Origin of the sequence: Pseudonocardia sp. ICBG1034 (assembly GCF_020131375.1) — a bacterium.
In the GTDB taxonomy this organism is placed as follows: Bacteria; Actinomycetota; Actinomycetes; order Mycobacteriales; family Pseudonocardiaceae; genus Pseudonocardia; species Pseudonocardia alni.
Map to the genome: position 1 here is coordinate 226764 of NZ_JAHLEK010000021.1, position 115343 is coordinate 342106.

The following is a 115343-nucleotide window of genomic DNA, read 5'->3' on the forward strand; positions in this document are numbered from 1 at the left end:
GTGTGGGGCCTGGCGCCGGTCGCCTCGGTCCTGTGCGGTGTGGTCGTGGTGATGTCGGTCGCGGGTGCCGCCGGGGCCGCGCTCCGGCTCCGCGGCTCGGTGGACCCGGGGTGAGCGCCGCGTCGATGCCCGGCCGGGACCGCCCGAGCCGCCGCGGCCGTCAGTCGATCAGGTCCATCCCGGTGCCGGTGCGGCCCGGCTCCGGGGGCCGTCCGCCGCCGTAGTTCGGGCCGTACTGGCCGCGCCAGATCTGGCTGCGCCCGCGCCCGACGACGCCGAGCGCGTTGTTCAGGGTGGTCTCCAGCTCGCCCAGGGTGGTGTCGACGTAGTCGTCGCACTCCCGGCGCAGCCGGTCGGCCTCGGCGTGTGCGCCGTCGACGATCCGGCCGGCCTCGGCGTGCGCGGAGCGGACGACCTCGGTCTGGGACACCAGCCGGGTCTGCTCGTTCTGCCCGTCGGCGATGAGCCGGTCGTGCGCGGCCCGGCCGGCGTGGCTCATCCGCTCGGCCTCGTCCCGGGCCCGGTCGGTGACCTCGGCGTACTGGCGGCGGCCCTCGGCGACCACGCGCTCCGCCTCGTGGCGGGCCTCGGCCAGGGTGCGCCCGGCCTCCTCCTGCGCCTCGGCGACGAGCCGTTCGGCCTCGGTGCGCGCGTTCTGCAGCGTCTCCTCGGCCTCGGAGTTCGCCGCGGTCCGGGTCTCCTCCGCCTCGCGCTCGGCCTCGGACACGACGTCGTCGCGCCGGTCGAGCACGTCCTGGGCGTCGTCCATCTCGCCCGGGATCGCCTCTCGGACGTCGTCGAGGAGCTCCAGCACGTCGCCGCGCGGGACCACGCAGTTCGACGTCATCGGGACGCTGCGCGCCTCCTCGACGATCGTCACCAGCGCGTCCAGCGACTCGAAGACCCGGTACACACGACGGATCCTCTCACCGTCACGGGCGCGGACCCGTTATTGGACGCCGCTCCCGCGTGTCAGGCGAGCCGGTCCAGCAGCCGGGTGTGCACGCTCGGCGGGAGGAACGCGGTGACGTCGCCGCCGCCGCGGGCGACCTCCTTGACCAGCGAGCTCGACACGTAGACCTGACCGGGCGCACCGGGCAGGAACAGCGTCTCGACCCCGGTCAGGTGCCGGTTCATGTGCGCCATCGGGAGCTCGTAGTCGTAGTCCGTCGCCCCGCGCAGGCCCTTGACCATCGCCTGGGCGCCGCGCTCGCGGCAGTAGTCGACGACGAGACCCTGGAACGACTCGACCCGCACGCCCGGCAGGTCCGCGGTGATCTCGGCGAGCATCGCGACGCGCTCGTCGACGGAGAACAGCCCCTCCTTGCGGGGGTTCACCAGGATCGCGACGAACACCTCGTCGAACAGCGCCGCGGTGCGGGCGATGACGTCGAGGTGACCGACCGTCGGCGGGTCGTAGGAACCGGGGCAGACGGCGCGACGGACCTCGGGCATGGCCGGAACCTATCAGCCGGTGATCACCGGTCAGGCCCAGCTGCGGTCCAGCGACATGTGCAGCTCGTAGCGGTCACCGCGGTAGCGCGACACGGTGTACTCGACCGGCCGGTCGCCGGAGCTGGAGGTCCGGTCGAACACCAGGATCGGGTGCCCGGCGGGGATCCCGAGCAGGACCGCCGAGGCCTCGTCGGCCTGCTGGGCGGCGACGGTCTGCTCGGCGCGGTCGATGGGGAGCCGGTAGTGCTCCTGCAGGATCCCGTAGACCGAGCCGCTGAGGTCGTGGACGTCGAGGTCGGGGACCTGTTCGGCGTCGTACCAGGCGTCGTCGATCGACATCGGCACCCCGTCGGCGACGCGCAGCCGCCGCAGGTGCCAGCACCGGCCGTCGGGCCCCTGGCCGAGCGCGCGGACGGCCTCCGGCGGTCCGGTGGTGAGCGCGACCTCGAGGACGACCGTGGTCGGGGTCAGCCCGAGCCGGCGCATGTCGTCGTGGAAGGACGCGAGGTGCAGCCGGGAGCGCGCGGTGCGGGCCGCGACGTAGGTGCCCTTGCCGCGCACCCGGGTCAGCAGCCCGTCGCGCTCCAGCTCGCCGACGGCGGCCCGCACCGTCACCCGGCTCACGCCGTGGTCCAGGCACAGCCTGCGCTCGCTGGGGAAGGCGTCGCCGGGCGCGAAGTCCCGCGCGATCGTCTCCGCGAGCAGGACGCGGAGCTGCTCGTGCTTGGGCACGACCCCGTCGCCGATCCGGACCTCGCCGTTCATGGTGCCGTCCACCGTAGCCACTACCGCCCCCGTCCCGGTCCGCCGACCTGCCCGGCCGCGACGGGCCCGGCCCGCTCCCCCGCGGCCGCCCGGTCGAGCACCAGCGTGCAGTGCGGGTGGTCGCGCAGCACGGTCGCGGGCACGTCGGTCGTGACCGGTCCGGACACCGTCGCCGCCACGGCCGCGCGCTTGCCCTCCCCGGTCGCGACGAGCACGATCCGCCGGGCCTCCATGATCGTGGCCGGCCCCTGGGTGAGCACCCGGTGCGGCACGTCCGCGGGACGGTCGAAGAAGCGGGCGTTGTCGGCGCGGGTCCGCTCGGTCAGCGTCGCGACCCGGGTGCGCGAGCCGAACGCCGAGCCGGGCTCGTTGAACCCGATGTGCCCGTTGCCGCCGATGCCGAGGATCTGCAGGTCCACCGGGCCGCACGCGGCGAGCAGCCGTTCGTAGTCCGCCGCGGCCTCGGCCGGGTCCGCGCGGGTGCCGTCCGGGGCGTGCACCGCGGCCGGGTCGATGTCGAGATGGTCGGTGAGCTCGCGGCGGATGACCTCGCGGTAGGACTGCGGGTGCCCCGCGGGCAGGCCCAGGTACTCGTCGAGCAGGAAGGCGCGGGCCCCGGCGAAGGACAGCCCCTCGTCGCGGTGGCGGCGGACCAGCTCGGCGTAGGCGGGCAGCGGGGAGCTGCCGGTGGCGAGCCCGAGGGTCGGCGGCCGGCCGGTGTCGCGGGCCAGGAGGTCGGCGACGGCGTCGGCGACCGCCCGCCCGCAGGCCCGCGGGTCGTCGAGGACGACGATCTCCATCACGCACCCCCGCCGGTGACGGGCAGGCCTGCGCGCAGCACCTGCTGCGGCCGCAGGTCCGCGTCGGTGACGAGCACGTCGGCGCGGTGGCCCGGGGCCAGCGACCCGACCTCGCCGTCGAGCCCGAGGAGCCGGGCCGGGGTGCGGGTCGCGGCGAGCACCGCGTCCTGCAGCCGGACCCCCGCGTCGCGCACCGTGGCGCGCACGACGTCGACCAGGCACGCGGTGCCGCCCGCGATGGGCCCGTCCGGGATCCGGGCGACTCCGTCGTCGACCCGGACCTGCATCGTCCCCAGGTGGTAGCGGCCGTCGGGCATCCCGGCGGCGGCCATCGCGTCGGTGACCAGCGCGACCCGGTCCGGCCCGACCAGGTCGAACACCGCGGCGACGGTGTCGGGCGACAGGTGCACCCTGTCCGCGACGAGCTCCACGACGAGCTCGCCCCGGCCGGCCGCGGCCAGGCACGCCGCGACCGGCCCGGGCGCCCGGTGGTGCATCGGGGGCATCGCGTTGAACAGGTGGGTGGCGCTCATCGGCGCGCCGCCCGCACGTGCGATCCCGGTCGCGGTGGTGCGGGCGTCGGCGTCGGTGTGGCCGATGCTCGGCAGCGCCCCGTGCGTGGCGAGCACCGCGAGCAGGTCCGCCGCGTGCGCGGTCTCCGGCGCGTAGGTCACCGACGCGACGGCCCCGTCGGCCTTGGTGAGCAGCTCGTCGAGCAGCACGGGATCGCCCGGGAGGATCGCGCGCGGGTCGTGCGCGCCGCACCGCGCTGCGGCCAGGAACGGGCCCTCCAGGTGGATCCCGGCGAGGTCCCCGGCGACGACGAGCGGGCGCAGCGTCGCGATCCGCTCCGCCAGCACGGTCGGCGGAGCGGAGACCAGCGAGGCGAGGATCGTCGTCGTGCCGTGGGCGCGGTGGTGGGCGACGGCGGCCGCCGCCCCCGCCGCCGTCGCGTCCGGGAAGCCGTGCCCGGCGCCGCCGTGGTCGTGCACGTCGACGAGCCCGGGCAGCAGCAGCGACGACGACGCGGGCGGGAGCGGACCGTCGTGCGCCGCGGCCGGGAGGACCGCGACGATCCGGTCCCCCGCGACCGCGACGACCGAGTCCGGGAGCAGCCGGCCGTCGGTGACGACGGTGCCGCGGAGCACGCGGTCTGCCGTCACGCGTCGTGGTCCGTCTCGAGCAGCGTCACGAGGCCGTCCAGCGCAGCCGGGGCGCCGTCGCCGTCGGCCCGCAGCACGACCTCGTCGCCGAAGACGACGCCGAGGGTCATGAGCCCGAGGACACTGCGCGCGTCGACCGGGTCCTTCCCGTCGGTCGCGACGGTGACGGGCAGCCCGGTGGCGGCGGCGGCGCGGGCGAACAGCGCGGCCGGGCGGGCGTGCAGCCCCACCCGGGACGCGACGACGGCGGTGCGGGTGTGCACGGTGCTCTCCTGCTCCTCGTGGGTGGTCACCGGTCGGCCCGCCCGGCGGTGCCGGTGTCGCCGGTGGTCCCGGCGCTCTCGGTGGTCGCGGCCGTGACGGCGGCCGGTGCGGTCCCGGTGCCGGTGGTCTCGTCGTCCTCCCGGCCGGGGGTGCGCAGGTTCCAGCGACGGATCACGAAGCGGAACAGCACGTAGTAGACGGCGGCGTAGGCGAGCCCGATCGGGATCAGCCACAGCGGCCGGGTGGCCTGGCCGAAGTTGAGGACGTAGTCGATGGCACCGGCGGAGAAGGCGAACCCGCTGTGGATGTCGAGCGCGTTGACCAGCGCCAGCGAGGTGCCGGTGAGCACCGCGTGGATCAGGTACAGCGGCCACGCCACGTAGACGAAGGCGTACTCGAGCGGCTCGGTGATGCCGGTGACGAAGGAGGTCAGCGCGACCGACACCATGATCCCGCCGACGAGCTTGCGCCGCTCCGGGCGGGCCTCGTGCCAGATGGCCAGTGCGGCGGCGGGCAGCGCGAACATCATGATCGGGAAGAAGCCGGTCATGAACGCCCCGGCGGTCGGGTCACCGGCGAAGAAGCGGTTGAGGTCGCCGCGGGTGCCGTCGAAGTCCCCGATGAGGAACCAGACGACCGAGTTGACGATGTGGTGCAGCCCGACGGGCAGCAGCAGCCGGTTGACCAGGCCGAAGATCCCGCCGCCGACGACGGCGTTCTCCCCGACGGCGTTGCCCAGCCCGGTCAGCCCGGCGTTGAACACCGGGTAGACCAGGCTCATGACCGACGCGATCACCATCATCGACACGGCGGTGAGGATCGGGACCAGCCGGCGGCCGTTGAAGAAGCCGAGGAAGGTCGGCAGCGTCGTGCGGTGGAAGCGCTGCCACAGCAGTGCCGCGACCAGGCCCGCGACGATGCCGCCCAGCACCCCGAAGTCGATCGTGGCCTGCTCGCCCTTCGAGTCGAGCACCCCGGGCAGCAGCACCGGGGACAGCGCGGTGAACACGCCGTCCATCACGAGGTAGCCGACGAGGGCGGCCAGCGCGGTGGACCCGTCGGAGCGGCGCGCCCAGCCGATCGCGATGCCGAGCGCGAAGATCATCGGCAGGTGGTCGAACAGCGCGCCGCCGGCCGCGGCGAGCACGGCCGCGGGCTGCTTCAGCGCCTCGACGCCGCCGAGCAGGTCGTCCTGCCCGAGGCGCAGCAGCAGGCCGGCCGCGGGCAGGACGGCGATCGGGAGCATCAGGCTCCGGCCGAGCCGCTGCAGCCCGGCCAGCCCCGGCCGTCGTCGTACCGGCTCCGCCGTGGAGGTGTCAGTGCTCATGGACTCGCACTCCTCGTCGAGTATCGGCGACCGGACGGGCTCGGCGGGCGTTGTGGAGCCGCCGCGACAACCGGTACGGTCTGGTTATAACCAGTGAGGGTGCGGGCCGGACACGGGGCTGTCAAGACACTGGTCATGACCAGTAGTGACCGGAGGGTGGAGGAACCCATGAGCAGGGCCGACGACATCGTGGCGGGGCTGGGCGGGCCCGGGAACATCACCGACATCGAGGCGTGCATCACCCGGCTCCGGACCGAGGTCGGCGACCCCGGCCTGGTCGACGACGCGGCGTTGAAGGCCGCCGGGGCGCACGGTGTGGTCCGGTCCGGGACCGTCGTGCAGGTCGTGATCGGGCCGGAGGCGGAGAATCTCTGCGACGACGTCCGGGACCTGCTGTGACGTCCGTCGTCGCGCCCGTCGACGGCGCGGTGGTCGGCCCCGCGGGGGTGCCCGACGCGGTCTTCCGCGACGAGCTGCTCGGCGGCGGGACGGCCGTCGAGCCGCCCGCGGACGCCACCGAGGCGGTCGTCCTGGCCCCGGTCGCCGGCACCGTCGCGGCGCTGCACCCGCACGCCTTCGTGATCACCACCGACGGTGGCCCCGGGATCCTGGTCCACGTCGGCATCGACACGGTCTCGCTCGGCGGGGCCGGGTTCACCACGCACGTCGCGAAGGGCGACGCGGTCGAGCGGGGCGCGCCGGTGCTGACCGTGGACCTCGCCGCCGTGCGGGCGGCCGGCCTCGCGCCGACCTGCCCGGTCGTCGTGCTGGACTCCCCCGCCGGCTCGGTGAGTGCCCCCACCGGGCACACGGTCCGCGCCGGCGACGAGCTGTTCCGCCTGTGACGGGCACCGTTCCCGACGGCGCCCCGGTCGTGTTCGACCTCGACGGCACCCTCGTGCGCAGCGAGCACGTGCACCGCCGGACCTGGGCCCGGTTCTTCGCCGAGTGGGGCGCCGAGGTCGACGACGAGACCTACCGGCACCGGTTCATGGGCCGCCGCGCGGCCGACGCGCTGCGCGAGGTCGACGGGCCGTGGCGCGCCACCGACACCGACGAGCTCGTCGCGCGGCTGGCCGGGCACGGCACCGCCCTCGCCGACGACGTCGACGTCGTCCCCGGCGCTCCCGCGCTGCTCCGGGCGCTGGCCGGGCGCGGGCACCGGCTCGCGGTGGTGACGAGCGCCCGCCGCGGCTGGGCCGACCGGGTGCTGGGCGACGTGCTCGGTGCGGCACCGCTGGTCGAGCTCGTCGTCACCGCCGAGGACGTCGTGCGCGGCAAGCCGGACCCGGAGGGCTACCTCACCGCGTGCCGCCGTCTCGACGCCGACCCGGCCGGCTGCGTCGCGTTCGAGGACTCCGTCGCCGGGGTGTCCTCGCTGGTCGCGGCCGGGATGGGCACCATCGTCGGGGTCCGGACGAGCGCCGGGGACGCGGAGCTGACCGCCGCCGGGGCGCACCGGACGGTGCCGGACCTGACACCCGGCCGGCTGCTGGGCCCGGCGGCCTGATCCGGGCTCAGCCCCCGAGCGAGCCGTGGTGCAGGACGGTGTCGCCGTAGCGGCGGGACCGGCCCGCGGTGAACCCGGCGGGCCAGCCGAACTCACCCGACGACTTCGCCCGCTCGACGACGACCGCCGCACCGGGCGCGAGCCAGCCGTGGGTGGCGGCGGCGGTCAGCCAGCCCGCGAGCTCGTCGTCGGGCACCGCGTAGGGCGGGTCGACGAGCACGACGTCGAACGCCCGCGGCGCGGGCCCGGCCAGCACCGTCCCGGCCCGCCCGGTGACGACCGACCCGCCGAGCCCGACCGCGGCCAGGTTGCGCCGCAGCACCCCCGCGGCCCGCTTGTCCGACTCGATGAACACCGCGTCGGTCGCGCCCCGAGACAGCGCCTCCAGCCCGAGCGCGCCCGACCCGGCGCACACGTCCAGCACGGCGGCACCGCCGAGACCCGGATCGTGGTCGAGCGCGGAGAACAGCGCCTCCCGGACCCGGTCGGAGGTCGGCCGGGTCCCCGACGGCGGCACGGCGAGCCGTCGTCCGCCCGCCGTGCCCGCGATCAGCCTGGTCATCGCTCCATCGTGCCGTGCGGCTCAGTCCAGCTCGACCAGCAGGTCCCCGCCCTCGACCTGGGTGACCTGCCCGATCGCGAGCCGCTTCACGGTTCCGGCGCGGTGCGCGGTGATCGACGCCTCCATCTTCATGGCCTCGATGGTGGCGACGGTCTGGCCGTCGTCGACGGTGTCGCCCTCGTCGACCTGCAGCGTCACGACCCCGGCGAACGGGGCCGCGACGTGCGCGTCGTTCCCCTTGTCCGCCTTCTCCGCGGCCTTGACCTCGGTCGCGACCGACTCGTCGCGCACCGCCACCGGGCGCAGCTGCCCGTTGAGCGTGGTCAGCAGGGTGCGGTAGCCGCGCTCGTCGGGCTCGGAGACGGCCTCCAGCTCGATGATCAGGGTGACGCCGGGCTCCAGGTCCACGGTGTGCTCGAGGTCCTCCTCCAGCCCGTAGAAGAAGTCCTTCGACGACAGCACCGCGGTGTTGCCGTACTGCTCGCGGTGATTGTCGAAGTCCTTGGTCGGGCCGGGGAACAGCAGCCGGTTCAGCGTGCGGCGACGCTCGTCACGCAGCCCGCGACGGTCCTCGATGGACAGCTCGGCCTTCTCCGCCTCGGGGCTGCGGCCCTCCAGCGCGCGGGTCCGGAACGGCTCCGGCCAGCCCGCGGGCGGCGAGCCCAGCTCACCGCGCAGGAATCCGATCACCGAGTCCGGGATGTCGAAGCCCGCCGGGTCCTTCTCGAAGTCCGCGGCGTCCACCCCGGCCCCGACCAGGTGCAGGGCCAGGTCACCGACGACCTTCGACGACGGCGTCACCTTCACCAGCCTGCCCAGCATCCGGTCCGCCGCGGCGTAGCAGTCCTCGATCAGCTCGAACCGGTCGCCCAGCCCGAGCGCGATCGCCTGCTGGCGCAGGTTCGACAGCTGACCGCCGGGGATCTCGTGGTGGTAGACCCGCCCGGTCGGCGAGGCGAGGCCGGACTCGAACGGCGCGTAGACCTTCCGCACCGCCTCCCAGTACGGCTCCATGTCCCCGACCGCCGTCAGGCTCAGCCCGGTCGCGCGGTCGGTGTGGTCGGTGGCCGCGACCAGCGCCGACAGCGACGGCTGGCTGGTGGTGCCGGCCATCGAGGCGACCGCGCCGTCGACGGCGTCGACCCCGGCGTCGATCGCCGCGACCAGCGTCGCGAGCTGCCCGCCCGCGGTGTCGTGGGTGTGCAGGTGCACGGGGAGGTCGAACCGCTCCCGCAGCGCCGTGACCAGCTTCTTCGCCGCGGGCGGGCGCAGCAGGCCGGCCATGTCCTTGATGGCCAGGACGTGCGCGCCCGCGTCGACGATCTCCTCGGCCAGACGCAGGTAGTAGTCCAGGGTGTAGAGCTTCTCGCCCGGGTCGGACAGGTCGGCGGTGTAGCAGAGCGCGACCTCGGCCAGCGCCGTCCCGGTGTTCCGGACGGCGTCGATGGCCGGGCGCATCTGGGAGACGTCGTTGAGGGCGTCGAAGATCCGGAAGATGTCCATGCCGGTGTCCGCCGCCTCCTGCACGAAGGCGTCGGTCACCTCCGTCGGGTAGGGCGTGTAACCGACGGTGTTGCGCCCGCGCAGCAGCATCTGGGTGCAGATGTTCGGCGCCGCGGCCTTGAGCGCGGCGAGCCGGTCCCACGGGTCCTCGGCCAGGAAGCGCAGCGCGACGTCGTAGGTCGCGCCGCCCCAGCACTCCAGCGACAGCAGCTCGGGCATGGTCCGCGCGACGTAGGGCGCGACCGCGACCAGGTCCCGGGTCCGGATCCGGGTCGCCAGCAGCGACTGGTGGGCGTCGCGGAACGTCGTGTCGGTGACCGCGACCGCGGTCTGTTCACGCAGCCGGCGCGCGAAGCCCTCGGGCCCGAGCTCGCGCAGCAGCTGCGCCGAGCCGTCCGGCGCGGGCGTCTCCAGGTCGACGTCGGCGGGCAGCTTGTCGACCGGCTCCACGACCAGCGGCCGGTCGCCGTTCGGCTTGTTGACCGTGACCTCGCCCAGGTACTGCAGGATGCGCGAGCCGCGGTCGGCCGACGGACGGGCCTTGAGCAGGTGCGGGCGCTCCTCGATGAAGCTGGTGGTGACCCGGCCCTGCTTGAAGTCCTCGTCCTCCAGCACGGCGGCGAGGAACGGCAGGTTCGTCGCCACGCCACGGATCCGGAACTCGGCCAGCGCGCGACGGGCACGCCGGGCTGCGTTGGCGAAGTCGTGACCGTGACAGGTCAGCTTGACCAGCATCGAGTCGAAGTGCGCGGAGACCTCGGCGCCGACGTGCACGGTGCCGCCGTCCAGGCGCACGCCCGGGCCGCCCGGGGAGCGGTAGACCGACAGCGTGCCGACGTCGGGCCGGAACTCGTTGGCCGGGTCCTCGGTGGTGATGCGGGTCTGCATCGCCGCACCGGTGAGGGTGATGTCGTCCTGGGTCAGCCGCAGCTGCGGCAGCGTCATGCCCGAGGCGATCCGCAGCTGGGCGATGACCAGGTCGCGGTCGGTCACCTGCTCGGTGACGGTGTGCTCGACCTGGATGCGCGGGTTCATCTCGATGAAGTGGTGCTTGCCGCGCTCGTCGAGCAGGAACTCCACGGTCCCCGCGTTGACGTAGCCGATCTTCCGCGCGAAGTTCACCGCGTCGGCGCAGATCCGGTCCCGCAGCTCCGGGTCCAGGTTCGGGGCCGGGGCGATCTCGACGACCTTCTGGTGGCGGCGCTGCACCGAGCAGTCGCGCTCGAACAGGTGCACGACGTTGCCGTCGGCGTCGGCCAGGATCTGGACCTCGATGTGCCGCGGGTTGACCACGGCCTGCTCCAGGAAGACGGTGCCGTCGCCGAACGCGGACTCCGCCTCACGGCTCGCGGCCTCGATCGCGTCACGCAGGTCGCCGGGCTCGGTGACCCGGCGCATCCCGCGTCCGCCACCCCCGGCGACCGCCTTGACGAAGATCGGGAAGTCGATGTTCTCGGCCGCCGCGAGCAGCTCCTCGACGTCCGAGGACGGCTCGGAGGACTCCAGTACCGGCACGCCCGCCTCCCGGGCTGCGGCGACGGCGCGGAACTTGTTGCCCGTCAGGTGCAGGACCTCCGTCGGCGGCCCGACGAAGGTGATGCCCTCCTCGGCGCAGGCGCGGGCCAGATCGGGGTTCTCCGACATGAAGCCGTAGCCGGGGTAGACCGCGTCCGCGCCGGCCTTCTTCGCCGCCCGGATGACCTCCTCCACCGACAGGTAGGCGCGGACCGGGTGCCCCGGCTCCCCGATCTGGTAGGACTCGTCGGCCTTCGCGCGGTGCAGCGAGTTACGGTCCTCGTACGGGAACACCGCCACCGTCGAGACACCCAGTTCGAACGCGGCCCGGAACGCCCGGATGGCGATCTCGCCCCGGTTGGCCACCAGCACCTTGCGGAACATCGTTCTCCTCATCACGATCGGCGACGACGCCCGTGGCGGCGGGGGTTCCCGCGCGACGGACGCGTGATCCTGACACGACCGGCCGGGTCCCGACCACTGCTCGGGACAGGGTGCCCACACAGCGGGACGTCGCCCGGTCCCGGCGTGCCGGTGGTGCCCCGTGGCGTGGCACGACGTGCCGTCGCGGGGCCGGTGCGTGGCGCGATCCGGACATCTCGGGCACCGTGGGGCGGGTACCGGCTCCGTCGGCCGGCGCGGCGGGGAGGCGGTGGCGTGGTGGCCGTGGTGTTCCAGTTGCTGTCGTTCGCGCTGCTGGCGATGGCCGTGATCGGCGCCTACCGGCGGCTGCGCGCCGACCGCGGCCCCGGACCCGGCCCCGCCCCGGAACCGGCCGCACGTCCCGTGCTGTCGTCCGGGGCCGTTGCCGCGGAGCAGGCGTGGCGACGCGCGCGGGCGGAGTTCCAGCGGCTGCGCGCGGAGTTCGCCGCGCACGAGGCGGACCCGCTGGCCGTGCTGCGCCGCCCCGCGCTGTCGGACACCACGGTGGCGTCCACCGCCCGGTTCGTCGACGCGTTCGCCGAGGCCCAGGCGCTGGACACCGACGGCTACCCGGGCGAGCCGCACGCCGGGACCCACGTGCGCGCCGTCGACGCCGCCCGCCGCGCCTGGACCGCCGCGGTCGACGCCGCCGACCGGATCCGGCTCGCCGGGCTGGACCCCGAGGAACGGCGCACCGTCGAGCGGGTGGTGAAGCTGCTGACCACCGCGCGGGACTCCGACTCCGAACCCGAGCGGCTCGCCGCCTACGGCCGCGCCCGCGTCGAGCTGGACCGGCTGGAACGGTCCGGGCGGGTACACCTGCCCCGCCCGGCCCGCGCCCGGCTGGACGCCGCGGCCCGGGGCGAGCTCCCCGGGCCGTGACCGGTCAGGACTTGTCCAGGTAGGCGGCCCGCTCCTCGTCGCCGAGGGTCTCCCCCACCAGGTCCCGCAGCCGCGGATGGCCGGCCAGGCCCGGGTCCTCCGCGACCAGGTGCCGGGCGTACACCTGGGCCTTCTCGATCACCTCGCCGTGGCGCAGCAGCGACAGCAGCTTGAGCCCCGAGCGGGAGCCGGACTGGCTCGACCCGAGCACGTCGCCCTCACGGCGCAGCTCCAGGTCGAGGCGGGCCAGCTCGAAGCCGTCGGTGGTTCCGGCGATCGCGTCGAGCCGTTCGCGGGCGGCGGTCGCCGCGGGCATGTCGGTGACCAGCAGGCACAGGCCGGGTGCGCTCCCGCGGCCGACCCGGCCGCGCAGCTGGTGCAGCTGGGACAGGCCGAAGCGGTCCGCGTCGAGCAGCACGATCCCGGTCGCGTTCGGTACGTCGACGCCGACCTCGATCACCGTGGTCGCGACGAGCACGTCGAGCTCGGCGCGTTCGAAGGCCCGCATCACGGTGTCCTTCTCCTCCGGCGGGAGCTTGCCGTGCAGGATCCCGACCCGCAGCCCGGCCAGCTTCTCCTCGATCAGCGGGGCGATGTCGAGCACCGCGAGCGGGGCGCGCCGCTCCTCGCCGCCGTCGTCGTCCGGCGGGGGCTCCTCGGCGTCCTCCTTCTCCGTCCCGCCGACCCGGGGGCACACGACGTAGCACTGGTGGCCCGCCTCGACCTCCTCGCGGATCCGCTGCCACACCCGCTCGATCCACGACGGGTGCTCGGCCAGCGGCACGACCGTCGTCGCGACCGGGGAGCGGCCCTTCGGCAACCCCTTCAGCTCGGACACCGCCAGGTCCCCGTAGACGGTCATGGCCACGGTGCGCGGGATCGGCGTCGCCGTCATGACCAGCATGTGCGGGGCCGCGCTCCCGCGGGCGCGCAGCGCGTCGCGCTGCTCCACCCCGAACCGGTGCTGCTCGTCGACCACGACCAGCCCCAGCTCGGCGAACCCGACGGTGTCCTGGATCAGCGCGTGGGTCCCGACGACGATCCCCGCCGCCCCGGACTGCGCGTCGAGCAGCGCCTGCCGCTTGACCTTCGCCCCCATCGACCCGGTCAGCAGCGTCACCGCGGTCGCGTCCTCCCCCGCGCCGAGCTCGCCACCGCGGCCGAGTGCGCCGAGCATCGCGCGCAGCGAGCGGGCGTGCTGGGCGGCGAGGACCTCGGTGGGAGCCAGCATCGCGGCCTGGGTGCCCGCGTCGACGGCCTGCAGCATCGCCCGCAGCGCGACGATCGTCTTGCCCGCGCCGACGTCGCCCTGCACGAGGCGGTTCATCGGGTACTCGCGGGCGAGGTCCGCGGCGATCTGCTCGCCGACCTCCTGCTGGCCCTCGGTCAGCGGGAACGGCAGGTCCGCGTCGAACGCGGCGAGCAGGCCGTCGTCGCGGCGCGGGCACACCGGGGCCGGCCGCGCGACGGCGGCCTCCCGCCGGAGCGCGAGCGCCAGCTGCACACCGAGCGCCTCGTCCCACACCAGGCGGTGCCGGGCGGCGAACAGGTCGGCCTCGGTCTCCGGCACGTGGATGCGCCGCAGCGCCCGCCCCAGCTCGGGCAGCTTCTCCCGCTCGCGCAGCGACTCGGGCAGCGGGTCGGTCGGGTCGTCGATCTGCTCCAGGACCTGGCGCACCGAGCGTGCGATGGCCTGCGAGGTCACCTTCGCGTTCGCCGGGTAGACCGACAGGAACGGGCGCAGCGAGTCGCTCTCCTCGATCTCCTCGAACTGCGGGTGGGTCAGCTGCAGCCGGTTGTTGAACACCCCGACCTTGCCGGAGAACACGCCGACGACGCCCTGCTTGATGAAGCCCTGCAGCTTCCAGCCGTTGAAGAAGGTGGCGTCGAGCTCGCCGCCCTTCTCGTCCCGGATGACGGCCTTGAGCATCTTCCCGCGCCGGTTGCGCATCTCCCGCAGCTCGGCACGCGCCACCGCCGCGACGACGGTGACGTGCTCGCCCGCGACCAGCCCGGCGATCTCGGTGAGCCGGCCGCGGTCGACGTAGCGCCGCGGGTAGTGCCGCAGCAGGTCCCCGACGGTCTCCAGCCCGAGCGGGGCCAGCGCGTCGGCGGCCTTGCGCCCGAGCGGCCCGTCGAGCCTGCTGTCGAGGTCGAACCCGTCGTCCATCTACTCCACTCCCAGCACCAGCGGGTAGTCGCCCTGCTCCCCCCGGTGCACCACGACGTCGACCTCCGGGTGGGTGCGGCGCAGGTCCTCGGCGAACCGCTCCCCGAGCTCGTCGGGGGCGGCCGCGCCGAGCAGCACGGTCACCAGCTCCCCACCCGGAGTGAGCATGCGGTGAGCCAACCACAGGGCACCGACAGCGAGATCCGGGGCGATCAGCACGACCTCGCCGTCGGAGATCCCGAGGATCTCCCCCGGGCGGCAGGGACCGGCCCAGGTGAGCGCCTCGGCCTCGGCGACGGCCAGCCCACCGGTCCGGGTGGCGGCCGCGGCCTCGGCCATCGCGACGACGTCGTCCGGGGCACGGCGGGCCGGGTCGTGCACCGCGAGCGCGGCCAGGCCCTGCAGCACCGAGCTCGCCGGGATCACCACCACGTCGATGCCCTCGAACCGCACCCGCTCGGCCGCGGTCTCGGTGACCGTGCGCCGGTGCGTCGCGCACGGCAGCACCACGACGTGCTCGGCGCCGGTCGCGCGGATCGCGGCCAGGACCTCGTCGACGGTCGGGTCCGGGTCGGCGACCAGCACGTTCCCGCCCGCGGCCCGGGCCAGCGCCCCGGCCCCGCTGCTCTCGATCATCAGCAGGACCGCGCGGTCCCGGGTCGGCGGCGCCGGCGGCAGCGCCTCGATCCGGATCCCCGACGGCCGCCCGACCGCCAGCCCCGCCTCGACCGCGGGCCCGGCCTCGGTGGTGTGCACGTGCACCATCACCCCGCCGCCGCCGTCCCCGGCGAGGCCGACCGAGTCCCCGAGCCCGGCGAGCCGGGCACGCAGCGTCTCCAGCGCGGCCGGGTCGGGACCGGGCAGCCAGTAGGTGACCTCGTAGACCGGCTGGGGCACCCACGGCACGAGCTCGCCGTCGGCGGTGACCGCCGAGGCCGGGCCGGGCGTCCCCATCCGCGACGACGGCGGCGGCCCCGGATCACCGCCCGCCGCGGCGACCAGCGCGTCCAGCACGACGACCAGGCCCAGCCCGCCCGCGTCGACGACCCCGGCCCGCACCAGCTCGGGCGGGCGCCCGGTGGCCCGGGCCAGTGCGGCCCGGGCCGCGTCCGCGGCCACCCGGGCGGCCTCGGCGAGCGCACCGGTCGTGTCGAGGCCCCCGCCGTCGAGGTCGGCGCGGCCGGGCGGGTCGGTGCCGCCGGACGGGTCGGGCAGGTCGGTGACCCGGGTGAGCTCCGCACCGGCGGAGGACGGTCCGGTGGCCGCCCCGGCCGCCACCCGCGCCGCCACGGCCGCGGCGGCGGCGTCGAGCACGGTGAGCGCGGTCCCCGGGCGCGGCGCGGACACCGCGACGGCCGCCAGCGCCGCTGCCCGCCGCAGCGCCCCGGCGAGCAGCTCACCGGCCGGGGTGTTCGGCCGTCGTGCGGCCGCGGCCTCCAGCTCCTCGGCCAGGCCCCGGAACAGCTGGGACAGGATCAGGCCGGAGTTCCCGCGGGCCCCGCGCACCGCGGCCGCGGCCAGGGCCGCCGCGGCGCGCACCGGCCGGACGTCCTCGGCGGCGGGGTCCGCGGCGGGGGCGTCGGCGGCCGGGGAGTCCCCGTCCAGCGGGGCCGAGGCCGCCGCACGGGCGGTCAGCAGCAGGTTCGACCCGGTGTCGTGGTCGGCGACCGGGAAGACGTTGATGCGGTCGATCTCGGCCCGGCCTGCGGTGAGCCGCTCGGCGGCGGCGTCGATCCAGCGGCGCAGCAGCGCGGGGTCGAACGGCGAGGCCACGGGCCCCACACTAGGTGCGCGGAGGCCCCCGGTGCCGCGGGACGGCCCCGCGCGCCGGTCACGACACGGGCGTGGCTAGAATTGAAGGCCGAGCCTCGGCACGTCCGTGCCGAGAATCTGTTCGTGAATCTGTTCGTCAACCCGAGGAGTGTCCGACGTGGCTGCCGTCTGCGACGTCTGTGGCAAGGGTCCGGGCTTCGGCATGTCCGTCTCGCACTCGCACCGCCGCACCCACCGCCGCTGGAACCCCAACATCCAGACGGTGCGCGCCGCGATCAACGGCGGCAACCGCCGTCGGATCAACGCCTGCACCTCCTGCCTGAAGGCGGGCAAGGTGACCCGCGTCTGAGTGCGCGAGACCCGAACCACGATCGAGGCCCGGTCCCCTGGGGACCGGGCCTTCGTCGTTCCCGGGGCCGGATCAGCCGACCACGGACCGCCACCAGCCGCGGCGTGCCCCCCGCACGGTGACCGACCCCATGCCGACCTTGCCGTGCACCACGAGGTGCGGCCCGGCCGCCCCGGGCGTCGCGGGCACCCGGGTCTTCACCTCGCCCCAGGACGCCTTCGTGCCGTCGACGTCGGCGGTGCCGCCCTCGGGCAGGACCAGCACGACCTCGCCCATCCCGAGTGCGACCTCGACGTCGATCCGCGGCGGCAGCGACCGCACCTCGGACAGGTCGAGGTGGATGGTCCCCATCGACGACGACAGGTGCAGCGCCGCCGGCACCTGCCAGTCCCCGGTGCGCTTGATCGTCCCCGCCGCGGTCGTCAGCCGCACCCGCTCCGACGGCGCGGGCGGACGCGCGGGGACGGGCGCGAGCGCGGTGACCGACGGCGGCAGCCCGCCCGGCAGGTCCGCCAGCGGCGGCTGCAGGTCCCGGGCGACGCGCGCGGCGTAGACCGCGTCGAGCCGTTCCTCCAGCTCGCTCAACGTGATGCGGCCCTCGCCGACCGCGTCGTGCAGCCGGCGGGCCGCCGCCTCGCGGTCGGCGTCCGATATGCGCATGTCCCCCGGGTCGTCCACCCGGTCCAGCCTAGGGCAGCTTCCAGTCGACGGGTTCCCCGCCGATCTCCTCCAGCAGGTCGTTGGCCCGGCTGAAGGGCCGCGACCCGAAGAAGCCGCGGTCGGCCGACATCGGCGACGGGTGGGCCGACTCGATCGTCGGCACGTCCTCCAGCAGCGGGGCGAGGTTGCGGGCGTCGCGGCCCCAGAGGATCGCGACCATCGGCTCGGCGTCGCGGGCCACCAGGGCGCGGATCGCCTGCTCGGTGACCTCCTCCCAGCCCTTGTTGCGGTGCGAGGCCGGCTCCCCGGGGGCGACGGTCAGGCACCGGTTGAGCAGCAGCACGCCCTGCTCGGTCCACGGGGTCAGGTCGCCCGAGGTGGGCGCCGGGTGCCCGAGGTCCTCGGCGTACTCGCGGAAGATGTTCTGCAGCGAGCGCGGCAGCGGGCGGGTCTCGGGGGCGACGGAGAACGACAGCCCGACCGCGTGGCCCGGGGTCGGGTACGGGTCCTGTCCGACGAGCAGCACCCGGACCTCGTCGAAGGGCTGCTGGAACGCGCGCAGCACGTTCGCCCCGGCGGGCAGGTAGCGGCGGCCAGCGGCGATCTCGGCGCGCAGGAACTCGCCCATCGCGGTGATCGTCTCGGCGACCGGTTCCAGTGCCTGGGCCCACCCGGCCTCGACGACCTCGTTCAGCGGCTTGGCCATCAGCCCTCCAGCCGGCGCAGCTGCGACGCGAAGCGGCGGCCCCGGTCGACGTAGGACTCCACGGAGTGCCGCCAGCGGTCGGCGGGCACCTCGTAGCCGTCGCGGACGCGGGCGGGCACGCCCAGCGCCATCCGGTACGCGGGCACGTCGGCCTTCGGCGACACCACCGCGCCGGCGGCGACGATCGCACCCTCGCCGATCGTCGAGCCGTTCAGCACCACCGAGCCCGACGAGATGAGCGCCCGGTCGCCGATGGTGGCCGCCTCGATGTGCACGTTGTGCCCGACGGTCACCTCGTCCCCGATGATCGTCGGCTGCTCCAGGGTGGTGTGGATGATCGACCCGTCCTGGATGCTGGTGCGGGCACCGACCTCGATCCGGCCGTCGTCGCCGCGCAGCACCGCGGTGGGCCAGACGGTGGACTCCGGGCCCAGCGTCACGTTGCCGATCACGACGGCGTCCGGATGGACGTAGGCGGTCGGGTGGATGTCCGGTTCGGCGTCACCGAGCGCGTACAGAGGCACACCGCGAGAGTACGAAGCGCCCGCGGGCCGCCACGCCGGGGGCCCACCCACCCGCGGAGACGTGCGCGGCGCAACCGACCGGGGTGACCGGAGACGTCGGTGTGGAAACCCCGTCGAACGGGTAGAAGCTCCCGAGTCATGATCAGGGTGCCCGGCACCCCCGGCCCCCCGGACGGAGGCGCTGCCCGGTGATCCCCCTGGTCACACTGGGCGGGGCGGTCGCGCTGGCGCTGCTCGCCCCGGTGCTCGCGCGGCTGCTCGGCCGCAACGCGGGCTATCCGCTGGCTGCGGGCCTCGCCGCACTGGCCGTGTACGCGAACACCGCCGCCGGTGACGTCGTCCGCGGGCAGGTCCTCACCGCGGGCGTGTCCTGGATGCCGTCGCTGGGCATCTCCTTCGGTCTGCGGATGGACGGCCTGTCGCTGCTGTTCGTGACGATCGTGCTGGGCGTCGGCGCGCTGGTGATGGCCTACTGCCCGCGCTACCTGGAGTCGTACTACCCGATCGGCACCGTCTACGGACTGCTCACCGGGTTCGCCGCCGCCATGATCGGTCTGGTCACCGCGAACGACCTGGTGCTGCTCTACGTGTTCTGGGAGCTCACCACCGTCCTGTCGTTCCTGCTCGTCAACACCGCCGGGCCGGCGGCGGCGCTGCCCGCGGGTCGTGCACTCGTCGTGACGGCGATGGGTGGGTTCGCCCTGCTCGGCGCGGTGGTGATGATCGGCGTCGCGGCCGGGAGCACCAGCCTCGACGTGGTCCTCGCCGACCCGGGCGCGGTGCTCACCAGCCCCCTGGCCCTGCCCGCGGGGGCGCTGCTGATCCTGGCCGCGGCGACGAAGTCCGCGCAGCTGCCGTTCACGTTCTGGCTGCCCGGCGCGATGGTCGCGATGACCCCGATCAGCGCCTACCTGCACGCCGCGACGATGGTGAAGGCCGGCATCTACCTGCTGATGCGGTTCACCCCGGTCTACGTGCCGTCGGTGGCCTGGTCGGCGGTGCTCGTCCCGCTCGGGCTGGCGACGGCCGTCGTCGGCGCGGTGCTGGCGCTGCGCGAGCACGACCTGAAGGCGGTGCTCGCGCACTCCACGGTGAGCCAGCTGGGCCTGCTCACCGCCGCGATCGGCGTCGGCACGTCCTACGCGCTGTCCGCGGCGGTGCTGCACACCTTCGCCCACGCCCTGTTCAAGGCGACCCTGTTCATGCTGGTCGGGATCATCGACAAGGAGGCGGGCAGCCGCGACGTGCGCGAGCTCGGCGGCCTGCGGAAGGTCATGCCGGTCACCGCGGCGCTGACCGGGGTCGCCGCGCTGTCGATGGCGGGGGTGCCGCCACTGCTCGGGTTCGTGTCCAAGGAGAACCTCTACGAGGGCTTCCTCGAGGCCGACTTCGCGCCCGGCGCCGGGCCGGTGGCCGCCGCCGTCGCGGTCGTGGCGTCGGCGCTGACCTTCGCCTACTCCGCCCGGATCGTGCACGGTGCGTTCGGCGGCAGGCTCAGCCAGCCCGGCCTGTACGAGCCGTCGTGGGCGTTCCTCGCCCCCGCCGCCGTCGCCGCCCTGCTCGGGCTGGTCCTCGGGCCCGCCGTGCGGGTGCTCAACCCGCTGACCGACCGGGCCGCCCGCGACCTGGACCCGGGCTCGGAGCCGGTCACGTTCGTGCTCTGGCCCGGCTTCGGCACCGCACTGGTGCTGTCGGTGCTCACCGTCGCCGGCGGCTACGCGCTGTTCCACTGGCGCGACCGGGTCGACCGGGCGCTGGAGCGCCTCCCGGTCCCCGACGGCGCCGCGGTCTTCGACCGGATCCGGGCCGGGGTGCTCGCCCTCGGCGCCCGGGTGGGGCGCCCCGACACCGACCCCTCCCCCGCCGCCGTCCTGGCCCGCCCGGTGCTGGCGCTGCCGGTGCTCGCCGTCGCCGCCGGGGTGGCCCTGCCCGCGCTGCCGCCGTTCCCCGCACCGGTCGGCCGGCCACTGGACTGGGTGGTCGTCGTGCTCGTGCTGGCCACGGTCGCCGGGGCCGTGACGACCCGCTCGGTCACCGCGGCGCTGGCGCTGACCGGCTTCGGCGGGCTGGCGACGGCGCTGTGGCTGCTGCTCGCCGGCGCCCCGGACGTCGCGATGACGCTGCTGCTGGTCGAGGTGCTGACCACCGTCGTCGCGGTGCTCGTGCTGCGCGGGCGCGCGGTCCGGCTGCACCGCCCGGCGCGGTGGCGGCGCGCCCCGGCCGCGGTGGCCGCGCTGGCCGCGGGCCTGTCGCTGGGGGCGGCCACCTACGTGCTGACCGGGCGCCGCGGGCCGTCGCCGGTCGGCGGGTACCTGCTGGACACCGCGGAGGCCGCCACCGGCGGGACGAACGTGGTCAACACGATCCTCGTCGACTTCCGCGGCATGGACACCTTCGGCGAGGCCGTCGTGGTCGGGGCGGCGGCACTGGGGCTCCTGGTGCTGATCCGGCGCGGTGAGGCCGGCGCGGAGGGCAGCACCCGCCGACGGGTCGCCACCGACGGCCCGGCCGACACGATCGTCATGCGGGTCGCCAGCCGTGTGCTGGCCCCGCTGATGCTCGTCATGTCACTGTTCCTGCTCTGGCGCGGCCACGACGAGCCCGGCGGCGGGTTCATCTCGTCGCTGGTCGGGGGCGTCGCGATCGTGTTCCTGCGCCTCGCCCACCGCGGCGACGCGTGGGCGCTGCGCCTGCGGCCCGAACCGCTGGTCGGGTCCGGGCTCCTGCTGAGCCTGCTCACCGGGATCGCGGTGTACCCGCTGGGGCTGCCGTTCCTGACGCCGGTGTACCTGCCCGGCGGGGTGCTGTTGTCGTCGTTCGTGTTCGACCTGGGGATCTACCTGATGGTGGTGGGGCTGATCGTGGCCGCGACCGACCGGATCGGCGGGCGCGCCCGCACCGGCTCCCTGCTGGGGAGCTCGCGGTGACGGCCGCGGTCGTCGTCGCCGTGCTCGTCGCGGGCGGGGTGTACCTGGTCCTGCAGCGCGAGCTGCTGCGCACGGTGCTCGGGTTCGTGCTGCTCGGGCACGGCGTGAACGTCCTGATCATCTCCGCGGGCGGGATGGCGACCCGCGAGCCCGCGCTGCTGGGGCAGCAGGACCGGGCGCAGATGGCCGACCCGCTGCCGCAGGCGTTCGTGCTCACCGCGATCGTGATCGCGTTCGCGATCACGGTGTACCTGCTGGCCCTGCTCAAGGCCGGCGACGAGGACGAGGGCGGGGACCCCCGGTGACCGGCCTCGAGGCGCTCGTCGTCGCGCCGATCCTGGTTCCGCTCGCCGCGGCGGGCCTGCTGGTCCTGCTCACCGCGCGCCCGCCGGGCGGGGGCGGGCCGTTCCTGCTGCCGATGACGGCGCGGCGGATCGTCGCGTTCACCGCCCTCGCCGCGTCGACGGCGGTGTCCGCGGTCCTGCTGGCCGCCACCGCGGACGGCGCGGTGATCGTGCAGCGGCTCGGGAACTGGCCGGCCGGCATCGCGATCCCGCTGGCCGCCGACGCGTTCGGCACGATCATGCTGACCGTCACCGGGGTGCTGGGGATCGCCTGCCTGGCCTTCGCCGCGGTCACCGGGTCCGACACCGACCGTGCGTTCCTGCCGCAGTCGCTGCTGCTGCTCGCCGGGGTGCACGGTGCCTACCTCACCGCGGACCTGTTCAGCCTGTTCGTGTTCGTCGAGGTGATGCTCGTCCCCAGCTACGTGCTCATCGCGACCGGCCGGGGCCCGGAGCGGATCGCGGCGTCACGGCTGTACCTGACGGTGAACCTGCTGGCCTCGACGGTGTTCCTCGCCGGGCTCGGCCTGGTCTACGGCGTCGCCGGGACCGTGCAGCTCGGCGACCTCGCCGGGCGCGCCGTGACCGACCCGGCGCTGGCCGCGGCGGCCGCGGTGATCCTGCTGGCGCTGTCGGTGAAGGCCGCGCTGGTGCCGCTGCACAACTGGCTGCCGCGGGCCTACACCGCCGCGCCGGCCGCGGTCACCGTGCTGTTCTCCGGGCTGCTGACCAAGGTCGGCGTGTACGCGCTGTTCCGGATCTACGCGACCGTCTACGACGGCGACCCGCGCTTCCTGCCGATCGTGCTGGTGGCGGCGCTGCTGACGATGGTCGTCGGGGTGCTCGGCGCGGTCGGCGCCGGCGGGATGCGCCAGATCCTGACCTTCCACATGGTCAGCCAGATCGGCTACATCGTGCTCGGCCTGGCGATCTGGACCCCGGCCGGGCTGGCCGCGGCGATCTACTTCCTGGTGCAGTACGTGCTGGTCAAGGCGGCGCTGCTGATGGTCGCCGGTGCGGTCGAGCAGTACGTCGGCACCGACACGCTGTCCCGGCTCGGCGGGCTCGCCGCCCGCAATCCCGCGACCGCGGTCGCGTTCGCGGTGTCGGCGCTGAGCCTGGCCGGGATCCCGCCGCTGTCCGGGTTCGTCGCGAAGCTCGCCCTGGTGCTCGGCGCGGTCGACGCGGGCATGGTCACCGCCGCGCTCGTCGCGGTCGGGGTCAGCGTGTTCACCCTGCTGTCGATGCTCAAGATCTGGAACGGCGCGTTCTGGGGCGGCGACGCCCCCGAGCCGGACCCCGGGGGCGGTGCGGGCACCGTGGTCGCACTGCGGGTCCCGGTCCGCGCGGTGGCCCCGGCGCTGGTGCTGGGGGCGCTGTCGCTGCTGCTCGGGCTGTGGGCGGAGCCGCTGCTGGCGCTCTCGTCGGTCGCCGGGCAGGGTCTCGCCGACACCGCCGCCTACGTCGGGGCGGTGGGGGCGCCGTGACGACCCGCCGACGCGCACCCGGCCGGGGCGGGCGCCCGCGCGCCGCGGTGGGGTTCCTGCTGTGGTTCACCGGCGAGTTCTTCCGCGCCAACGCCGTCGTGCTCCGCGAGGTCCTCACCCCCGGGCACGGCATCGACCCGGCGGTGGTCCGGGTCCGGCTGCGGTCGCGGAGCATGATCGAGATCGCGTCGATCATGAGCCTGCTCAGCCTGACCCCCGGCACCCTCGCCCTGAACCTGACCACCGGCTCGCGCAGCCCGGAGCTGCTCGTGCACGGCATGCACGCCTCGGACCCCGAGCAGCTGCGGGCGAGCGTGCACGAGATGGAGGACCGGTTGCTGGCGTTCCTGCGCCGCCCCGCCCCGGGCGTGGTCGACCGCGATCCGGAGGAGACCCCGTGAGCACCCTGTTGCTGGATGCCGGGATCGTCGTCCTGGCGCTCGGCCTGCTCGTCGCGGTCGGGCGGGTCCTGACCGGGCCCACCGACGCCGACCGCGGGCTGGCCGTCGACTACGGCTTCGTGGTCGTCGTCGGGCTGATCGCGTTGCTGGCGCTGCGGCTGGGGTCCACCGCGATGCTGGACCTCGTCGTCGTCGCGACGCTGGTCGGGTTCCTGACCACGGTCGCCGTGGCCCGGCTGATCTGGGCGGAGAAGGGGGCGAAGCGGTGAGCGTGCTCGCCGGCGGACCGGTGCAGAACGCGATCGGCGGGATCGTGCTCGGCGCCGGGGTGCTCCTGGTCGCCGCGGGCGCGGTCGGCATGGTGCGCCTGCCCGACGTCTACAACCGCACGAACGCCGTCACCAAGGCCGCCGGGCTCGGGATCGTCGCGATCCTCGTCGGGGTCGCGATCCTGGTGCCCGAGCCCGGGGTGCTGCTGACCCTCGGCGTCGCCGTGGCGCTGCAGCTGTTCACGATCCCGATCGCGAGCTTCGCGATCGGGCACGCCGCCTACCGCTCCGGTGCCCCGTCGACCCCGTCGACGCTGCGCGAGGACGACCCCGGCTCCGCGGGCTCCCGCGGCGACGACGGCTGAACCGTCCGCACCTCCCGGGCGCGCGCGTCGGTGTCGATGTCCTCCCCCAGGTCGTCGACGACGAGTGCGTCCCGGTCGATCGCGCCGCTGCGGTAGGCCGAGCGACCGACCACCTGGGAGATGACCGGCGCCGTCAGCACCTGGAACAGCACGACCAGGATCAGCGTCGAGGAGTTCTCGAACTCCAGGTTCACCGCGACGCCCAGCAGGATCAGCAGCAGCCCCAGGGTCTGCGGCTTGGTGGTGGCCTGCAGCCGGGCGGGCAGGTCCGGCAGCCGGACCAACCCGAGCGCGCCGAGCAGGCAGGACAGCCCGCCGGCGAGCATCAGCGCGGCGGAGACCACGTCGAGCACGTCGTGCACGCCCATCAGCGGTGCCGCTCCCATCGTTCGACCAGGCGGGCCGCCGTCGCCGAGCCGACCAGCGCGATCAGCGCGACCGCGGCCAGCAGCGGGATGTTCGACCCGTCGGAGTAGATCGCCGCGTACACCGCGGCCGCGGCCACGATGAGCACGACGAACACGTCCAGGGCCGCGATGCGGTCCAGCGTGGTGGGGCCCTTCAGGAGCCGCCACATCGTCAGCGCCGCCGCAGCGGTCAGCATGATCAGTACCAGCGTGTGGACGACGGTCACCGGTCGTTCCTCCCCGCGTCCTCGGCGGTGACCGCGGCGACGGCGGCGGCGCACCGGTCCCGGTCCTCCTGGTTCCCGACGGCGTCGATGACCCGCATCTGCAGCCGCATCATGTCCCGGCGGAGCCGTTCGACGGCGCCGGGCCGGTGCAGGCCGAGTGCGTAGACGTACCAGCGGTGCCGGGCCCGGTCGATCTGCAGCGTGAAGCTGCCCGGGGACAGCGCGCAGGCCGCGACGATCGTCGTCGCGGTGCGGTCCGAGCCGGTGCACAGCGGCAGCCCGACGATCCCGGACCGGGCGCGCGGCCCGTGCCGCAGCGTCACCATGCTGACCCGGATCCCGGAGACGACGAGGTCCGATGCCAGGAACGCCAGCAGCCGCAGCAGCTTCCACGGGCGGAACGGCAGCCGCTCGGGCAGCAGCGGCAGCGGGAAGATCGTCGTCACCGCGGCGCCGACGAGCAGCCCGCCGACGATGGCGGCCGGGGACACGCTCCCCCACAGCAGCACCCAGACCAGCGCGAGCGCCAGCACCTGCGGGATCCGCCGGCGCACGCTCCCGCCGCGGGCGGAGCCGCCCATCGGCTCGGCGACGGTGTCCGGGACCGGCGGGGGCACCCGGGCGGGGGTGCGGTCGGCCTCGGGTGTCTCGCCCGCCTCGGCCGCGCCCATCTCGCGGTCGCGGACGGCCTCCGGGGAGGTCTCGGCGTCGTCGAGCTCGCGCGGGTCCGGTCCGTCGGCCGTGCCCGCGCCACCGCGGCTCGGGGTCTGCTCGCTCACGGGGTCACCTCCGGGGTCTCGCCGGCCGCGGTCCGCACGGTCGCGTTCCCGTCGACGCCGCCGGTCCGTCCGCCGGCGCTGATGGTCCCATCGCTGCCGGGGTCGGCGCCCGGCCCGAGGACGGCGTCGGTGTAGCCGGTCCGGTCGTGCAGGTCCACCCCGGCCCGGGCGGTCACCCCGGACAGCGGGCCGGCGAACAGCGCGATCGCGACGCTGACCACGACCAGCGCGGACGCGCCGACGTACATGCCGCGGGCGCTGCGCGCGGTCCCGACGACGAGCTCGTCGTTCGGGTCGTCGTCGGCGAGGGGCTCCTTGGGGGCGCCCCAGAACACCCGCACCCAGACCCGGGCGACGGCGTACAGGGTCAGCAGGCTCGCCAGCACGACGACGGCGGCGACCAGCTCCCCGGCGAGGCCCGCGCCCGCACCGGCCTGCAGCAGCGCGAGCTTCGCGACGAACCCCGAGGTGGGTGGCAGCCCGGCGAGGGTGATCGCGGGGATCGCGAACAGCACGGCCAGGTGCGGCGCCCGCTGGGCCAGCCCACCCATCTGGGAGATCGACACCGTCCCGGTCCGCCGGGTGATGAGCCCGCTGACCAGGAACAACGTCGCCTGGACCGTGATGTGGTGGACGACGTAGAGCCCGGTCCCGGCGATGCCGTCGGGGGTGTGCAGGGCGAGCCCGAACACCATGAACCCGATGTGGCTGACCAGCAGGAACGACAGCAGCCGGTTCAGGTCGTCCTGGGCGACGGCGCCGAGCGCCCCGACGACCATCGTGATCGCGGCGATCACCAGCAGCAGCGTCGACGGGCTGTCCTGCGGGAACACCAGCGTCTGGGTGCGCAGCAGCGCGTAGATGCCGACCTTGGTGAGCAGGCCCGCGAACAGCGCGGTGACCGGGGCGGGCGCGTTCGGGTAGCTGTCGGGCAGCCAGAAGTGCAGCGGCACGATCGCCGCCTTGATGCCGAACACCACGATCAGCACCAGGGCCAGGACCGCGCGCAGGCCCTCCGGCAGCGCACCCATCCGCCCGGCGAGGTCGGCCAGGTTGACCGTGCCGGTGGCGGCGTAGACGAGTCCCACCGCGGTGAGGAACAGCAGCGACGAGGTCAGCGACACGATCACGTAGGTCATGCCGGACCGGATCCGCGACGCCGACGTCCGCCGGGTGATGAGCACGTAGCTCGACGCCAGCATGATCTCGAACGCGACGAACAGGGTGAACAGGTCGCCGGTCAGGTAGGCCAGCGACACCCCCGTCGACAGCAGCAGGAAGATCGGGTGGAAGGTGGTGCTGGCGGTCTCCCGGCCGTAGTCGGAGATCCGCTGGTCGATCGCGTAGACGAGCACCGCGAGCGTCACCACCGACGAGATGAGCAGCAGCAGCGCCGACATCCGGTCGGCGACCAGCACGATGCCCATCGGGGCGGGCCAGCCGCCGAGCTCGGCGACGACCGGCCCGTAGGTGTCCGCGGCGACCAGGAGCACCGCGCCGACGACGCACACCAGCGTCAGGGTCACCACGCCGATGACCCGCTGGGCCGAGGCGCGACGGCTGACGACGACACTGCTCGCGGCGCCCAGCATGGGCAGCAGCACCGGCAGCGTGACCAGGGCCTGCAGCGGGGTCACTTGCGGCCCTCCTCGAGCTCGTGGGAGTCGGCGGTGTCCTCGGGCTCGGCGTCGGTCTCGTCCGCGGTGCCCTCCTCCATCGCGCCCTTGGGCTTCTGCCGGTCGGCGATGCGGCGGTCCTCCACGTCGTCCTGCACCTCGTCGTGCCCGACGAGCACCCACGAGCGGTAGCCCAGGGCCAGCAGCAGCGTGGTCAGGGCGAAGGTGATGACGATGGCGGTCAGCGCCAGCGCCTGCGGGAGCGGGTCGGCGATCTGCTCGGGCAGCACCGCGTCGAGGATCGGGGCGCGGCCGGGCGGACCGCCGGAGACCTGCAGCAGCAGGTTCGCGCCGTGCCCGAGCACCACGATGCCGATCAGGATGCGCATCAGCGAACGCTGCATCAGCAGGTAGAACCCGACCGAGTACAGCACCGCGAGCACGATGGCCATGCTCAGGTTGATCGTGGTGTTCATCCGCGGCCACCTCCGCCCGGGACGTCCTCGCCGGCCTCGCGGGCGTCGCGGGCGATGCCGGAGCCGAGCGAGCGCAGCAGGTCGAGCACCACGCCGATGATCAGCAGGTAGACGCCGACGTCGAGCAGCAGGCTGCTCACGATGTCGAGGTAACCGAACGGGCCGAAGGTGATCGTCCACTTGACCGAGGCGAGCACCGGGTCGCCCCAGGCGACCGGGGCCAGTGCGGTGAGCACCGCGACGATCAGCCCGCTGCCGACCAGCACGGGCGGGCGGATCCGGAACCGGGAGCCCAGGTTGTCGTCGCCGCCCGCGATGTGGCGCAGCACGAACGCGAGCCCGGCGACCAGGCCCCCGGAGAACCCGCCGCCGGGGCCGTAGTGGCCCTCCAGCAGCAGGAACACCGAGAACACCAGCACCACGGGGAACAGCAGCCGGGCCGCGGCCTCCAGCACGAGGGTCCGCTCGCGGACGTCCGGGCAGGCGCCGGGGAGCATCCACCGTCCGCTGGGCTGGTCCATCCGGGCCCAGCTCTCGGCGTCCCCCGGCGGGGGTGCGGGCTTCTCCTGCGAGGCCGTCATCCGAGCACCTCCTGCTCGTGCTTCGGCGATCCCGAGCCGCTGCGCACGACCGTGCCGCCCTTCCTCTTGTCGTAACGGGTCGCGAGCACCAGGCTCGCGGTGCCGGCGGCACAGATCAGCAGCACGGTGATCTCACCGACCGTGTCGAGCGCGCGGAAGTCCACCAGGATCGCGCTGATCAGGTTGGTCGCGCCGGCCTCCGGCGCGCCGGCGATGAACGGCCCGGTGGTGGCGGGCGGCAGCGTGCGGGCCCCGGAGAGCACCACGGCCATCCCCGCGACGAGCAGGCCGCCGACCGCGGCGACCGCGGCCTTGGGGGCGCGGACGCGGCGCTCGCTGTCCGGCTCGTCGAAGTGGGCGGGCAGGCGTCGCAGCACGAAGACGAACGCCACCAGGGTGAGCGTCTCGACCAGGAACTGGGCGAGCGCCAGGTCGGGGGCACCGTCGATGACGAACAGGCCGCCGATGCCGTAGCCGACCGCGCCGACCAGCAGCACCGCGGTGAACCGCCGGTGCGCCAGGCACAGCGCGATCGCCGCGACGATCACCATCAGCCCGACCGGGACCTGCATGATCGAGTGGTAGGGCGCCTGGTCGGTCGGGAACGTGCCGGTCACGGCGAGGACCGGGCCGGGCAGCGCGATCAGTGTCGCGAGGATGCAGCCGAGGTAGACCGGCAGCGAGCCGATCTGCAGCCGGCCGGTGACCGTGATCGCCGAGCGCTCCAGCCCGGTCACGACGGCCTCGTACCCCCGCTGGGCGGACACGTGCGGCACCGAGAGGTGCCCGGTCAGGGTCTGTCCGTAGCGGTGCAGGAGGAGCCCGCCGGCCAGTGCGACGCCGGTGAACAGCAGCGGCAGCCCGGGGGTGTGCCACAGGGCCAGCTCGTAGCGGGCGGCGTAGGCGTCGCCGAGCGGGGGCAGCGACGCGGCGTAGGAGGCGGCGAGCTGCTGGACCAGCGGTGCGGCGAACCCGGCCGCGATCCCGGTCAGCGCGCACAGCCACGCCGGGCCGGACAGGCCGAGCGGGACCGGGTCGCCGCCGGTGGGGTGCAGCCCCTTGGTCGAGAACGCGCCCCACAGGAACCGTGCGGTGTAGGCGACGGTCAGCAGCGAGCCCGCGACCAGTCCGGTCGCCGCGATCCAGCCGCGGACGCCGCCCTCGAGCACGAACGCCTCGAACGCGGCCTCCTTGCCGACGAAGCCGAGCATCGGCGGCAGGCCCGCCATCGACAGCCCGGCGAGCGTGGCGACGACGGCCAGCCCGCGCCGGCGGCGCCCGAGACCGCACAGCTCCCGCAGGTCACGGGTGCCGCAGGCCTTGTCGATCGCCCCGACCACCATGAACAGCGGCGCCTTGAACAGGCCGTGCGCCAGCAGCATCGCGATGCCGGCGAGCCCGGCCACCCGCGAGCCGGACCCGAACAGCACCATGAGGAACCCGAGCTGGGAGACGGTGCCGAAGGCCAGCAGCCGCTTGAGGTCGGTCTGGCGCATCGCGCGCCAGCCGCCCAGCACCATCGTCGCGAGGCCGAGCACCATGACCGGCGCCCACCACACGGGGTGCACCGAGAACGCGGGCCCGAGCCGCGCGACGAGCACGACCCCGGCCTTCACCATCGACGCTGCGTGCAGGTACGCCGAGATCGGCGTCGGGGCGGCCATCGCGTAGGGGAGCCAGGGGTGGAACGGCAGCTGCGCGGACTTGGTCAGCGCGCCCAGCAGGATCAGCATCAGCGACACCGACAGCGCGACCGGGCTGTCGGGGGCGAGCGTGCCGGAGGTCGCGGCCGCGGTGATCTCCGGGATCGAGTACGTGCCGGCCAGCTGGCCCAGCAGCACGATCCCGAGCAGCATCGCCAGCCCGCCGAACACGGTCACGACGAGCGCCTGGACCGCGGCGCGGCGGTTCTCCCGGTACTGGCCGCCCTGCCCGACGAGCAGGAACGACGTCAGCGACGTCAGCTCCCAGAACACGTAGAGGGTCAGCAGGTCGTCGGCCAGGACCAGGCCGAGCATCATCCCGGCGAAGGCGACGAGCAACGCCGCGGAGCGGGCCGCATCGGTGGAGCGCGGTCCGAAGTACCAGGCCGCGTAGATCATGATCAGCGCTCCGACGCCGGAGACGAGCACGATCATCGCGATCGCGAGCGCGTCCATCCGCAGGCTCAGCGTCAGCCCCAGCTCGGGCGCCCACTCGACACGGTCGGTCACCCCGCCGGAGAGTGCGGTCGAGGCCTGCGTCATCGCCCACACGAGGGTGGCGGCGAGCAGGGCGGCGCCGGCGCCGAACGCCAGCCGCCGGTGGTACCGGGCGAGCGCGGGCAGGCACAGCGCCAGGACGAGATGGGCGGCCACGACGGCGAGCACCGACACCTCCTGGAGTCACGGGGTCGTTCGGACCAGCGGTTCCGCTCACGTCACGGCCGGACCCGGGGAGCGCCGGAAGAGGCCGCCGCACGATCACCGGAAGGGACGCGGCGACGACGCCGAGGTCATCCTATCGGCGCAACCGGACGTTTCGCCCGTGACCGTACCGAGTCTCACGCCGCGAGCGGTTTGGCGAAGCACCGGGAGCGGGGGTCGTTCCGGTACGCACCGAAGTTGCTGGTCCGACGGTATCCGCTGGTCTCGTACAGCGCGATCGCAGCGGGCTGGCCGTCACCCGTCTCGAGGATCATGCGACGACGCCCGGCGGCGGCGGCCGCACGCTCCAGCGCGACGAGCACCGCCCGGGCGTGTCCCCGGCCGCGGGCGGCGGGCTCGACGTACATCCGCTTCAGCTCGGCGTCGCCGTCACGGCGCGCCGGGTCGGCCGGGTCGGCGTCGACGGCGCGCCACGCCCCGGTCGCGACGGGGACGCCGTCGTCGTAGCCGACCAGGAACAACCCGGACGGGGCCCGGAAGTCGGCCGGGTCGACGGGGGTGGCGTCGCCGTCGCCGTAGACCTCGCCGTAGAACGCCTGCAGCCGCCGCATCAGTGGCGTCACGTCCGGATGGTCGAGCCCCGCCACGCGCAGTTCGAGTTCCCCCACGTCCTCATGATCGGTCCCAGGTGACCGGCAGCGCACGCAGCCCTCCGGTGAGCACGTCCGAGCGCAGCTCCAGCTCGGTGCGCGGCACGGCGAGGCGCAGCGACGGGAACCGGGCGGGCAGCGCCCGGAACACCTCGGTCAGCTCGACCCGGGCCAGGCTCGCGCCCACGCAGAAGTACGGCCCGTGCCCGAACGCGAGGTGCGAGGACCTCCTCTCCGCGTCGAACTCGGTCGCCCCGTCGAAGTGCCGCGGGTCCCGGTTCGCCGCACCCGGGGCGAGCAGGATCGCGTCGCCCGCCGGGATGTGCACCCCGGCGATGTCGACATCGGCGTGCGCGTAGCGCGGGATGCCGCCGTTGCCCCCGCTGGGCACCGCCAGCCGCAGGACCTCCTCGACCGCCCCCGGGGCGCGCTCCGGGTCCGCGGCGAGCGCCGCCCACTCCCCCGGGCGGTCCAGCAGCAGGACGGTGCCGGTGTCGATCCGGCCGACCGTCGTCTCGTGCCCGGCGAACAGCAGTCCGGCACCGAGCGCGGCGAGCCGGTCGCGCTGCTCCGGCGCCGAGCCGAGCGCGGCGAAGTCCGACAGCACGTCCTCCCCCGGCTCGTCGTCCTTGCGGTCGACGAGGCCGCGGACGTAGGCGAACAGCGCCTGCGCGGCGGCCTCGGCGCGGGGCCGGTCGTGGAGCAGCCCCAGCTCACCGGACCAGCGCCGGAACTCCTCGCGGTCGTCGTAGGGGACGCCGAGCAGCTCGCAGATGACCAGCACCGGCAACGGGAAGGAGAACAGCTCGTGCAGGTCGGCGCCGGGACCGGCGGCCTCGACGACGTCGAGCTGCCGGGCCACCAGCTCCGCGACGTGCCCGGAGAGCCTGCGCATCCGGCGCGCGGAGAACGCGGGCGCGAGCAGTCTGCGCATCAGGGTGTGGTTCGCGCGCTCGGTCTCCGGCGAGTCGCCGCTCGGCCCGCCGAAGATCATCGAGTCGGAGATGCGCGCGGCTCGCTCCGGCTCGGGGTGGCTGCGGCCGAGCCGGTCGTCGGCGAACAGGGCGCGGGCCTCGTCGTAGCCGGTGACCAGCCACGCGACATCGCCGGCCGGGGTCCGGACCGGGGTGATCGGGGACCGCTCCCGCAGCCGGTCGAACAGCGGCGGCAGCTCGAGGACGTCGTGGCGCGGGAACGGGAGGCGCGGCAGGTCCGTGGCGTCCGGGCCGGTGGTGGTGGTCACCCGCCCGACGGTACGAGCGCCGGCCGGTGGCCGCCTCCGTCCCGGGGTGGACATCGGGTGGACCCCCGGCCGGGGGCGGCGGCGCGCGCCGACCCCGACGGCCTCCCGGCTCGGACGGCGGGGTGATCCGCACCGCGCGCGGTGATCCGCGCCGCGCGCGGACCCGGACGCGCGCGCGGAGCGGATCAGCGCGCGGACGTGACCACACCGGGGCCGTGGCCGCGGGTCAGGGCACCGCGGTCCGCTCGCGCGGGGACCGGCGCACCCGGTGCGCCCCCGCCCGGACCAGGCCCAGGCAGACCGCCTGCACCCCGGCGACCACGAGCAGCAGGACCGGGTACCCCGCGATCCCGGTCAGGGCGGACAGCAGCATCGGCAGCAGGAAACCGGCGTAGGTCAGCGAGTAGAACACCGCGGTGAGCCCGGCCAGGTGCTCCGGCGCGGCGATGCGCTGGACCTCCTGCAGTCCTGACAGCAGCACGAAGCCGTAGCCGGCGCCGAGCAACGCGGCGGCACCGAACGCGACCGGGACGGAGCGGCCGGCGGCACCCGCCGCGGCCGCCACCGTCCCGACGACGACGAGCGCGAGCCCGATCCGGGTGGCGGCGAGCGGCGAGCGGGCGTCGATCGTCCGGGCCGCGGACTGGGCGAGGAAGCCGCAGCCCAGGGTGACGGCGGTGAGCAGCGTCGCGACGAGCAGCCCGTAGCCGCCGACGACGTCGCCGAGCGCGGTCGGCTGCACCGCGAACGACAGCGCGGCGGCGCCGAACACCCACGGCGCGGCGGGCAGCACCAGCCACCGGAAGCGGGGGTGCGCGGCGGCGGGCACCCGCAGGTCGCGCAGCCAGGACCGGGAGCGGCCCGGCACGACCGTCTCCGGGGCCGCCACGAGCCACCAGGTGACGGGGACCATGAGCGCGATGTGGACCAGGTAGGGCAGCTCCATCGGCAGCGGTGCGAACTGCGCGAGCAGCCCGCCGACCAACGGTCCGAGGCCGAAGCCCGCGGTGAGCGCGAGCGCCGCCCGCCGGGCGCCCTCCCCCTCGCCGGACAGCTCCTTGACCCACGTCGTGGCCACCGCCATCGCGACGCCGATGCACAGGCCGAACAGCAGCCTGCCGGCGTAGAGCAGGATCTCGGAGAACGCACCGAGCGCGATGACGGCACTGGCCGGGATCGACGCGGCCGTCGCGGGCAGCAGCACCCGGCGGCGGCCCCAGCGGTCCGACGCGGGCCCGCCGATGAGCAGGCCCGGGGCGAGACCGAGCACGTAGACACCGAAGAACGCGGCGACCACGGTCGGCGAGTAGTGCCCCTGCTCGCGGTACATGACCATCAGCGGGCTGAACTGGTTGGCGCCGTAGCCGACGCCGAACAGCACGGCGGCCGGCCGCGTCCACGGCTTCACGATCGGTCTCCTCCTCGGAACGCGACGACGCCCCCGGGAACCGGTCCCGGGGGCGTCGTCGTCGACGGTGGTGTGCGGCCTAGGCCGCGGCCTTGGCCCGCTGACGCCAGCGGGTCAGCGTCCGCTCGGTGTAGCCGTTGGGCTCGGTCGCCCCGCTGAACACCAGCTCCAGCGCCGCCTGGAACGACTCGCTGGACTCCAGGTCCTTCGCCATCGCGGGGTAGCCGTCCTCGCCGGCGTTCTGCTCGTCGACCACGGCGGCCATCCGGGCGAAGGTGTCCCGCACGGTCTGCTCGTCGACCACGCCGTGGGCGAGCCAGTTCGCGACCAGCTGGGCGGAGATCCGCAGGGTGGCGCGGTCCTCCATCAGCCCGACGCCCTCCAGGTCCGGGACGGTGGAGCAGCCGATGCCCATGCCGACCCAGCGCACCACGTAGCCGAGGATCGACTGGGCGTTGGTCTCCAGCTCGTGGGTCACGTCCTGCGCCGACAACGACGACGCGTCGGTCACCGGGACCTCGAGCAGGTTGCGACGGTCCGCGGTGGTGCGGGAGGCGATCTCGTCCTGCACCGCGTGCACGTCGACGCGCAGGTAGTGCAGCGCGTGCAGGGTGGCCGCGGTGGGCGAGGGCACCCACGCGCAGTTCGCACCGGCCTTCGGGTGGCCGATCTTCTGCTCGATCATCTCGGCCATGGCGGCGGGCTTGGCCCACATGCCCTTGCCGACCTGCGCGGTATGGGCGAACCCGGCCGCGAGCGCGACGTCGACGTTGCGGTCCTCGTAGGTCTTCAGCCAGGTGGTGGACTTCATGTCGCCCTTGCGCAGCACCGGGCCCGCGGCGAAGCAGGTGTGGATCTCGTCGCCGGTGCGGTCCAGGAAGCCGGTGTTGACGAAGATGACCCGGTTCGCGGCCTCGGCGATGCAGGCGGACAGGTTGACCGTGGTCCGCTTCTCCTCGTCCATGATGCCGATCTTGAGCGTGTTCGCCTGCAGCCCGAGGGCCTCCTCGACGGCGCCGAACAGCTCGACGGTGAGCGCGACCTCCTCGGGCCCGTGCTGCTTGGGCTTGACGATGTAGACGCTGCCCGCGCGGGAGTTGGTGTGCGGGCCCTTCCCCTGCAGGTCGTAGAGCCCGGCGACGGCCGAGACGAGCGCGTCGAGCACGCCCTCGGCGACCTCGGCTCCGTCGGCGGTGCGCACCGCGTTCGTCGTCATGTGGTGGCCGCAGTTGCGGACCAGCATCAGCGAGCGCCCGGGCAGGGTGAGGTCGGAGCCGTCGGCCGCGGTGTACTCGCGGTCCGGGTTGACCCGGCGGGTGACGGTCCTCCCGCCCTTGCGGAACTCGGCGGTCAGGTCGCCGCGCAGCAGTCCGAGCCAGGTGCGGTAGGCCAGCGCCTTGTCCTCGCCGTCCACGGTCGCGACGGAGTCCTCGAGGTCGACGATCGTGGTGACCGCGGACTCGAGCACGACGTCGGCGACGTCGGCGTGGTGCTGGGTGCCGACCCGGGTGGTCGGGTCGATCGTGATCTCCAGGTGCAGCCCGTTGCGGGTCAGCAGGACCGCGCCGCGGCCGTCGCCGTCGACCGGGCGGAACCCGGCGAACTGCGCGGGGTCGGCCAGCCCGACCGTGCCGGTCGCGCCGGTGTCGACGACGAGCCCGTCGGTCGAGGCCCGGTAGGCGGTGGCGTCGGCGTGGCTGCCCTTCGCGAGCGGGAACAGCTCGTCGAGCAGCTCGTCGGCGGCGGTGATCACCTGCGCGCCGCGGCGCTCGTCGTAGCCCTGTGCGAGCTCACCGTCCTGCGGGAGCGCGTCGGTGCCGTAGAAGGCGTCGAACAGCGAGCCCCAGCGGGCGTTGGCGGCGTTGAGCGCGTAGCGGGGCACGGTGGAGGGCACGACCAGCTGCGGGCCGGGGACCTCGGCGATCTCCGGGTCGACCCGGTCGACGCCGATGGTCGGGGACTTCTCCGGGAGCAGGTAGCCGAGGTCGGTGAGGAACTTCTCGTACTCCTCGACCGACCCGACCCCGTGCTCGCGGTGCCACTCGTCGATGCGTGACTGGATCTCGTCGCGACGGGCCAGTGCGTCGGCGATCCTCGGGGCGAAGCGCTCCTGGAGCCCGGCCAGGGTCGCCCAGAAGTCGTCCGCCGTGAGGTCGACGTCGGACAGGAGCTCGCCCTCGACGAAGGACCTCAGGTGCTCGTCGATCTGCAGGCCGGCGGTGTCGGCCATCTGTGACCACCCTCTCCGTGTGGATGTCAGAACTGGTCGTATTCCTACCAGTGGATTATCTTTTCCGCATCACGGAAGTGACACGGACCCTGGCCGCGACGTCGAACAGGCGTGGCGTCACCGTGTCGACGTACCCTCCCGTGAGCCCCGCCACGCGCAGCAAGGGAGTGCAGCGATGCCTCTGGCCCGCTCGATCCACGACGAGTTCGTCGCCCTCCTGGGCGCGGCGGACGTGCTCGACGACCCGGTCCGTACCCGCACCTACGAGTGCGACGGCCTGACCGGCAGCCGGGTCGTCCCCGAACTGGTCCTGCTGCCCCGCACCGCCGAGGACGTCGCCGGGTGCGTGCGGATCTGCGCCCGGCACCGGATCCCGTTCGTCGCCCGCGGCGCCGGGACCGGCCTGTCCGGCGGCGCGCTGCCGGTGGCCGAGGGCGTCGTCATCGGGCTGAACCGGCTCAACCGGGTGCTCGAGGTCGACCCGGAGAACCGGCGCGCGGTGCTGGAGCCGGGCGTCACGAACCTCGAGATCACCGCGGCCGCGTCGCCGTACGGGCTCTACTACGCCCCGGACCCGTCGAGCCAGCAGGTGTGCACGATCGGCGGCAACGTCGCGGAGAACTCCGGCGGCGCGCACTGCCTCAAGTACGGCTTCACCACCAACCACGTGCTGTCGATGGAGGTCGTGCTCCCCGACGGCGAGGTGGTCACCCTCGGCTCGGACACGATGGAGCAGCCCGGGCCCGACCTGCGCGGGGTGTTCCTCGGCTCCGAGGGCACGCTCGGCATCGTCACGAAGGTCACCGTCCGGCTGCTGCGCACCCCCGAGGTCATGCGCACGCTGCTGGCGGACTTCCCGTCGGTGTCGGCGGGCGGGCAGGTCGTCTCCGACATCGTCGCGGCCGGGATCGTGCCCGCCGCGGTCGAGATGATGGACGCGCTGGCCATCGAGGCCGCCGAGGGCGCCACCGGCGCCGGCTACTCCCTCGACACCCCGGCCGCGCTCGTCGTCGAGCTGGACGGGACCGTCGAGGAGTGCGAGGAGCAGTTCGCGCTGGTCAAGGAGATCTGCGACCGGCACGGCTGCACCCGGCTGCACATCGCGGGCTCCCCCGAGGAGCGGGCGAACATCTGGCGAGGCCGCAAGGCCGCGTTCGCCGCGGTCGGCCGGATCTCGCCGGACTACATCGTCCAGGACGGCGTGGTCCCCCGGACCCGGCTCGCCGAGATCCTCGAACGGATCGACGAGATGGGCACCGACGCCGGGCTGCGCGTCGCGAACGTCTTCCACGCCGGCGACGGCAACCTGCACCCGCTGGTCCTGTTCTCCGCCGCCGAGGGCCAGACCGAGCAGGCCGAGCACCTGTCGGCGCAGATCGCGGAGCTGTGCGTCGAGATGGGCGGCTCGCTGTCGGGCGAGCACGGCATCGGCACCGACAAGGCCTGCTCCATGCCGCGGATGTTCGGCGAGGACGACCTGGCCGTCATGCGCCGCATCCGCGACGGCTTCGACCCCGACCACATCTGCAACCCCGGCAAGCTCCTGCCCACCCCGCGGCTGTGCGGTGAGAAGCCGGGGCTCTACCGGCCGCACCCGCTGGAGGAGGCGGGCCTGATCGAACGGCTGTGACCCGTCCGGCCGACCTGTCCGACCGACCCGTACGAGACCCGGAAGGGCCCGACGACATGACACGCGCTGCTCCCACCACGCTGCGCCCCACCTCGGCGAAGGAGGTCCGGGACGCCGTCCTGGACACCCCCGGCCGCCTCGCGATCACCGGCGCCGGCACCGCCACCGGCTGGGCCGGCCGCACGGCCGACGACGTCGCCGCGACGCTCGACCTCTCCGCACTGTCCGGGGTGATCCACCACAACCCCGGCGACATGACCGTCTCGGTGCACGCCGGGACCCCGGTCCGCGCGCTGCAGGAGCAGCTGGCCGAGCACGGTCAGCGCCTCGCGTTCGACGCCGCCCGGGTCGCCCGCGGCGCCACGGTCGGCGGGCTCCTCGCCACCGCCGACGCCGGTCCGTCCGCCCTGGTCTGGGGCGGTCTGCGGGACCTGGTCATCGGCACCACCTCGGTACTCGCCGACGGCACGATGGTCCGTTCCGGCGGGCACGTCATCAAGAACGTCGCCGGCTACGACATGGCCAAGCTGATGCACGGCTCCTACGGCACCTTCGGTCCGCTGGTCGAGGTCGTCCTGCGGCTGCACCCGGTCCCGAAGGCCGTCGCCTGCGTGGGCGTCGACGGCCCGGTGACCGAGGCCGCGTCGCGGGTGCTGGAGCTGATGGCCAGCCCGCTGGAGCCGATCGCCGTCGAGTGGGTCTCCGGTGACCCGGGACGCCTGCTGGTCCGGTTGGAGGGCGGGGCCCGGACCCTGCCCGCACGGGTGGAGCGGCTGCGTGAGCTGCTCGGCGCCGACGCCCGGGAGGTGGGCGCGGACGCGTGGGACGCCCACGCGTCGCTGACCGACGGTCCGCACGCCGGCGGTGACGGCGACGGGCCCGCCCTCGACGGCGCCGTCGTCCGGATCGGGTGCGCACCGACCCGGCTGGCACCGCTGGTGGAGCAGCTGCCCGCCACCGCCGTCACGGCCGGCCTCGCGACCGGCGTCGCGACCGTCACCGTGCCGGGGGCCGCCGTCGCGGAGGTGCACGACGCCGTCGCCGCGGTCGGTGGCACCAGCGTGCTGCGTGACCGGCCCAAGGCCCTCGACGCCCCCGCGTGGGGCCCCGCACCGTCCGCACTCGCCCTGCTCAGGGCCGTCAAGACGCAGCTCGACCCCGAGGCCCGGTTCGCCGCCGGCCGCTTCGCCCCCTGGATGTGAGGCACGCATGACGAGCACCCACGAGCCCGCAGGCACCCCGACCGGGGCGGCCGAGACCAAGATCCCCCAGCAGGGCCCGAGCGCGTTCGACGACGTCCACCCGCCGCAGCGCGAGCTGCTCGACGACTGCGTCCACTGCGGCTTCTGCCTGCCGACCTGCCCCACCTACGTGCTGTGGGGCGAGGAGATGGACTCCCCGCGCGGCCGGATCCTGCTGATGGACCTGGCCGAGAAGGGCGACATCGGCCTCGACGGGCCGTTCACCGAGCACATGGACAACTGCCTCGGCTGCATGGCGTGCGTGACCGCCTGCCCGTCCGGGGTGCAGTACGACAAGCTGCTGGAGTCGGTGCGCCCGCAGATCGAGCGCAACGTGCCCCGCAGCGCGTCGGACAAGCTGTTCCGCGACGCGATCTTCGCGCTGTTCCCCTACAAGCGACGGCTGCGGGCGGCCGCCCTGCCCGGCGCGCTGTACCAGCAGCTGCGGAAGGTCCCCGCGATCCGCAAGCTCGCCGAGAAGCTGCCCGGTCAGCTCGCGGCGATGGAGTCGCTGCTGCCGCCGGTCTCGGTGCGCGAGGCGTTCGCGACGCTCCCGGTGCACACCCCCGCGGTCGGCACCCGCCGGGCCCGGGTCGCGCTGCTCACCGGCTGCGTGCAGGACGTGTTCTTCCACCGGGTCAACGAGGCCACCGTGCGGGTGCTCGCCGCCGAGGGCTGCGACGTGCTCGTCCCCCGCGACCAGCAGTGCTGCGGCGCGCTGGAGGTGCACGCCGGGCGCGAGGAGTCCGCGCTGGACCGGGCCCGGCGCACCATCGCCCGCTTCGAGACCCTCGACGTCGACGCGGTGGTCACCAACGTCGCCGGCTGCGGCTCGTCGATGAAGGACTACGGCCACCTGCTCGCCGACGACCCCGCCTGGGCCGATCGCGCGGCACGCTTCTCCGCCCGCTGCCGCGACGTGCACGAGGTGCTGGCCGAGCTGTACTCCCGGGAGGACGACGGCGGCCCCCGCGCCCCGCGGACCCCGGTCACCGGCCGCGTCGCCTACCACGACGCCTGCCACCTCGGGCACGCCCAGGGCGTCCGCAACCAGCCGCGCGAGGTGCTCCGGACGATCCCCGAGCTGGAGCTCGTCGACATCGCAGAGGCGTCGCTGTGCTGCGGCTCGGCCGGCATCTACAACATGGTGAAGCCGGACGCGGCCGCCGACCTGGGCGTGCGGAAGGCGGAGAAGATCCGCGACGCGAAGCCGGACGTCGTGGTCACCGCGAACCCGGGCTGCCTGCTGCAGATCGGCAAGTACCTGCCGAACGAGGACTTCGCCGACGTTCCGCTGCTGCACCCGGTGCAGCTGCTGGACGCGAGCATCCGGGGGGCGGCGGTGCCGCGGCGCTGACCCCCGCCCCTGTCAGGAGGGGCGCCGCCGGGCACGGCCCACCGGGCGCCGGTGCGACCGGCGCCATGCCGTGGCGCCGGCCGGCCGGGTACGTCCGGGCGTCCCGCCGGCCGGGCCGGGGGCCCCGGGGTCACCTCCGGGGCGCCGCGGCAGGGACGGCCCGGCATCGGTGGACGCGGCGGGGCCGGACGGCTCGTCCGGCCGCCGGTGCGACGCCCGCAGCTCCGCACGCAGCGCGACGATGTCCCACTTGCGGGCGGTGTGCTCCCGCTCGAGCCGCTCCAGCCGCCGGTGGGCCAGCACGAGCAGCACACCGGCGGCGATCCACCCCGCCAGGGCGGCCCACGCCACCACCGCCGCCAGCCCCGACACGTCCGCTCCGTCCACCCGTCCCACCTGCTCGGCACTCACCGTAGCGAGCACCCGGGGCTCCGACGGCGTGCCGGGTGAGCCACCGCACACGTCTCCGGAGCACGTCACGTCGGTACCCTGGGTGTGCAGGCACCGCCGCCCCGCGCTCCCCTCCCCGGGCCCGCGGCGGCCCGTCACGGATGCGGTACGCGCGGATGGACCCCGGCCCCGGCGGGTACGGGTCCCGGCGATGCGCCCCGCCCGAGACCGTGAGGAGGCCGGAGATGCAGCAGGCCGTCGGTAACGATCCGACCACCGTGAGCGATGGACCGGCCGTGGAGGAGACGACCGTGCACCCCGAGAAGACCCCGTCGCCCGATGCGCGCCACTTCCCGCAGACCCTGGTCGCGATGGACCCGCCCACCCTCCCGGCGGCCCACCTGACCCCGCCGCCCGCGGAGTTCCGGCAGTTCCCGGCCCCGCAGCGGTCGGTGCCCGGTCATCCGACCCTGCGGAGCCGGCTGCGCCGGGTGCTGCTGTTCTGGCGCCGCGGCTCCTGATCCACACGACGACGGCCCGGTCCCCACAGCGATGGGGACCGGGCCGTCGTCGTCCCCGGGTCAGGCCGGCAGCCGGGCCGCCGCCCGCCGCAGGCCCACCACGATCGCGGCCAGTGTCAGCAGCACCAGGGTGAGCAGCACCGTGCCGGTGTTGAGTCCGACGCCGTGGATCAGCACGAACGCCAGCCCGCCCGACAGCAGGCAGTAGTACGTCATCGGGATGATCGTCATCCGGATCACGTCGCCCTCCCGGCCGAGCAGCCCCACCGTCGCCGACGCGGCGACGACGTTGTGCACCGTGATCATGTTCCCGGCGGCGCCGCCGACCGCCTGGGCCGCGACCACCGTCTCCGGGGTGGCGCCGATGTTCTCCGCGGTCGCGAACTGGAACAGGGCGAACGTCAGGTTGGACACCGTGTTCGACCCGGCGACGAAGGCCCCCAGGGCGCCGATCCACGGTGCCAGGACCGGCCAGGCCGGCCCGGCCACGGCCGCGGCCCCCTCGGCCAGCGTCAGCGGCATCGAGGCCAACCCGGTCGTGTTCAGCTCGGCGCCGGAGTTGATCAGGATGCGGACCAGCGGCAGCGCGAACAGCAGCGCGACCGCGGCCCCGGCGAGCTGGCGTCCCGACACGGCCCATGACGTCGCGACCTGGCGGCCCTTCATCCGGTGCAGGGCGTAGGTGACCAGGCAGACCAGCAGGAACACCGCTCCCGGCGAGTAGAGCGGCTGCAGCGTCTCGTCGATGCCGGTCCCGAGGATGTCCGCGGGTCCGACGGTGATTGCCGACAGCGCCTCCTTCACCGGCGCGACGGTCCGGGTCAGCACCAGCACCGCCGCGACGAGCACGTAGGGCGACCAGGCCAGCCAGGTGCTCATCCGGGTGCCGGTGACGCCGTCGTCGGCACCCGCGGAGATGGTGCCCGTCCAGCGGTCGAGCCACCGCTCGCGAGGCGGGAAGTCCCACACCGTGCGCGGCATGAGGAAGCCGCGACTGGAGGTGAACATCACCAACGCCAGCCCGACGAGCCCGCCGAGCAGCGACGGGAACTCGGGCCCGAGCAGCGCGGCGACGAGCACGTAGGGCACGGTCATCGCGAACGCGGCGTAGAGCGCGAACGGGGCGACCGCGAGGCCCTCGGCGAAGCTGCGGTTCTCCCCGAAGTAGCGGGTCAGCAGGCACACCAGGAACAGCGGGACGAGCGTCCCGGCGACGGCGTGCAGCGCTGCGACCTCCAACCCGATCGCGGACAGGTAGCCGGTCGCGTCCAGGCCGAGCGCGGCGGTGCGCGCGTCGACCTCGGCCGACCCGGACAGCCCCTGCCCGATGCCGGTGAGCACGGGCGTCCCGGCGGCGCCGAAGCTGACCGGCGTGGACTGGATCACCATGCCGACCAGCACCGCGGCCAGCGCCGGGAAGCCGAGCGCCAGCAACAACGGCGCGACGACGGCCGCCGGGGTCCCGAACCCCGACGCACCCTCGATGAACGACCCGAACAGCCAGCCGATGATGATCGCCTGGACCCGCCGGTCCGGGCTGATGCCGGTGAACCCGGCGCGGATGGTCGCGAGCGCGCCGCTCTGGGTGAGCGTCTGCAGCAGCAGCAGCGCACCGAAGATGATGTAGAGCAGGCCGACCGCGATGATCAGGCCCTCGATCGTCGACGCGACGATCGCGGTGGTGCCCATCCCCCAGACCAGCGACCCGATCAGGGCCGCCGCGACGAAGCCGAGCGGCATCGCGTACTTCGCGGGCCAGCGCAGCCCGACCAGCAGGACCGCGACGACGAGGATGGGGGTGAGAGCGAGCAGGCTGAGTACGCCCAGGTTGTCCACGGTGACACCCCTCCGGTGGGGGCGATTCGCGACACATGTCCGAATCGCCCGATCGTGAGGGCACGATGTCACCCGTCCCGGCGCCGCGCAAGCACGATGTGGAATCAGTATTTCGCGAAGTGGACCCAGCCGCCGTCACCGTCGTAGGGACGGCCGTCGACGGTGACCCCCGGGCCCGCCTCGTCGGGTGCCTCCACCGCCCCCACCTCGGTCCAGCCCTGGGGCAGCGGCACGTCCCCGGGGAAGGTCGCCGCCAGCGCGTGGTCCTCACCACCGGTCAGGATCCAGCGCAGCGGGTCCAGGCCCAGCGCGGACGCGATCTCCGCCATCCGCGAGGCCACCGTGAACGCCCGCGACCGCAGCCGCAGCGCCACCCCCGAGGCCCGCGCGACGTGTGCCAGATCGGCCAGCAGGCCGTCCGAGACGTCGATCATGGACGTGGCTCCGGCGTCGGCGGCCTGCGGACCCGCGGAGTAGGGCGGTTCCGGGACCCGGTGCGCGTCGACCAGCGCCGCCGGGGAACGGAACCCGCGCCCGAGCACCGCCAACCCGGCCGCGGACCAGCCCAGCCGCCCGCAGACCGCGACCCGGTCCCCCGCCCGGGCCCCGGAGCGCAGCACCGGGGCCCGGCCCTGCAGGTCCCCCAGCGCCGTCACCGAGACGACGATCACCGGCGCCGAGGTCAGGTCGCCCCCGACGAGCCCGGCCCCGGTCGAGCGGGCCTCGGCCCACAGCCCGTCGGCCAGCTGCTCGAGCTGCGCCGCGGGTGTCGACGAGGGGCACGCCAGCCCCACCAGCAGCGACGTGGGCACCGCCCCCATCGCGGCGATGTCGGCGAGGTTCGCGGCCGCGGCCTTGCGTCCGACCTGCTCGGGGCTCGACCAGTCGAGCCGGAAGTGCACGCCCTCGACGAGCACGTCGGTGCAGGCGACGACCCGCCCGTCGGCGGCGGTGACGACGGCCGAGTCGTCCCCGGGACCGAGCTCCGTCGTAGCCGGCTGGACACGGTCCGTGGTGACCCGGTCGATCAGTGCGAACTCACCGACCTCCCGGAGTGAGACACCGGTCTCGGAACCGCCCTCGGGCGTGATCGCGGATGGGGACACGGGGGCGGCCTCCGGTAGGTTCTGCGTCCGACATTCCTGCCGCCAACCATCCGGCAGGACGGCAGTTACCGGAAAGGGGCACGCCGTGGTGCAGGCATACATCCTCGTCCAGACCGAGGTCGGCAAGGCCGCCTCCGTCGCCTCCGAGATCGGGGGTCTGCCGGGCGTGGTCTCGGCCGAGGACGTCACCGGCCCGTACGACGTGATCGTGCGCGCCGAGGCGGACGACGTCGACGAGCTCGGCCGACTGGTCGTGGCTCGGGTGCAGAACGTCAACGGGATCACCCGGACGCTCACCTGCCCCGTGGTCAAGCTGAGCTGAGACGGGCGCGGACGTGGCAGGGGCACGCGTGTCACCACCGGTCGCGGTGGCGATCGCGCTGCCCCTGCTGCTCGCCCTCGTCGTGGCGGGGCTCGCGGTCTGGGCCCGCCTGACGACGGGGCCGGACACCGGCCCCCTGGAGCTTCCCGCGCGGGCCGCACCCCAGGCGTCGTCGACGTCGTGCGACGCGGTGCTGCGCGCGCTGCCGGCCGGCATCCCCGGCGACACGGGGGACCTCACGCCGCGCGAGATCGACCCGCCGGTCCCCGGCGCGCGGGCGTGGGTCGCCGAGCCGGAGCCGGTGGTGCTGCGCTGCGGCACCGAACGGCCGGCCGAGCTGGGGCCGACCTCACCGCTGATCGTCGTCAACGGGGTGAGCTGGCTGCCGCTGGCGACCCCGCAGGGCGCGCTCGCGACGACCTACGCCGTCGTCGACCGCGGGGTGTACCTGGAGCTGTCCGCGCCCGCGGAGACCGGTCCGGGGCCGCTGCAGGCGGTGTCCGACGCGGTCGTCGACACCCTCCCGCCGCAGCCGGTGCGGGTCCGGTAGCTACCGCAGCCCGGTCCCGCGGGCCAGCGCGGTGTCGACCATGGTGCTGAGCAGCTCGGAGTAGTCGAGCCCGGTGACCGCCCACATCTTCGGGAACGCCGAGCTCGGCGTGAACCCGGGCATCGTGTTGACCTCGTTGACGGTGATGTCGCCGTCGTCGGTGACGAAGAAGTCGACCCGGGCCAGGCCCTGCACGTCGAGCGCGCGGAACGCGGTGATCGCCTTCCAGCGCAGCGACTCGGTGATCTCGTCGTCGAGCTTGGCGGGGATCTGCAGCTCGGAGGTGTCGAGGTACTTGGACTCGAAGTCGTAGAACTCGCCGTTGTAGCGCAGCTCGGCGGGCAGGCTGGCGCGGACGCTGCCGTCGGGGAACTCCAGCACCGCGCACTCGATCTCGCGGCCGGGCACGGCCGCCTCGACGAGCACCTTCGGGTCGTGCCGGCGGGCCTCGGCGACGGCGGCGTCGAGCGCGGCCGGGTCGGTGACCCGGGTGACGCCCATCGAGGACCCGGCGCGGGCCGGCTTCACGAACAGCGGCAGCCCGAGCCGGTCGCGGTCGGCGAACCCGATGTCGGTGCCGGGGCGGAGCACGACACCGTCGGCGACCTTCAGACCCTCGGCGCGCAGCAGCTTCTTCGCGAACTCCTTGTCCATGCCGACCGCGGAGGCCAGCACGCCGGCGCCGACGTAGGGCAGCCCTGCCATCTCCAGCAGCCCCTGGATGGTGCCGTCCTCGCCGAAGGCCCCGTGCAGGATCGGGAAGACCACGTCGACCGAGGTCAGCGCCTCGCGCGCGTCGAGGCGGACCAGGCCGCGGCCCGGCTCGCCGGGCAGCACCAGGGCCTCGGCGGTCCCGTCGACCTCGGGCAGCTCGCGACCGGAGATCGCCAGCCGGGCCGGGTCGGACGGGCCGACCACCCACGCGCCGTCCGGGGTGATCCCGACCGGGACCGCCTCGAACCGCTCCGGGTCGAGGTGGGTCAGCACGCTGCCCGCGGACACGCACGAGATCGCGTGCTCGGAACTGCGGCCGCCGAAGACGACGGCGACCTTCACCCGGTCGGCACTCATGGGGCCCGAGGGTAGGCGGCGGCTCCGCCGGGTCGCACAGCCGGGCGTCGGCCCCGCCCCTCGGCACTGCCGGGCGGGCCGCTCACCCCACCAGCGCCGCCAGCGCGGCGGTCAGCTCGGCCCGGGTCCCGGCGGCGTACCCGACGACCAGGCCGGACGTGCCGGGTCCGTCCCGGTGGTAGTCGGCCAGCCCGCGCACGGCGACCCCACGCCGGGCGGCCGCGGCGATCGCGGCCCGCTCCCCCTCGGGTGGACGCAGCACGAGGTGCGCCCCGGCCGGGTCCACCTGCGCGCTCCAGCCCGCCGTGCGGGCGGTGTCCAGGACCAGGGCCCGCCGCTCACGGAGCTCGCGGCGCAGCCGTCGCAGGTGCCGGGACAGGTCGCCGTGTGCGGCGAGTGCGGTGAGGACCAGCTGCCCCGCGGGCGACGGCCGGGTGCCGGTCCGGGCGCGCAGGTCCCGCCACGCGTCGACGACGGCGGGCGGCGCGACCGCCCAGCCGACCCCCAGCGTCGGGCTGAGGATCTTGCTCGCGGTGCCCAGGTGCACGACGTGGCCGGGCGCGAGGGCGGCGAGCAGGGGCAGCGGGGCGACGTCGTAGCGGAGCTCTCCGTCGTAGTCGTCCTCGACGACGAGGAGGTCCTCGGCGCGGGCACGCCCGACCAGGGCGACCCGGCGGGCGGCGGACAGGCGCACCGCGGTCGGGAACTGGTGCGCGGGCGTGGTGTAGACGGCCGCGCAGCCGGCAGGGACGGCGTCGACGACCAGGCCGTCCTCGTCCACGGGCACGCCGACGATCCGCAGCCCGGCGGCCCGCAGTGCGCTGACCGCCCGCGGGTACCCCGGCTCCTCGACGGCGACGGTGGCCCCCGCAGGCAGCAGCCGGGCCAGCTCGGCGACGGCGGCGGAGGTCCCGGCGGTGGCCAGCACGGTGTCCGCGGGCGGGGTGAGCCCGCGGTGACGCAGCAGGTGGCCGGTGACGGCGTCGTGGAACGCGGGAAGCCCGTCGGCGCGGGGCCGGTCGTCCGGGGGCGGATCGGCGGCGGCCCGCCAGGCGCGGCGCCACATCGCGGGGTCCAGCGCGGCGACGCACGGCCGCCCCGGGTCGAGCACCGACGGCTCGGCCTGCGGCCGGGGCCCGGTGGGTGCGGCCGGGCCCGCCGGGGCGGGTCCGGGGACGGCGGTCACGAACGTCCCCGCGCCGACCCGGCCGGCGACCCAGCCCTCGGCGAGCAGCTGGTCGTAGGCCGCGGCGGTGACGGTCCGGCTCACCCGCAGCGTCGTCGCGAGCCCCCGGGTCGACGGCAGCCGGTCGCCGGGGCGCAGTGCCCCGCCCGCGGCCGCGGCGCGGAGACCGTCGGCGAGCTGGACCGCCAGCGGCGTCGCCGCGGCGCGGTCGAGGACGATCGGGAGATCCTGCACAGTGGCCTTTCGTTCGCGACCGGAAGTGGACGTTCCAGGATGCCACTGTCGAGGCCATCCTCGGGGGGTGACGCTCTCCCCCACCACCCGCAGCACGCTGGGCCGCAAGCGCGACCGGGCCGCCGTCGACCGGTCCGACCTGCACGCGGTCCTCGACGACGGCCTCGTCGCCCACCTGGGCTTCGTCCGCGACGGCGCACCCGTCGTCCTCCCGACCGCCTACGGCCGCGACGGCGACACGCTCTACCTGCACGGCTCGTCCGGGGCCCGCTACCTGACCGGGGACACGCTGCCCTGCTGCGTGACCGTGACCCACCTCGACGGCATCGTGCACGCCCGCGCGCTCATGCACTTCTCGATGAACTACCGCAGCGCGGTCGTGCACGGCGACGCCCGCCGCGTCACCGGCGACGACGAGCGTCTGCACGCGCTGCGGGTGGTCGTCGAGCACCTCACCCCCGGCGCGTGGGACCACGCCCGCCGCCCGGACCGCCGGGAGCTGGCCGCCACCGCGGTGTTCGCGCTCGACCTGGCCGAGGCCAGCGTGAAGAGCCGCTCCGGGCCGCCGTCCGACGACGAGGCCGACGTCGCCGCCGGTCTCGCCTGGGCCGGTGTGGTGCCGCTGCGGACCGTCGCCGGGCCTCCGGAGACCGCTCCTGACCTGCGGGGACACCGGCCGGTTCCGGACCACGTGCGCGACCGTCGTCACACCGGAGGGTGACGTAGCCTCGGGGGTTCCGACGCAGCCCTCACCGCCCCCGAGGAGGACTCGTGACCCCCGTCGTGCTGCCCGACGTGCCCCTGCAGAACGTGACGCTGATGCCGGACTGCGTGCAGGACGCCGGTTCGTGGTGCGCCACGCTCTACCGCTGGACCAGCAACGACTTCCTGGCCCAGCACGCGGACACCCTGGTGAGCAGGACCGTGGCGATCACCGTGATCGTCGTGATCGCGGTGCTGTTCCGGTGGTTGGCGCACCGGGCGATCGCGCGGATGGTCGACGGCGCCACCAACGGCCGGTTCACCGCGCTGGTGGGCCGGGCCCGCCGGCTGCGTCCGGGTGGCGGCGCCGCCGTCGCGCCGGCGGCGGACCCGGGTACGCAGCGACGGGCGCAGCGGGCACGCACGATCGGCTCGGTGCTGCGCTCGATCGTCTCGGCGGTCGTGCTGCTCGTCGCGGTGATGATGGTGATGAACGAGCTCGGCTACCCGCTGGGCCCGTTGCTGGCCGGCGCCGGGGTGATCGGGCTCGCCATCGGTTTCGGTGCGCAGAACCTGGTGCGCGACTTCCTGTCCGGCATGTTCATGCTACTGGAGGACCAGTACGGCGTCGGCGACGTCGTCGACGTCGGGGAGGCCGTCGGCACCGTCGAGGCGGTCGGCCTGCGGATCACCACGATCCGCGACATCAAGGGCACCGTCTGGTACGTCCGCAACGGCGAGATCCTGCGCGTGGGCAACATGAGCCAGGGCTACGCGGTCGCGGTGGTCGACCTGCCGATCGCGCACCACGCCGACGTCGAGGAGGCCACCGAGCTGGCCGGGAGCACCGCCACCGAGCGCGCCTCCCAGGACGACATCGCCGGTGACGTGCTGGAGGCCCCCGAGGTGCTCGGCGTCGACAAGATCGGCCCGGAGGGCGTCACGCTGCGGATCACCGTGCGGGTCAGCCCCGGCCGGCAGTGGGCGGTGCAGCGCGCGCTCAACGGCGCGATCACCGACGCGTTCGACGACCACGGCATCCCGCGGCCGATGGTCTACCCCGGCGCGGCCTTCGACGGCCAGGCGCAGAAGCAGAACTGACGACTCCTGGGAGACTGGTCGGCGTGAGTGCACCGCAGAACTTCTACGCCGAGGTGGGTGGCGCCCCGGTCTTCCACCGGATCGTCCACCGGTTCTACGAGGAGGTCGCCCGGGACGAGGTGTTGCGGCCGCTGTACCCGGAGGAGGACCTCGGCCCGGCCGAGGACCGCCTGCGGCTGTTCCTGGAGCAGTACTGGGGCGGCCCGCGCACCTACTCCGACCAGCGCGGCCACCCCCGGCTCCGGATGCGGCACGTGCCGTTCACGATCGGCCCGATCGAGCGCGACGCCTGGCTGCGCTGCATGCGGATCGCCGTCGACGAGGAGAACCTCTCTCCGGAGCACCGCGAGCAGCTGTGGAACTACCTGCAGTACGCCGCAGCGAGCATGCAGAACTCGGAGTTCTGACCCGAGTAGGGGCGTTACCACACACTGTGATCGTCAGCCCGTCCGTCCGGCGGCCATTCGAGTGGCATTCGGTCGCTTTCCGGGTTGATCCAGTGCTGAACGTGACCGAACGCGTCCGGTCTCGTTGGACGGGACGCCGCCCCGGCACGTCGGGCGGCTCGTAGTCACCCGTCTTGGGGGTTCATCGTGAGCGTCTCTCCCTCGCTGTCCGGTCCGCATCGGCACGAGCCGGTCGACGGGTCGTCGCGGCACACGCACCGCGGCGGCGACTCCGGGGCCCACCCCGACCGCCACGACGGCGAGGACGGCTCCTGGTTCACCGTCGTGCTGCGCGGCTACGACCGCGGCGAGGTCGACACCCGGCTGGCCGAGCTCGACCACCGCATCCACGACGAGATCCGCCGCGCGGACGCCGCCGAGCAGTCGCTGTCCGCGGCCCGTGCGCAGGTCCGGCGGCTGCAGGAGCAGCTGGAGAACGACTCCGCCGCCCGGGCCGGTGAGGAGCGCCGCGCCGAGGAGGCCGGCTTCGGCCGCCGCGTCGAGCGCGTCCTCCAGGCCGCCGAGCAGGAGGCGGCCGAGCTGCGCGAGCGTGCGGCCGACGAGGCCGCGGAGATCGTGGAGCGCGCCCGCCGCGAGGCCGAGGACCGCCGCTCCCGCACCGAGGAGGCGCTGCTCGGCCGCGCCGCCACCCTGGACCGCGAGTTCGCCTCCCGCAGCAGCACCCTCGACGACCGCGAGCACGACGCCGACCGCCGCGAGCGCGACCTCGCCGAGCGGGAGCGCACCGTGTCCGACCGGCTGTCCGGCGTCCACACCGAGGCCGAGCGCATCCTCGCCGACGCCCGCTCCGACGCCGAGCAGACGCTGTCCACCGCGCGCGCCGAGGCCGCCGCGCTGCTGCGCGACGCCGAGCAGGGCGCCGGGGAGCGACGCTCGGCGGTCGTGCGCGACGTCGAGCGGCTCGCCGCGCTGCGCGACGACGTCCGGGACGAGCTGACCCGGGTGCAGCGCACCCTCGCCGAGGAGCTGGGCCGTGAGCCGGTCTCGGCCGCCCTCGACGACGCCCTGTTCGGCCCCGCGCCCGTCTCCCTGCCGCCCGCGACCCCGGCGCCGTCGTCGGACGAGGGGTCGATCGCCTCGGTGTCGGAGCTCGGCGGCAGGCCGTCGGCCGACGCCGCCGAGTCCCGCTCGGAGGCCGGTGGTCCCGCCGAGGACGAGGACGAGGACGTGCCCGCCACCGGTTCCCTGCTCCTCGGTCCCGGGCACCGCCCGGCCGAGGAGGACCCCGACAGCACCACCGTCGGCCGCATCCCGCCGATCTCGCTCACCTCGATCGGGGTCCTTCCGTTCGGTGACCTCGGAACGGGGCGTGACCAGCCCCGGACCAGGACGGACGTCGCAGGTGGGACGACCAGGACGGGCCGGGGGGCCACCCGGGGTCCGGGCCCGGGACGACGCTCGCGATAATCGAATCGTTATGTGCACCCGACCGCCGCAGAACGCATGACGTCGGCGCCCGGTCACCCGGGCCCCGACGACCGCTCCCCCCGGCGTGCCGACGGCCCGCCGGACCCCGAACCGAACCCCGACGGGCTCGGCGAGGCGATCCGGACCGGCCGCGTGCCGGTGGTCCCCGGCTCCCTGGTCGACCTGGTCATGCGGTCCGGCTCGGGCGAGGCCCCGGAGCCGGAGGCCACGTCCGAGGACGACGGCGCCCGGCGCGAGCCGACCCCGACCGGGTTCACCGAACTGGTGTCCCGCGAACGGGGGCCCGCCCCCGCCCCACGGCCCACCCCGGGACCGCGGCCCGCCGCCCCCGAACCGCCGTCGGATGCGGGTGACTACGCCGATCTCGGCGACCTCGGCGACGACCCGCTGGGCGTCGGGCCGCTGCCCGACGAGCCCGGCGACGACGGTCTCGACCCCCTGCACACCCCGGCGGACCGCTTCGCGCCGCCGCCGTCGTTCGCGCCGGGCACACCGGGTGGGACGACACCTCCCGCGACCGGCGGCACCCCGGCCGCGCCGACGCCCGGCCCGGCCGACGCCACCTCCGCGGCACCGCGGCCGGACTCGGCGGACGGCGGCCCGGCGTCACCCCGGCCCGGCCCGACGGACGCCGTTCCGGCGGCTCCCCGGTCCGGCTCGTCGGACGTCGCCCCGTCGGCCCCCGGGCCGGACGCAGCGGGCGCCCTCCCGCCGGCGCCCGGGCCGGACCCCGCGCAGACGGGGCGTCCCGGCCCCGGGCCCGGTGCGGGCCGGCCCGACCCCGCCGCCACTCCGGCGGAGGGCGGTCGTCGCACCGATGCCGGTCCCGGGCCGGACGGTGTCCCGGTGACCGCACCCGCACCGACCGTCGTCCCGCCGATCGCGCCCACCCCGCGGCCGCTCGGCGACGGCACCCGCTCCACCGCCGGCTCCACACCGGACCAGGACGCCACCCCGTCGCCCTCGGCCGGGGACACCACGGAGTCCGGCGGCACCGGCTCCGGCGACGGGGACCGCGACACCGCGGGACAGCACACCACCAAGCGGTGGCCGCCCCGCCCGGCGCGCAGCGGCGCCGACGGCCCGGAGACCGACATCCTGCCGCCCGGCGCGCTGATCGGGCACTACCCGAGCGCGGACTCCTCCGACGACCGGACCGGGCAGCCGCCCGCGCGGCCCTCGACCCCGCCGTCCGGGAACCGTCCGACGATGCCCGGTCGCAGGCCTTCCGCGCCGGCGGGCCCGGAGCAGCGTCCGGTGCGCCGTCCGGCGATGGGTGGGGCACCGTCCGGTCCGGCGATGGCCGGGCTGTCGGGCAACGACCTGTTCGCCACCGCCGGCGGTGATCCGGGCAGCGGCTTCGGCCGGCTCCCGGGCCGCGCCGACGACCCGTGGCGTTCCCGCGCCGACACCGCGGCCTCCGCGCCCGGCACCGACGGGCCCTCCCCCGACGACGTCCACCGTGACGACACCACCGGTGAGGATCCCGCCCGGGACGACTCCTCGCGGGACGGCGAGGCCCCCCGGGACACCGTCCGGGGCCCGGACGGCGGTCCGGGTTCCTCCGTCGGCGGGCCGTCCGCGTGGGACCGGGAGGCCCCGGCGTGGGACACCGGCCGCCCGCCCACGGACGACGCCGCACCGTCCCGCGACGGCGCGTTCCCGACGCCGGGGTCGTACGGCGACACGCCGTCGCGCTCCGGGTCGGCCGCGGCCCCGGGCCACCGAGCCGCTGCGTTCTCCGGACCGGCGCGGACCGGGGCGTTCCCCGTCCCCGGCGCGGGCCCGGACGAGCGGCGCGGCGGACCGGGCACCGGGGCGTACCCCACCGACCGGCCCGGCGGACCGGGCACCGGCGCGTTCCCGACCGACCGCTCCGGCGGTCCGGGCACGGGGGCGTACCCCGTCGACCGCCCCGGTGGGCAGGGCTTCGGTTCGTCTCCGACCGACCGGACCGGCGCCCCGGGGGCCGGTGGCCGCCCGGACGGGCCCGGTACCGGCGCCCACCCGTCGAACGGGGCCCCCGGTGCCCGTTCCTGGGCCCCCGCCCCGGACCGCCCGGGCCCCGGAGGACCGGACGGACGGCCCGCACCGCGACCGGACGCACCGTCCGAGAACGAGACCACCGTGGTCCTGCGGCCCGTCGGCACCGACGGCGAGCCGCCCACGCTGCAGGGCCTCACCCCGGTCACCGGACACCCGGACGCCCCGGCGACGGACGACACGGGCGGCCCGTCGGACCCGGACCGGTCGGACGCCTCGACGACCAGCCGCAACGCCGCCGCCGCGGCCTCGGTCGGGGCCGTCTCGGTGGCCGCCGCCCGCGCCGCGTCCGGCCGGGACGGCACGGTCAGCGACACCGGTCCGGGCACCGCGGTCCAGCCCGCGGCCGCGGAGGCCGCCGCCCACGCCGCGGCGACCGGTGAGAAGCCGCCGGTCACCCCGCGCCGCGAGGCGATCATGTCGGCGAAGCCGCGCAACGGCCGTCGCAGCCCGTCCGCGGCCGGGCTCGCGATCGCGCTGGCGATCGTGCTGCTCGGCGCGCTGACGCTGTGGGCGATGCTGTCGCCCAGCCAGTCCGACCCGGGCGCGAACGCGACCCGGCCCGCCGTCTCCGCCGGTCCGGGCACGGGGCCGCGTCCGGACGCGGTCGCGGCCGGGGCGAGCCTGGCGCAGCCGACGGTGCGGGCGACCGTGCCCGTCGGCGGCGCGCCGGTCGCCGTCGCGGCCACCCCGGACGGCTCGACGGCCCTCGTCGCGGTCCGTGACGCGAACCGGCTCGCGGTCGTCGACACCGCGTCCGACGCCGTCACCGGGGAGATCGAGCTCCCGGCGGCCCCGCAGGGGGTGGTGACCTCCCCGGACGGCACCCGCGCCTACGTCAGCACCGCCGGTCAGGGCGGCGGGCAGATCGCCGTCGTCGACGTGCCGGGGCGGACCGTCGTCTCGACCGCTGCCGTCGGCGGCGACCCGGCCGCGGCCGCGGTGTCCCCCGACGGCCGGTTCCTCTACGTGCCGTCCCGCGCGGACGCCACCGTGCAGGAGCTCGACCCGAACGCGGGCACCGTCACCCGGACCGTGCCGGTGTCCCGCGACCCCTACGCGAGCGCCACGAACGACGCGGGCGACCGCGTCTACCTCGCCACCCGCGGCGCCGACCAGCTCACCGTCCTCGACCCGGACAGCCTCACCGTGCTCGGCAGCTTCCCGGTGCGTGGCGGCGCGGAGTCCCTGGCCGTCAGCCCCGCGTCGGTCCCGCGGGCCGTGGCCGCGGTCGGCGGCCCGGAGTCCGGCACCGTGACCGTCCTGGACCCCGCCGACGGCCGCGAGATCGCGACCGTGCAGGTCGACGGCGGCGCCACCGGCATGGCCTTCGCCCCCGACGGCCGCCACCTCTACGTCGCGACCCGGCAGGCCCTCGTCACCGTCGACACCGGGTCCTGGCAGGTCACCGGGACCACCGACGTCGCCCCGAACCCGACCGCCGTCGCGGTCGCCCCCGACGGTCGCACCGGCTGGGTCACCGGCGACGGCGCGGTCAGCGTGCTGAACCTGACCTGAGCCCGGGCCGGCCCCTCGCTGTGGTCCCGGCCCGTCAGCGCGCGACCGACAACGGCAGCGACACCACGCGCCGCTTCACCACCGCCCCGTACCGGGCGTCGAGCCGCATCCACGACCCCGACGCGGACACCCGTACCCGCGGCCCGTCGGTCTCCTGCGGCGCCGAGCCGAGGAAACCCATCCCGGACATCGCGAACAGCACCCGCATCGGCACGGTCACCGGGCGGCCCGCGTCCGGCGGGGACACCGTCAGCACCGTCTGGTCCAGCAACGACGCCGGCGGCCCCATCGGACCTGCGTGCTCCCGGGCCAGTGCCAGCCCCCGGTCGGCGAGCTCGTCGAGCTCCGCGGCGGGGACGTCGTCGACCCGGGACCAGCCGTCGTCGGGCGGGAGCTCGTCGAGCCACGGCGCGGGCGGGCCGGGGTCGACCGCGGCGGAGCGGTCGACCGCCAGCGCCGTCAGCAGCGTCGACGCCTGCGCGGTGACCGGCAGTGCCGGGTCGAGCTCCCCGGCCACCGACCGGGTCACGAGGACGTCGAACGGGGTGCGGGCCCACGCCGTGATCCGGCCGGCACCCGCGGCGAGCCGGATCGCGGCGGTCTGGTCGAGCCGGGCGACGCGCGCGGTGAACGCACCGAGGTCGTCGCGCTCGGTCGCGTCCGCCAGTCGCAGGGTCACGACACGTCTCCCCGGTGGCGCTCGAGGAAGTTCCGCTCGTCGACGGTGAGCCGGCGGACCCGGCCCGCCTCGAGGTCGTAGAGGGCCATCCGGGTCCAGGCGGTGACCGCGACCGGGTCGTCCGCGCCGGGTCCGTCGTGCAGGGCGTAGTCGAGGACGAACGACGCGGCCCGCAGCTCCCGTACGGTGATCGCGCACCGCAGCGGCTCGGGCCGCCACGGCAGCTGCCGCTTGTACTCCACGTGCAGCCCGGCGACGAGCAGACCGGAGGAGAATCCGGCGAGCCCCTCCCGCCCGGCGGCGGTGAAGGCCAGCGCGACGCGGGCCTCCTCGACGAGCGTGACGATCCGGGCGTGGTTGACGTGGCGGTAGGCGTCCTGGTCGGTCCAGCGCAGCGGGACCTCGGCGACGAAGGCGGTCACGGGGAGCTCCTACCGGGCCAGTCCGCGCAGCTGACGCGAGATCACCGACAGCGTCGCGAGGTCCAGCGACGCCGACGCCCCGATCTCCTCCAGCGCGCTGCGGGCGCGCGCGAGCTTCGAGGAGTTCGCCTGCTCCCAGGCGGCGATCGCGTCGTCGACACCCGTGCCGGGCGGGGTCTCGCGCAGCGCGTCGAGGGTGATCGAGCGCAGCGACCCGTAGAGGTCGTCACGCAGCGCGAGCCGCGCCAGCGCGTGCCAGCGGTCCCCGCGGTCGAGCCGGGACACCGCGGTCAGCGCCTGGTCGACGCCGAGGTGCTCGGACAGCGCGTAGTACAGGCGGGCCACCTCGGCGCCGGGCCGTGGCTCGGCCTCCCGGTCGGACAGCTCCACCAGCTCGACGACGTCGAGCAGCCCGTAGGCGTAGAGCGACAGCGCGGCCGACTCCACCATCTCCTCGGGCACCCCGCAGGCGCGCAGCTCCGCGGCACGTTCCTGAACCGCGTCGAGCTCGCGGCCCTGCAGCAGCTCGGGCAGCCGCGCCCGCAGCTCCGCGATGGGGCCGGCGAACCGGTTGACCTCCGCGCCGACGGCGAGCGGCTGCGGCCGGTTGGTCAGGAACCAGCGCGACACCCGGTCGAGCAGCCGCCGCGACTCCAGCACCACCGCGTCGGCGATCGGGACTCCGACCTCGGCCCGGCGGACGGCCTCCCACAGCGCGGGCAGCCCGAACACGCGGGTGGTGACGGTGTAGGCGCGCACCACGTCGTCGGGGCCCGCGGAGATCTCCTCACCCAGCCGGAACGCGTAGCTGATCCCGGCGCCGTCGACCATGTCGTTGACCAGCGACGTACCGATGATCTCGCGGCGCAGCGGGTGGTTGCGCACGGCGTGGTCGAAGCGCTCCCGCAGCGGGTGCGGGAAGTAGCCGGGCAGAGTCGGCGCGAACGCCGGCAGGTCGGGCAGGTCGGTCTGCAGCAGCCGGTGGGTCAGGTCGAGCTTGGTGTGGGCGAGCAGCGTCGCCAGCTCGGGGCCGGTGAGACCGAGACTGTCGGCGGCCAGGCGCGCGAACCCCGCCTCGTCGGGCAGGACCTCCAGCGTGCGGTCGAGCCCGGTGCGCCCGGCGAGGTCGGTGACCATCCGGGCGTGCACACCGACCATGTCCGGGGCGTGGGCGCGGGCGACCCCGAGCACCTCGTTCTGCGCGACGTTGTCGGCGAGCACGAGGGCCGAGACCTCGTCGGTCATCGACGCGAGCAGCTCGTTGCGGGCGTCGCGGTCCAGGGAGCCGTCCGCGACCGGGCGGTCCAGCAGGATCTTGATGTTGACCTCGTGGTCGGAGCAGTCGACACCCGCGGAGTTGTCGATGGCGTCGGTGTTGACCCGGCCGCCGGCACCGTCCGGGCCGCCGTGGCGGGCGAACTCGATCCGTCCGCGCTGGGTGAGCCCGAGGTTGCCGCCCTCGCCGACGACGCGCACCCGCAGGGCGCGGCCGTCGACCCGGATGGCGTCGTTGGCCTTATCCCCCACCTCGACGTCGGTCTCGCCGGACGCCTTGACGTAGGTGCCGATGCCGCCGTTCCACAGCAGGTCGGCGGGGGCGAGCAGGATCGCGTGGATCAGCTCCGGCGGGGACAGCGCGGTGACCGTGTCGGCCAGCCCGAGCGCGGCCCGGATCTCCGGCCCGACCGGCACCTTCTTCGCGGTCCGCGGCCAGACCCCGCCACCCGCGCTGATCAGGGAGGTGTCGTAGTCGGCCCACGAGCTGCGCGGCAGCTCGAAGAGCCTGCGACGCTCGGCGTAGGAGGTCGCGGCGTCCGGGGTCGGGTCGACGAACACGTGCCGGTGGTCGAACGCCGCGACGAGCCGGATGTGCTCCGACAGCAGCATCCCGTTGCCGAACACGTCACCGGACATGTCGCCGACGCCGACGACGGTGAACTCCTCGCGCTGGGTGTCGACACCCAGCTCGCGGAAGTGCCGCTTGACCGACTCCCACGCGCCGCGGGCGGTGATGCCCATGGCCTTGTGGTCGTAGCCGACCGAGCCGCCGGAGGCGAACGCGTCGCCCAGCCAGAAGCCGTAGGACTCGGCGACGGAGTTGGCCAGGTCGGAGAACGTGGCGGTGCCCTTGTCCGCGGCGACGACGAGGTAGGAGTCGTCGCCGTCGTGACGCACCACGTCGGTGGGCGGCAGCGTCTCGGTGGTGCCGTCGGCGTGGGTCAGCAGGTTGTCGGTGATGTCGAGCAGCCCGGAGATGAAGGTCCGGTAGCAGTCGCGGACGTGCTCGGGCGCCGGTCCGGGCCTGCGCACGACGAACCCGCCCTTCGCCCCGACCGGGACGATGACGGCGTTCTTCACCGCCTGGGCCTTGACCAGGCCGAGCACCTCGGTGCGGTAGTCCTGCTGGCGGTCGGAGAAGCGCAGACCGCCGCGGGCGACCGGGCCGAACCGCAGGTGCACGCCCTCCACCGCGGGCGAGTACACGAAGATCTCGAACCGCGGGCGGGGCAGCGGCATGTCCGGCACGGCGGCCGGGTCCAGCTTGAAGGAGAAGAACGGGCGGCCCCGGAACCAGTTGGTCCGCAGCGTCGCCTCGATGACGGCCAGCAGGCCCCGCAGGATGCGGTCGGCGTCGAGACCGGAGACCTGGTCGATCAGGGTGGTGACGTTCTCCAGGGCCCGCTGGTGGGCGGCCTCGCGCTCGTCGGCGTCGGCCGTGGCCGGGTCGAACCGGGCGCGGAACAGGGTGATCAGACCCTGCGCGACCTGCGGATGGGCGACCAGGACGCCGGCCGTGTACTGCAGGGTGAACAGCCCGCCGAGCTGGCGGGTGTAGCGGCTGTAGGCCCGCAGGACAGCGGCCTCGCGCCAGTGCAGACCGGCGCGCAGGACGAGCGCGGAGAACCGGTCGGACTCGGCGTCGCCCCGCCAGGCAGCGGCGAACGCCTCCTCGAACCGTCGCCCGGCGTCCTCGACGGTGACCGTCGGGACCGCGGGGGCTCCAGCGGGCTGCGGGGGCCGGAGCCCGAAGTCGTAGAGCCAGCAGCGACGGCCGTCGGGGCGGCGGAACTCGTAGGGCCGCTCGTCGACGACCTCGACGTCGAGCTGCTGCAGCAGCGGCAGCACACCGGTGAGGGTGACCGGGTCGTCGCCGACGTAGAGCGCGAACCGGATGTCGCCCTCGATGCTGCGGTACAGCCGCAGGTCGAACGCGTCCTCGCCCTTCTCCCCCAGCGTCATCAGCCGCCGCAGGTCCTCGACGGCGCGCAGCGGGGTCACCGTCGCCTTGTAGGACTCGGGGACCCCGGCCAGCATCGGGCGGGCGGCGGGCCCGGCGTCGCCGAGCGCGGCGACGAGCAGGTCGTCCCACGTGCGGGTCGCCTCGGCGACGTGGTCCTGCAGCTCGGCCAGGTCCACCGTCACCGGCTCGGCGCCGGGATCGGTGGTGATCGTCAGGTGCAGCAGCGCCAGCTCGACGTCGCCGACCTGCGCGGTGTAGCTGACGTCGGTGCCGCCGAGCCGGGTGCGCAGGATGTCGGTGATCTTCAGCCGGGTCGCGGTCGTGTAGCGGTCGCGCGGCAGGTAGACCAGGCAGGACAGGAAGCGGCGGTACGGGTCGGGGTGCACGAACAGCCGCACCGCGCGGCGGGCGCCCGCCTCCAGCACCCCGACGGCGGTGTCGTGCAGCCGATCCTGCGACGAGGTGAACAGCTCCGCGCGCGGCAGCTGGGAGAACACCTCGAGCATCTGCTGCCCGGAGTAGGAGTCGGCCGGGAAGCCCGCGCGCCGGATGGCGCCACGGATGCGGCGGGCGACGACCGGGATGTCCAGGACCGACTCGTGCCGGGCCGGGACGGTCAGCATCCCGAGGAAGCGGTGCTCGCCGGTGACGGTCCCGTCGGCGTCGCGCGTGCGGACCCCCACGTAGTACGGGTGCACCGCACGCAGCACCCGGCTGCGCTCGCTGGCCCGGGTGAACAGGAGCAGGCCCGCGGGGTCGGCGGCGCCGGTCTCCTCGGGGAGGAAGACGTTCGCGCCGGCGTCGCCGGGACGCAGGACGCCGAGACCGGTGTCGGTGTCGGGCCGCAGGCGCCCGTCCGGGTCTCCCCCGTCGTCGGTGCGCCGGGAGTAGTGGCGGTAGCCGACGAACACGAAGTGGTCGTCGACGAGCCAGCGCAGCAGGTCCGCGACCTCGGCCGGGTGCACGTCGTCCTCGTCGGTGTCGGCGGCCGTGGCGGCACCGGTTCCGGAGAGGTCGTCGGCGAGGGCGCGGGCGCGCAGGGTCATCGCGGCGGTGTCGTCGACGACCTGCCGGACCGCGGCGAGCGTGTGCTCCAGCTCGGCGTGCAGCGCGTCGGGGTCGAGGTCCCCGGAGGACACGACGTCGACGTGCATCCACGACTCGACCGAGGCGCCCTCGGTCGGGTCGGTCGGGTCGGCGGCGGTGTCGACGCCGGTCAGCGTGCCGTCGGCGGCGCGGTGCACGACCAGGATCGGGTGCACGACGCGCCGCGCGGTGCCGCCGGCCCGGCCGATCCCGGCGAGCGCCGACTCGACGATGTAGGGCATGTCGTCGGTGACGATGTCGACCGTCACCGCGTCTCCCCCGGCGGCGGTCACCCGGACGGCGGCCCGGCCGGATGCGCGGTGCGCACCGAGCGCGAGATGGGTGTCGACGACGGTCGCCGGCCCGGGCAGTTCCGCGCCGCCGGTCGTGTCGGTCTCGGGGGTGTGCCGGGCGTAGAGACGGACGAGGTCCGCGGCGGCACCGCTCCCGGGGCGGGGATCACCGCCCGGCCCGTCGGTGCTCGTGGTGTTCCCGGTCTGCCCCGTCGTCCCGCTGCTCACGATCCACTCCGGCCCCGTGCGTGTGCTGACGGCCGTCACCCTATCCCGGGGTACCGACGCCATCGGCGGACCGGGACGGCCGCGTCCGCGACGACCGGGCGAGCGGTTCCCGGCGGCCGGTCAGATCTCACGGTAGGCCGCGAGGGCCCCGGCGAGGAGATCGGCGAGGCCCATGTCCTCGGGGATGCCGGCGGGGTCGGACGGGGCCGGGGTGGCCGGTGTGCCGTCGGCCGGTGACGAGGTCGTCCCCGGGGCGTCGGCAGCGCGGTCCTGCCGTCCGGGCGTCACGGGTGACGCGCCGTCCCGCGTCGCGGCCGGGGCGTCGTCACGCGGGGGGCCGGTCGGCGCCTCGTCCCTCGTGGCCGGGCCGTCCTCGGGTGTCGCGGTGTCCGACGGCACCGGTCCGTCCGCGGGGGCCGCCCGGCGGGAGCGAGCCCGTCGGGTCGCGGTGCCGGCGTCCGGCGCCCGCCCGCCTGCGTCCGGTCGGTTCCCGCCGGGTCGTAGGCCCGTCGTCGGTGTGGGTACGGCGCCGGTCGACGGTTCGTCGTCGCCGCCCGCGGCGGCGTCACCGATCACGGCGGCGTCACCGACCACGGCAGCGTCACCGGTCACGGCAGCGTCACCGCCCGCAGCGGCGTCACCGCTCACGGCAGCGTCACCGCCCGCGGCAGCGTCACCGGTCGCCGGGGCGACGACGGCCGCCGCACCCCGCACCACGGTCGGTCCGGTCGCGGTACGCACCGTCCAGGTCCCCACGCCCACGCCGCTGCCGTCGGGATCGCCGGACGCACGGTGGCCGCCTGCGGACGTGGTCCCGCCCCCGTCGAACAGACCGGCGGCCCCGCCGTCTCCGTCATCGGCCGGTGGGGTGGCGTCCCGCCCACGACGACGCGGCAGCGCTGACTCCCCCGCTCCGTCGTCGACCCCGGACCACCGCACCGGCAGCCCGGAACGTTCCCGGGCCGGGCCGTCGAAGCGGGAGGCGGCGCCATCCGGCCCGGGGAGGTCGAGGTGGGCCCGGACCGCCTCGGCGAGGCGCCGGTCCGGTTCCGGGGGCAGCGCGAACCGGGTGTCCAGCGGGTCCGGCACCGGCGGGGGGTCCGCCGGGGCGGAACCGCCCCACACCCGCGACCGCTCGTCCCTCGCCGGCCCGGCAGGGTCGCTGCCCACCTCGTCGCGGGCCTCGTCGCGGGCGTAGGGGTGTGGCGCGGCGGGGTGTCCGGGGTCACGATCGCGGGCACCGGAGTCGTGGGCGGCCCGGTGCCGGACGGTCCGGTCGCGGGCCGCCGGGTCCCGGAGGGCCCCGTCGGAGCGCCGCCGCCCACCGCTCCCGGGCCGGACGGTGAGACCGACGGCGCTCAACGACGCCGTCCCGTCGCCGGCGGCCCGTCGCCGCCCACCTCGGGCCGCTCGTTCGCCGGACAGGTCCAGCGGCGTCGCCAGCGCCGGCCCCGCGACCGGCTCCGGGGCGGCCGCCGGCTCGCCGGCACCCGATCCCGCGTCCCCGGTCTGCGCGGCGCCGGGGTGCCCGCCGACCCGGGCCGAGGGGGCCTCGGGGAGGGGCGCCGGCGTGTCCGGACCGGTCAGCTCGGTGATGATCTCGTCGCCCTCGACACCGTGCGGTCCGACGGCCTGCATCCGCAGGGACGTCCCCGCCGGCAGCCCGCCCCGGCGCACGCGGCCGCCGAGGTGCGTCGCGAGCGACCGTGCCCAGAGCAGGACGGTGACGTGGTCGACGTCGGGCAGGGTGACCCGCACCGTGTCGTCGTCGCGACGTGTGGTTCCGGACGGCGGAACCAGCCGGCGGGCCCGGGTGACCACGTCGTGCAGGGCCCCGACCGCCGCCGTACCGGTGACGGTCTCGAGGTCGCCGTCGACGAGGTCGAGGACGATCGACCGCTCCGCCGTACCGGGTGGCCCCGTCGGGGCCGCAGGGGCCGTCGGTGCCGCGGCCGGGCCGCTGTCCCCGGCACGGGCCGCGGCGCGCGCGCTCGCCCGATCGGACCTCGGGTCGGCCTCGGCGGGGTTCGGCTCGCCCGCAGCACGCCCGGCGACCACGGTCGGCTCGCCCGCAGCACGCCCGGCGACCACGGTCGGCTCGTCCGCAGCACGCCCGGCGACCACGGTCGGCTCGTCCGCAGCACGCTCGGCGACGGCGGGCGGCTCAGTCGCTGCCCGCTCGGCGGCGACGGCCGGCTCCGGCGTGGGATCCCCGTTCCGGTCACCGTCGACGGGACCTGGCCCGGCTGCCGGGCCGGCCCCGTGGCCGTCGGCGGGCCGGTGGGCCGCGTCGTGCCGAGCTCCGTTCCGCGGGACGGCGTCGGCCGGGCCGTGGGCCCCGTTGCGGTGCATGGCCGCGGGCTGCTCGGGGGCCCGCCACTCGGCAAGGAGGGCGTCGGCGAGCGGCGAACCGCCTGCCGCGTCGGGGGTCCACGACGGGCCGGTCCACGAGGAGTCCCGCGGTGCCGTCGGTGCCGGGCCGTCCGCGAGGAGCCCGGAGACGCCCAACGGGTCGGCGGGGTCGATGCCCGCGGGTCGTCGACCTCCGGCATCCGTCGTGTCGTCCGACGCCCGGTCGGCCGCCCCTGCGGCGTCCGCACTGTCCGGCGTACCGGCGGTGTCCGTCGTACCGGTCGCCGACGACGCATCCGCCTCGAGAGCGGCCTCGCCGGGACGGTGACCGTTCCGGTTCGCCCCGGCGGATCCGCCCACGGTCCGGTCGTCCGGCGACGGGTCGGCGGTTCCGGCGCCGTTCCTGGTACCGGGGTCCTGGAGCAGGCTCTCGGACGGCGCCCAGCGCACCGGGAAGCGTCCGGGCACGGGGAGGTCGTTCGCCGGACGGTCGTTCGGGGCCCCGGCTCCCGTGGCGCCGTCGTCCCCGGGCCCGGCCGGACGGTCGTCTCCGGCCCCGGCTCCGTCCCAGCGACCGTTCCTGCTCCCCGCGCCGGAGGACGACTCCCCGCTGCCGGAGCGGGACGCACCGAACCTTGGTTGAGGCGTACTGGGACCCGCGCCGTCCCGGTCACCGGCACCGGGTCCGCCCGTCGGAGCACCGGCGACGGTGCCTCCGGCCGCGGCCGGTACGGCCGGCGATCCGCCCGTGCGCGGGAACGGGGTGGGTCGCTCGGTGGTGCTGGTGCGGACGGCGGCGAGCGGCAGCAACGCGGCCACCGCGGCGCGGAAGCGCGTCCCGCGGTCACGGTCGAGCTGGTCGGCCTCCATCGCGGCGCGCATCGTCTCGAGGGCCTCGCGGTACCGGCCCGAGCCCTCGTGCAGCTCGGACTGGGCGGTTCGGCAGGCCGCGACCAGCGCGGGGACACCCGCCTGTTCGGCGCCGTCGGCGGCCTCGACCAGCGCGCGGGCTGCGTGGTCCGCACGTCCCGCCTGCACCCGGGCCAGTGTGAGCCGCAGCAGCACACCCTGCCGACCGGCGTCCTCGGCATCGCGCTGCACGGCGGCCGCGGCGACCGCGTCGGGCGGGACGTGCCCGGAGTCGAGCAGCGCAGTGATCCACTGGCTGAGCAGTGCCGCGGCGAGGTGGGTCGACAGCGGGCGGGACCCGGGTCGTTCCGGTGTCCATCCGAGCTGGGCCAGGCCGCGCAACGCGCGGTCCACGGCGGCATCGTGTTCGCGCCGGGCCCGGTGCACCGACCCGACGACGAGGTCCGCGTACGCCGCCGGTTCGCCACCGAAGCCGGAGCCGCAGGCGTCGACGTCGCTGCGCAGCCGCTCGAGCTCGGCGGCGGAGGCGCCGGCGAGTGCGCAGCGCACCTCGACCGCGAGTCGGTCGAGGCGCAACAGCCCCGGGTCCTCGCCCGGGGCGTCGTCCGGCAGGCCGACGACGAGTGCCCGAGCCGCCTCGAGCTCTCCGTCGGCCTGGGCGACCCCGGCCAGCTCCACCCGCAGACGGGCGCCCTCGGGGCGGGTGAGGACCTCGGTACCGGGCGTGCGGAGGGGCACGGGGACCGTGCTGTCACCCGGGGTGGCATGACCGGTCACCCCGGCGACGACGGCAGTGGCGACGTCGCGGGCGTCCCCACCGGCGGCGTGGCCGTCGAGCAGCCAGCCCGCGGCCTGCAGCCAGCGCAGATCGTCACCGTCTGCGACAGCTCGCGCGCACGCCTGCTCCGCCAGTTCCGCGGTGAGCAGGGGCCGCTGCCAGCGCAGGGCCGCCGCCGTGCGCAGTTCGGCCGTCGTCGCGCCGGCGGCCCGACCCTGCAGGTCGAACGTCACATCGCCTCCCGTGAGTGACACCACCGTCCGGACCTCCCGAGGGAGCCGGTCACCCGTCGCCGGGGACCGGCCCGACCGGATGGGGAGGTCCGGACCGGGCGGTGATCAGTCGCGGGTGAGCTTACGGTGGGTGACCCGGTGCGGTCGCGCCGCCTCCGCGCCGAGCCGCTCCACCTTGTTCTTCTCGTAGGCCTCGAAGTTGCCCTCGAACCAGAACCACTCGGCCGGGTTCTCGTCCGTGCCCTCCCACGCCAGGATGTGCGTGCAGGTCCGGTCGAGGAACCAGCGGTCGTGGGAGATGACCACGGCGCAGCCGGGGAACTGCTCGAGCGCGTTCTCCAGCGAACCGAGGGTCTCGACGTCCAGGTCGTTCGTCGGCTCGTCGAGCAGGATCAGGTTGCCACCCTGCTTGAGCGTGAGCGCGAGGTTGAGGCGGTTGCGCTCGCCACCGGACAGCACCCCGGCCGGCTTCTGCTGGTCCGGGCCCTTGAAGCCGAACGCCGCGACGTAGGCGCGCGACGGCATCTCGGTGTTGCCGACCTGGATGTAGTCGAGCCCGTCGGAGACCACCTCGAAGACGGTCTTCTTCGGGTCGATCCCGCCGCGGTTCTGGTCGACGTAGGACAGCTTGACCGTGTCGCCGATCTTGACCTCGCCGGAGTCCGGGTGCTCCAGACCGACGATCGTCTTGAACAGCGTCGTCTTACCGACACCGTTCGGACCGATCACGCCGACGATGCCGTTGCGCGGCAGCGTGAAGGAGAGATCCTTGATCAGCTGGCGACCGTCGAAACCCTTGTCGAGGTGGGAGACCTCGACGACCTGGCTGCCCAGGCGCGGGCCCGGCGGGATCTGGATCTCCTCGAAGTCGAGCTTCTTGTGCCGCTCGGCCTCGGTCGCCATCTCCTCGTAGCGGTCGAGCCGCGAGCGGCTCTTCGCCTGGCGGGCCTTGGGGTTGGAGCGGACCCAGGCCAGCTCCTCCTTCAGGCGCTTCTGGAGCTTCGCGTCCTTCTTGCCCTGGACGGCGAGGCGCTCGCCCTTCTTCTCCAGGTAGGTGGAGTAGTTGCCCTCGTAGGGGAAGGTGCGTCCGCGGTCGAGCTCGAGGATCCAGCCCGCGACGTTGTCCAGGAAGTACCGGTCGTGCGTGACCGCGAGGACGGCGCCCGGGTAGTTCGCGAGGAACTGCTCGAGCCACAGGACGCTCTCGGCGTCGAGGTGGTTGGTGGGCTCGTCGAGCAGGAGGAGGTCGGGCTGGGACAGCAGCAGCTTGCACAGCGCGACGCGCCGGCGCTCACCACCGGACAGGTGCGTGACCTCGGCGTCCCCGGGCGGGCAACGCAGTGCGTCCATCGCCTGCTCGAGCTGGGAGTCGATCTCCCACGCGTCGGCGTGGTCGAGCTCCTCCTGGAGCTGGCCCATCTCCTCCATCAGCTCGTCGGTGTAGTTGGTCGCCATCTCCTCGGCGATCGCGTTGTACCGATCGAGCTTGACCTTCACGTCGCCGAGACCCTCCTCGACGTTCCCGAGGACGGTCTTCTCCTCGTTGAGCGGGGGCTCCTGCTGCAGGATGCCGACCGTCGCCCCGGGCTTGAGGAAGGCGTCGCCGTTGTTCGCGTTCTCCAGCCCTGCCATGATCTTGAGGACGGTCGACTTCCCGGCGCCGTTGGGGCCCACGACGCCGATCTTCGCCCCCGGCAGGAAGCTGATCGACGCGTTCTCCAGGATGACCTTGTCGCCGTGCGCCTTACGCACGTTCCGCATCGTGTAAATCAGATCCGCCACGATGCGATGGTAGATCGGGCCCGCTCAGCCGCTCGAGGCCGGTGCGGTCGCCAGCCTCGCGAGCTCGTCGAGCTCCGCGCTCTCGGCCTCGTCCGAGGCGTCGTCGTACCCGTCGTGGTCCGGCTCCTCCACGGGCGGGGCGCCCCACCGCGTCGCGGCGTCGTCGGTGTCCCGGGCCTGCGGCACCGACGGGCCCTGTGACACCGACGGACGAGGCGCGACGGCCGCCGGGGAGAAGCGGATGTCGAGTCCGACGCTGGACGGCTCGATCCGGATGCTCTGCCGCACGTCGCCCTCCCGGCCCGTCCACTCCTCGACGTACATCCGGCCGATGACGATGACGCGGTGTCCCTTCTCGAACGTCCGCACCGCGTGCTCGGCCAGGGTCCGCCAGCACGTCACCGTGTAGTAGGTGCACGCGACGTCGTGCCACTGCTCGGTCATCGGGTCCTTGCGACGGTGGTTGACCGCGACCGTCAGGTCCGTGACCGGGATGCTGTTGGCGGTGTAGCGCAGGACGGGGGTGCGGGTCAGGTTGCCGACGATGGTGGCGGTGTTGTCGCTCATCGGATCCTCCGGGGCTCTGGGGTGCGTTGTCCCCATGAGCTTCACCCGCCGACGCCCCGTCGACGCGGTCGCTTCAGAGCCTGTGGACAACCGTGCCCGTTGGGGATGACCGGCCGTTCCGACCCGGTCCGGCGACGACGACTGTCGGTCGGGTGTGCTTCTCCCACCCCGACGTGTCCGTCCCCGTGGCCGGCGTCCCGGGGCGGTGACACCGCGGCCCTACGGCCCGCGTCGTCACCTCACCTGTCCTCTGCCGGCCGGAGACGGACCCCGCTGCTTGATCGGAGCGGTCCCCATCGCCCGCCCGACGCCTCCTGCTCCCTCACGCACCGGACGCGGGCTCTCGATCGCACGGCATCGAGCGCCCGGCGATCAGCGGGACGCCCCGACACGGTCCGCCGTAGGCCGCATGCCGTGGATGTCACGGACGCCGGTGGGGGTCCCGTGCGGCCGCCACGAGCCGGGCGCCGCACCCGATGAACGTGCCCGGCAGCGCCCGACGGGCCCCGCGACGCACACAACACTGTCCGGGCACCGTGACGACCGAGCCGTTCGGCACGCCGCACCGGGGACCCCACGTCGCTCATGTTTCTGTGACCTCGCAGGCCCTGCAGAGGGTGCGAGGTCACAGGAAGGCGTGCGAGGTGCGGCCGACCGGCAGGACGGAACCGGATGCAACTCCACCGGGGAAGCGGCACGGCCCCGACCAGCGACCCCCAGGGACCCGCACCAGCGCTCGGGGACGGACACACCGACACCCGACCCGGGCCGGGTATCACGCATCGGACCGAGAAACGGCCCGGAAACGAGAAATGCCCCGGACTCGGAAGTCCGGGGCATATCCCATGAAAGTTGAATGTCGGCGGCGACCTACTCTCCCACACCCTGGCGAGTGCAGTACCATCGGCGCTGGAAGGCTTAGCTACCGGGTTCGGAATGGGACCGGGCGTTTCCCTACCGCAATGACCACCGACAACACTATCCAACTATCACCCCCGCCCCGAACCCGGGACGAGGGTCGAGCACACACCGACCCACAAACCCCCCGGATCACCGGGGACAGTGTGGATGGTTGTGGACTCAGGGTCACACAGTGGATGCGAACAACTCGTTGTGGCAAGCCCTCGGCCTATTAGTACCGGTCAACTCCACCCCTCACAGGGCTTCCATCTCCGGCCTATCAACCCAGTCATCTACTGGGAGCCTTACCCACTCGAAGGTGGTGGGAGACCTCATCTTGGAACAGGCTTCCCGCTTAGATGCCTTCAGCGGTTATCCCTCCCGAACATAGCCAACCAGCCGTGCCCCTGGCGGGACAACTGGCACACCAGAGGTTCGTCCGTCCCGGTCCTCTCGTACTAGGGACAGCCTTCCTCAAGTCTCCAACGCGCGCGGCGGATAGGGACCGAACTGTCTCACGACGTTCTAAACCCAGCTCGCGTACCGCTTTAATGGGCGAACAGCCCAACCCTTGGGACCTACTCCAGCCCCAGGATGCGACGAGCCGACATCGAGGTGCCAAACCATGCCGTCGATATGGACTCTTGGGCAAGATCAGCCTGTTATCCCCGGGGTACCTTTTATCCGTTGAGCGACACCCCTTCCACAAGGTGGTGCCGGATCACTAGTCCCGACTTTCGTCCCTGCTCGACCCGTCAGTCTCACAGTCAAGCTCCCTTGTGCACTTACACTCAACACCTGATTGCCAACCAGGCTGAGGGAACCTTTGGGCGCCTCCGTTACTCTTTGGGAGGCAACCGCCCCAGTTAAACTACCCACCAGGCACTGTCCCTGAACCAGATCATGGCCCGAGGTTAAGACACCCAATTCGACCAGAGTGGTATTTCAACAACGACTCCACCACCACTGGCGTGGCGATTTCACAGTCTCCCACCTATCCTACACAAGCCGAACCGAGCACCAATACCAAGCTATAGTAAAGGTCCCGGGGTCTTTCCGTCCTGCCGCGCGTAACGAGCATCTTTACTCGTAGTGCAATTTCGCCGAGTCTGTGGTCGAGACAGCGCCCAAGTCGTTACGCCATTCGTGCAGGTCGGAACTTACCCGACAAGGAATTTCGCTACCTTAGGATGGTTATAGTTACCACCGCCGTTTACTGGCGCTTAAATTCTCCGCTTCGCCCCGAAGAGCTAACAGGTCCTCTTAACGTTCCAGCACCGGGCAGGCGTCAGTCCGTATACATCGTCTTGCGACTTCGCACGGACCTGTGTTTTTAGTAAACAGTCGCTTGGGCCTGGTCTCTGCGACCGGCCGTCCCTAGCCCGCAAGGAGCCTCAAGACAACCGGCCCTCCTTCTCCCGAAGTTACGGAGGTATTTTGCCGAATTCCTTAACCACAGTTCGCTCGATCGCCTCGGTATTCTCTACCTGACCACCTGTGTCGGTTTGGGGTACGGGCCGCAACAGCACTCGCTAGAGGCTTTTCTCGACAGCATGGGATCACCCTCTTCGCCTCAATCGGCTACGCATCACCTCTCACCCTTCACGAGCCCCGGATTTACCTAGGACTCGGGCTACAGGCTTACACCACGACAACCACCGCGTGGCGGAGCTACCCTCCTGCGTCACCCCATCACTTGCCTACTACCAGATCGGATCCCACGCTCCCCCACAAACAACACTCCCGAAGGAGCGAAGGTGGGTTCGGATGGTTAGCATCACCAGCCTCGGCATGGACGCACTATCACGAGCACGGGAATATCAACCCGTTGTCCATCGACTACGCCTGACGGCCTCGCCTTAGGTCCCGGCTCACCCTGGGCGGAACAACCTGGCCCAGGAACCCTTGGTCATCCGGCGGCAGAGATTCTCACTCTGCATTCGCTACTCATGCCTGCATTCTCACTCCCACACCCTCCACCCGTAAATCACTCCCGGGCTTCACCAGATGCAGGACGCTCCCCTACCCAACAACACACAAGTGTCATTGCCACGGCTTCGGCGGTGCGCTTGAGCCCCGCTACATTGTCGGCGCAGGACCACTTGACCAGTGAGCTATTACGCACTCTTTCAAGGGTGGCTGCTTCTAAGCCAACCTCCTGGTTGTCCGGGCGATCCCACATCCTTTCCCACTTAGCGCACGCTTAGGGGCCTTAGCCGGTGATCTGGGCTGTTTCCCTCTCGACCACGAAGCTTATCCCCCGCAGTCTCACTGCCGCGCTCTCACTCACCGGCATTCGGAGTTTGGCTGACTTCGGTAAGCTTGTCGGCCCCCTAGGCCATCCAGTGCTCTACCTCCGGTGAGAAACACACGACGCTGCACCTAAATGCATTTCGGGGAGAACCAGCTATCACGAAGTTTGATTGGCCTTTCACCCCTACCCACAGCTCATCCCCCAGGTTTTCAACCCTGGTGGGTTCGGGCCTCCACGACGTCTTACCGACGCTTCACCCTGGCCATGGGTAGATCACTCCGCTTCGGGTCTACACCCCGCGACTCACACGCCCTATTCGGACTCGCTTTCGCTACGGCTACCCCACACAGGTTAACCTCGCCACGAAGCATAACTCGCAGGCTCATTCTTCAAAAGGCACGCCATCACCCCGAAAGGCTCTGACGGCTTGTAAGCACACGGTTTCAGGTACTATTTCACTCCCCTCCCGGGGTACTTTTCACCTTTCCCTCACGGTACTTGTCCGCTATCGGTCACCAGGTAGTATTTAGGCTTGACGGGTGGTCCCGCCAGATTCACAGCGAATTTCACGGGCTCGCTGCTACTCGAGAACACGCCCACAACAGAACCCAATGTTTTCGCGTACGGGGCTATCACCCACTACGGCCGACCATCCCAGAGTCGTTCCGCTAACACAGATTCCTGCTGTCCCACCCTCGGCAGAAGATGAACGACACGTCTCACAACCCCGCACCCGCAACGCCTGCCGGCTTGACACGGACACGGTTTAGCCTCTTCCGCTTTCGCTCGCCACTACTCACGGAATCACTATTGTTTTCTCTTCCTGTGGGTACTGAGATGTTTCACTTCCCCACGTTCCCTCCACGCACCCTATGAATTCAGGTACGGGTAACGCCCCATGACGGGCGCTGGGTTTCCCCATTCGGACACCCTCGGATCACAGCTCGGTTGACAGCTCCCCGAGGCCTATCGCGGCCTCCCACGTCCTTCATCGGCTCCTGATGCCCAGGCATCCACCATGTGCTCTTAACAACTTGACCACAACAAGATGCTCGCATCCACTATGCAACACTCAACCCACAACCACACCCAACCAAGAAACAACCACCACCCACACACGCAGGCGTTAGGAAGCCCTCGACCAGAGCGGCCAAAGAAAACAACCCACAGGATGTCTTCTCAGGACCCAACAGTGTGCCAAGCCAAACGGTCCGACGTACTGCGTTCCACCCAACGCACCCGACCCACGAACGAGGCCGCAAATGCGATTCAATGAAGGAACCACAGACTCACCATGAGCAGAACTCACAGAGCATCGTGGTGCCCCACCACATGATGGGACTCCTTAGAAAGGAGGTGATCCAGCCGCACCTTCCGGTACGGCTACCTTGTTACGACTTCGTCCCAATCGCCAGTCCCACCTTCGACAGCTCCCTCCACAAGGGTTGGGCCGCCGGCTTCGGGTGTTACCAACTTTCGTGACGTGACGGGCGGTGTGTACAAGGCCCGGGAACGTATTCACCGCAGCGTTGCTGATCTGCGATTACTAGCGACTCCAACTTCACGGGGTCGAGTTGCAGACCCCGATCCGAACTGAGACTCACTTTAAGGGATTCGCTCCACCTCACGGTCTCGCAGCCCTCTGTATGAGCCATTGTAGCATGTGTGAAGCCCTGGACATAAGGGGCATGATGACTTGACGTCATCCCCACCTTCCTCCGAGTTGACCCCGGCAGTCTCCCATGAGTCCCCACCATTACGTGCTGGCAACATGGAACAAGGGTTGCGCTCGTTGCGGGACTTAACCCAACATCTCACGACACGAGCTGACGACAGCCATGCACCACCTGCACACCAACCACAAGGGAAGCCCTATCTCTAGGGATGTCTGGTGCATGTCAAACCCAGGTAAGGTTCTTCGCGTTGCATCGAATTAATCCACATGCTCCGCCGCTTGTGCGGGCCCCCGTCAATTCCTTTGAGTTTTAGCCTTGCGGCCGTACTCCCCAGGCGGGGCGCTTAATGCGTTAGCTGCGGCACAGAAACCGTGGAATGGTCCCCACACCTAGCGCCCAACGTTTACGGCGTGGACTACCAGGGTATCTAATCCTGTTCGCTCCCCACGCTTTCGCTCCTCAGCGTCAGTATCGGCCCAGAGACCCGCCTTCGCCACCGGTGTTCCTCCTGATATCTGCGCATTTCACCGCTACACCAGGAATTCCAGTCTCCCCTGCCGAACTCAAGTGATGCCCGTATCGACCGCACGCTCAGAGTTAAGCCCCAAGTTTTCACGGCCGACGCGACACACCGCCTACGAGCTCTTTACGCCCAATAATTCCGGACAACGCTCGCACCCTACGTGTTACCGCGGCTGCTGGCACGTAGTTGGCCGGTGCTTCTTCTCCAGGTACCGTCAATTGCTCTTCGTCCCTGGCGAAAGAGGTTTACAACCCGAAGGCCGTCATCCCCCACGCGGCGTCGCTGCGTCAGGCTTCCGCCCATTGCGCAATATTCCCCACTGCTGCCTCCCGTAGGAGTCTGGGCCGTGTCTCAGTCCCAGTGTGGCCGGTCGCCCTCTCAGGCCGGCTACCCGTCACCGCCTTGGTAGGCCATCACCCCACCAACAAGCTGATAGGCCGCGGGCCCATCCCCCACCGAAAAAACTTTCCACCACCAACCATGCGATCAGTGGTCCTATCCGGTATTAGACCCAGTTTCCCGGGCTTATCCCAGAGTGGAGGGCAGGTCACCCACGTGTTACTCACCCGTTCGCCGCTCGTGTACCCCCGAAAGGGCCTTACCGCTCGACTTGCATGTGTTAAGCACGCCGCCAGCGTTCGTCCTGAGCCAGGATCAAACTCTCCAACAAAACCCTGACTTGCAACAAACAACTGGCCACAACACCCGACGGGATCGAATGCTGCAACCAAACAAACAATTTGGCACAAAACGCCAAACCGAATCAAAATAGCTCGACACACTGTTGAGTTCTCAAAAGACACCCGCACCGCACTCACCCACCCCCACACAAGGAAGCAGGATCCTGAAGACGGATCGCCTTGACCCACCAAGACAATCACACCGAGAAACTCGATGAACCACCGGGGGTCGCCATCCGCGGGGCCTGTTGACCGAACCCCTCAGGGCCCGTTCTGTCCGGCTCACTCGCTGACAGGAAGAAAGTTACGGCATGGCATTCGGGCACGTCAAACCGGGGTCGGAAACCCGCGCTGACCTGGGCAAACCCGTCTCCGGGCCGCACAGCACCACGGTCGAGCCCGACCCTGTCGAGCGACGAACGGTCGCCCTGACGAGCTCACTCCGGATACTGGTTGACCAGCGCCGATCGCGCAAGTGCAGGCTCACGACAGGGGCCGGAACCGGTGCTCCACCCGTCGTTCGTCCCGCGTCCGCCTGCCCGCCAACAAGTTTCAAGATTTTTTCCGACCGTCCGTCGCGGCGTCCGGGCGCGACGAGCGGTCGGCAGGCGGGGGCTCGTCCCCGACGGGGACCGGCCGGGGCAGGTGATCACGATCGTCGTCCGCGGTCGGCCGTTCGTCGTGGTGACTGGTGGGAGCCGTCCGTCGGCACGCGAGACTCGGCGCGTGCACCCCGACGGAGACGTCCTCCCGCCCGTCCTGCACCGGCTGCGTGCCGGCGCGGAGCTCACCGCGGCGGCCTGGTGCCGTACCCCGGGTGCGACGAGCCGGGTACGGGCGACCGTCGTCGCCGGGCGGCTGGTGGTGGAGGCGGGGGACAGCGAGCCCCTGTGGATCACATCCTCGGCCGTGGCGCTCCCGCTGCGGACGCGGTCGGTGGACCGGGTCGCCGTGCCGATGCTGCTTCCCCACCTCCGGGACATCGACGGTCTCTTCGCGGAGCTGCGGCGGGTACTCGCCCCTCACGGGCTCATCTCGGTCCTGGTGCCGGCGCCCCGGTCGTTCGGCTGGGGTGGGGGCGCGCTGCGGAAGGCGGTGCGTGACGCGTGGCGGCACCGGTCGGCCGTCGAACACCCGGAATGGCTCGCGGCCGCCGCGGACTTCGCCGTACTCGCCGACGACCGTCTCGACTTCACCCTCGACGGGGTCGAGGCGTCGAACGGTGCGGACGAGCTGTGCGCGGCCGGCGTCTACCCGCCCGATCTGCCGGAGCGGGCCCGGGCGGACCTCGCGGCGCACCGTTCGGCGGTCCGCACGGTGCGGCTGCGCCGGGTGGTGGCCCGGCGCTGAGGGTCAGTCCGCGGTGGCGATCTCGGCGACGGCCCCGGCGATCCGCAGGTCCTGACCCGGGCCGTCGAGGTCGTCGATCTCCACGACGTCGGCGACGATCGCGGTGATGTTGTCGGGCCCGCCGCCCTCGTTGGCGAGTGCGATGAGCCGGGTGACGACCTGGTCCGGCTCGGCGCCGGAGGCGAGCTCGCGGTGCAGGGCGTCGTCGTCGAGCACCGCGGTGACGCCGTCCGAGCAGAGCAGATAGCGGTCCCCGGCGAGGATGTCGACGCGGTCGAGGTCCGGGTCCGGCGCGTGGTCGGTGCTCAGCGCACGCATCAGGACGGACCGGCGCGGGTGGTGCGCCGCCTCCTCCAGGGTGATCTGACCCTGGTCGACGAGCTGCTGGACCATCGTGTGGTCGTGGGTGAGACGGCTCAGCTCGCCACCCCGCAGCAGGTAGATGCGCGAGTCGCCGATGTGGGCGAGCGCGAGCTGGTCACCGGTGAGGAGCAGCGAGACGACGGTCGTGCCCATCCCCCGCATCTCCGGCTCGTCCGCGGCGCGGCGGGCCAGCCGGTCCGTGGCGTCGTTGAGCGCCTCGGTCAGCTCGGCGGCGAGGTCGATGTCGCTGAGGTCCTGCGGGAGGCGGGCCTCCAGCTCGGTGAACACCGACACCGTCGTCGCACTCGCGATCTCGCCGTGGGCGTGACCGCCCATCCCGTCGGCCACGATCAGCAGTCGGCCGGTCGTCGCTCCGGAGTCCTGGTTCGACGTCCGGCGACGGCCCACATCCGACCCGATCGCGGATCGCAGTCCCAGCACCATGGGGACAGTATGGACGTCACGGTCCGTCAGCGTCGCAGGCGAGGCCCGTTCGGCGTGTGCTTCAACCGGTCGGATGGCACTCCGTCCAGCACACGGGCCGGATCGGGTGGTTCGTGGCGGCGGTGCCGCAGCCGTGATCGCTTGCCCTCCTCGCTACGGTGGGAGCGCACCGGACGAGGTCCGGGGCGGCCGGCCCTCGTAGCTCAGCTGGATAGAGCAAGAGCCTTCTAATCTCTAGGTCGCAGGTTCGAGTCCTGCCGGGGGCACATCCGACCAGGTCAGCAGGTCGCACGGTTAGTCGGTCCATGATCGACCTACCGAATACCTACCGTTTACCGGGCGAACCGAAGCCGTCCAGAGCGACGGACGCGGCGGCTCCTGCCACCCGCCGGGACATGTAGACATCCTGCGTCATCGACACCTTCTCGTGGCCGAGGTAGTCCGCGATGTCCCGGGCCGAGAGCCCGACCGCGTCGAGCCGGGTCGCGACGAGCCGGCGGAACGCGTGCGGGTGCAGGCCCTCCCACTCGGTACCGGCGAGCACCTGGCGGAGCTGCTTGCGCGTGTTGTCCGGGTCCCGCAGCGTGCCCGCCGTCGAGGGGAACACCCACGGCCCGTGGGACTCCTCGTGTCGTCGGCGCAGGGTGTCCATCACCCAGGCCGGCGGCTGGATCGTGCGCATGCTCGCGCGGGACTTGGTGTGCGGCTGCACCACGAGCCCCTCCCCCGGCACACGGATCACCGTGCCCTCGATCGCGAGGGTGTTGGCGACGTCGTCGACGCGCGGCCAGTCCAGCGCCAGCAGCTCCCCGATGCGGCAGCCGAGGCCGGACAGCACAGTCACCATGTCGACGAGGTCGTACCTCCGCGCGTCGTCGGAGCTGCTCAGGAACGCGACCAGCCGGGTCACGCCGTCCTCGGTGAGCGCGACCTTCTCCGCCGTCGACTTCCGGCGAGCCGGTGTCAGCTCGCGGACCGGGTTCGAGTCGATCGCGTCGTGGCGGACGGCCATGCTTGCGATGCCGGACAGCACCACCTTGGCGTGGTGGGCCGATCCGCTCCCCTGCCGAGCTCGCACCTCACGGATGACCCGGTCGACGCTCGACACCCGCAGGTCGCTCAGCCGCAGCTCACCCACCGCCGGTTCGAGGGACCGTCGCCACGCGTCGCGATAGCTGATCTTTGTCCGCAGCGCCCGGTCCGAGTCGTCCAGATCGCGGAGCCACATCTCCGCCACGACCCGGACACGCGTGTCCCCGGTGATCTCGCCGTCCAGGGCGAAGCGGCTCCGGTCCCGCAGTGCCTCCTTGAGCTTCTTCACCGACGCGGGCCCGGTCGCGGCGTACCGCTGCACGCGGCGGGTGATCCCGTCGTAGTCGCGGTAGTTGGCCCAGGACCGGAACCGGCCGGGCCCGAGCCTGGTCGTCAGGATCTTCCCGTAGGTGCCGATCGGTAGTGGTGGGCGAGCCATCACGCAGCCCCGTCCTCCAGGTCGGCGAACCACCGCCGCACTGTCTCCGCCTCGTACCGCAGGTACCGGCCGACCTTCTTGGCCTTCGGGCCGTAGCCCTTGCACCGCCAGTCGTAGAGCGTCGCCACCGGGACGCCCAGGTAGTCGGCGACGTCCTGCACCGACCACAGCCGCTGCTTGATCTCCATGCTTCTCACCTCCGTTGTCATCCGGTCGTCGACAGCTCCTCGCGCGCTGCACGCCTCCTGGCCCTGGCCTGGGCGGCGGCGGTGTTGGCCAGTAGGGCGTCGGCGGTGGTGTGCCAGCCGATCCCGGCGAAGTGCAGCGCGGAGATCACCACCTCGGTCGTGTCCTCCCCGTCGTCCAGGCGCTCGACCTCATCCGCGGCAGGGCGGGGGTTGGCGTGGTCGCGCTGCCAGTCCCGCCGCGCCTGCCGCAACGCGGTCAACGTCGTCGAGTAGCGCCGCGAGCGGGTGGAGAAGTGGCCGGCGAACCCGAGCATGTGCGCCCACCGCCACAACCGACCCCAGGACGCCGACCACTCCTCGGGGCCCCAGCCACCGGGCCGCTGACCGAGGCGCCAGCACGCGTCGATCTGACGCCCGGTGTGGGTGGCGTGGTCGGTGTAGGAGCGCACCGTGTCCGGCCGCAGCCGCGTCGACAGATGCCCGGCGGTCTCGGTCGCCTTCGTCGCGTACTTGGCCAGGTAGGCCGCGACGGCGGTCGTGGTGATCTCCGCGGCGTCGTCGAGGTCGCGAGCGGCGAGCCGGACCGGACGGGGGTCGACCTGCTCACCCCAGCCGATCGGCCAGCCCTGGGGACGGGCCGGATGCGCGACGGTGGTGAACGCAGTCTCGGTCACCGCTCCACGGAGCAGGAGCGCGACCTGGGCGGCGGAGACGCCGGGCGGGGGCGACAGGGTCAGGTGCGACAAGGCCGGGTCGGGGTCGCGACCGTCGAGCCGGACCAGGGCATGGAGGTGCACGGCGCCGCGGGCCTGGAACTCCGCGACCTTGGTGTAGCTCAGTCGGAGCGTGGCGCCGGTGAGCTTCTCGAGCTGCCGCAGGTTGCGGGTCGCAGCGATCATCGTGCGACGCCACAGCTCGCCGACGTGCAGGTTCCACACCGCCTGGTGCGGGTGGTCGTAGCAGTCCAAGCACAGCGGCCGGCCCACGCACGGGTCGTCAGCCGGGTGGCGTTCCCAGCAGGCGTGCTCGGTCCCGTGCTCGCAGGTGGTGTCGTCGCGGCGGGGACGGCACGGAAGAGGCCGGCCTTTCCGGTCCGTCCGGTGGGTGTGGACCGGCCCGAACGAGGGCGCGGTGACGGTCAGGAACACGCACGGGTGCGCAGCGACGCTGGCCGGGTTGCCTTTGCCGCCGACCAGTCCGGCGGTGACGAGCTGGAAGGTGTCGGCGCGGTAGGTCTCGGCACACGAGGGGCAGACGGACGCGCGGCGGTTGCCGCAGGCGGTGTAGATCAGGCCGTCGGGCATCTCGGCGGTGTGGCGCTCGGAGGTGATGCGGCCAGTGGCTTCCTCGACCCGGAACACGGTCCCGGACAGGCGGATCGGGTGGGCGCATCCGGCGGCGGGGGTGACGTGGCGCAGCCAGCCGGCGAAATCCTCACGTCGTCCGGCAGCAGCGACGAGGTCGGCCGCGGGGGTCTGTCCGGCCAGACGCGTGAGCCGTCGGGCCGCAAGGCTGTCGACGGTCGCCGAGCCGTGGCCGGTGCTCATCACGCCACCCGAGCCGCAGCGTTGCGGGTGTACTCGCGGGCGGTGCAGGCCCAGTCGGCTGCAGCGCGCAGGGCAGCGGCCTCGGCGTCGAACACAGCCGCGACGTAGACCAGCGGGATCGTGTGATCGGCGATGGTGGTGCGGGCGAGCACAGACCACCAGCGGGCGTCGCGGGCGTGCAATGCGGCGAGGAAGTCGGCCCACTCGGTAGCGGTGAGGGCTCCGCGGTCGTAGCGGGCGCTGACCTGACGGCGGGCAGCCGCGCACCGACGCAGCCCGTCATGGACCAGCTCGGCGGACGTCGGGCGGGCGCTCACGCCGCACCACCGGTGGCGTCGTCGAGGTCCTGGCCATGGGCGATCCCGGCGGCAAGCCGTCGCATGGCGGCGCCGTCGGCCAGGGCGTAGACCTGCTCGTCGGACAGGTGCGCGGCCTTGATCCGGCGCGGGACACCACCTTCGGCGAGCAGGAACCCGATGCCCTTCGTCTCCGGAGCCACGCTCGCGGCGGAGTGACCGCGGGAGGCCCAGCCGTGCCCGAGCACGATGTCCGACGAGGCATCGGTGGTGCAGCGGAACGCCCACCGATAGCCGAACAGGTCCCGCAGGCTTGTCGGGATGATGTCCGAGGACGGCCGCTGCGTGGCTGCGACGACGATGATCCCGGCCGCGCGGCCCCGGGCCACGAGATCGCGGACCAGGACTGAGAACGCTTCCTGCTCGCGCTTGGTCCCGACGGTGGCGGAGAAGTAGGCCAGCTCGTCGAGCACTACCACGATCGGCGGGACGCCGTCGGCGGGAGCGATCTTGCGGCGGCGCTCGTCGTCCAGGACGGCGTAGCGCTGATCCATCTCCGACTGCAGGTCCAGCAGAGCGCTGACGGCGTCGTCGAGGCTGTTGGCGACGAACCGGTCCGCGCACGAGCGCCACAGGCCAAGTTCGACGATCTTGCCGTCGAACAACCACAGCCGGCAGTCGGTCGCGAGGGCGGCGTGGGCGACGATGTTATTGAGCCCCACCGACTTGCCCGCGCCGGGCTCCCCGGCCAGGAGCATGTTGCGGTAGATCAGCGGGACCCGGACCGGACGCCCGTCCTCGGCGATCCCGAGGTGGATCGGCTCCCAGATCGACGGGCCGTCGTCGGTGCGGCGCTCCCGGCGGTGGGCGCGGTACTCGTCGGCCCAGCGGCGCAGGACCAGCAGCGGGCGGACCAGCCGACCGGTCGCATCCTCGGCAGGGATCGTGAGGGGCAGGGGCTGTATGGGCAGGTGCTCAGACATAGTCCGACCAGTCCCCACCACGCCCGCCGTCGGACGGGCCGTCGAACGCGGGCTGAGGGGCCCCGGGCAGCGCCGCACGGGACGCCTCACGCCGCGGAGTCGGAACCGGCGAGTCGGGGCCGTCGTTGGTGGGCCAGCCCGGGTCATGGATGTCGCCGGAGGCGTAGCGGAACAGGTCCGAGCGGATCAGATTCGGCGCCAGCGGGTCACGGCGGATGATCTCGACCCGCACAACGTTGGTGAACCGCGGCCACACCACCACCCGCGCCTCCCGGGCGAAGCACGCCGACGCCAGCTCCTCCGCCTGATCCGCGACGGCATGCGGAGCGATCCCGGCGCGCAGCACCACCCACACGACCTCACCGACCCGCGTCGGACGCGCCCACACCGTCAACGGGCACGCCCGCGAGCGGGAGTTCAGCACCCGGCACTCGACCAGCACCTGACGGACCCGGTGGCGGGTGAGCACGGCCTGGGCGCGGTGGAACAGGAACCGCCGCGTCCACGGCAGCCCCGCCAGCACCAGCGCGACCGCGACGAACAGCGCGACCCGCGTCGTGGTGTCGAAGCCGGTGTCGGGTACGGCGACGAATCGGCCGGCCTCGTCACGGACGTAGTCCGGGCCCAGCGCCACCCACACCCACACACCGACGACGAGGACGAACAGCTCCGCACGCAGCCGCAGCAGCAGTGCGGCGACGCGGACGGCGGGGTTGGCGGGCGGGGCGGAGATGATCTCGAAGGAGTCCACACGGGACTTCCCGGCACCGAAGGTGCGGGCAGGAGCGGCGTTGCGAGCCATGACAGGGCCTTCCGGACGCGGGGCGAGCGACGAGGCGGGGAACGCGAACAGCGGTGAGGCGTCGGGGTGCGGGGCGGGACTCCGGGGAAAACAGCCCCGACCCGCACCACCGACCAGGCACGCGGTCAGGACGCCTTGGACGCCTGCGCGTGCGCGGGCTCGATCCGATCGGCCTTGAACGCCACACCAGCCCGCTGGCCCTGCTGCCACGGGATCGCGATCAACCCCACCGGACGCACCTCCGCGCCCTGCTCCACCTGCGGAGCACCCGGGGTCGTGATGGTCAGGATCTCCGCGCCCTCGGCGTCGACCTTGACCAGCTGCGTGGTGAACAGCGGCGTCCCGGTCTGCCGGTCGGTGCGCTGACGGCCGTCCATGTCGTTCTTCGGACGCGGAGCCGCGCCCACGGTGTAGCGGGTGCCGGTGGTGTCAACCTTGATCGTTGCCATGACCGTCCTCCAGGGACTGAATCGGGAAGGCCCTCGTAGCGGGGCAAGTCCAAGACTCCGGAAATCACCGGGACGGCCCGACCACACAGAGGGACATCTCAGGACGTCTGAGCTAGACTCAAGACGTCCCAGCTCGTGTTCGTGGAGGGGTGCAGCGATGGCGAACGAGCGACTGCGCGACGCGCTGATGAGCGCCGGCCTCACGCCCGCGACGGCGGCCGAGCAGATCGGTGTGGACGCCAAGACCGTCGAGCGGTGGGCCACCCAGGGCCGCACCCCGTACGCCCGGCACCGGGCCGCGCTGTCCGCGCTGGTCGGCCAGAGCGAGTCCTACCTATGGCCCGCAGCGGTGCCGCCCGAGCGCCAGGCGAAGATCGCGGCCTCGGAGATCGTCGCCGCCTACCCGCACCGCGTCGCAGTCCCGGCCGAGCTGTGGGACGAGCTGCTCGCCTCGGCGACGGACCGGATCGACGTCCTGGTCCACGCCGGCCAATTCCTCATCGAGCGTCCGGACTTCATTCGCACCGTGGCCGAGAAGGCCGGCGCCGGAGTGACCGTGCGGATCAACTTCGGCGACCCCGACAGCGACGCCGTCGAGCTGCGCAGCCAGGAAGAACGCCTCGGGACCGGGACGCTGGCCGCGCGGATCCGCTACGGCCTGGCCGCGTACAGGCCGCTACTGGACACCCCGGGCATTGAGTTCCGGTTCCACACGACCACGCTCTACAACTCGATCTTCCGGTTCGACGACCAGGCCATAATCAACACCCACGTCTACGGCGTCCCGGGCGCCCACGCCCCGGCGCTGCATCTGCGCAAGCTCGGCGCCGGGGACCTGTTCGACACCTATGCGCGTAGTTTCGTCGACGTGTGGAGCACCTCGACCCCAGCGCGTTGGTGACCGGCGCGTGGCCCGGACCGATCACTTCCACGACCCCGACGCGCCGAAGGCGACCAGCATCGTCATCGCCGTGAGCGCGTTCGTCACCGACGAGCGCGACCGGCTGCTGATGATCCGGCGCACCGACAACAACCTCTACGCGCTCCCCGGCGGCCGCCACGAGCTCGGCGAGACCATGACCGAGACCGCGGTCCGCGAGACCGACGAAGAGACCGGCATCCGCATCGAAGTCACCAGCCTGGTCGGGATCTACAGCAACCCCGACCACGTCATGGCCTACACCGACGGCGAAGTCCGGCAGGAGTTCTCCATCTGCTTCCGCGCCCGACCGGTAGGCGGCGAACCGAGGACGAGCGACGAGTCCTCAGAAGTGCTGTGGGTCGAGCGGGCGAAGCTGGACAGCATCGACGTGCACCCGTCGATCCGGCTGCGGATCGAGCACGGGTTCAGCCGCCGGGACCCGTACTACACCTGACCAGCCAGGCCGACGGACGACAGCCACGACTCGGCGCGGTCCACGGCACCACGACGGTCGGCCATGCTGCCGTCGAGAGCGCGGCTCACGTAGTGGTCGGCGGGATAGCGCTCCCGCACCTCAGCCATGCGGTCGTCGAACGAAACGCGCTCGCCGTCCGGGCTCGTAGTCATGTCGAGGTACCAGAGCAGATCGCGGACGAGGCCCTGCGGATCGTCGAAGGCACGCAGCCCTTCGAGCATGCCCAGGACGTCAGCCTCGTGGGCCGCAGCGGAGTGGAATGCGACCAGGCCGCACATCAGGTCGTCCGCACCCCAGTCGCGGAGTGCACGGGCACCGTCGAGCGGATGGAACCGTGTCGCACCGAGGTCCGGCGCGTAGCCGACGTCGTGAAGCCAGCAGGCGGCGACGAGGACCGGGCCGCCATCGAGATGTGGGCCGATGACCTCAGCGCGTGTGGCGACGCCCTGGACGTGGTTCCAGCGACGCGGCAACGCCTCGGCGAGGTGGCGTTCAGCCACCGAGCGGGCTGCGTCGAGGACCATCACATCTCCGAGCCTAGGAGGCCGTCCGGGCGCCTGCCCGGACCATTGACCGTGGCCGACCGGAATCCACCCGCTCGGTCGGTGAGGACTTTCTTTACGTCTTCAAGCCGGCCCTGACGGGCCGGACGGGCGGCGTCGCTGCCGTCCACCTATCGCCTTCGGCCCGGTGGCCGGCGCGCGCACGCCCGCCACCGACGGACCAGCTCGAGACGCGAGAGGACCTGCACCGCCAGGAGAAATCAAGGCACGGTCAGGAGCAGCGGCCGACGCCGGGCAGTACTGCGAGACGCGAGCCGGGCCGACAGACGAGACGTGCGAGACCTGCCCTCCAGGCCGGGGCGGGGCGAGAACACGGTGGACCGCCTACGGCTGAGACCTGATGGCCCCGAAGCGTTACACGGACTCCCTCGATACCGAGAAGTGCTGTACATCGGCTGTGCTAATCCCGTTCGGCAGCCCTTACCCCTGAGCCTCCGAGCACTTGTGAGGCGCTCCGCGCGGAGACGGGGAACGCACCCCGCCCCACCACTCGGGGCCATCAGCTCGCTCGCCTACTGAGGTCGGGCCAGCTGGCGTACCAAGAGAGGGTAACGCCGCCGCGTCCGCCGTCGATGTTACGTGGACTTACGTTGATGTTGAGCCTAGAAGGTAGCCAAGGTTGCCCGTTAAGAGCACTCCAGCCGCGATCGCGGACATCGCGAGCCCGAAGTTTCTTTCCGCGACCTGGAGGAAACACGTTTATCCTCAGCTTTCCTCGATGACGTTCAATAATTTCAACCTATGTCACGACTGTTTGGATTATGCAGCCTACAGCTGGAGTCTACGCGGATTTGTCTCAAGCATTTCGCGAGAACTGATCCTCGGGCAGTACGCACCGCAGCGCGGGGAGCTGGTCCGAGCAGCCAAAAGCAATGGACTATCGCGCCCACTTTGCTTCCTCACCGTTCGAGACGCCCTCGTCTTTAAGGCGCTAGTCGTTACGGCCAAACTCCATCTAATTGCCGACGCCGAAGACTGGGTTGAACTTGAAGATCAAAAGCAGGAGCAGAACGGGGGCGAAGCTAAAGTCCCAGCGGGCTCAAGCTTTGATTGGTTTAGCTTCTGGCTGGCAGAGCAAGGAATGCTGAAAGAGATGATGGACGACGAGACCGTCGACTACTTCGTCGAGTCAGATATCGCGAACTTCTACCCGTCAATTCGACTCGATGTTGTGCGAGAGCACCTGCTCTACCAGACGAATCTCACTAAGGAGGCAGTTCGCCTTTGTGTTCAGATTATCGATGGCGTGATGCCTCGAAGCGACTACTCAGAAACGTCCCTTATGGGGCTACCTCAGGAGCAGTTGGACGCATCGCGCCCCATCGCTCACAGCCTCCTAGTTCACGTCGATAAGGAGTTTCAGAAGGAGGGAGTGGTTCGCCGATACTCTCGCTACATGGACGACATCGTAATGACGGTTCCGACTGTCGAAGATGGCGAGTCTGTAATATCACGCTTGCAGGCTCGACTTGAGTCGATAGGTCTATACCCGAATCCGTCTAAAACTAGAATTGTTCACAAGAAACAATTCGTAATTGACCATATGGTCGAAGCCCAAGCCGACTTGTCAAGAATCCAAGACGAGCTTGAGGGGCACGTTACAAAGTCACTACCGCACGTGAAACGACCTCCGGGTCCCCTACGTCAAGAAATACTCGATTTCTCGAGCCGCCATCGCGCCATGGAGGGGCGGCCTCGCCTATGGGGCCGTGTCACCCGCCAGCTCTATACTGTGCATCGAGATGTGGGCATCAAAGACTGGTGGCCTCACTGGAAAGAGGATCTGGCTGCCGATCCAGGGTCTGCATCACAGATTCTTGAGTATGTTCGCGCGTGGCCCCTGAAGGGGGCTACGTTACAAGATCTCATCACGTTGAGCGAGCGCTACTGCCATCTTTATGCAAATGTCAGTCTACTAGCTGCTGAAGTTGTATTGACAGCTCCGGTTGGCTTGGACAGGGCCCTGTGGGAGGCGATCGCAAGCTCCTGCAGATCTGAGTTTAGGCGGCTGGCGTTCTCGGCAGGAGACCGTATTGGTTTCGATAGAATGGCTTCTTCTTGGCTTCTCGCCGCGTGGAAGTATGGCGATCACGAGTTTCGGGAGGTGCTGCTTGACGACCTTCCAAAGGAGCTGAACTCAGCTTCTCCTTTGCGGTCGCAGGCGCTTCCGTTGTTCTTCTCCGTGGGAGACCCCTCAGCGTCCGAATGGATCTCGTCGGCGCCGGGGCTCGACTGGGAATCAAGCTTGGCAATTGAGTACCTACGAAACGTAAAGGACGGAGATAAGTCGGCTGCAAGTTCGGCATTCGGTGCCGTTCGACCAAAGTTGCAACTAAAACCGCAACGATACACTATTCTACCCAGGAGCGTTCCTCTCTTGGGGATTCTCAAAAGGAGCGCGAATCAGCGGCTACAGGTATCGGCTTCGAGGGCAATGAAGCTCTTGACATCTAACCCACGAAGGCTGCGCGACCGTCGTCTTGAGTCCCTTGTCCAGGCATGCCTTGATTAAGAACGTTAGTGGTTCTGTAACTTGTTTTGATCGGACGTCGAAAGGTAAAGTTCGGTGACTTCACCCGCGAAGTTTGATGGCGAACAAGCCGATGTTCCTCCGTCAACCGAAAGCCTCGTAAGAATTCTTGAGGAGCGATCGTACGTCACCTACAAGGACCGACTGTTCGCCTATAATCGATTAGAATGGTGGGATCTGGCCACTAATATCCTTCTGGTAGCTCTGTCGACGTCGACGACTATTGCCTCGATAGGTCTCCTGGTCGACGATAGAATGTATGGCGCGAACGGCGATGCTCTGATGGTATCTCTGGCGATTCTCTCGCTTGTCGCTTCGATGCTGGTGGCAAATTCGAAGTATGGAGCCCGGGCAAAGCAAATGGAGTCGAGCTACAAGCAAATCCAATGCATATCGATGAAGTTCGAGAGGCTCCGGCATAGCTCACTCTCCGTGCCTGATTTGGAACGCGCCCTAGATTCCGTCCAGTCAGAGTATTTCGGTGCACTTGAGAGCTCTGAGAACCATCTTCATGTCGATCATAAGCGCATGCTGAAAAAGCAGGAGCACGTTCGCGGCGCAGCCTATACTTTCTTCCTTGTTCCGGCGCTGCTGCTCATTCCTTTCGTGCTCTGGCTTTTCGAGCAGCCGGTGTAGCAGACATGGTGCGCCTGTGCTGAACGCCAACGGACGTTCGCAGTGGTCACCACGTCACCACTGCACGCACTAGAGCACGCCGAAACGAACGAACTAGTACTGCCACGGCACTCCATCGTCTGTGGTGGTCTGAGGGCTGCAATGTGGAGTACTTCGAGCTGCGTCGGTCTGAAGACCGACTCGCTGATCTGGGCGCCGACGATCGGTCCGCCCGTGGAGATGACCATCCACTTATCGAGTGCCGTTGCAGTACTAGGCTGAGAAGCAGGCTGCCGCCGCCCTCTCCTCGAAGTGTCCACGCCGAGGCGCCAGCGTCCAGGGCGCTCCGCGTCGCTACGCGAGCGGCTACGCCGCCCCTGGACACCACCACCACGACGAGGTGCGGGGTCAGGACGAGGGAGCCGGGGAGGTGTGGGCCCAACCCCTCACCCGGTCACCTCATGATCGAACCCCACGTTTACCTACCTGGAACGACCACCGACAGCAACCACCAGCCAGGAGCGCCCGGACACGTCCCTGCAGCTCAGAGGCACCGTCCCGCACTCCCCCTGACCGTCCAGAAGAACGATCTCGGAATCTCTAGGTCGCAGGTTCGAGTCCTGCCGGGGGCGCACTTCCGCACCCGTCCGTGCCCCGCCGGACCACGGACGGGGCACGGCCGGCGGCGGGTCAGCGCAGGCGCACGCTCGCGTCCGGCTCGACGGCGCGGAAGGTGAAGCTCTCCTCCAGGTAGAGGTGCACCTCGCGCGCGTCGTGGTCGGAGTAGCCGATCGCCAGGTCCTGGCCGACGTCGAGCAGGAAGTCCCCGCCGCGCTGGCTGACGACCACGGCCCCGTCGAGGCCGTGGGCGCGCAGGATCTGCCCGCCGAGGATGCGGCTCAGGTGTTCGAACAGCGGGTAGCCGCCGTGCTCGGCGGTCTCCACGATGCGGGTGTACCCCTCGGGCGCGATCGCCATCGCGTAGGGGCCCTCGATGCCGTTGCGGCGCAGCTGGTCCACCGCACGGGCGACGGCGCCGGGGTAGGTGTCGGGGTTGTCGCCCAGGGCCACGGTGTCGTAGGGCGAGACGTCCGCGATGCCGGCGAAGCCGGCCTCCGGCCAGCCGTGGAAGATCGCGCGGTTCTCGATCGCGGCGGCCGCGCGGGCGGCGCGGGCGAGGTCGTCGAACTCGGGGTCCTGCGCGCCGCGCTGCAGGTCGTCGATCTCGTCGCGGGACACCGTGAACGGGACCCGGAACTCGGCGAGCGGCTGCACCCGGCGCAGGCGGGCCGTGATGCCGTCGACGGCGACTCCCGGCGGCGGCCCGTCGAGCCGCTGTGAGCGACCGAGGTCGACCGACGACGTCTGCCAGCCCGCGGTCCCGGTCCAGTCGGCGAGGCGGCGCCCGGCCAGGAGCGGGGTCAGGCGCTCGCGCGCCTCGTCGTCGACGGCCTTCCAGGCGGTCGTGGGGATGGGTGCCTTCTCCCGCAGGAGGTGGTCGTGCACGGCCACGTCTACTTCCCCTTCAGGCTGCCGATGCCGAGCCCGTCACGGGTCGGGTCGGACGGGTCGATCTCGGCCCGGACCTCGTCGACGTAGGCCTCGGGGTCCTTGTCGGAGTTGTCGAGGCCCGCGGTGGTGGGGTGGGCGTCGAGGAACTCGGCGAACTGCCGGCCGAGCGACTCGCGCAGGCCGGTGGTGGCGTTCAGACGGAAGTTGGCGAGGCCCTCGTTCTCCTCCTCGCCCATGTGCTCGTCGTTGGCGCGGCGGGCGGCCCAGACGCCCTCCCACCACTGGCCGCTGCCGACCGGGCTGCGCTCGGCCTGCGCGACGCCGTCGCGGATCTCGTTGTGGTCCCCGATGGCGTCGAGCGTCTCGTCCTCCGGGTCCTCCCCGTGCGCGAGGAGCTGCGGGTAGAAGATCTTCTCCTCGGCGAGGGCGTGCACGTCGAGGCGCGCGGCGAGCGGCTCCCAGAGGCGGGCGAGCTCACGGGGGTCGGAGTCGCGGGCCTGGAGCTCGTCCAGCGCCGCGAACTGTCGGCGGAACCAGGCGTGGTCGTCGAGGATCAAGGTGGTGATGTCCGGCACCCGCGCAGGCTACGACGGTCCGGACCCACCGTCTCCCCGGAGTTCCGGCGGTCGTCGGGGGTGCCGGAGGCCGACGGCGAGGTCGGCGGCGGCCGGCCGGTCCCCCGGGTGCCGGCGGGTCGAGTCGTACAACGCCCGGTGCAGCCGGGCCGGCAGCTCGTCCGGGACACGCGGTGGCCGGTGCAGCCGGGCGACGGCGGACTCCACCGTGGTCCCCGGGTACTCCCGCTCCCCGGTGAGCGCCTCGAGCAGGACCAAGCCGAGGGCGTGCACGTCCGCGGAGGGCCCGACGGTCTCACCGGCGACCTGCTCGGGCGCGAGGTAGGCCGCGGTCCCCAGGACGGCGTCGGTCCTGGTCAGCACGGAGTGGCCCAGCACGCGGGCGATGCCGAAGTCGGTGAGCCGCGCCCGGCCGGTGTCGGAACAGAGCAGGATGTTGGCGGGCTTCACGTCGCGGTGCACCACCCCACGGCTGTGCAGGTGCGCGAGCCCCGACGCGATGTCGGCGCCGATCGCGACGGCCCGCTCGACCGGCAGCGGGCCACGGGCCAGCCGGGCCGCGAGCGTCTCCCCCTCGACGAGCTCGGCCACCAGGAAGGGCCGGCCGCGGTCGACTCCCCCGCCCAGCAGCCGCACCAGGCCCGGATGGTCCAGGTGGGCCATGGTCCGCAGCTCACGGCACTGCCGGTCCACGCCGTCGGCGTCGTGGCGGTCGAGGAACAGCTTGACCGCGACCACCCGGTCCTCGTGCGGGTCCCACGCCCGGTACACCGTCGCCGTCGACCCGATACCGACATGGGTCGCCAGGATGTAGCGGCCGGCGATCACGTCGGTCTCCGGGACGGGAGAGCGCATCACTGCCATGACAGACGGTGCCGACACCACCTGTGCACCTGTCCAGACCGGAGCCCGTCGATCACTCTCACGAGCGTCCGTAAACAACCCGATGAGACCATTCCCGGACCCGGAAGGCCTTGCGGGACAGCGGCAGGACGACGGTCCCCCAGCGCTCCGCAGAGGCGGCCCGCCGTCCGCCGCCGGGCGACCGGGGACGGTCGGCGGTGCCGGTGCGCCGGCGCCGCGCGACCGCCGTCGCGCCACCGGCCGACCACGCCGTGCGGGTCGTCGCACACCCCGGCGGCGGCCGGGCGGGGCGCCGCCGGGCCTGCGAGGCTCGGATCGACCCCGTCCACCGTCCGAGGGAGCCCCAGCGCCATGGCAGTCGAGACGCCGGCCGGGGTCTCCGCGGCGTCGGCCCTGCTGGACGCGGGCACGGCGCCCGGGTCGGCGCTGCTGTTGCGCGCGCTGCTGGAGGCCGCGCGGCTGCGCTACGTCGGACGCCCGACCACGCTGCGTTCCCGCGGGTCGGAGGTACGGCTGGTGCCGACGGCCGTCGCGTCGTCGGGGCTCGGTGCCCGGGCGCTGACGACCGGGCGGTTCGCCACGGTCACCCTGGCCGCGCGCGACGTCGTCCGGCCCGGCCTCGCGCTGCGCGGGCTCACCGTGACCGCCGCGGACGTGCGGCTGCGCCCCGGGCTCGCCCCGGAGCTGGTGGCCGGGCCGGTGGAGATCGAGGCCGAGCTCGACCCGGACTGGGTCGCCGGGCGGCTGCGGGAGCACGTGCCGCAGGTCGAGGTGGGTGTCGACGCCGACGGCGTCGCCCGGGCCCGGCTGCGTCGCCGTCCCGGGCTCGGGGCCGCCGACCTCGCCGTGTCGGTGGACGGGCACACCCTGTCCTGGAAGGTCACCGGCCTGACCGTCGCCGGGCGGTGGATGGGGCCACCCCGGTCGGCGGACACCCGTCGCTCGGTGCGGGCGGTGGTCGACCGCAGCCCGCTGGCGGCGATCCGCTCGGGCCGGGTCGAGCTGCCCGGGCTGCCCGGTGCGCTGCAGCTGCACGGGATCGACCTGGCTCCCGGGCGGATCCTGGTGCGCGGCGGGCTCGACGGGTGGCGCCGCACCGTCCCGCTCGCGCGGATCGACGACGTGCTGCGCGGCGCGCTGTCCCTGCTGGACCTGAGCCGCTGACCAGCGGCGGTCAGCCCCGGCGGAGCCGCCGGGTGATGGCGCCCAGGCGCGAGGCCGGGCGGCGCGACGGGAGCCGGCCGGCGACGGCGTCGTCGAGCAGGGACCCGACGGTCTCGGCCGCGCAGGTGCGGTTGGTGCCGATCCCCCCGGACGGGCCCCGCTTGATCCAGCCGACGACGTAATGGCCGGGACGGCCCTCGACACGGCCCGCGTCGTGCGGGACGACGCCGCGGTCGTCGTCGAAGGGCAGGCCGGCGACCGGGCGGCCGCGGTGCCCGACGGCGCGCACGACCAGGCCGGCCGGGATGTCGGTCCCGTCGGCGGTGTGCACCCCGCGGGCCCGGGTGGTGCCGTCGATCCGTTCGGGCGCCGAGTGGAACCGGAACACCACCCGCGGGCGCTCCGCGGGCACCGACCAGTCGATCTTCTCCCGGCGGGCGCCGCGCAGCAGAGCGTGCGACGGGGACGCGGCGGGGCCGTCGAGGGACTCGGCGATGCGGGGATCGTGCTCGTCGACCACGACCTCGACCGTGCTGCGGCCCAGCAGCTCGCGCAGCTCCGGCGCGGTCGCGGCGACCGCCTCCGGGCCACGGCGGGCGAGCAGCACGACCTCGGTGATCGCACCGGCGCGCAGGGCGGCCAGCGCGGCGGGGTCGATCGGGGTGCCCTCCAGGTCCGCGGCGGGCGCGGTGAGGACCCGGGCGACGTCGATCGCGACGTTGCCGGTGCCGACCACGACGACCCGTCCCGCCGCGGTGTCGACGGCGTCCCGCGGCACGTCGGGGTGGCCGTTGTACCAGCCCACGACGGTGTCGGCGGCGATGCTGCCGGCTCGCCCCTCCCCCGGCAGGCCCAGGTCGCGCGGCGCGGGCGCCCCGACGGCCCAGATGACGGCGTCGTGACGCTGCGCGAGCTCGTCGGCGGTGACGTCGCGGCCGACCTCGGTGCCCAGGCGCATCCGCACCCGCGGGTGGGTGTGGAAGCGGGCGAAGGACTCCCCGATCCCCTTCGTCGACGGGTGGTCGGGCGCGACCCCGAACCGCACCAGCCCGCCCGCGACGTCGAGCCGGTCGTAGAGCGTGACCGTCGACGAGGTGTGCAGCAGCAGGTCCTGGGCGGCGTACATCCCGGCGGGCCCGGTCCCGACGACGGCGACGTCGAGCGGGGCCATGTCCGCGGGCAGCGACCGCGTGAACCTGAGCGGGTACCACTGGTGGAACAGCGGGGAGTCGCCCTCCAGCTTCCCGGCGACCGGCTTGCCCTCGTAGTAGTCCGCGTTGACCTCTGCGTACCCCGCGAGCGACGCGCTCAGCCTCTCCACCGGGAAGATCGCGTCGACCGGGCAGGCGTCGGCACACGCCCCGCAGTCGATGCACGCCCGCGGGTCGATGTAGAGCATGTCGGTCGTGGCGAAGTCCGCCTCGTCGGGCGTCGGGTGGATGCAGTTGACCGGGCAGGCCGCGACGCAGGACGCGTCGGTGCAGCAGGTCTGGGTGATCGCGAAGGGCACGGCCGGCTCCGGGTCAGATCAGGTTCGCGCGACGGTAGAAGTACAGCGCGGGCCTGGTCAGCAGGCCGCAGGATCCCAGGAACTCCATGAGCCCGGCGCAGGAGGAGCGCAGCAGCGCCTTGTGGTGCTCGTTGGCGGCCGCCTCGCGCAGGGCGCGCCGGGTGTCGAGGCCGACGTTGGCGTAGACCTTCTCGTTCCACATGCTGGTCACGATGAAGTACGCGGCCATCGCGACGGCCAGCGCCTGCCAGTGACGACGGACGGGGCCGGCGCCGCGCAGGTTCTCCTTGGTCTCCTCGCGGGCGAACTTCATGTGCCGCGACTCCTCCACCACGTGGATGTTGGAGATGGTCCGCACGAACGGGGCGACCCGCTCGTCGCGCATCCAGTCGCGCTGCATGACGTCGAGGACCTCCTCGGCGACCAGGATGGAGGCGTAGGCGGCCTCGCCCCGCCAGGTGGCGGCGCAGAAGCGGCCGAGCGCGACCGTGGAGCGCTTCGGGACGTACGCAGGGGCCCCGAGCTTCGCCGAGCCGCGGGCGAACATGATCGAGTGCCGGCACTCGTCGGCGATCTCGGTCAGGGCCCACTGGAACGACGGGTCGGTCGGGTCCTTGGCGTAGAAGTCCCGCAGGACCAGCTGCTGCAGGATCATCTCGAACCAGATGCCGGTGGAGGCGACCGAGGCGGCCTCGTGGCGGGTCAGCTCCTTGCGCTTCGCCTCGGACAGCTCCGCCCAGTAGCCGGTGCCGTAGAGGCTGCTCCACTCCGGGCTCATGCCGTGGTCGTCGGGGTTCAGCGGGGTCTCCCAGTCGACCTGGGTGGACGGGTCGAACGACAGCTCCGCGGACGAGCGCAGGAGACGCTCGGCGGTGTCGTGCCGGTCGGCGGCGTGGCGGACGTCCCCGGCCTCGAGCCCGTGCTCCGGAACGGTGGCGGTCATGTCGACTCCTCGCAGACAACGACGTCAGTGCTGTAACCGCCGGTAACGTTACCACCGGTTACACGTGACGCAAGTCCTGAGATGCGGCACGACACGATCACCGGTCGGCGACACCGGTGCGGGTGACGCACCATCCACCCGGGAGAGTTATCGTTGCGATACGCAACTAACTGGGAGGTCGCGACGTGACACCGGAACGGGACGGACCTGCGGTCGTCGGCACCGTGCGGGGGCGGTCCGGCACCCCCGTGCCGGGCGCGACCGTCACCGTCACCGACCTGGACGGGCGCCAGCACGGGCGGGCCGTCAGCGGCGGCGACGGCACCTACGCCGTGGCCCTGACCACCGGCGGGACCTATCTGGTGGTGACCCGCACCGACGGTGCCGGGCCCGACGCCGGGCTCGTCGCCGTCGTCGCCTCCCCCGCGCGGCACGACGTGACCGTCGCCGGCGGCGGCACGGTACGGGGCACGCTGACCGACGCCGCGGGCCGCCCGATCGGGGGCGCAGCCGTCACGCTGATCGACACCGCGGGCGAGGTCGTCGCGCACACGCCGACCGACCCGGCGGGCCGGTTCCTGGCCGAGACCCCCGGTACCGGCCCGCACACCCTCACCGCGACCGCACCCGGGCACGGGCCGCTGGCCCGCACGGTCGACGCCGACCCGGCCGGGCCGCCGGTGGAGCTGCGGTTCCCGGCCCTGGCCGGGATCGCCGGCGTCGCGCGCAGCGGCGACGGCCGCCCGGTCCCCGGGGCGCGGATCGTGATCGGCGACAGCGACGGGCGCACCGTCGCCGAGACCACCACCGGCCGGGACGGCAGCTACGAGCTGCACGGGCTCCCGCCCGGACGGCACGAGCTGACGGCGAGCGGCTGGGCGCCGGTCGTCGTCGCGGTGCAGGTGGCGCGCGGCGCGACCACACCGGTCGAGGTGCGCTTCGGCGCCCCGGACCCGACCGACGACCGGATCGGCGACCCGACGAGGACGGAGCAGGGACGTGGCTGAGCTCTACGGACGGCTGAGCACCCCCGACGGCTGGCCGGTGACCGGCGCGACGGTCACCGTCATGGACGCCACCGGCGTGCAGCGGGGCCGGGCGGCCAGCCGGGCCGACGGCGGGTTCGCGGTGGCGGAACTGGCGGCGGGGCCGCACACGGTCGTCGTCGCCGCGGCGGGGTACGAGCCGTCGGCGCGGGCGGTCTCCCTCGCCGGGGACGGCACCGACCTGGGCCGCGTCGAGCTCGCCCGGGCGGGCGGCGCGGTGCTGCCCACCCCGGGCCTGTGGCGGATCGACCCGCAGCACTCCAGCATCCGGGCCACCGCGCTGCACCTGGGGATGAGCCGGATCCACGGCAGGCTGCGCCGGTTCTCCGGCGACCTGCGGGTGGCCGACCCGTTCGAGGCCAGCTCGGTGAGCGTGTCGATCGACGCGGGCTCGGTGGACTCCGACGATCCCGACCGCGACACCCACCTGCGGACCGCGGACTTCCTCGACGTCGAGACCCACCCGGCCATCGGCTACGAGGGCGACGGCCTCACCCGCGTCGACGCCACCCGCTGGACGGTGCACGGGATGCTGGCGCTCAAGGGCGTCAAGGCCCCCGTCGACCTGCACATGACCTACGGCGGCACCGGCCCCGACCTGTGGGGCGGCACCCGGGCGGCGTTCACCGCCACCACCGAGATCTCCCGCGACGAGTTCGCGATCGACTGGAACCAGTCGGTGCTGGCCGGGGTCCTGGCCGTCGGCCGGACGCTGCGGATCGACCTCGACGTGCAGGCCGTCCTCCGGGAGGACTGACCCGCCCCCGGCGCACGGCCGCCCCGCCCGGACGCGCGGTCCGGGCGGGGCGGCCGGCTCGGCCCGGGCGGCCCTGTGCACAGCAGCCCGGGACGGGTCTCAGCTCAGGCCGTCCAGCACGCCGAACGCGGGCGCGGTCAGGTCGACCGGCTTCAGCAGGTCCTCGGGCGCCGCCGCGGCGGGGACGTCCTTCAGCAGGTACACCGGGGTGTTGCCGTCTGCGCTCTCGCCTGCGGACTCGTTCAGGTCGGCCGAGTCGGACGGGTGGGCCTCGCCGTCGTAGTGCCAGACGGAGCCGTCGTAGTGCGCGTCGCCGTGGCCGTGGCGGCTGCCGTGGTGGCCCTCGTCGGCGTGCGCGAGGCCGCCGGCCAGGGTGGCCAGCGCCCCGGCGCCGGCGACGGCGGCCAGCGCGCGGACGGTGGTACGTGCGGTCATCGTGTGAACCTCTCTGGTGGGGGGAGCGTCCGGCCGGCTCAGCAGAGCGAGTCGGCAGGCTTGGGGTTGGTCAGGCCGAACAGCGGCCGCAGCCGCAGCCCGACCCAGGTGCCGCCGAGCGCGACGACGGCCCAGATCCAGCCGTGCAGGCTGAACGAGGCGATGCCGGAGAAGTAGGCACCGATGTTGCAGCCGCCCGCGAGACGCGCGCCGTAGCCCATGGCGATGCCGCCGAGGACCGCGCCGAGGGCGAGCTTCCACGGGATCCGCTTGTGCAGCACGAACGCGCCGCCCACCGCGGAGGCCACCAGCGCGCCGATCATGATGCCGACGTCGAGGTTGGAGATGCGGTCGGCCAGCACCGGGGCGGCCAGCGACCGCGCGTTCGCCGGGACCTGCCAGTACGCCAGCCCCGCCATGTCGAACCCGACGGCCTGCAGGAGCTTCGAGCCCCACAGCGCGAACGCCGAGGTCACGCCCCACGGGGCGGCGGAGACGAACAGGACCGCCGCGTTGAGCACGGCGAGCACGACCGCGCCGACCCACATCGGCCACGATCCGCGCAGGACCCGCGCGACGCCGCGCGCCGACGGCGGGCGCTCGACCGGCGGCGGGGTCCGCCGGCGGGCGACCACCCAGGTGACCGCGGTGATCGCGGCCGTCACCAGCAGGGTGACGGCGACGGCGCCGGGATAGCCGAGCAGCTGGGCCAGGTTGACGCTCGGGCCCTGCGGCACGGTCTGCGTCCAGAAGGTGTGGGTGAACACCGCGAACATCGAGCCGATGACGAACCCGAGCAGGGTCAGCACGATCGCGGACTGCCCGCTGCCGACGGCGAACAGCGTGCCCGAGGCGCACGACCCGCCGACCTGCATGCCGACGCCGAACAGGAACGCGCCGACGACGAGCCCGATGCCGATCGGGTTGGTGAACCCCTTCGGCTCGCCGGCGAGGGCGAACCCGGACGAGAGGATCACCGCGAACAGCACCGACGCCGTCGCCAGCATGACCATGTGCGCGCGGATCGCGGCGCCCTGCCCGACGGCGACGAGCTGGCGCCAGCCGGAGGTGAAGCCGAACCGGGAGTGGAACAGGGTGAAGCCCAGGGCCAGGCCGAGCGCGGCGGTGCCGACCATCGTCGCCGGGGCCACCGTGCCCACCCCGACCAGGAACAGCACGGCCAGGACCAGGCCGACGGCGACGACCCGCCACTGCGGCGGGGCGGCGGCGCGGTCCTGCGGCCCGAACGCGGTGCGCCCGCTGCCGGGCAGCTCGCGCAACGCGCGGGCCAGTGTTCCCGGCGACCGGCCGGGCGGGTCCTTCGTGATCGACACGGGAGCCTCCTCGTGGGTGGTGCTGGTCAGGGGGTGGGTCCGGCGGGGGCGCCGGTCCCGGGGTCGGTGTCCGCCCGCCCGGGCCAGGTCAGCGGGGAACCGATCCGGACGATCGCGCCGCCCGGGAACCAGGCGGCCTCGTTGGGGGCACCGTGGTGCCCGCCGTCGTCGGCGTCGGCGGTCATCGGCACGCTCACCGGGGCGGCACCGTACAGAGCCGGTGCCGGGTCGGTGTAGGCCTCTCCGGTCGTCGCCGCCCAGGCACGCAGCCCCGACAGCGACGGAGCCGATCCCGGTGCGGCGGCGGCGAGCGTCCGGACGTAGCGCTGCGGGACCTGTTCCTGCGGGCCGAAGTCCAGCGGGAGAAGGGTGCCCGGGCTCTGCCCGAGCACTCCCCCGGTCAGCAGCCACGGCGCGAGGTAGGTCCCGCCGAGCGCGGTCGGCGTGGTCTGCGCCGCGCGGGCGGTGTCGCGGACCGTCGTCGCGGCGTGCTGCCAGCCGGACACGACGACCAGGGCGTCGTCCGGGCCGGGGGCCGGGCGCACCGGCAGCCCGGCGGCACCGGCCGCGGTGCGGACGACGTCGGCGGCCGCACGGGAGCGGGGCGACACGTCACCGGCGATCGCCAGACCCGGCGCCCCCTGGGAGGCGAGCGCGCGGACGGTGCCGCGCAGCGCCAGGGCGTCGGCCGGGTCGAGCCCCTCCGACGGGCACGGGCCGAGCGTGGGGTCGCCCCCGGCCAGGATGCGCCCGACGGCGGCGGACAGGCACTCCGGCCCGTCGGCACCGCTCGCGCCGGCGGGCGCGGTCCGGTCGGTGCCGACGTCGACCGGCACCGCGCGGGCCAGTCCCCCGGCGGTGACGGTGATCGAGGTGGTGCCCTCGGGCAGGTCGACCAGCGCCCAGCCGCCCGGGGCGCCGGAGCGGGCCGTGAACGGCACGTCGCGGTCCCCGGTGCGGACGGCGTAGCCGGCAGGGGCGCCGGTGTCCCCGTGTCCGGCGGGCATCGTGGCGTCGGGCCCGGTCACGGTGACCCCGGCGCCGGTGAGCTGGACGAGGTTGGGGCCGGGGCGCATCGGGGAGACCGCCAGGGTGAGCGGCCCGGCGCCGAGGTCGACCGAGCGCAGCAGGGCCTGTCCCGGGACGGCCGCGGGCGCCGGCGCCGGGAGGGCGGCGAGCAGCGTCGCCGCACCGACGGCGACGACCGCGGCCAGCGCGGCGGGGGTGCGGACGCGGTCGCGTACCTCGTCGGCGCGGACGCGGTGGCCCGCACGGCCGGTCAGCACGCTCTCGGCGAGCAGCAGGGCCGCGACCGCGGCCGGGGCCACGACCGTCACCAGCGCGGCGCGGCCGAAGCCGGTGCCGTGCACGTCGGTGAGCGAGAACGGCCCGGCGACGGCGAGCCGCACCGCGGCGAGCACGGCCCCCACCGTGCCCGCCGCGATGCCGAGCACGCGCACCCGGGCGGGCCGCGTGTCGTCGTCGGTGCGGGTGGTGACCAGGTGCACCGCCGCACCGGCGGCCAGGGACCCGGCGACGGCGTACCCGGCGTCCGGCGCGAACCACGGCGCGCCGGGGGTGCCGGCGAGCTGGAGGACCAGCAGCGCCGTCACGGCGACTGCGGGCAGCACGGCGAGTACCGGGCGGGGACCGACGAGCAGCGCCGGTACCGCGACCGTGACCAGGAGGAGGAACAGGGTCCAGCCGGTGAGCCCGGCGCCGGACCGGGTCACCGCGGCAACCGCGGCGGAGACGGCGACGAGCGCCGCGACTCCCGCGACGACCCGCTCGGCGCGTCCGGGCGCACCGGCCAGGACCCGGACCAGACCGGTTCCGGCCACCACGGCGAGCGCGGTGAGCAGGACCAGCCGCAGGGCCGTGTCCGCGAACGGCACGCCGTCGAGGGGTCCTCGGGCGAGGACCGCCGGGGCGGCCCCCGCCACTGCACGGAGCAGGGCGGGGGCGTCCCCGGCCGGGCCGGCGGGCAGGAGCCCGCCGGCCGGCACGAGCGTCACGATCGACGAGGGGGACATCATCAGTCCTTGATGTCCTCGTCGGCCGCGACGAACAGCATGGAGTGCGGCTTGGCGTTGCCGAAGTCACCGTGCGGCCAGTGCTGGCGGTTGAAGCTCACGCACGTGTCCCCGGTGTCCTCGTCCTTGAACGACTCGTCCAGGCTCAGCGAGCCGTCCTGGGCGATGTCGGTCATGCACAGCTTGTGGTCGCCGTCGAGCCCGGTGCGGGCCACGAAGTAGTTCGCGGTCGCGAGGCGCTTGGGCTGGTCGGTGTGGCGGTAGTAGCCGTCGTCACCGCGCTCCAGGTTGTCCAGCGCGCCCCAGTGCGGGCCCGCGCCGGTCTGGTCCGGGTTGATGCCGACCGTGCCCTTGATCGTCGGGCAGTCGCTCTCGGCGCCACCGGCGGTGGTCTCCTCGATCGTGTCGATCGAGCACTGCGGCGCGTTGCCGGAGGCCAGGAGCTTCTCGATGTCGAGCGCGATGACCCCGCCCGCGGTGCCCTTGTCGTCCGGGCCCAGCGTGCCGGCCTTGCGACCGATCGTGGCGTGGTAGAGCGTCGTGTCGTCGGCGCTGGTCTGGATCCAGCCGCCGTTCGCGCTCGGGCCGCCGTTCTCGCCACCGACACCCAGCTCGGGTGCGGAGGTCCCCAGGTCGAAGACCTCCTTCCACTCCGGGTTCTCGGCGGTGATGTCCGGCGTGTAGAAGATGGCGCCGCCCTGCATGGTCTGGGCGAACGCGCCCTTGTTCTCCGGCCGGTTGGTGACCGTGGTCTCCATGACGGCGCGGTTCTCGTTGCGCAGCGGGTCGACCCCGTTGGAGCGCGGACCGGTCGGCAGGTACTGCACCGACTTGACCTTCGGCTTGTTCAGGTCGGAGATGTCCCAGGTCCGCACGGTGGGCCGGCGCAGGTACGGCGACGGGTTCTTCACCGGGTCGAGGATGATCGACCGCGGCTCCGCGTAGTCACTGGTGACCATGGTGTTCAGGTCCTCGCGGACCTGGATGCCGTGCGGATTCGCGCAGGTGGGGTTGCCCAGGGCCGGCATGTTGAGGCACTGGGTCGGGTCCTCGGGCGTCTCGGTCGCGGCCGGGGCCTCGACGAGGTTCCTGCCCTCCTCGTCGAACCGGATCACCGAGCCGGGAGAGCCCGCGAAGCCGTTGCCGGTGCGGACCTCGCCGTTGGTGTAACGGCACGGACCAGGGGCGACGGGGCCGCCCATGTAGGTGCCGTAGGCGGTGCCGTCCTTGAGGACCCAGTAGGCGTCCGGCACCGAGCCGCAGAGCGTCTGCGACGGCAGCGAGATGCCGGAGAGCTTGATCTCCGGCAGCGCCGCGACGTCGAAGACGTAGGTGGCCGCGGAGAACAGGCCGCCCGCGTAGATCTTGTCGCCCTTGCGCCACGAGTACTGCATGTGGTGCGGCTCGTTCTCCACGAGCGGGCCGACGGTCGCGGTGTTGACGACCTTGCCGTAGTCCGGGGTGCCCTTGGTGACGTCGACGACGGCCAGGAAGTCCGGACCGGGGAGTGCGTCGCGGACCTTGTCGACCGGGTCGAGCAGCGACCCCGGCAGGTTGCGCACGTCGGCGACCGCGGTGTCGGCGACGTTCTCGTCACCGGCCCAGACCAGCGCGTACTCCTTCTTGGGCCCGTCGGCGGACTGCTGACGGGCCTCCGGCGTGAGGTTGTTCTCGACCCAGTAGTTCTTGCCGTCGGCGCCGGTGACCTCGGACTTGACCTTGTCGATCGTTCCCTGGGCCGACGCGGGGATCGCGACGACCCCGGCGACGACGGCGGCGCTCGCGAGGGCGATGAGCCCCCGCCGCGCCCAGCGGGACTGCGGGATCAGGCTCATTCGCCCGCTCCGCCGGACAGGAAGGTCGGGGTGATCTGCTTCGGCGCCTTCGACACGACGTCGACCAGGCCGGCGGCGGGGACGCCCGCGGGGGCGAAGTCGCGCAGCTGCTGGATCGGCTGGTCGGAGTCGAACGCCTCGTAGGACGACTCGACCGGGGGCGCGGTCGGCGCCGGGTCGGGCTGGTCGTCGTTCGGGGCGCTGAGGATCGGGCCGAGGTCGGGGACCAGGTCCGGGGTGGCCGCCTGGGCCGCGCCGGACAGGCCGATCAGGGCGGTGCCGGCGAGAGCGGCGCCGCCGGCGATCAGCCGGGCCCGGGACGCGGACCGTGCGCGGTGCTGAGGCACGACGTGTCTCCTTCTTTCGTGACGGGGAGCGAGGTGGAGTCCGATGTGGACATCCGCCGAGCGGCGAGCCGGGGCGTCGTCCGTCGTGGACGGCGCCGCGGGGCGCGGGCAGGTGCGGGCGTGCGCTCCGAGGGGCGTCGGACTCCGCCCTCCCGGGCCGCCGGGAGGGCGGGGCGGGAGGTCCGCGCGGGGGCGCGGTGGTGTGTCGGGGAGTGCTGGGGGCGGTCCCGTGGCTACCGCGGCTGCGGACCCCGTGCCGGGGTCGGCGTGCGGCGGAGCGCGGGCGCGCCCCGGGAGCCGGGCGCGGTCAGGCGCCGGAACAGAGCGCGCTCGCCTGGCGGCGCAGGTCGACGTGACGCCGAACCGCGAACCGGGAGACGAGGTGCATGGGAATCAGTAAACAGACCCGTTCGGAGCAACTCGACACCGGACAGGTCCACATCATGGGAACGGGGTCGCAGAGCCCCGAGATCGGGCGTGGGGAGTGACCTGGGCTACTCCGTACGGACCGGGACGACCCGCCCCGCGGTGCCGGAACACGGCGAAACGAATCACCTGATCGTGTCAACGACGTCGGGAACCGGTTCGCTTCGAGGCTCTGACCTGCGACGACGTACGACGCGACGGGCCGTACGGGAACCCGTCCGGACAACCCGGGCGGCCGTCGATCCCGTGACCGGCACGAGCGGGGGGTCCGGTGCCGCGTCCGGCACCCCCTCACCGTCGACGATCACCCCAGTCCGAGCATCCGCACCGCGTTGTCCTTGAGGATCATCGGCCGGACGTCGGGCCTCATCTCGAGGGTCTCGAAGTCCGCGAGCCACCGGTCGGGGGTGATGACCGGGTAGTCCGAGCCGAACAGCACCTTGCGGCGCAGCATCGTGTTCGCGGCCCGCACCAGCTGCGGCGGGAAGTACTTCGGCGACCAGCCCGACAGGTCGATGTACACGTTGGACTTGTGGGTGGCGATCGAGATCGCCTCGTCCTGCCAGGGCACCGACGGGTGGGCGAGCACCACGGTGAGGTCGGGATGGTCGGCGGCGACGTCGTCGAGCAGCATCGGGTTCGAGTAGCGCAGCTTGATCCCACGTCCGCCCGGCAGTCCGGCGCCGATCCCGGTCTGTCCGGTGTGGAACAGCGCGGGCACGCCCAGCTCGGCGATGGCCTCGTAGAGCGGGTAGAAGCGCACGTCGTCGGGTTCGAAGGCCTGCAGGCTGGGGTGGAACTTGAAGCCGCGGACCCCGTGCTCGGTGACCAGCCGGCGGGCGCGGGCGACGGCCGCCTTGCCGGTGTGCGGGTCGACCGAGCCGAACGGGATCAGGACGTCGTCGTGCGCGGCGGCCGCGTCGGCGATCTCCTCGCTGGACAGCGGCGGGTGTCCGGTGCCCGACGGCGCGTCGACGGTGAACACCACCGCGGCGATCCGGCGTGCCCGGTAGTGCTCGGCGATCGCGTCGATGGTCGGGGTGCGGTCCTGGTCGGCCTTGAAGTACTTCGCCGAGGCGTCGAGCAGCTCCTGGTCGAGGGCCAGACAGCCGTGGCCGTCCTGTTCGACGTGGACGTGCACGTCGATCGCGTCGACGGCAGCGAGGTCGATGGGCATGGGGAACCTCCGTCAGGGGAGCTCGGTACGGGACTTGGCCTCGAGCAGCGCGGCCAGGACGCTGTCACGGCGGGCGGTGAGCGCGGGGCCGTCGAGGTCGCCCAGCTCGTCGCGGACGCCGTCGACGAGCGTCGCGGCCAGCTCGGGCGTGAGCGTGACCCGGCCGAGGTCGCGCCACCACCGCTCGGTGGGCGGACCGAGATGCTCCAGGATGTGCGCGAGGCCGCCGGGGCCGCCGGACAGGTGCTGGTTGGCGAACGGGCCGAGCACCGCCCAGCGCAGGCCGGGGCCGTGGGAGATGGCGGCGTCGACGTCGGCGACCGTCGCGACACCCCGCTCGACCAGCGAGTACGCCTCCTGCCACAGCGCGGCCTGCAGCCGGTTGGCCAGGTGGCCCGGCACCTCGGCCCGCAGCCGGACCGGCCGCTTGCCCAGCGCGGTGTAGAAGGCGAGCGCGGCCTCGACGGCGGACTCCGCCGTCCGCTCCCCCGGCACGACCTCGACCAGCGGGATGACCTGCGGCGGGTGGAACGGGTGCCCGACGAGCACCCGCTCGGGGTGGCGGGCCGCGCCGCGGGCGATCGTCGTCGGCAGCAGGCCCGAGGAGCTGGAGGCGAGGACGACGCCGGGGGCGGCGGCCTCGTCCAGCTCGGCGAACAGGGTGTGCTTGAGGTCCTCGCGCTCGGGGCCGTTCTCCTGCACGAACCCGGCGGGCCCGGCGGCGTCACCGGCGCTGCCGGCGAACACCAGGTTCGCCACCGGCAGCGGGCCGTCGTGGCCGGGGAACGGACCGAGCTCGGCGAGGTCGGCGCGCAGCCGGTCCTCGGCGCCCGGTGCGGGGTCGAAGGCGCGCACGTGCAGGCCGCGGGCCAGGAACAGCGCCGTCCAGCCGACGCCGATCACCCCCGTCCCGACGACGGCGACGGTGCCGACCCCGGCCGCGGCACCGGCGCCGCCGGTGGGCCCGGGCGCGCTCACGCCGGCGTCCCGGAGGCGAAGTGGACGAACGCGTCGAGCGCGGTCGGGTCGGCGAGCACGTCGCGGGAGGCGACGTCGTCGACGGCCGCGCCGAGCAGGATGCGCTTCACGGGGACCTCCAGCTTCTTGCCGGTGCGGTTGCGGGGCACGACCGGCACCGCCTCGATCCGGTCCGGGACGTGGCGCGGGGTGAGCTCGCCACGCAGCGCGGTGCGGATCCGGGTGACCAGGGCGTCGTCGAGGGGGGTGCCGTCGGCGGGCTGCACGAACAGCAGCAGCTCGCCGTTGCCGCCCGCGGGGTCCTCCAGGTGCACCACGAGCGAGTCCTCGACCTCGGGCAGCTCCTCGACGACGCGGTAGAACTCGGCGGTCCCCAGCCGGACGCCGCCCCGGTTGAGGGTGGCGTCGGAGCGGCCGGCGACGACCGCGGAGCCGTCGGCCGAGAAGCGGACCCAGTCGCCGTGCCGCCACACCCCGGGCCAGGTGGCGAAGTAGGTGTCGCGGTAGCGGCTGCCGTCGTCGTCGCCCCAGAAGCCGACGGGCATCGACGGCATGGGGGCCCGGATGACCAGCTCGCCGAGCTCGCCGACGACCGGGCGGCCCGCGTCGTCGACGGCGGCGGCGTCGACCCCGAGGCAGGGCCCGGAGATCTCGCCGGACCACACCGGCTGGAAGGGGCTCCCCTGCACGATGCCGGAGCAGACGTCGGTGCCGCCGCTGCCCACGTTGAGCAGTACCTCCGGGCCGAACTGCTCGGCCACCCAGCGGTAGCCCTCCGGCGGGAGAGGGCTTCCGGCGGCGCCGATCTGGCGGACCGCGGACAGGTCGTGCTCGGCGGCCGGACGCAGGCCCGCGGCGCGCGAGGCCATAAGGAACCCGGGGCTGGCGCCCAGCAGCGTCGCGCCGGTCTCGGCGGCCAGACGCCACTGCCACCCGAGGTCGGGGTGGGCCGGGTTGCCGTCGATCAGCACGATCGAGGCCTGCCGCAGCAGCCCGGACACCAGCGCGTTCCACATCATCCAGGCGGTCGTGGAGTACCAGAGGATCCGGTCGCCGGGTCCGAGGTCCCAGCTCAGGGCGTGGTTCTTGAGGTGCTCGACCAGGATGCCGCCGTGGCCGTGCACGATCGCCTTGGGCAGCCCGGTGGTGCCGGAGGAGAACAGCACGCACAGCGGGTGGTCGAACGGGACCGGGTCGGCACCCGGCTCCGGGTCGGCGGCCAGCAGCTCGTCCCAGGTCATCGCGTCGGGCACGGTGTGCGGCCCGTACGGCACGGCGACGACGTGGCGCACCCCGGACAGCCCGGCGCGCAGGGCGGCGACCTCGTCACGGCGGTCGACGTCGCGTCCGGCCCAGCCGTAGCCGCCGACGGTGAGCAGCACGACCGGGTCGACCTGGCCGAACCGGTCGAGCACGCTGCGGGCGCCGAACTCGGGGGCGCAGCTCGTCCAGACCGCGCCGAGCGAGGCCGTCGCGAGGAACGCGACGACGGTCTCGGGCAGGTTCGGCAGGTACGCCGCGACACGGTCGCCGCGGCCGACGCCGAGCCTGCGCAGCCCGGCCCGGGCGCGGGCGACCTGCTCGCGCAGCCCGCCCCAGGTGAGCTCCACCCGGTCGCGGGTCTGGGAGTAACCCACGACGGCGACGTCGCCCTCGGGGCCGTCCAGGGCGTGCGCGGCGTAGTTCAGCGTCGCGCCGGGGAACCACTCGGCGCCGGGCATCCCCCGGCGCCCGAGCACCGCCCGGGGCGGGGTGTCGAACCGGACGCCGAGGTGGGTCGCGACCGCGGACCAGAACGCCTCGGGCTCGGTCACCGACCAGCGGTGCAGCGCGGCGTAGTCGGGCAGGGTCAGGCCGTGCCCGCGCTCGACGGCGGTGACGAACCGGCCGATCTCCGTGGTCTCCCGGACGTCGTCGGCGACGGGGCGCAGCAGCTCGCTCACCGGCGCACCTTCCCGCCGCGGCCGTCCAGGAAGGCCCGCATCCTCTCCTGGGCCTCGGCACTGGACGAGGCGACGGCAGCGACCAGCGACTCCATCATGAAGCCGTGGTCCGGGGAGGCCTCGGCGATCCGCGGCAGCGCCTGGAGCACGGCGACGTTGGTGATCGCCGAGTTCCCGGCGACGGTGCGGGCCAGCTCGCAGGCGCGGGCCAGGCCCTCCCCCGGGCCGGTGCGGTAGTGCGACAGGCCCAGCGTGTGGCCCTCGTCGGCGTCGAGGACGCGGCCGGTCAGCATCATGTCGGTCATCCGGTGCACGCCGATCAGCCGCGGCACGCGCACCGACCCGCCGCCACCGACGAACAGGCCGTGCTGGCCCTCGGGCAGCGCGTAGAAGGTGGAGTCCTCGGCGACGCGCAGGTGGGTGGCCGAGGCCAGCTCCAGCCCGCCGCCGACGACGGCGCCCTTGAGCACCGAGACGACCGGCAGCCGTCCCTCGGCGAGCCGGGCGAACGCGCGGTGCCACATCCGGGAGTGCTCCATCGCCGCGACGACGTCGCGGTCCCCGAGCTCGGACAGGTCCAGCCCGGCGCAGAAGTGGTCGCCCTCGGCGTCGAGGACGACGGCGCGCACCCCCTCGGGCGGGCGCGCGAAGAAGTCCTCGATGCCGAGCACGGTCGCGTCGTCGAGGGCGTTGCGCTTGCGGGGCCGGGACAGGCGCAGCACGGCCACCTCGTCGTGGCGTTCCACGGTCAGCGACTCCGGCAGAGAACTCACGACAGCTCCTCGGCGACGGCCGCGGCCGCACGCAGGTCGACGCGCCGGACCTTGCCGGACGCGTTGCGGGGCAGCTCGTCGACGAACCGCACGTACTTGGGGACCTTGTAGCGCGCCAGCCGCCCGGCGAGCAGCGCGCGCACCGCGTCGGCGTCGAGGTCGGTCCCGGGGCGCAGCTGCACGTAGGCCGCGCCGACCTCGCCCCAGCGTTCGTCGGGGACCCCGACGACGGCGCAGTCGGCGATGTCGGGATGGGTGACCGCGACCGCCTCGACCTCGGCCGGGTACACGTTCTCGCCGCCCGAGATGATCATGTCCTTGACCCGGTCGACGGCGAACGCCCAGCCGTCCTCGCCGGCCCGGAGCACGTCGCCGGTGCGGAACCACTCCCCGCGCCGCGACGCCGCGGTCTCGTCCGGGCGGTTCCAGTAGCCGGGGCTGACGTGCGGCCCGCGGACCAGCAGCTCGCCGGGCTCGTCGTCGAGGGGGGCGAGCTCGCCGTCGCGCTCGACGGCGACGTCGGTGAAGAAGTGCGGCACCCCGACCGAGGTCGGCGGGTGCGCGGCCGTGCCGTCGCGGGTCGCCATGTGCACCCCGGGCGATGCCTCGGTCATCCCGTAGCCCTGCTGCAGCGCGACGCCGCGCTCCAGCCAGGCCCTGGCGACCCGCTCCTGCACCGGGGACCCGCCGTAGACCACGGTGCGCAGCGACGACAGGTCCGTGCCCGCGAACGACGGGGACTCGCACAGCATCTGCAGCATCGTCGGGACGGCGGCGAAGCTGGTGATCCCGGCCTCGGCGATCCGGCCCAGTACCGCCGCCGGGTCGAACCGGGCGACGAGCTCGACGCTCCCGCCCTTGAACAGCGTGGGCAGCGTGACCTGGGAGAGCCCGACGCAGTGGAACAGCGGCGAGATGCACAGCGTGCGCTCGTCCGAGCAGACGTCGACGTGGGCGAGCTGGTTGACCGTGTTCCAGGTCAGGTTGCCGTGGGTCAGCACCGCGGCCTTCGGACGACCGGTGGTACCGGAGGTGTAGAGCAGCACGGCCGGGTCGTCGAGACCGGCACCGGCGTCGTCGCGGGCGGGCCCGCGGGCGAGGTCCTCGACGCCGCGCACGACCGGGATCCGCGGCGCGGTCGCGGCGACGAGGTCGTCGGCGTCGGCGCCGTGCACGAGCAGCGTCGCGCCGCAGTCGTCGAGCATGTAGCCGACCTCGGCGGGGGCCAGGCGGTAGTTCAGCGGGACCGCGACCGCACCGAGCCGCCACGCTGCGAAGCAGGTCTCCAGGGTGGCGACGGCGTTCACCCCCAGCCAGGCGACCCGGTCCCCCGGCCCGACGCCCCGCTCCGCCAGACCGCCGGCGATCCGGGCGGCGCGCCCGGCCAGCTCGGCGTGGTCGACCGCCCGCTCCCCGTCGGACAGGGCCGGCGCGTGCGGACTGATCCGCGCGCGGCGGGCGGGCCAGGTGCCCAGCCCGAGGCCGGGACCGGTGATCGGGCTCATGGGGCTCCCTCGCTCCTTGATATCAACTAGCTTGATAGCAAGGTGCTTGCCATGGGGTCAAGCATCGCCGTCCGGTGGGATCCCGTCGCGACCGGCCAGCGCGGCGAGGCACCGTTCGAGGGCGTCGGCGAACACCTCGGCCTGCTCGGGCTCCAGCGCGTCGAGCATCCGGCGCTCGACGACCCCGGCCGCGGCGTGGCAGCGGGCCAGCGTCGCGTCGCCGTGCGGGGTGAGCCAGACCTGCAGGATCCTGCGGTTGTCCGGGTCCGGCCGGCGCTCGACGATCCCGTCGCGCTCCATCGCGGCGACGAGCTGCTGCATCGCCTGCGGAGTCACGAAGTGCCGTCGCGCGAGCTGCGCCGAGGACAGCCCGCCGCGGCGCTCCAGCACGCTGAGCGCGGTGTACTGGGCCAGCGTCACGCCCAGCGGGCGCAGCGCCTCCTCCATCCGGGCCCGCTCGGCCATCTGCAGGCGCTTGACCAGGTAGGTCAGTCGCTGTCCCCGCGTCCCCGTCGGTACCGACGCCGCATCCGTCACGTGTGCGATCCTAACGATCGTGGCGCTGATCACAAGTAACTTGCTATAAAGCTGCTTTCCATCTCACGGAAGGCAGGGAGCTGCGATGACGCACCCCCGGTTCTCCTCGACCCAGCGCCGGCGCGCGGTCCTGTCGAGCTACCTCGGCAGCCTGATCGAGTACTACGACTTCCTGCTGTACGCGACGGCCTCGGCCGTCGTGTTCAACGCGGTCTTCTTCTCCGACCTCGACCCGCTGGTCGGCACCGTCGCCGCCTTCGGCACGCTGGCCACCGGCTACCTGGCCCGCCCGCTCGGCGGGATCGTGTTCGGCCACTTCGGGGACCGGGTCGGGCGCAAGAGGATGCTGGTCATCAGCATGGTGCTGATGGGGGTGGCGAGCACCCTGATCGGCCTGCTCCCGACCTACGCGCAGGTCGGCGCGCTGGCCCCGGTGCTGCTGATCGTGCTGCGGGTCGTGCAGGGCGTCGCGGTCGGCGGGGAGTGGGGCGGCGCGGTCCTGATGTCGGCCGAGCACGCGTCGTCGCGGCGGGGCCTGTGGGCGAGCTTCACGAACGCCGGCGCGCCGAGCGGCATGGTGCTGTCGACGCTGGTGCTGGCGCTGTCGGCGTCGCTGACCGGGGACGCGTTCCTCACCTGGGGCTGGCGGATCCCGTTCCTGCTGAGCGTGGTGCTGCTGGGCATCGGCCTGTTCGTCCGGCTCTCGGTCACCGAGACCCCGGTGTTCGCCGCGGCGGCCGCCGCACAGCCGACGACGCCGGCCCGCGCCCCGCTGCTGGAGGTGCTGTCCCGGCCGCGCAACCTGCTGCTCGCCGTCGGCGTGGGGTTCGGGGCCTTCGTCGCGCAGGGGACGCTCACCACGTTCCTGATCTCCTACGCCGTCGGTGCCGGGTTCGAACGACAGACCGTGCTGAACGCGCTGACGCTGTCCTCGCTGGTCGCCATCGTGGGGATCATCGGCTTCTCCGCGCTGTCGGACCGGGTCGGACGACGGCCGGTCGTCCTGGGCGGGGCGGTCGCCACCGGGCTGTGGTGCGTCGCGATCTTCCCGATGATCGACACCGGCTCGGCGGTGCTGCTCACCCTGGCCGTGGTGGTCGGGCAGGGCGTGACGCACGCGGCCTGGTTCGGGCCGTCCGCGGCGCTGTACTCGGAGATGTTCTCCACCGGCTCGCGCTACACCGGGGCCTCGCTGGGCTACCAGATCTCCGGGATGGGCGCGGGCCTCTCGCCGGTGCTGTTCGCGTCGCTGCAGGCCGCCGGGTTCGGCACCGGGACGCTGTCGGCGGTGATCGGGGTGCTGGCGCTGGTCTCGGTCGGGTCGGTGCTCGCCCTGCGCGAGACCTCCCGCGACGGGCTGGACGACCCGGACGTCCCCGCCCCCGCCGGCACCACCGGGAGGACCGCGACCCGCTGACCCGGCGGACGGGCCTCAGGCCCGGGCGTCCTGCGGGGCCGCGGTGGGTGCCGGCAGGCGGGACGCGGCCACCGCGACGACCACGGTCACCAGGGACACGCCCGCCGCGACCAGGAAGGCCGCGTGCACCCCGGCCGCGTCGACGCCGGCGCCGGCCGAGGCGAGCGTCATCACGGTGATGAACAGTGCCGTCCCCGCCGCGCCCGCGACCTGCTGCAGCGTGGTGAGGATGGCGCTGCCGTGCGAGTACAGCTCGCCGGACAGCGAGCCGAGCGCGTCGGTCATCAGCGGCGTGAACATCAGCGCCAGCGCCGCGGACAGGCCCACGTGCAGCACCACGACCAGCCAGATCGGCGTCGCCGCGGCCAGGGTGGTGAACCCCCACATCACGATCGCGAGCAGCACCGAGCCGGGCAGCACCAGCGGACGGGCGCCGACCCGGTCGTAGGCCCGGCCGACGAACGGGCCCAGCAACCCCATCACGAGCCCGCCCGGCAGCACCACCAGACCGGCGACGAACGCGCTGTCGCCCAGCACCTCCTGGATGTAGAGCGGCAGCAGGATGATCGCGCCGAACAGCGACATGAACCCGGTCGCGACGAGCACCAGCGACAGCGAGTACCGGCGGACCGCGAACGGGCGCAGGTCCAGCAGCGGAGCCGTGCCGGTGCCGCGCTGCAGCCGGACCTGGCGGTGCACGAACACCGCCAGCGCCGCCGCCCCGAGCACCAGCGGCACCCACGGCGGCACCGCGGTGTGCGCGCCCCCGGCGGCGGACTCCCCGATCGCGGACAGCCCGTAGACGATCCCGGAGAACGCGACCGCCGAGATCAGGACCGAGACGACGTCGAGCGGGGCCCGCGTGGTCTCCGCGGCCACCCGCAGCCGCAGCGCCCCCGCGACCAGGGCGACCAGCGCGATCGGCAGCACGATCCAGAACATCCAGCGCCAGCCCAGCGCGGAGAGGATCACCCCGGACAGCGTCGGGCCGACCGCGGGCGCCACCGCGATGACGATCGAGATCGTCCCCATCGTCTGCCCGCGGCGGCTCGCCGGGACCAGGCGCAGGATCGTCGTCATGAGCAGCGGGATCATCACCGCCGTGCCGGTGGCCTGCACGACCCGTCCGGCCAGCAGGAACCCGAACGCCGGCGCGACCGCGCACAGCAGCGTGCCGGTGCTGAACAGGCCCATCGAGGCGAGGTAGACCGACCGCGGCGGGAACCGCCCCAGCAGGTAGCCGGTGATCGGGATGACCACGGCCATCGTCAGCAGGAACCCACTGGTCAGCCACTGCGCGGTGGCCGGGGTGACCCGCAGGTCGGCGATCAGCGCGGGCAGCGCCACGCTCATGATCGTCTCGTTGAGGATCATCACGAACGCCGAGCCGACGAGCAGCGAGATGATCAGCAGGGCTCCGGCGGGCAGCCGCTCGGCGTCGCGGCCGGCGGGCGGCTCGGTGGTCACAGCGTGCTCCTCGGTACGTGACGGACGCGCCCACCCGCGGCGCCGGCACACGGCGCGGCCGGACGAGGGGGTGGCGGTGTGCGAGTGCACCACGGCCGGGCGGGCGGTGGCGAGCCGTTTCCGCCCGGGCGCGGAGGGGGACAATGGCGCCATGTCCACCTACGACGTCGTCGTGGTCGGGGCCGGTCCCGCCGGCTGCGCCGCGGCACTCAACGTGCTGCGGCTGCGACCGTCGGCGTCGGTGCTCCTGCTCGACGCCGCGGCCTTCCCCCGCGACAAGACCTGCGGCGACGGCGTCGCGGCCGAGGTGTTCGACCTGCTCGACGAGCTGGGTGCCACCGGGGTCCGGGCCCTCGGCGTCGCGGCACCGCGGCTGCGCCTGCGCACCCCCCAGGGCCGGGTGGCGCACCGCACCGCACCCCGGCCGAACCGGGTGGTCACGCGGCTGGAGCTGGACGCGGCGCTGGTCGACGCGGCCGTCGCCGCCGGTGCGCAGCTGCGCCGCCACCGGGTCCGCACCGTCGTCCCGCACGGGGACCGGGTGCTGCTCGACGACGACGTCGTCGCGAGGGTCGTGATCGGCGCCGACGGGGCCCACTCGGTGGTCCGCCGCGCGCTCGGCGCTCCGGGCGTGCCGCCGTCGTCGACGGCGGTGGCGATCCGCGGGTACACCCCGGTCGCCGCCGAACCGGGGACGCTGTCGATCGAGTACGCCGGCGGCGCCGTCCCGGCCTACGCCTGGTCGTTCCCGATCGCGGGCGGCGGCGCGAACGTCGGCTACGGTGTGTTCGACGAGCGCGGCGCGGGGAACCGGGCGTCGCTGCTGGAGCGGCTCGCCGCGCTGCTGCCCGGCCAGGAACCGGACCCGTCGACGCTGCGCGCGCACCACCTGCCGCTGTCCACCGCGCCCCGGTTCCAGCCCGACGGCCGGGTGCTGCTGGCCGGCGACGCCGCGGCGAAGGTGAACCCGCTGACCGGCGAGGGGATCTTCGACGCCGTCGCCTCCGGGATCCTCGCCGGGCGCAGCGCGCTGCGCGGCGACGACGCGGGCGCCGCCCACCGCGCCGCCATGGAGCGGACCTTCGCCCGCCACCACCGCCACGTCGGGACGCTCGCCCGGCTGGCCGCGCGTCCCGCGTTCCTCGACGCCGCGATCGGCGCCGCCGCCCGGAGCCGGCGGGTGTTCGACTGCGCGGTCGGGCTGGGGCTGGCGCGGGGCACGGTCTCCCCCGCCGCACTCGCGGTCGTCGCCGCGCACCTGCCGGGTGCCGCGCTCGGCGGCGCGGCCCGGCGCCGCGCAGCCGCCCGTTCCGGGGTGTGAGCCGGTACCGGCCGACGGGCCGCGGCCGCCGGGCTCCGGTAGACAGGACGGCATGGAACAGGTCGTGCTGCTGGACGACGACGGCAACCCGGTCGGCGTCGCGGACAAGGCCACCGTGCACGGTGCGAGCACCCCGCGGCACCTGGCGTTCTCCTGCTACGGCGTCGACGACGCCGGTCGGCTGCTGGTGACCCGGCGTGCCCGCACCAAGACCGCCTTCCCGCTGGTCTGGACCAACACCTGCTGCGGGCACCCCGCCCCCGGCGAGGACATGGCCGACGCGGTGCGTCGCAGGCTGGCCGACGAGCTGGGCATCCGCGCGACCGAGCTGCGGATGGTGCTGCCGGACTTCAGCTACCGCGCGTCGCAGGACGGGATCGAGGAGAACGAGCTCTGCCCGGTGTTCGTCGCCCGGATCAGCGGCGAGCCCGAGCCGCGCCCCGACGAGGTCGAGGACGTGGCCTGGTGGAGCTGGGCGCGCTTCCGCGCCGCCGCCGACGACCCGGCCTCCGGGCTGTCGCCGTGGGCGCGGATGCAGGCCCCGCTGCTCGACGTGCTGGCCGACCCGCTGCTGGTCGGCGCCCGGGGCTGAGCCCGGGACTGGTGGAATGGGCGGGTGGTCCCCGACCTGTCCCCCGACCTGTCCGGCGCGCTCGGCGCCGCTCTCGACGACGCGCTCGACCGGGTCCCCGCCGCGCGGCTCGCGCCGGTGGTCGACCGGCTGATCCGCGACTACCGCAGCGGCACCGTGCCCACCGCGCCGATCCTGCGCACCGACGACGACGCGGCGGCCTACGCCGCGTACCGGATGCCCGCGACGCACGCGGCGGTCGTCGACGTGCTGGAGCGGGCCGCCGCGCGGGTGCCGGAGCCGGTGTCGCTGCTCGACCTCGGCGGGGGGACCGGTGCCGCGGTGTGGGCCGCGGCGCAGGTGTGGCCGTCGCTGGGGCGGGCCACGGTGCTGGAGGCCGCGGCGCCGGCCCGGGCGCTGGGGCGCAGGCTCGCGGCCGGGGCTCCGTCCGCGCTGCTGCGCGGCGCCCGCTGGGAGACCGCGGTGCTCGGCACCGCCCCGGCGCTGCCGGACACCGACCTGCTGACCGCCTGCTACCTGCTCGGGGAGCTGCCGGTGCCGGTGCGCGACGCCGTCGTCGACGCCGCCGCCCGGGCCGCGCGGGTGGTCGTGCTCGTCGAGCCGGGGACGCCGGCCGGGCACGCGCGCATCCTCGACGCCCGTGCCCGGCTGCTCGCCGCGGGCCTGACCGTCGCCGCGCCCTGCCCGCACGACGGCGCCTGCCCGGTGACCGGTGACGACTGGTGCCACTTCGCCGTGCGCGTCGGGCGCAGCTCGCGCCACCGGGTGCTGAAGGCCGGCTCGCTGGGCCACGAGGACGAGAAGTTCTCCTACGTCGTCGCCGTGCGTGACGACGAGGGCGCCGTCGGCCGGGCCCCGGGCCGGGTGGTCCGGCACCCGCACACACGCAAGGGACTGGTCACGCTGCGTGTCTGCGAGGCGGACGGGACGCTGCGGGACACCCCCGTCCCGCGCAGTCGCACGGAGCTGTTCCGGCACGCCCGTGACACCGCGTGGGGCGACGCCTGGCCACCCGGGTGAGCGCTCCGGGTTGCTCGCAAGCGAGGGAGGCGAACATCACAGACCGGACGCGCCGAGGAACGTTGTGAATCTGTAACACCGACCGGCATCGTGGGCGACTGACCGGGCGAGACGGCCATCAGGTGGGCCGCGAGCAGCAGCATTCTCACAGATCGAGCACGACCATGAACGACTTCGTCACCGGCGCCCCCGCCGACCGCCTGCCCACCCTCGTCCGCACCCGTACCGGATACCGCGTCTACGACCCGGCCCTGATCGCCGGCACCGACTACGTCGTCGACGACGCGGGCGACCTCGTCTACACGAAGCTCCCGGCCGGGGCGATGACCGGCACCGCCGTCGTCGCCGCCGCCGTGGTGGCGCTCACCGTGGGTGAGAACAGCTGGTCCTGGTCGGCGCTGGCGTTCCTCGTCTGCCTGCCCGTCGCGCTGGGACTGGCGATCGGGGTGCTCTCGGTCATCCACGCGGTCACCGACCCGGTCCGGGCCTACCGCGCCCGCACCGGGCACACCCGGTTCGCCCGCGACATCGCCGCGACCGACGCCGCCTCCTGGCAGCTCTGCGCGCGCGCCGAGCGGCTCGCGGCGACGCCGTCGTGGCAGGCGGGACGGATCGACCCGACCCGCACCCTCGGTGTCCTGCTGTGGACCGCCGTGACCGGTGGGGAGGCGTGGGCCGCCGACGCGCTGACCCAGCTGGCCGAGCCGGCGACGGGCCCGGACCTCACCTCGGTCTGAGCCCTCCCCGGGGTCGTCAGGTCGCGTAGCGGGCGACCGGGAGCAGGGCGTCGACGTCGCGGCGGTCGGTGTCGGTCGCGACGCAGGCCCGCAGCGACCGGTGCAGCGCGTCGGAGTCCAGCCCGGTCCCGATCAGGACCAGGGTGGTGCGGCGGGGCTCGTCGGGGTCCCACCGGCTCCGGCGGAACCGCACGTACCGGCCGACGGTGTGCAGGTCCCAGCGTTCCCGGTCCGGGGCGGCGGCGAAGCGCACCGAGCCCTTGATCCGGTACAGCCCGGACGGCCGGGCGTCGAGGAGGTCCTGCAGGCGGGCGGCGTCGAGCGGCTCGTCGCACAGGAACGTCAGGCTCTGGTAGCCGGCGTGCAGGTGGTGGGAGTGCGGCTCGTCGACGCGCTCGCCCAGCATCAGCTGGCGGCCCGGCACGATCTCGATGTCGAACAGCAGCGCCGGGTCCACCGCGCCGTCGCGGACCGGGACGATCGGGGCCCGCGGGTTCGCCTCGCGGCACAGCCGCCGGACCCGCCACAGCGGCCCCGGCCCCACCCGGTCGATCTTGTTCAGGACCACGAGGTCGGCCATGCCGACGTGCTTGTCGAGCTGGGGGTGGCGGCGCCGCGAGTCCTCGAACTCCGCGGCGTCGACGACCTCGACGAGCCCGCCGAAGCTCAGGTGCTGGCCCAGCGCGTCGAGCACGAGCTGGAC

At 73.4% G+C, this 115343-nt stretch carries 99 protein-coding genes, 1 tRNA gene and 3 rRNA genes (2 of these 103 cut by a window edge); 37 read left to right on the forward strand and 66 right to left on the reverse strand.

The genetic code is table 11. The annotated features are described in order from the left end of the window. Positions 1-114: the end of an MFS transporter gene (locus KPF22_RS22655; protein WP_224403217.1), read on the forward strand. It extends 1086 nt beyond the left edge of the window; only the last 114 of its 1200 coding nucleotides appear in the window; its start codon lies beyond the left edge, outside the window; the stop codon is at positions 112-114. Positions 115-160: 46 nt separating this feature from the next. On the opposite strand, the gene KPF22_RS22660 is transcribed toward KPF22_RS22655, so the two are convergent. Genes KPF22_RS22660 through KPF22_RS22690 form a run of 7 tightly spaced genes read right to left on the reverse strand, consistent with a single transcriptional unit; the run spans position 161 to position 5774 of the window. After that, a complete protein-coding gene (locus KPF22_RS22660; protein WP_062400965.1) occupies positions 161-913 on the reverse strand; it encodes a DivIVA domain-containing protein in 753 nt (250 codons plus the stop codon). A 59-nt stretch (positions 914-972) separates the two neighbouring features. Continuing rightward, positions 973-1455, reverse strand: a complete 483-nt coding sequence (gene coaD / locus KPF22_RS22665; RefSeq protein ID WP_224403218.1) for a pantetheine-phosphate adenylyltransferase — start codon at positions 1453-1455, stop codon at positions 973-975. Between the two features lie 30 nt (positions 1456-1485). Further along, positions 1486-2220, reverse strand: a complete 735-nt coding sequence (locus tag KPF22_RS22670) for a GntR family transcriptional regulator (RefSeq protein ID WP_208821119.1) — start codon at positions 2218-2220, stop codon at positions 1486-1488. A 20-nt stretch (positions 2221-2240) separates the two neighbouring features. Continuing rightward, a complete protein-coding gene (locus KPF22_RS22675) occupies positions 2241-3020 on the reverse strand; it encodes a glucosamine-6-phosphate deaminase (RefSeq protein WP_224403219.1) in 780 nt (259 codons plus the stop codon). Continuing rightward, positions 3020-4183, reverse strand: a complete 1164-nt coding sequence (locus tag KPF22_RS22680) for an N-acetylglucosamine-6-phosphate deacetylase (RefSeq protein ID WP_224403220.1) — start codon at positions 4181-4183, stop codon at positions 3020-3022. Before KPF22_RS22680 ends, KPF22_RS22675 begins: the two co-directional genes overlap by 1 nt. Next, entirely contained in the window at positions 4180-4446 is a 267-nt protein-coding gene (locus KPF22_RS22685; protein WP_062404348.1) for an HPr family phosphocarrier protein, read from the reverse strand. Before KPF22_RS22685 ends, KPF22_RS22680 begins: the two co-directional genes overlap by 4 nt. Positions 4447-4472: 26 nt before the next feature. After that, positions 4473-5774: a PTS transporter subunit EIIC gene (locus KPF22_RS22690; RefSeq protein WP_224403222.1), complete on the reverse strand. Its 1302-nt coding sequence runs from the start codon at positions 5772-5774 to the stop codon at positions 4473-4475. A gap of 168 nt (positions 5775-5942) precedes the next feature. Here KPF22_RS22690 and KPF22_RS22695 point away from each other — a divergent pair, with 168 nt between their 5' ends. From KPF22_RS22695 to KPF22_RS22705, 3 genes are read left to right on the forward strand one after another with little or no spacing between them, the layout of a single operon-like run. Continuing rightward, positions 5943-6173 (forward strand): glucose PTS transporter subunit EIIB, encoded by a 231-nt coding sequence (locus tag KPF22_RS22695; protein WP_020626212.1) that lies wholly within the window; start codon positions 5943-5945, stop codon positions 6171-6173. Further along, complete coding sequence (locus KPF22_RS22700; protein ID WP_224403223.1) at positions 6170-6619, forward strand: PTS glucose transporter subunit IIA; 450 nt, start codon at positions 6170-6172, stop codon at positions 6617-6619. Before KPF22_RS22695 ends, KPF22_RS22700 begins: the two co-directional genes overlap by 4 nt. Further along, a complete protein-coding gene (locus tag KPF22_RS22705; RefSeq protein ID WP_208821107.1) occupies positions 6616-7284 on the forward strand; it encodes an HAD family phosphatase in 669 nt (222 codons plus the stop codon). Before KPF22_RS22700 ends, KPF22_RS22705 begins: the two co-directional genes overlap by 4 nt. A 7-nt stretch (positions 7285-7291) precedes the next feature. On the opposite strand, the gene rsmD is transcribed toward KPF22_RS22705, so the two are convergent. Next, positions 7292-7846: a 16S rRNA (guanine(966)-N(2))-methyltransferase RsmD gene (gene rsmD / locus KPF22_RS22710; RefSeq protein ID WP_208821105.1), complete on the reverse strand. Its 555-nt coding sequence runs from the start codon at positions 7844-7846 to the stop codon at positions 7292-7294. Positions 7847-7867: 21 nt separating this feature from the next. After that, complete coding sequence (locus tag KPF22_RS22715; RefSeq protein WP_224403224.1) at positions 7868-11248, reverse strand: pyruvate carboxylase; 3381 nt, start codon at positions 11246-11248, stop codon at positions 7868-7870. 273 nt (positions 11249-11521) lie between these two features. Between KPF22_RS22715 and KPF22_RS22720 the strand changes: the two genes are divergently transcribed. Then, positions 11522-12169 (forward strand): hypothetical protein, encoded by a 648-nt coding sequence (locus KPF22_RS22720; RefSeq protein ID WP_224403225.1) that lies wholly within the window; start codon positions 11522-11524, stop codon positions 12167-12169. Between the two features lie 4 nt (positions 12170-12173). Here KPF22_RS22720 and recG read toward each other — a convergent pair whose 3' ends face one another. Beyond that, entirely contained in the window at positions 12174-14339 is a 2166-nt protein-coding gene (gene recG / locus KPF22_RS22725; RefSeq protein WP_224403226.1) for an ATP-dependent DNA helicase RecG, read from the reverse strand. After that, positions 14340-16112, reverse strand: coding sequence for a DAK2 domain-containing protein (locus KPF22_RS22730; protein ID WP_224403227.1), 1773 nt, complete (start codon positions 16110-16112; stop codon positions 14340-14342). It abuts the gene before it with no gap. 157 nt (positions 16113-16269) lie between these two features. Between KPF22_RS22730 and rpmB the strand changes: the two genes are divergently transcribed. Next, positions 16270-16461, forward strand: coding sequence for a 50S ribosomal protein L28 (gene rpmB, locus KPF22_RS22735; RefSeq protein WP_020627372.1), 192 nt, complete (start codon positions 16270-16272; stop codon positions 16459-16461). Positions 16462-16533: 72 nt separating this feature from the next. Here the strand turns inward: rpmB and KPF22_RS22740 are convergent, their stop codons facing one another. From KPF22_RS22740 to KPF22_RS22750, 3 genes are read right to left on the reverse strand one after another with little or no spacing between them, the layout of a single operon-like run. Continuing rightward, complete coding sequence (locus tag KPF22_RS22740) at positions 16534-17139, reverse strand: DUF1707 domain-containing protein (RefSeq protein WP_224403228.1); 606 nt, start codon at positions 17137-17139, stop codon at positions 16534-16536. Positions 17140-17149: 10 nt separating this feature from the next. Further along, positions 17150-17830: a uracil-DNA glycosylase gene (locus tag KPF22_RS22745; protein ID WP_062400939.1), complete on the reverse strand. Its 681-nt coding sequence runs from the start codon at positions 17828-17830 to the stop codon at positions 17150-17152. Continuing rightward, positions 17827-18351 (reverse strand): gamma carbonic anhydrase family protein, encoded by a 525-nt coding sequence (locus KPF22_RS22750; RefSeq protein WP_208821095.1) that lies wholly within the window; start codon positions 18349-18351, stop codon positions 17827-17829. The genes KPF22_RS22745 and KPF22_RS22750 overlap by 4 nt, the downstream gene beginning before the upstream one ends. Before the next feature lie 188 nt (positions 18352-18539). Between KPF22_RS22750 and mbhE (KPF22_RS22755) the strand changes: the two genes are divergently transcribed. Genes mbhE (KPF22_RS22755) through mnhG (KPF22_RS22780) form a run of 6 tightly spaced genes read left to right on the forward strand, consistent with a single transcriptional unit; the run spans position 18540 to position 24144 of the window. Continuing rightward, positions 18540-21278: a hydrogen gas-evolving membrane-bound hydrogenase subunit E gene (gene mbhE, locus KPF22_RS22755; protein WP_224403229.1), complete on the forward strand. Its 2739-nt coding sequence runs from the start codon at positions 18540-18542 to the stop codon at positions 21276-21278. Next, positions 21275-21583 (forward strand): sodium:proton antiporter, encoded by a 309-nt coding sequence (locus KPF22_RS22760; RefSeq protein WP_062400935.1) that lies wholly within the window; start codon positions 21275-21277, stop codon positions 21581-21583. Before mbhE (KPF22_RS22755) ends, KPF22_RS22760 begins: the two co-directional genes overlap by 4 nt. Beyond that, positions 21580-23109: a monovalent cation/H+ antiporter subunit D family protein gene (locus KPF22_RS22765; protein ID WP_208821091.1), complete on the forward strand. Its 1530-nt coding sequence runs from the start codon at positions 21580-21582 to the stop codon at positions 23107-23109. The genes KPF22_RS22760 and KPF22_RS22765 overlap by 4 nt, the downstream gene beginning before the upstream one ends. Next, positions 23019-23510 carry a Na+/H+ antiporter subunit E gene (locus KPF22_RS22770; protein WP_208821089.1) on the forward strand — a complete coding sequence of 164 codons (492 nt, stop codon included), beginning with the start codon at positions 23019-23021 and terminating at the stop codon, positions 23508-23510. The genes KPF22_RS22765 and KPF22_RS22770 overlap by 91 nt, the downstream gene beginning before the upstream one ends. Continuing rightward, the gene (locus KPF22_RS22775) at positions 23507-23779 is read left to right on the forward strand and encodes a monovalent cation/H+ antiporter complex subunit F (protein WP_224403230.1); all 273 of its coding nucleotides are present in this window, start codon (positions 23507-23509) and stop codon (positions 23777-23779) included. Before KPF22_RS22770 ends, KPF22_RS22775 begins: the two co-directional genes overlap by 4 nt. After that, positions 23776-24144, forward strand: coding sequence for a monovalent cation/H(+) antiporter subunit G (gene mnhG, locus KPF22_RS22780; protein ID WP_208821087.1), 369 nt, complete (start codon positions 23776-23778; stop codon positions 24142-24144). The genes KPF22_RS22775 and mnhG (KPF22_RS22780) overlap by 4 nt, the downstream gene beginning before the upstream one ends. Here the strand turns inward: mnhG (KPF22_RS22780) and mnhG (KPF22_RS22785) are convergent. The 11 genes from mnhG (KPF22_RS22785) to KPF22_RS22835 all read right to left on the reverse strand — a co-directional run bounded on the left by mnhG (KPF22_RS22785) (position 24060) and on the right by KPF22_RS22835 (position 36127). Next, positions 24060-24530 carry a monovalent cation/H(+) antiporter subunit G gene (gene mnhG / locus KPF22_RS22785; protein WP_308010453.1) on the reverse strand — a complete coding sequence of 157 codons (471 nt, stop codon included), beginning with the start codon at positions 24528-24530 and terminating at the stop codon, positions 24060-24062. The two genes, mnhG (KPF22_RS22780) and mnhG (KPF22_RS22785), sit on opposite strands and share 85 nt — an antisense overlap. Continuing rightward, the gene (locus KPF22_RS22790) at positions 24512-24778 is read right to left on the reverse strand and encodes a monovalent cation/H+ antiporter complex subunit F (protein WP_062400930.1); all 267 of its coding nucleotides are present in this window, start codon (positions 24776-24778) and stop codon (positions 24512-24514) included. Before KPF22_RS22790 ends, mnhG (KPF22_RS22785) begins: the two co-directional genes overlap by 19 nt. Further along, positions 24775-25557 carry a Na+/H+ antiporter subunit E gene (locus KPF22_RS22795; RefSeq protein WP_224403231.1) on the reverse strand — a complete coding sequence of 261 codons (783 nt, stop codon included), beginning with the start codon at positions 25555-25557 and terminating at the stop codon, positions 24775-24777. The genes KPF22_RS22790 and KPF22_RS22795 overlap by 4 nt, the downstream gene beginning before the upstream one ends. Continuing rightward, positions 25554-27185, reverse strand: coding sequence for a Na+/H+ antiporter subunit D (locus KPF22_RS22800; protein WP_208821153.1), 1632 nt, complete (start codon positions 27183-27185; stop codon positions 25554-25556). Before KPF22_RS22800 ends, KPF22_RS22795 begins: the two co-directional genes overlap by 4 nt. Positions 27186-27190: 5 nt before the next feature. Further along, positions 27191-27649, reverse strand: a complete 459-nt coding sequence (locus tag KPF22_RS22805) for a Na(+)/H(+) antiporter subunit C (protein WP_020622059.1) — start codon at positions 27647-27649, stop codon at positions 27191-27193. Then, complete coding sequence (locus KPF22_RS22810; protein WP_208821083.1) at positions 27646-28230, reverse strand: MnhB domain-containing protein; 585 nt, start codon at positions 28228-28230, stop codon at positions 27646-27648. The genes KPF22_RS22805 and KPF22_RS22810 overlap by 4 nt, the downstream gene beginning before the upstream one ends. Further along, the gene (mbhE, locus tag KPF22_RS22815; protein WP_224403232.1) at positions 28227-30599 is read right to left on the reverse strand and encodes a hydrogen gas-evolving membrane-bound hydrogenase subunit E; all 2373 of its coding nucleotides are present in this window, start codon (positions 30597-30599) and stop codon (positions 28227-28229) included. The genes KPF22_RS22810 and mbhE (KPF22_RS22815) overlap by 4 nt, the downstream gene beginning before the upstream one ends. Before the next feature lie 173 nt (positions 30600-30772). Then, the gene (locus KPF22_RS22820; protein WP_208821151.1) at positions 30773-31207 is read right to left on the reverse strand and encodes a GNAT family N-acetyltransferase; all 435 of its coding nucleotides are present in this window, start codon (positions 31205-31207) and stop codon (positions 30773-30775) included. Positions 31208-31268: 61 nt separating this feature from the next. Then, positions 31269-32489, reverse strand: coding sequence for a cytochrome P450 (locus KPF22_RS22825; RefSeq protein WP_224403233.1), 1221 nt, complete (start codon positions 32487-32489; stop codon positions 31269-31271). 226 nt (positions 32490-32715) lie between these two features. Further along, positions 32716-33897, reverse strand: coding sequence for an MFS transporter (locus tag KPF22_RS22830; protein ID WP_224403234.1), 1182 nt, complete (start codon positions 33895-33897; stop codon positions 32716-32718). Positions 33898-33976: 79 nt separating this feature from the next. Next, positions 33977-36127, reverse strand: coding sequence for a malate synthase G (locus KPF22_RS22835; protein ID WP_208821075.1), 2151 nt, complete (start codon positions 36125-36127; stop codon positions 33977-33979). A 175-nt stretch (positions 36128-36302) separates the two neighbouring features. On the opposite strand from KPF22_RS22835, the gene KPF22_RS22840 reads away from it, so the two are divergent. From KPF22_RS22840 to KPF22_RS22850, 3 genes are read left to right on the forward strand one after another with little or no spacing between them, the layout of a single operon-like run. Next, positions 36303-37757, forward strand: coding sequence for an FAD-binding oxidoreductase (locus tag KPF22_RS22840; RefSeq protein ID WP_224403235.1), 1455 nt, complete (start codon positions 36303-36305; stop codon positions 37755-37757). 56 nt (positions 37758-37813) lie between these two features. Beyond that, positions 37814-38959 carry an FAD-binding oxidoreductase gene (locus KPF22_RS22845; protein WP_224403236.1) on the forward strand — a complete coding sequence of 382 codons (1146 nt, stop codon included), beginning with the start codon at positions 37814-37816 and terminating at the stop codon, positions 38957-38959. Between the two features lie 7 nt (positions 38960-38966). Next, positions 38967-40355: a (Fe-S)-binding protein gene (locus KPF22_RS22850; RefSeq protein ID WP_224403237.1), complete on the forward strand. Its 1389-nt coding sequence runs from the start codon at positions 38967-38969 to the stop codon at positions 40353-40355. 12 nt (positions 40356-40367) lie between these two features. Here the strand turns inward: KPF22_RS22850 and KPF22_RS22855 are convergent, their stop codons facing one another. Further along, positions 40368-40742, reverse strand: coding sequence for a hypothetical protein (locus tag KPF22_RS22855; protein ID WP_208821069.1), 375 nt, complete (start codon positions 40740-40742; stop codon positions 40368-40370). A 281-nt stretch (positions 40743-41023) separates the two neighbouring features. Here KPF22_RS22855 and KPF22_RS22860 point away from each other — a divergent pair, with 281 nt between their 5' ends. Next, the gene (locus KPF22_RS22860; protein ID WP_224403238.1) at positions 41024-41266 is read left to right on the forward strand and encodes a hypothetical protein; all 243 of its coding nucleotides are present in this window, start codon (positions 41024-41026) and stop codon (positions 41264-41266) included. A 60-nt stretch (positions 41267-41326) separates the two neighbouring features. On the opposite strand, the gene KPF22_RS22865 is transcribed toward KPF22_RS22860, so the two are convergent. Beyond that, complete coding sequence (locus KPF22_RS22865) at positions 41327-43102, reverse strand: L-lactate permease (protein ID WP_208826759.1); 1776 nt, start codon at positions 43100-43102, stop codon at positions 41327-41329. A 104-nt stretch (positions 43103-43206) separates the two neighbouring features. Beyond that, entirely contained in the window at positions 43207-44193 is a 987-nt protein-coding gene (locus KPF22_RS22870; RefSeq protein WP_224403365.1) for a thiamine-phosphate kinase, read from the reverse strand. A gap of 100 nt (positions 44194-44293) precedes the next feature. Here KPF22_RS22870 and KPF22_RS22875 point away from each other — a divergent pair, with 100 nt between their 5' ends. Both KPF22_RS22875 and KPF22_RS22880 read left to right on the forward strand, forming a co-directional pair. Further along, on the forward strand, positions 44294-44530 hold the full coding sequence (locus KPF22_RS22875) for an Lrp/AsnC family transcriptional regulator (protein WP_020627802.1): 237 nt from the start codon (positions 44294-44296) through the stop codon (positions 44528-44530). 28 nt (positions 44531-44558) lie between these two features. Next, entirely contained in the window at positions 44559-45080 is a 522-nt protein-coding gene (locus tag KPF22_RS22880; RefSeq protein ID WP_208826755.1) for a DUF3515 domain-containing protein, read from the forward strand. On the opposite strand, the gene KPF22_RS22885 is transcribed toward KPF22_RS22880, so the two are convergent. Both KPF22_RS22885 and KPF22_RS22890 read right to left on the reverse strand, forming a co-directional pair. Beyond that, entirely contained in the window at positions 45081-46151 is a 1071-nt protein-coding gene (locus tag KPF22_RS22885) for a D-alanine--D-alanine ligase family protein (protein ID WP_208826753.1), read from the reverse strand. It lies immediately after the preceding gene. Between the two features lie 82 nt (positions 46152-46233). Continuing rightward, positions 46234-47571 (reverse strand): PLP-dependent aminotransferase family protein, encoded by a 1338-nt coding sequence (locus tag KPF22_RS22890; RefSeq protein WP_224403239.1) that lies wholly within the window; start codon positions 47569-47571, stop codon positions 46234-46236. Between the two features lie 67 nt (positions 47572-47638). On the opposite strand from KPF22_RS22890, the gene KPF22_RS22895 reads away from it, so the two are divergent. The 5 genes from KPF22_RS22895 (at position 47639) to KPF22_RS22915 (ending at position 54830) form a co-directional block, all read left to right on the forward strand. Further along, positions 47639-48292, forward strand: a complete 654-nt coding sequence (locus tag KPF22_RS22895) for a pyridoxamine 5'-phosphate oxidase family protein (protein WP_224403240.1) — start codon at positions 47639-47641, stop codon at positions 48290-48292. 50 nt (positions 48293-48342) lie between these two features. Then, a complete protein-coding gene (locus tag KPF22_RS22900; RefSeq protein WP_224403241.1) occupies positions 48343-49374 on the forward strand; it encodes a mechanosensitive ion channel family protein in 1032 nt (343 codons plus the stop codon). A gap of 23 nt (positions 49375-49397) precedes the next feature. Continuing rightward, entirely contained in the window at positions 49398-49781 is a 384-nt protein-coding gene (locus KPF22_RS22905) for a globin (RefSeq protein ID WP_224403242.1), read from the forward strand. A 186-nt stretch (positions 49782-49967) separates the two neighbouring features. Next, positions 49968-51248 (forward strand): hypothetical protein, encoded by a 1281-nt coding sequence (locus KPF22_RS22910; protein ID WP_224403243.1) that lies wholly within the window; start codon positions 49968-49970, stop codon positions 51246-51248. 36 nt (positions 51249-51284) lie between these two features. Next, positions 51285-54830, forward strand: coding sequence for a hypothetical protein (locus KPF22_RS22915; RefSeq protein WP_224403244.1), 3546 nt, complete (start codon positions 51285-51287; stop codon positions 54828-54830). Positions 54831-54864: 34 nt separating this feature from the next. Here KPF22_RS22915 and KPF22_RS22920 read toward each other — a convergent pair whose 3' ends face one another. The 9 genes from KPF22_RS22920 to KPF22_RS22960 form a co-directional block, all read right to left on the reverse strand. Further along, positions 54865-55509, reverse strand: a complete 645-nt coding sequence (locus KPF22_RS22920; RefSeq protein ID WP_062400898.1) for a hypothetical protein — start codon at positions 55507-55509, stop codon at positions 54865-54867. Continuing rightward, complete coding sequence (locus KPF22_RS22925) at positions 55506-55931, reverse strand: thioesterase family protein (protein WP_224403245.1); 426 nt, start codon at positions 55929-55931, stop codon at positions 55506-55508. Before KPF22_RS22925 ends, KPF22_RS22920 begins: the two co-directional genes overlap by 4 nt. Before the next feature lie 9 nt (positions 55932-55940). Continuing rightward, the gene (locus KPF22_RS22930; RefSeq protein WP_255625089.1) at positions 55941-60842 is read right to left on the reverse strand and encodes an NAD-glutamate dehydrogenase; all 4902 of its coding nucleotides are present in this window, start codon (positions 60840-60842) and stop codon (positions 55941-55943) included. Positions 60843-60899: 57 nt separating this feature from the next. Then, positions 60900-65012 (reverse strand): hypothetical protein, encoded by a 4113-nt coding sequence (locus tag KPF22_RS22935; RefSeq protein WP_224403247.1) that lies wholly within the window; start codon positions 65010-65012, stop codon positions 60900-60902. 105 nt (positions 65013-65117) lie between these two features. Next, positions 65118-66794 carry an energy-dependent translational throttle protein EttA gene (ettA, locus tag KPF22_RS22940; RefSeq protein WP_208826435.1) on the reverse strand — a complete coding sequence of 559 codons (1677 nt, stop codon included), beginning with the start codon at positions 66792-66794 and terminating at the stop codon, positions 65118-65120. Positions 66795-66818: 24 nt separating this feature from the next. Continuing rightward, positions 66819-67361 (reverse strand): single-stranded DNA-binding protein, encoded by a 543-nt coding sequence (locus tag KPF22_RS22945; RefSeq protein WP_208826432.1) that lies wholly within the window; start codon positions 67359-67361, stop codon positions 66819-66821. 857 nt (positions 67362-68218) lie between these two features. Further along, positions 68219-68335: ribosomal RNA gene (gene rrf / locus KPF22_RS22950) — 5S ribosomal RNA — on the reverse strand. Between the two features lie 138 nt (positions 68336-68473). After that, a 23S ribosomal RNA gene (locus tag KPF22_RS22955) occupies positions 68474-71555 on the reverse strand. A gap of 309 nt (positions 71556-71864) precedes the next feature. Then, positions 71865-73384: ribosomal RNA gene (locus tag KPF22_RS22960) — 16S ribosomal RNA — on the reverse strand. Together the 16S, 23S and 5S rRNA genes form the textbook arrangement of a ribosomal RNA operon. A gap of 736 nt (positions 73385-74120) precedes the next feature. On the opposite strand from KPF22_RS22960, the gene KPF22_RS22965 reads away from it, so the two are divergent. Then, positions 74121-74744, forward strand: a complete 624-nt coding sequence (locus tag KPF22_RS22965) for a class I SAM-dependent methyltransferase (RefSeq protein ID WP_208822693.1) — start codon at positions 74121-74123, stop codon at positions 74742-74744. A gap of 3 nt (positions 74745-74747) precedes the next feature. On the opposite strand, the gene KPF22_RS22970 is transcribed toward KPF22_RS22965, so the two are convergent. Beyond that, entirely contained in the window at positions 74748-75551 is an 804-nt protein-coding gene (locus tag KPF22_RS22970) for a PP2C family serine/threonine-protein phosphatase (protein WP_208822691.1), read from the reverse strand. Between the two features lie 192 nt (positions 75552-75743). On the opposite strand from KPF22_RS22970, the gene KPF22_RS22975 reads away from it, so the two are divergent. Next, positions 75744-75817, forward strand: a tRNA-Arg gene (locus tag KPF22_RS22975). Between the two features lie 59 nt (positions 75818-75876). On the opposite strand, the gene xerC is transcribed toward KPF22_RS22975, so the two are convergent. From xerC to KPF22_RS23010, 7 genes are all read right to left on the reverse strand, one after another. Next, entirely contained in the window at positions 75877-77022 is a 1146-nt protein-coding gene (xerC, locus tag KPF22_RS22980) for a tyrosine recombinase XerC (protein WP_208822689.1), read from the reverse strand. Next, complete coding sequence (locus KPF22_RS22985) at positions 77022-77210, reverse strand: AlpA family transcriptional regulator (protein ID WP_208822687.1); 189 nt, start codon at positions 77208-77210, stop codon at positions 77022-77024. Before KPF22_RS22985 ends, xerC begins: the two co-directional genes overlap by 1 nt. A 17-nt stretch (positions 77211-77227) precedes the next feature. After that, positions 77228-78757, reverse strand: a complete 1530-nt coding sequence (locus KPF22_RS22990; RefSeq protein WP_224403248.1) for a replication initiator — start codon at positions 78755-78757, stop codon at positions 77228-77230. Beyond that, on the reverse strand, positions 78757-79074 hold the full coding sequence (locus tag KPF22_RS22995) for a hypothetical protein (RefSeq protein WP_224403249.1): 318 nt from the start codon (positions 79072-79074) through the stop codon (positions 78757-78759). Before KPF22_RS22995 ends, KPF22_RS22990 begins: the two co-directional genes overlap by 1 nt. Next, entirely contained in the window at positions 79071-80036 is a 966-nt protein-coding gene (locus KPF22_RS23000; protein ID WP_224403250.1) for an FtsK/SpoIIIE domain-containing protein, read from the reverse strand. The genes KPF22_RS22995 and KPF22_RS23000 overlap by 4 nt, the downstream gene beginning before the upstream one ends. Then, complete coding sequence (locus tag KPF22_RS23005) at positions 80029-80838, reverse strand: hypothetical protein (RefSeq protein ID WP_224402152.1); 810 nt, start codon at positions 80836-80838, stop codon at positions 80029-80031. The genes KPF22_RS23000 and KPF22_RS23005 overlap by 8 nt, the downstream gene beginning before the upstream one ends. Before the next feature lie 125 nt (positions 80839-80963). Continuing rightward, positions 80964-81287 (reverse strand): hypothetical protein, encoded by a 324-nt coding sequence (locus KPF22_RS23010; protein ID WP_010228114.1) that lies wholly within the window; start codon positions 81285-81287, stop codon positions 80964-80966. Positions 81288-81444: 157 nt separating this feature from the next. Between KPF22_RS23010 and KPF22_RS23015 the strand changes: the two genes are divergently transcribed. Together KPF22_RS23015 and KPF22_RS23020 are read left to right on the forward strand one after the other, a co-directional pair. Beyond that, complete coding sequence (locus KPF22_RS23015; RefSeq protein WP_224403251.1) at positions 81445-82188, forward strand: XRE family transcriptional regulator; 744 nt, start codon at positions 81445-81447, stop codon at positions 82186-82188. A gap of 7 nt (positions 82189-82195) precedes the next feature. After that, complete coding sequence (locus KPF22_RS23020; protein ID WP_224403252.1) at positions 82196-82663, forward strand: NUDIX hydrolase; 468 nt, start codon at positions 82196-82198, stop codon at positions 82661-82663. On the opposite strand, the gene KPF22_RS23025 is transcribed toward KPF22_RS23020, so the two are convergent. Beyond that, entirely contained in the window at positions 82654-83211 is a 558-nt protein-coding gene (locus tag KPF22_RS23025) for an HD domain-containing protein (RefSeq protein ID WP_224403253.1), read from the reverse strand. The genes KPF22_RS23020 and KPF22_RS23025 overlap by 10 nt on opposite strands. 655 nt (positions 83212-83866) lie before the next feature. Here KPF22_RS23025 and KPF22_RS23030 point away from each other — a divergent pair. Then, entirely contained in the window at positions 83867-85759 is a 1893-nt protein-coding gene (locus KPF22_RS23030) for an RNA-directed DNA polymerase (protein WP_224403254.1), read from the forward strand. A gap of 54 nt (positions 85760-85813) precedes the next feature. Then, positions 85814-86413, forward strand: coding sequence for an SLATT domain-containing protein (locus KPF22_RS23035; RefSeq protein WP_224403255.1), 600 nt, complete (start codon positions 85814-85816; stop codon positions 86411-86413). A gap of 669 nt (positions 86414-87082) precedes the next feature. On the opposite strand, the gene KPF22_RS23040 is transcribed toward KPF22_RS23035, so the two are convergent. From KPF22_RS23040 to KPF22_RS23050, 3 genes are read right to left on the reverse strand one after another with little or no spacing between them, the layout of a single operon-like run. Beyond that, a complete protein-coding gene (locus tag KPF22_RS23040; RefSeq protein ID WP_139282934.1) occupies positions 87083-87904 on the reverse strand; it encodes a family 1 encapsulin nanocompartment shell protein in 822 nt (273 codons plus the stop codon). A 2-nt stretch (positions 87905-87906) separates the two neighbouring features. Continuing rightward, positions 87907-88479, reverse strand: coding sequence for a hemerythrin domain-containing protein (locus KPF22_RS23045; protein WP_208822666.1), 573 nt, complete (start codon positions 88477-88479; stop codon positions 87907-87909). 9 nt (positions 88480-88488) lie between these two features. Beyond that, positions 88489-89334 (reverse strand): serine/threonine-protein kinase, encoded by an 846-nt coding sequence (locus tag KPF22_RS23050; RefSeq protein ID WP_224403256.1) that lies wholly within the window; start codon positions 89332-89334, stop codon positions 88489-88491. Between the two features lie 360 nt (positions 89335-89694). On the opposite strand from KPF22_RS23050, the gene KPF22_RS23055 reads away from it, so the two are divergent. After that, positions 89695-90507, forward strand: coding sequence for a hypothetical protein (locus tag KPF22_RS23055; protein ID WP_208822662.1), 813 nt, complete (start codon positions 89695-89697; stop codon positions 90505-90507). A 10-nt stretch (positions 90508-90517) separates the two neighbouring features. On the opposite strand, the gene KPF22_RS23060 is transcribed toward KPF22_RS23055, so the two are convergent. Next, positions 90518-92017: an FAD-dependent oxidoreductase gene (locus KPF22_RS23060; RefSeq protein ID WP_224403257.1), complete on the reverse strand. Its 1500-nt coding sequence runs from the start codon at positions 92015-92017 to the stop codon at positions 90518-90520. 13 nt (positions 92018-92030) lie between these two features. Further along, complete coding sequence (locus tag KPF22_RS23065; RefSeq protein WP_208822658.1) at positions 92031-92960, reverse strand: diiron oxygenase; 930 nt, start codon at positions 92958-92960, stop codon at positions 92031-92033. Positions 92961-93145: 185 nt separating this feature from the next. On the opposite strand from KPF22_RS23065, the gene KPF22_RS23070 reads away from it, so the two are divergent. Beyond that, on the forward strand, positions 93146-93967 hold the full coding sequence (locus KPF22_RS23070) for a collagen binding domain-containing protein (protein WP_178374055.1): 822 nt from the start codon (positions 93146-93148) through the stop codon (positions 93965-93967). Next, positions 93960-94763, forward strand: a complete 804-nt coding sequence (locus KPF22_RS23075; RefSeq protein ID WP_208822656.1) for a YceI family protein — start codon at positions 93960-93962, stop codon at positions 94761-94763. Before KPF22_RS23070 ends, KPF22_RS23075 begins: the two co-directional genes overlap by 8 nt. A gap of 99 nt (positions 94764-94862) precedes the next feature. On the opposite strand, the gene KPF22_RS23080 is transcribed toward KPF22_RS23075, so the two are convergent. From KPF22_RS23080 to KPF22_RS23130, 11 genes are all read right to left on the reverse strand, one after another. Then, positions 94863-95198 (reverse strand): hypothetical protein, encoded by a 336-nt coding sequence (locus KPF22_RS23080; RefSeq protein WP_208822654.1) that lies wholly within the window; start codon positions 95196-95198, stop codon positions 94863-94865. Between the two features lie 38 nt (positions 95199-95236). Then, entirely contained in the window at positions 95237-96532 is a 1296-nt protein-coding gene (locus tag KPF22_RS23085; protein WP_224403258.1) for a YeeE/YedE family protein, read from the reverse strand. Positions 96533-96558: 26 nt separating this feature from the next. Then, complete coding sequence (locus tag KPF22_RS23090; protein ID WP_224403259.1) at positions 96559-98568, reverse strand: hypothetical protein; 2010 nt, start codon at positions 98566-98568, stop codon at positions 96559-96561. After that, positions 98568-100400, reverse strand: coding sequence for a selenium-binding family protein (locus KPF22_RS23095; protein WP_224403260.1), 1833 nt, complete (start codon positions 100398-100400; stop codon positions 98568-98570). The genes KPF22_RS23090 and KPF22_RS23095 overlap by 1 nt, the downstream gene beginning before the upstream one ends. After that, positions 100397-100747: a hypothetical protein gene (locus KPF22_RS23100; RefSeq protein ID WP_062400879.1), complete on the reverse strand. Its 351-nt coding sequence runs from the start codon at positions 100745-100747 to the stop codon at positions 100397-100399. The genes KPF22_RS23095 and KPF22_RS23100 overlap by 4 nt, the downstream gene beginning before the upstream one ends. A 730-nt stretch (positions 100748-101477) precedes the next feature. Beyond that, positions 101478-102350, reverse strand: a complete 873-nt coding sequence (gene couO, locus KPF22_RS23105; protein WP_208822647.1) for a 4-hydroxyphenyl-beta-ketoacyl-CoA hydrolase — start codon at positions 102348-102350, stop codon at positions 101478-101480. Positions 102351-102362: 12 nt separating this feature from the next. Continuing rightward, the gene (locus KPF22_RS33275) at positions 102363-103328 is read right to left on the reverse strand and encodes a 3-hydroxyacyl-CoA dehydrogenase NAD-binding domain-containing protein (protein WP_224403261.1); all 966 of its coding nucleotides are present in this window, start codon (positions 103326-103328) and stop codon (positions 102363-102365) included. Then, positions 103325-105271, reverse strand: a complete 1947-nt coding sequence (locus tag KPF22_RS23115; protein WP_224403262.1) for an acetoacetate--CoA ligase — start codon at positions 105269-105271, stop codon at positions 103325-103327. The genes KPF22_RS33275 and KPF22_RS23115 overlap by 4 nt, the downstream gene beginning before the upstream one ends. After that, positions 105268-106044, reverse strand: coding sequence for a crotonase/enoyl-CoA hydratase family protein (locus KPF22_RS23120; RefSeq protein WP_208822643.1), 777 nt, complete (start codon positions 106042-106044; stop codon positions 105268-105270). Before KPF22_RS23120 ends, KPF22_RS23115 begins: the two co-directional genes overlap by 4 nt. Further along, positions 106041-107549, reverse strand: a complete 1509-nt coding sequence (locus tag KPF22_RS23125) for a long-chain fatty acid--CoA ligase (protein ID WP_208822641.1) — start codon at positions 107547-107549, stop codon at positions 106041-106043. Before KPF22_RS23125 ends, KPF22_RS23120 begins: the two co-directional genes overlap by 4 nt. Positions 107550-107606: 57 nt before the next feature. After that, the gene (locus KPF22_RS23130; RefSeq protein WP_224403263.1) at positions 107607-108086 is read right to left on the reverse strand and encodes a MarR family winged helix-turn-helix transcriptional regulator; all 480 of its coding nucleotides are present in this window, start codon (positions 108084-108086) and stop codon (positions 107607-107609) included. Between the two features lie 85 nt (positions 108087-108171). Between KPF22_RS23130 and KPF22_RS23135 the strand changes: the two genes are divergently transcribed. Next, positions 108172-109503, forward strand: coding sequence for an MFS transporter (locus tag KPF22_RS23135; RefSeq protein ID WP_179760795.1), 1332 nt, complete (start codon positions 108172-108174; stop codon positions 109501-109503). Positions 109504-109518: 15 nt separating this feature from the next. Here KPF22_RS23135 and KPF22_RS23140 read toward each other — a convergent pair whose 3' ends face one another. Further along, positions 109519-110970 carry a DHA2 family efflux MFS transporter permease subunit gene (locus KPF22_RS23140; protein WP_224403264.1) on the reverse strand — a complete coding sequence of 484 codons (1452 nt, stop codon included), beginning with the start codon at positions 110968-110970 and terminating at the stop codon, positions 109519-109521. Between the two features lie 151 nt (positions 110971-111121). Between KPF22_RS23140 and KPF22_RS23145 the strand changes: the two genes are divergently transcribed. From KPF22_RS23145 to KPF22_RS23160, 4 genes are all read left to right on the forward strand, one after another. After that, positions 111122-112291 (forward strand): geranylgeranyl reductase family protein, encoded by a 1170-nt coding sequence (locus tag KPF22_RS23145; protein ID WP_208822637.1) that lies wholly within the window; start codon positions 111122-111124, stop codon positions 112289-112291. A 52-nt stretch (positions 112292-112343) separates the two neighbouring features. Continuing rightward, positions 112344-112883 carry an isopentenyl-diphosphate Delta-isomerase gene (idi, locus tag KPF22_RS23150; protein ID WP_208822636.1) on the forward strand — a complete coding sequence of 180 codons (540 nt, stop codon included), beginning with the start codon at positions 112344-112346 and terminating at the stop codon, positions 112881-112883. 24 nt (positions 112884-112907) lie between these two features. Beyond that, on the forward strand, positions 112908-113903 hold the full coding sequence (locus KPF22_RS23155) for a small ribosomal subunit Rsm22 family protein (protein ID WP_224403265.1): 996 nt from the start codon (positions 112908-112910) through the stop codon (positions 113901-113903). A 164-nt stretch (positions 113904-114067) separates the two neighbouring features. Further along, the gene (locus KPF22_RS23160; RefSeq protein WP_208822635.1) at positions 114068-114640 is read left to right on the forward strand and encodes a hypothetical protein; all 573 of its coding nucleotides are present in this window, start codon (positions 114068-114070) and stop codon (positions 114638-114640) included. 16 nt (positions 114641-114656) lie between these two features. On the opposite strand, the gene KPF22_RS23165 is transcribed toward KPF22_RS23160, so the two are convergent. Then, positions 114657-115343 carry the 3' portion of a GTP-binding protein gene (locus tag KPF22_RS23165; protein WP_208822634.1) on the reverse strand. Its footprint extends 315 nt past the window's final position, so the window shows 687 of its 1002 coding nt (coding positions 316-1002); its start codon lies beyond the right edge, outside the window; it ends in the stop codon at positions 114657-114659.

Coding starts and splice junctions, on each gene's coding strand:
- KPF22_RS23095 (WP_224403260.1), bottom strand. CDS start 100,400: ATGAGCCTGATCCCGCAGTCCCGCTGGGCGCGGCGGGGGCTCATCGCC.
- KPF22_RS23090 (WP_224403259.1), bottom strand. CDS start 98,568: ATGATGTCCCCCTCGTCGATCGTGACGCTCGTGCCGGCCGGCGGGCTC.
- KPF22_RS23000 (WP_224403250.1), bottom strand. CDS start 80,036: ATGTCTGAGCACCTGCCCATACAGCCCCTGCCCCTCACGATCCCTGCC.
- idi (WP_208822636.1), top strand. CDS start 112,344: ATGGAACAGGTCGTGCTGCTGGACGACGACGGCAACCCGGTCGGCGTC.
- KPF22_RS23065 (WP_208822658.1), bottom strand. CDS start 92,960: ATGACCGCCACCGTTCCGGAGCACGGGCTCGAGGCCGGGGACGTCCGC.
- KPF22_RS23010 (WP_010228114.1), bottom strand. CDS start 81,287: ATGGCAACGATCAAGGTTGACACCACCGGCACCCGCTACACCGTGGGC.
- KPF22_RS22810 (WP_208821083.1), bottom strand. CDS start 28,230: ATGACGGCCTCGCAGGAGAAGCCCGCACCCCCGCCGGGGGACGCCGAG.
- KPF22_RS23125 (WP_208822641.1), bottom strand. CDS start 107,549: ATGAGCCCGATCACCGGTCCCGGCCTCGGGCTGGGCACCTGGCCCGCC.
- KPF22_RS22930 (WP_255625089.1), bottom strand. CDS start 60,842: ATGGCGTCGGTACCCCGGGATAGGGTGACGGCCGTCAGCACACGCACG.
- KPF22_RS22715 (WP_224403224.1), bottom strand. CDS start 11,248: ATGTTCCGCAAGGTGCTGGTGGCCAACCGGGGCGAGATCGCCATCCGG.
- KPF22_RS23015 (WP_224403251.1), top strand. CDS start 81,445: ATGGCGAACGAGCGACTGCGCGACGCGCTGATGAGCGCCGGCCTCACG.
- KPF22_RS23050 (WP_224403256.1), bottom strand. CDS start 89,334: ATGCGCTCTCCCGTCCCGGAGACCGACGTGATCGCCGGCCGCTACATC.
- KPF22_RS22670 (WP_208821119.1), bottom strand. CDS start 2,220: ATGAACGGCGAGGTCCGGATCGGCGACGGGGTCGTGCCCAAGCACGAG.
- KPF22_RS22990 (WP_224403248.1), bottom strand. CDS start 78,757: ATGAGCACCGGCCACGGCTCGGCGACCGTCGACAGCCTTGCGGCCCGA.
- KPF22_RS23145 (WP_208822637.1), top strand. CDS start 111,122: ATGTCCACCTACGACGTCGTCGTGGTCGGGGCCGGTCCCGCCGGCTGC.
- coaD (WP_224403218.1), bottom strand. CDS start 1,455: ATGCCCGAGGTCCGTCGCGCCGTCTGCCCCGGTTCCTACGACCCGCCG.
- xerC (WP_208822689.1), bottom strand. CDS start 77,022: ATGGCTCGCCCACCACTACCGATCGGCACCTACGGGAAGATCCTGACG.
- KPF22_RS22885 (WP_208826753.1), bottom strand. CDS start 46,151: ATGAGTGCCGACCGGGTGAAGGTCGCCGTCGTCTTCGGCGGCCGCAGT.
- recG (WP_224403226.1), bottom strand. CDS start 14,339: ATGGACGACGGGTTCGACCTCGACAGCAGGCTCGACGGGCCGCTCGGG.
- KPF22_RS23135 (WP_179760795.1), top strand. CDS start 108,172: ATGACGCACCCCCGGTTCTCCTCGACCCAGCGCCGGCGCGCGGTCCTG.
- KPF22_RS22695 (WP_020626212.1), top strand. CDS start 5,943: ATGAGCAGGGCCGACGACATCGTGGCGGGGCTGGGCGGGCCCGGGAAC.
- KPF22_RS22675 (WP_224403219.1), bottom strand. CDS start 3,020: ATGGAGATCGTCGTCCTCGACGACCCGCGGGCCTGCGGGCGGGCGGTC.
- KPF22_RS23080 (WP_208822654.1), bottom strand. CDS start 95,198: ATGACCGCACGTACCACCGTCCGCGCGCTGGCCGCCGTCGCCGGCGCC.
- KPF22_RS23055 (WP_208822662.1), top strand. CDS start 89,695: ATGGCAGTCGAGACGCCGGCCGGGGTCTCCGCGGCGTCGGCCCTGCTG.
- KPF22_RS23005 (WP_224402152.1), bottom strand. CDS start 80,838: ATGGCTCGCAACGCCGCTCCTGCCCGCACCTTCGGTGCCGGGAAGTCC.
- couO (WP_208822647.1), bottom strand. CDS start 102,350: ATGCCCATCGACCTCGCTGCCGTCGACGCGATCGACGTGCACGTCCAC.
- KPF22_RS22915 (WP_224403244.1), top strand. CDS start 51,285: ATGACGTCGGCGCCCGGTCACCCGGGCCCCGACGACCGCTCCCCCCGG.
- mnhG (WP_308010453.1), bottom strand. CDS start 24,530: ATGGGAGCGGCACCGCTGATGGGCGTGCACGACGTGCTCGACGTGGTC.
- rsmD (WP_208821105.1), bottom strand. CDS start 7,846: ATGACCAGGCTGATCGCGGGCACGGCGGGCGGACGACGGCTCGCCGTG.
- KPF22_RS22840 (WP_224403235.1), top strand. CDS start 36,303: ATGCCTCTGGCCCGCTCGATCCACGACGAGTTCGTCGCCCTCCTGGGC.
- KPF22_RS22805 (WP_020622059.1), bottom strand. CDS start 27,649: ATGAACACCACGATCAACCTGAGCATGGCCATCGTGCTCGCGGTGCTG.
- KPF22_RS22985 (WP_208822687.1), bottom strand. CDS start 77,210: ATGGAGATCAAGCAGCGGCTGTGGTCGGTGCAGGACGTCGCCGACTAC.
- KPF22_RS22845 (WP_224403236.1), top strand. CDS start 37,814: ATGACACGCGCTGCTCCCACCACGCTGCGCCCCACCTCGGCGAAGGAG.
- KPF22_RS22850 (WP_224403237.1), top strand. CDS start 38,967: ATGACGAGCACCCACGAGCCCGCAGGCACCCCGACCGGGGCGGCCGAG.
- KPF22_RS22970 (WP_208822691.1), bottom strand. CDS start 75,551: ATGGTGCTGGGACTGCGATCCGCGATCGGGTCGGATGTGGGCCGTCGC.
- KPF22_RS22835 (WP_208821075.1), bottom strand. CDS start 36,127: ATGGCCGACACCGCCGGCCTGCAGATCGACGAGCACCTGAGGTCCTTC.
- KPF22_RS23160 (WP_208822635.1), top strand. CDS start 114,068: ATGAACGACTTCGTCACCGGCGCCCCCGCCGACCGCCTGCCCACCCTC.
- KPF22_RS22820 (WP_208821151.1), bottom strand. CDS start 31,207: ATGCGGCGGCTGCAGGCGTTCTACGGCGAGGTCTACGGCGACGGCGAC.
- KPF22_RS22690 (WP_224403222.1), bottom strand. CDS start 5,774: ATGAGCACTGACACCTCCACGGCGGAGCCGGTACGACGACGGCCGGGG.
- KPF22_RS22945 (WP_208826432.1), bottom strand. CDS start 67,361: ATGAGCGACAACACCGCCACCATCGTCGGCAACCTGACCCGCACCCCC.